The organism is Umezawaea sp. (genome assembly GCF_057122925.1).
The window spans coordinates 57,672-166,213 of record NZ_DBNGPQ010000056.1; the positions used below are offsets into that span (position 1 = coordinate 57,672).

At 71.4% G+C, this 108,542-nt stretch carries 88 protein-coding genes, 3 tRNA genes and 1 pseudogene (1 of these 92 only partly in view); 48 read left to right on the top strand and 44 right to left on the bottom strand.

Annotated features, from left to right (window positions below):
• Window positions 1-1,018, bottom strand: partial view of a CYTH and CHAD domain-containing protein gene (locus AC156L_RS12550; RefSeq protein ID WP_330877338.1) — the 5' portion only. The gene continues 494 nt to the left of window position 1, outside the view; only the first 1,018 of its 1,512 coding nucleotides appear in the window; the start codon lies at window positions 1,016-1,018; its stop codon lies off the left edge, out of view.
• Window positions 1,019-1,178: 160 nt separating this feature from the next.
• Between AC156L_RS12550 and AC156L_RS12555 the strand changes: the two genes are divergently transcribed.
• Complete coding sequence (locus AC156L_RS12555; RefSeq protein WP_330877339.1) at window positions 1,179-1,976, top strand: hypothetical protein; 798 nt, start codon at window positions 1,179-1,181, stop codon at window positions 1,974-1,976.
• A 43-nt stretch (window positions 1,977-2,019) separates the two neighbouring features.
• Here the strand turns inward: AC156L_RS12555 and AC156L_RS12560 are convergent, their stop codons facing one another.
• On the bottom strand, window positions 2,020-2,673 hold the full coding sequence (locus AC156L_RS12560; RefSeq protein WP_330877340.1) for an HNH endonuclease family protein: 654 nt from the start codon (window positions 2,671-2,673) through the stop codon (window positions 2,020-2,022).
• A gap of 78 nt (window positions 2,674-2,751) precedes the next feature.
• A complete protein-coding gene (locus tag AC156L_RS12565) occupies window positions 2,752-3,699 on the bottom strand; it encodes a methionyl-tRNA formyltransferase (protein ID WP_330877341.1) in 948 nt (315 codons plus the stop codon).
• Window positions 3,700-3,786: 87 nt separating this feature from the next.
• Between AC156L_RS12565 and AC156L_RS12570 the strand changes: the two genes are divergently transcribed.
• On the top strand, window positions 3,787-5,385 hold the full coding sequence (locus AC156L_RS12570) for an amidohydrolase (protein ID WP_330877342.1): 1,599 nt from the start codon (window positions 3,787-3,789) through the stop codon (window positions 5,383-5,385).
• Window positions 5,386-5,618: 233 nt separating this feature from the next.
• On the opposite strand, the gene AC156L_RS12575 is transcribed toward AC156L_RS12570, so the two are convergent.
• Window positions 5,619-6,239 (bottom strand): hypothetical protein, encoded by a 621-nt coding sequence (locus AC156L_RS12575; RefSeq protein WP_330877343.1) that lies wholly within the window; start codon window positions 6,237-6,239, stop codon window positions 5,619-5,621.
• A 253-nt stretch (window positions 6,240-6,492) separates the two neighbouring features.
• Here AC156L_RS12575 and AC156L_RS12580 point away from each other — a divergent pair, with 253 nt between their 5' ends.
• Window positions 6,493-8,373, top strand: coding sequence for a Xaa-Pro dipeptidyl-peptidase (locus tag AC156L_RS12580; RefSeq protein WP_330877344.1), 1,881 nt, complete (start codon window positions 6,493-6,495; stop codon window positions 8,371-8,373).
• Window positions 8,374-8,701: 328 nt separating this feature from the next.
• Entirely contained in the window at window positions 8,702-9,562 is an 861-nt protein-coding gene (locus tag AC156L_RS12585) for an NAD(P)H-binding protein (protein ID WP_330877345.1), read from the top strand.
• A gap of 233 nt (window positions 9,563-9,795) precedes the next feature.
• Here AC156L_RS12585 and AC156L_RS12590 read toward each other — a convergent pair.
• Window positions 9,796-9,868 (bottom strand) — tRNA-Arg (locus AC156L_RS12590).
• A gap of 126 nt (window positions 9,869-9,994) precedes the next feature.
• The gene (locus AC156L_RS12595; RefSeq protein WP_330877346.1) at window positions 9,995-11,068 is read right to left on the bottom strand and encodes a LacI family DNA-binding transcriptional regulator; all 1,074 of its coding nucleotides are present in this window, start codon (window positions 11,066-11,068) and stop codon (window positions 9,995-9,997) included.
• 94 nt (window positions 11,069-11,162) lie between these two features.
• Between AC156L_RS12595 and AC156L_RS12600 the strand changes: the two genes are divergently transcribed.
• On the top strand, window positions 11,163-12,362 hold the full coding sequence (locus AC156L_RS12600; protein WP_330877347.1) for an MFS transporter: 1,200 nt from the start codon (window positions 11,163-11,165) through the stop codon (window positions 12,360-12,362).
• On the opposite strand, the gene AC156L_RS12605 is transcribed toward AC156L_RS12600, so the two are convergent.
• On the bottom strand, window positions 12,328-12,921 hold the full coding sequence (locus tag AC156L_RS12605) for a DUF3558 family protein (protein WP_330877348.1): 594 nt from the start codon (window positions 12,919-12,921) through the stop codon (window positions 12,328-12,330). The genes AC156L_RS12600 and AC156L_RS12605 overlap by 35 nt on opposite strands.
• Window positions 12,922-13,023: 102 nt before the next feature.
• Here AC156L_RS12605 and AC156L_RS12610 point away from each other — a divergent pair, with 102 nt between their 5' ends.
• Complete coding sequence (locus AC156L_RS12610; RefSeq protein ID WP_330877349.1) at window positions 13,024-14,997, top strand: bifunctional copper resistance protein CopD/cytochrome c oxidase assembly protein; 1,974 nt, start codon at window positions 13,024-13,026, stop codon at window positions 14,995-14,997.
• Here AC156L_RS12610 and AC156L_RS12615 read toward each other — a convergent pair.
• From AC156L_RS12615 to AC156L_RS12625, 3 genes are read right to left on the bottom strand one after another with little or no spacing between them, the layout of a single operon-like run.
• Entirely contained in the window at window positions 14,994-15,818 is an 825-nt protein-coding gene (locus tag AC156L_RS12615) for an ABC transporter permease (protein WP_330877350.1), read from the bottom strand. The genes AC156L_RS12610 and AC156L_RS12615 overlap by 4 nt on opposite strands.
• A 13-nt stretch (window positions 15,819-15,831) precedes the next feature.
• Window positions 15,832-16,770: an ATP-binding cassette domain-containing protein gene (locus AC156L_RS12620; protein WP_330877351.1), complete on the bottom strand. Its 939-nt coding sequence runs from the start codon at window positions 16,768-16,770 to the stop codon at window positions 15,832-15,834.
• Window positions 16,767-17,387 (bottom strand): TetR/AcrR family transcriptional regulator, encoded by a 621-nt coding sequence (locus tag AC156L_RS12625; RefSeq protein WP_330877352.1) that lies wholly within the window; start codon window positions 17,385-17,387, stop codon window positions 16,767-16,769. Before AC156L_RS12625 ends, AC156L_RS12620 begins: the two co-directional genes overlap by 4 nt.
• A 223-nt stretch (window positions 17,388-17,610) precedes the next feature.
• Between AC156L_RS12625 and AC156L_RS12630 the strand changes: the two genes are divergently transcribed.
• The 4 genes from AC156L_RS12630 (at window position 17,611) to AC156L_RS12645 (ending at window position 29,779) form a co-directional block, all read left to right on the top strand.
• Window positions 17,611-18,072, top strand: coding sequence for a single-stranded DNA-binding protein (locus AC156L_RS12630; protein WP_330877353.1), 462 nt, complete (start codon window positions 17,611-17,613; stop codon window positions 18,070-18,072).
• Between the two features lie 432 nt (window positions 18,073-18,504).
• On the top strand, window positions 18,505-20,181 hold the full coding sequence (gene ettA, locus AC156L_RS12635; protein WP_330877354.1) for an energy-dependent translational throttle protein EttA: 1,677 nt from the start codon (window positions 18,505-18,507) through the stop codon (window positions 20,179-20,181).
• A 10-nt stretch (window positions 20,182-20,191) separates the two neighbouring features.
• Window positions 20,192-24,577 carry a hypothetical protein gene (locus tag AC156L_RS12640; RefSeq protein WP_484406837.1) on the top strand — a complete coding sequence of 1,462 codons (4,386 nt, stop codon included), beginning with the start codon at window positions 20,192-20,194 and terminating at the stop codon, window positions 24,575-24,577.
• A 216-nt stretch (window positions 24,578-24,793) separates the two neighbouring features.
• Window positions 24,794-29,779, top strand: a complete 4,986-nt coding sequence (locus AC156L_RS12645; protein ID WP_330877356.1) for an NAD-glutamate dehydrogenase — start codon at window positions 24,794-24,796, stop codon at window positions 29,777-29,779.
• Between the two features lie 60 nt (window positions 29,780-29,839).
• Here AC156L_RS12645 and AC156L_RS12650 read toward each other — a convergent pair whose 3' ends face one another.
• Window positions 29,840-30,625: a MerR family transcriptional regulator gene (locus AC156L_RS12650; protein WP_330877357.1), complete on the bottom strand. Its 786-nt coding sequence runs from the start codon at window positions 30,623-30,625 to the stop codon at window positions 29,840-29,842.
• Entirely contained in the window at window positions 30,622-31,704 is a 1,083-nt protein-coding gene (locus AC156L_RS12655) for a serine hydrolase domain-containing protein (protein WP_330877358.1), read from the bottom strand. Before AC156L_RS12655 ends, AC156L_RS12650 begins: the two co-directional genes overlap by 4 nt.
• Before the next feature lie 276 nt (window positions 31,705-31,980).
• On the opposite strand from AC156L_RS12655, the gene AC156L_RS12660 reads away from it, so the two are divergent.
• The 4 genes from AC156L_RS12660 (at window position 31,981) to AC156L_RS12675 (ending at window position 37,100) form a co-directional block, all read left to right on the top strand.
• The gene (locus AC156L_RS12660; protein WP_330877389.1) at window positions 31,981-32,874 is read left to right on the top strand and encodes a DNA glycosylase AlkZ-like family protein; all 894 of its coding nucleotides are present in this window, start codon (window positions 31,981-31,983) and stop codon (window positions 32,872-32,874) included.
• A gap of 38 nt (window positions 32,875-32,912) precedes the next feature.
• Entirely contained in the window at window positions 32,913-33,344 is a 432-nt protein-coding gene (locus AC156L_RS12665) for an acyl-CoA thioesterase (RefSeq protein WP_330877359.1), read from the top strand.
• Window positions 33,337-33,972 carry a DUF8010 domain-containing protein gene (locus AC156L_RS12670; protein ID WP_330877360.1) on the top strand — a complete coding sequence of 212 codons (636 nt, stop codon included), beginning with the start codon at window positions 33,337-33,339 and terminating at the stop codon, window positions 33,970-33,972. Before AC156L_RS12665 ends, AC156L_RS12670 begins: the two co-directional genes overlap by 8 nt.
• Window positions 33,973-34,052: 80 nt before the next feature.
• The gene (locus AC156L_RS12675; RefSeq protein WP_330877361.1) at window positions 34,053-37,100 is read left to right on the top strand and encodes an AfsR/SARP family transcriptional regulator; all 3,048 of its coding nucleotides are present in this window, start codon (window positions 34,053-34,055) and stop codon (window positions 37,098-37,100) included.
• Here AC156L_RS12675 and AC156L_RS12680 read toward each other — a convergent pair.
• The 6 genes from AC156L_RS12680 to AC156L_RS12705 all read right to left on the bottom strand — a co-directional run bounded on the left by AC156L_RS12680 (window position 37,087) and on the right by AC156L_RS12705 (window position 42,536).
• Window positions 37,087-37,218, bottom strand: coding sequence for a hypothetical protein (locus tag AC156L_RS12680; RefSeq protein WP_330877362.1), 132 nt, complete (start codon window positions 37,216-37,218; stop codon window positions 37,087-37,089). The two genes, AC156L_RS12675 and AC156L_RS12680, sit on opposite strands and share 14 nt — an antisense overlap.
• Window positions 37,219-37,238: 20 nt before the next feature.
• Entirely contained in the window at window positions 37,239-37,421 is a 183-nt protein-coding gene (locus tag AC156L_RS12685) for a response regulator transcription factor (RefSeq protein WP_330877363.1), read from the bottom strand.
• A gap of 1 nt (window position 37,422) precedes the next feature.
• Window positions 37,423-39,018, bottom strand: coding sequence for a glycoside hydrolase family 13 protein (locus AC156L_RS12690; protein ID WP_330877364.1), 1,596 nt, complete (start codon window positions 39,016-39,018; stop codon window positions 37,423-37,425).
• Window positions 39,019-39,091: 73 nt separating this feature from the next.
• A complete protein-coding gene (locus AC156L_RS12695; protein ID WP_330877365.1) occupies window positions 39,092-39,475 on the bottom strand; it encodes a globin in 384 nt (127 codons plus the stop codon).
• A 63-nt stretch (window positions 39,476-39,538) separates the two neighbouring features.
• The gene (locus tag AC156L_RS12700) at window positions 39,539-40,465 is read right to left on the bottom strand and encodes a mechanosensitive ion channel family protein (RefSeq protein ID WP_414719948.1); all 927 of its coding nucleotides are present in this window, start codon (window positions 40,463-40,465) and stop codon (window positions 39,539-39,541) included.
• Window positions 40,466-40,478: 13 nt separating this feature from the next.
• Window positions 40,479-42,536 carry a prolyl oligopeptidase family serine peptidase gene (locus tag AC156L_RS12705; RefSeq protein WP_330877366.1) on the bottom strand — a complete coding sequence of 686 codons (2,058 nt, stop codon included), beginning with the start codon at window positions 42,534-42,536 and terminating at the stop codon, window positions 40,479-40,481.
• 176 nt (window positions 42,537-42,712) lie between these two features.
• Here AC156L_RS12705 and AC156L_RS12710 point away from each other — a divergent pair, with 176 nt between their 5' ends.
• Window positions 42,713-43,381 (top strand): HNH endonuclease, encoded by a 669-nt coding sequence (locus AC156L_RS12710; RefSeq protein ID WP_330877367.1) that lies wholly within the window; start codon window positions 42,713-42,715, stop codon window positions 43,379-43,381.
• Between the two features lie 33 nt (window positions 43,382-43,414).
• Here the strand turns inward: AC156L_RS12710 and AC156L_RS12715 are convergent, their stop codons facing one another.
• Window positions 43,415-43,969 (bottom strand): DUF2345 domain-containing protein, encoded by a 555-nt coding sequence (locus tag AC156L_RS12715; protein WP_484406840.1) that lies wholly within the window; start codon window positions 43,967-43,969, stop codon window positions 43,415-43,417.
• A gap of 266 nt (window positions 43,970-44,235) precedes the next feature.
• On the opposite strand from AC156L_RS12715, the gene AC156L_RS12720 reads away from it, so the two are divergent.
• The 3 genes from AC156L_RS12720 to AC156L_RS12730 are packed head-to-tail and all read left to right on the top strand — an operon-like array spanning window position 44,236 to window position 46,206.
• Complete coding sequence (locus AC156L_RS12720) at window positions 44,236-45,435, top strand: MFS transporter (protein WP_330877369.1); 1,200 nt, start codon at window positions 44,236-44,238, stop codon at window positions 45,433-45,435.
• A gap of 38 nt (window positions 45,436-45,473) precedes the next feature.
• Entirely contained in the window at window positions 45,474-45,731 is a 258-nt protein-coding gene (ctaJ, locus tag AC156L_RS12725; RefSeq protein ID WP_330877370.1) for an aa3-type cytochrome oxidase subunit CtaJ, read from the top strand.
• On the top strand, window positions 45,718-46,206 hold the full coding sequence (locus AC156L_RS12730) for a DUF5130 family protein (RefSeq protein WP_330877371.1): 489 nt from the start codon (window positions 45,718-45,720) through the stop codon (window positions 46,204-46,206). Before ctaJ ends, AC156L_RS12730 begins: the two co-directional genes overlap by 14 nt.
• 332 nt (window positions 46,207-46,538) lie before the next feature.
• Here the strand turns inward: AC156L_RS12730 and pepN are convergent, their stop codons facing one another.
• Window positions 46,539-49,103 carry an aminopeptidase N gene (pepN, locus tag AC156L_RS12735; protein ID WP_330877372.1) on the bottom strand — a complete coding sequence of 855 codons (2,565 nt, stop codon included), beginning with the start codon at window positions 49,101-49,103 and terminating at the stop codon, window positions 46,539-46,541.
• Between the two features lie 217 nt (window positions 49,104-49,320).
• Here pepN and AC156L_RS12740 point away from each other — a divergent pair, with 217 nt between their 5' ends.
• Both AC156L_RS12740 and AC156L_RS12745 read left to right on the top strand, forming a co-directional pair.
• Complete coding sequence (locus AC156L_RS12740; protein ID WP_330877373.1) at window positions 49,321-49,935, top strand: mycothiol-dependent nitroreductase Rv2466c family protein; 615 nt, start codon at window positions 49,321-49,323, stop codon at window positions 49,933-49,935.
• Window positions 49,936-50,012: 77 nt separating this feature from the next.
• Window positions 50,013-51,371, top strand: a complete 1,359-nt coding sequence (locus tag AC156L_RS12745) for an aldehyde dehydrogenase family protein (RefSeq protein WP_330877375.1) — start codon at window positions 50,013-50,015, stop codon at window positions 51,369-51,371.
• Between the two features lie 3 nt (window positions 51,372-51,374).
• Here the strand turns inward: AC156L_RS12745 and AC156L_RS12750 are convergent, their stop codons facing one another.
• The gene (locus tag AC156L_RS12750) at window positions 51,375-52,103 is read right to left on the bottom strand and encodes a 2-phosphosulfolactate phosphatase (protein ID WP_330877376.1); all 729 of its coding nucleotides are present in this window, start codon (window positions 52,101-52,103) and stop codon (window positions 51,375-51,377) included.
• 41 nt (window positions 52,104-52,144) lie between these two features.
• Between AC156L_RS12750 and AC156L_RS12755 the strand changes: the two genes are divergently transcribed.
• A complete protein-coding gene (locus tag AC156L_RS12755) occupies window positions 52,145-52,612 on the top strand; it encodes a ribose-5-phosphate isomerase (RefSeq protein WP_330877377.1) in 468 nt (155 codons plus the stop codon).
• Entirely contained in the window at window positions 52,612-53,421 is an 810-nt protein-coding gene (locus tag AC156L_RS12760; RefSeq protein WP_330877378.1) for an Fpg/Nei family DNA glycosylase, read from the top strand. Before AC156L_RS12755 ends, AC156L_RS12760 begins: the two co-directional genes overlap by 1 nt.
• Window positions 53,422-53,467: 46 nt before the next feature.
• Here the strand turns inward: AC156L_RS12760 and AC156L_RS12765 are convergent, their stop codons facing one another.
• The 7 genes from AC156L_RS12765 to AC156L_RS12795 form a co-directional block, all read right to left on the bottom strand.
• Window positions 53,468-54,226: a hypothetical protein gene (locus AC156L_RS12765; RefSeq protein ID WP_330877379.1), complete on the bottom strand. Its 759-nt coding sequence runs from the start codon at window positions 54,224-54,226 to the stop codon at window positions 53,468-53,470.
• A gap of 55 nt (window positions 54,227-54,281) precedes the next feature.
• Window positions 54,282-55,490, bottom strand: a complete 1,209-nt coding sequence (locus AC156L_RS12770) for a GNAT family N-acetyltransferase (protein WP_330877380.1) — start codon at window positions 55,488-55,490, stop codon at window positions 54,282-54,284.
• A 60-nt stretch (window positions 55,491-55,550) separates the two neighbouring features.
• Complete coding sequence (locus AC156L_RS12775) at window positions 55,551-56,759, bottom strand: GNAT family N-acetyltransferase (protein ID WP_484406842.1); 1,209 nt, start codon at window positions 56,757-56,759, stop codon at window positions 55,551-55,553.
• 266 nt (window positions 56,760-57,025) lie between these two features.
• Window positions 57,026-57,376: a VOC family protein gene (locus tag AC156L_RS12780; protein WP_330877382.1), complete on the bottom strand. Its 351-nt coding sequence runs from the start codon at window positions 57,374-57,376 to the stop codon at window positions 57,026-57,028.
• A 9-nt stretch (window positions 57,377-57,385) separates the two neighbouring features.
• A complete protein-coding gene (locus AC156L_RS12785; protein ID WP_330877384.1) occupies window positions 57,386-57,760 on the bottom strand; it encodes a hypothetical protein in 375 nt (124 codons plus the stop codon).
• 228 nt (window positions 57,761-57,988) lie between these two features.
• Window positions 57,989-58,336, bottom strand: a complete 348-nt coding sequence (locus AC156L_RS12790) for an ArsR/SmtB family transcription factor (RefSeq protein WP_330877386.1) — start codon at window positions 58,334-58,336, stop codon at window positions 57,989-57,991.
• Between the two features lie 316 nt (window positions 58,337-58,652).
• Window positions 58,653-58,726: transfer RNA gene (locus AC156L_RS12795), tRNA-Gly, on the bottom strand.
• Window positions 58,727-58,786: 60 nt separating this feature from the next.
• Here AC156L_RS12795 and AC156L_RS12800 point away from each other — a divergent pair.
• A tRNA-Pro gene (locus AC156L_RS12800) sits at window positions 58,787-58,860 on the top strand.
• Between the two features lie 86 nt (window positions 58,861-58,946).
• Here the strand turns inward: AC156L_RS12800 and AC156L_RS12805 are convergent.
• Genes AC156L_RS12805 through AC156L_RS12825 form a run of 5 tightly spaced genes read right to left on the bottom strand, consistent with a single transcriptional unit; the run spans window position 58,947 to window position 65,982 of the window.
• Window positions 58,947-61,877: an alpha-mannosidase gene (locus AC156L_RS12805; protein ID WP_484406843.1), complete on the bottom strand. Its 2,931-nt coding sequence runs from the start codon at window positions 61,875-61,877 to the stop codon at window positions 58,947-58,949.
• On the bottom strand, window positions 61,878-63,011 hold the full coding sequence (locus tag AC156L_RS12810) for a glycoside hydrolase 5 family protein (RefSeq protein ID WP_484406845.1): 1,134 nt from the start codon (window positions 63,009-63,011) through the stop codon (window positions 61,878-61,880).
• 12 nt (window positions 63,012-63,023) lie between these two features.
• On the bottom strand, window positions 63,024-63,830 hold the full coding sequence (locus AC156L_RS12815) for a carbohydrate ABC transporter permease (RefSeq protein WP_484406846.1): 807 nt from the start codon (window positions 63,828-63,830) through the stop codon (window positions 63,024-63,026).
• The gene (locus tag AC156L_RS12820; RefSeq protein ID WP_484406847.1) at window positions 63,827-64,711 is read right to left on the bottom strand and encodes a carbohydrate ABC transporter permease; all 885 of its coding nucleotides are present in this window, start codon (window positions 64,709-64,711) and stop codon (window positions 63,827-63,829) included. The genes AC156L_RS12815 and AC156L_RS12820 overlap by 4 nt, the downstream gene beginning before the upstream one ends.
• Window positions 64,708-65,982, bottom strand: coding sequence for an ABC transporter substrate-binding protein (locus tag AC156L_RS12825; protein WP_484406848.1), 1,275 nt, complete (start codon window positions 65,980-65,982; stop codon window positions 64,708-64,710). The genes AC156L_RS12820 and AC156L_RS12825 overlap by 4 nt, the downstream gene beginning before the upstream one ends.
• 98 nt (window positions 65,983-66,080) lie before the next feature.
• Between AC156L_RS12825 and AC156L_RS12830 the strand changes: the two genes are divergently transcribed.
• The gene (locus AC156L_RS12830) at window positions 66,081-67,094 is read left to right on the top strand and encodes a LacI family DNA-binding transcriptional regulator (protein WP_484406850.1); all 1,014 of its coding nucleotides are present in this window, start codon (window positions 66,081-66,083) and stop codon (window positions 67,092-67,094) included.
• Here AC156L_RS12830 and AC156L_RS12835 read toward each other — a convergent pair.
• The 4 genes from AC156L_RS12835 to AC156L_RS12850 form a co-directional block, all read right to left on the bottom strand.
• Complete coding sequence (locus AC156L_RS12835) at window positions 67,091-67,888, bottom strand: alpha/beta fold hydrolase (protein WP_484406851.1); 798 nt, start codon at window positions 67,886-67,888, stop codon at window positions 67,091-67,093. The two genes, AC156L_RS12830 and AC156L_RS12835, sit on opposite strands and share 4 nt — an antisense overlap.
• A gap of 7 nt (window positions 67,889-67,895) precedes the next feature.
• Window positions 67,896-69,113, bottom strand: a complete 1,218-nt coding sequence (locus AC156L_RS12840; RefSeq protein ID WP_484406852.1) for a threonine synthase — start codon at window positions 69,111-69,113, stop codon at window positions 67,896-67,898.
• Window positions 69,114-69,287: 174 nt separating this feature from the next.
• Entirely contained in the window at window positions 69,288-70,193 is a 906-nt protein-coding gene (locus AC156L_RS12845) for a LysR family transcriptional regulator (protein ID WP_259621736.1), read from the bottom strand.
• 886 nt (window positions 70,194-71,079) lie between these two features.
• On the bottom strand, window positions 71,080-71,658 hold the full coding sequence (locus AC156L_RS12850; protein ID WP_484406854.1) for a hypothetical protein: 579 nt from the start codon (window positions 71,656-71,658) through the stop codon (window positions 71,080-71,082).
• Window positions 71,659-71,840: 182 nt separating this feature from the next.
• Here AC156L_RS12850 and tig point away from each other — a divergent pair, with 182 nt between their 5' ends.
• The 5 genes from tig to AC156L_RS12875 all read left to right on the top strand — a co-directional run bounded on the left by tig (window position 71,841) and on the right by AC156L_RS12875 (window position 76,737).
• Entirely contained in the window at window positions 71,841-73,199 is a 1,359-nt protein-coding gene (gene tig, locus AC156L_RS12855) for a trigger factor (protein WP_484406855.1), read from the top strand.
• Window positions 73,200-73,349: 150 nt separating this feature from the next.
• Complete coding sequence (locus AC156L_RS12860) at window positions 73,350-73,958, top strand: ATP-dependent Clp protease proteolytic subunit (protein WP_484406856.1); 609 nt, start codon at window positions 73,350-73,352, stop codon at window positions 73,956-73,958.
• A gap of 26 nt (window positions 73,959-73,984) precedes the next feature.
• A complete protein-coding gene (locus AC156L_RS12865) occupies window positions 73,985-74,614 on the top strand; it encodes an ATP-dependent Clp protease proteolytic subunit (protein WP_259621740.1) in 630 nt (209 codons plus the stop codon).
• Window positions 74,615-74,805: 191 nt separating this feature from the next.
• Complete coding sequence (gene clpX / locus AC156L_RS12870; RefSeq protein WP_106192775.1) at window positions 74,806-76,086, top strand: ATP-dependent Clp protease ATP-binding subunit ClpX; 1,281 nt, start codon at window positions 74,806-74,808, stop codon at window positions 76,084-76,086.
• A 66-nt stretch (window positions 76,087-76,152) separates the two neighbouring features.
• Window positions 76,153-76,737: an RBBP9/YdeN family alpha/beta hydrolase gene (locus tag AC156L_RS12875; RefSeq protein ID WP_484406858.1), complete on the top strand. Its 585-nt coding sequence runs from the start codon at window positions 76,153-76,155 to the stop codon at window positions 76,735-76,737.
• On the opposite strand, the gene AC156L_RS12880 is transcribed toward AC156L_RS12875, so the two are convergent.
• The 3 genes from AC156L_RS12880 to fdhD form a co-directional block, all read right to left on the bottom strand.
• A complete protein-coding gene (locus tag AC156L_RS12880) occupies window positions 76,724-77,638 on the bottom strand; it encodes an alpha/beta hydrolase (RefSeq protein WP_484406859.1) in 915 nt (304 codons plus the stop codon). The two genes, AC156L_RS12875 and AC156L_RS12880, sit on opposite strands and share 14 nt — an antisense overlap.
• Before the next feature lie 65 nt (window positions 77,639-77,703).
• Window positions 77,704-78,870, bottom strand: coding sequence for a CaiB/BaiF CoA transferase family protein (locus AC156L_RS12885; protein ID WP_484406861.1), 1,167 nt, complete (start codon window positions 78,868-78,870; stop codon window positions 77,704-77,706).
• Complete coding sequence (gene fdhD, locus AC156L_RS12890) at window positions 78,854-79,681, bottom strand: formate dehydrogenase accessory sulfurtransferase FdhD (protein WP_484406862.1); 828 nt, start codon at window positions 79,679-79,681, stop codon at window positions 78,854-78,856. The genes AC156L_RS12885 and fdhD overlap by 17 nt, the downstream gene beginning before the upstream one ends.
• A gap of 127 nt (window positions 79,682-79,808) precedes the next feature.
• Here fdhD and AC156L_RS12895 point away from each other — a divergent pair, with 127 nt between their 5' ends.
• The 4 genes from AC156L_RS12895 (at window position 79,809) to AC156L_RS12910 (ending at window position 82,996) form a co-directional block, all read left to right on the top strand.
• Window positions 79,809-81,152, top strand: a complete 1,344-nt coding sequence (locus AC156L_RS12895) for an L-lactate MFS transporter (RefSeq protein WP_484406863.1) — start codon at window positions 79,809-79,811, stop codon at window positions 81,150-81,152.
• Window positions 81,149-81,253, top strand: a complete 105-nt coding sequence (locus AC156L_RS12900) for an MFS transporter small subunit (RefSeq protein WP_484406864.1) — start codon at window positions 81,149-81,151, stop codon at window positions 81,251-81,253. Before AC156L_RS12895 ends, AC156L_RS12900 begins: the two co-directional genes overlap by 4 nt.
• A gap of 78 nt (window positions 81,254-81,331) precedes the next feature.
• Window positions 81,332-81,469, top strand: coding sequence for a hypothetical protein (locus AC156L_RS12905; RefSeq protein ID WP_484406866.1), 138 nt, complete (start codon window positions 81,332-81,334; stop codon window positions 81,467-81,469).
• Between the two features lie 9 nt (window positions 81,470-81,478).
• Entirely contained in the window at window positions 81,479-82,996 is a 1,518-nt protein-coding gene (locus AC156L_RS12910) for a phytoene desaturase family protein (RefSeq protein WP_484406867.1), read from the top strand.
• A 919-nt stretch (window positions 82,997-83,915) separates the two neighbouring features.
• On the opposite strand, the gene AC156L_RS12915 is transcribed toward AC156L_RS12910, so the two are convergent.
• On the bottom strand, window positions 83,916-86,207 hold the full coding sequence (locus AC156L_RS12915; protein ID WP_484406868.1) for an FdhF/YdeP family oxidoreductase: 2,292 nt from the start codon (window positions 86,205-86,207) through the stop codon (window positions 83,916-83,918).
• 282 nt (window positions 86,208-86,489) lie between these two features.
• Complete coding sequence (locus AC156L_RS12920; RefSeq protein ID WP_484406869.1) at window positions 86,490-87,431, bottom strand: hypothetical protein; 942 nt, start codon at window positions 87,429-87,431, stop codon at window positions 86,490-86,492.
• A gap of 107 nt (window positions 87,432-87,538) precedes the next feature.
• Here AC156L_RS12920 and AC156L_RS12925 point away from each other — a divergent pair, with 107 nt between their 5' ends.
• The 8 genes and pseudogenes from AC156L_RS12925 to AC156L_RS12960 form a co-directional block, all read left to right on the top strand.
• The gene (locus tag AC156L_RS12925; protein WP_484406871.1) at window positions 87,539-90,175 is read left to right on the top strand and encodes a valine--tRNA ligase; all 2,637 of its coding nucleotides are present in this window, start codon (window positions 87,539-87,541) and stop codon (window positions 90,173-90,175) included.
• Window positions 90,172-91,533 (top strand): bifunctional tetrahydrofolate synthase/dihydrofolate synthase, encoded by a 1,362-nt coding sequence (folC, locus tag AC156L_RS12930; protein ID WP_330878705.1) that lies wholly within the window; start codon window positions 90,172-90,174, stop codon window positions 91,531-91,533. The genes AC156L_RS12925 and folC overlap by 4 nt, the downstream gene beginning before the upstream one ends.
• The gene (locus AC156L_RS12935) at window positions 91,530-91,919 is read left to right on the top strand and encodes a DUF4233 domain-containing protein (protein ID WP_330878706.1); all 390 of its coding nucleotides are present in this window, start codon (window positions 91,530-91,532) and stop codon (window positions 91,917-91,919) included. The genes folC and AC156L_RS12935 overlap by 4 nt, the downstream gene beginning before the upstream one ends.
• A gap of 63 nt (window positions 91,920-91,982) precedes the next feature.
• Entirely contained in the window at window positions 91,983-93,506 is a 1,524-nt protein-coding gene (locus AC156L_RS12940; RefSeq protein ID WP_330878707.1) for an alkaline phosphatase D family protein, read from the top strand.
• Window positions 93,507-93,648: 142 nt separating this feature from the next.
• Window positions 93,649-94,911 (top strand): hypothetical protein, encoded by a 1,263-nt coding sequence (locus AC156L_RS12945; protein WP_330878708.1) that lies wholly within the window; start codon window positions 93,649-93,651, stop codon window positions 94,909-94,911.
• A 112-nt stretch (window positions 94,912-95,023) separates the two neighbouring features.
• The gene (pulA, locus tag AC156L_RS12950; RefSeq protein WP_330878709.1) at window positions 95,024-100,570 is read left to right on the top strand and encodes a pullulanase-type alpha-1,6-glucosidase; all 5,547 of its coding nucleotides are present in this window, start codon (window positions 95,024-95,026) and stop codon (window positions 100,568-100,570) included.
• Between the two features lie 278 nt (window positions 100,571-100,848).
• On the top strand, window positions 100,849-101,331 hold the full coding sequence (locus AC156L_RS12955) for a MarR family winged helix-turn-helix transcriptional regulator (protein WP_330878710.1): 483 nt from the start codon (window positions 100,849-100,851) through the stop codon (window positions 101,329-101,331).
• Between the two features lie 131 nt (window positions 101,332-101,462).
• Window positions 101,463-101,726: pseudogene (locus AC156L_RS12960) on the top strand (MFS transporter); the annotation flags it as partial.
• 105 nt (window positions 101,727-101,831) lie between these two features.
• Here the strand turns inward: AC156L_RS12960 and AC156L_RS12965 are convergent.
• Window positions 101,832-102,512, bottom strand: a complete 681-nt coding sequence (locus tag AC156L_RS12965; RefSeq protein ID WP_330878711.1) for a hypothetical protein — start codon at window positions 102,510-102,512, stop codon at window positions 101,832-101,834.
• 105 nt (window positions 102,513-102,617) lie between these two features.
• Here AC156L_RS12965 and ndk point away from each other — a divergent pair, with 105 nt between their 5' ends.
• Entirely contained in the window at window positions 102,618-103,028 is a 411-nt protein-coding gene (gene ndk / locus AC156L_RS12970; protein ID WP_330878727.1) for a nucleoside-diphosphate kinase, read from the top strand.
• 356 nt (window positions 103,029-103,384) lie between these two features.
• On the top strand, window positions 103,385-103,699 hold the full coding sequence (locus AC156L_RS12975) for a hypothetical protein (protein ID WP_330878712.1): 315 nt from the start codon (window positions 103,385-103,387) through the stop codon (window positions 103,697-103,699).
• A 52-nt stretch (window positions 103,700-103,751) separates the two neighbouring features.
• Here the strand turns inward: AC156L_RS12975 and AC156L_RS12980 are convergent, their stop codons facing one another.
• Window positions 103,752-104,342 carry a GNAT family N-acetyltransferase gene (locus AC156L_RS12980; protein WP_330878713.1) on the bottom strand — a complete coding sequence of 197 codons (591 nt, stop codon included), beginning with the start codon at window positions 104,340-104,342 and terminating at the stop codon, window positions 103,752-103,754.
• A gap of 56 nt (window positions 104,343-104,398) precedes the next feature.
• Between AC156L_RS12980 and AC156L_RS12985 the strand changes: the two genes are divergently transcribed.
• The 5 genes from AC156L_RS12985 to AC156L_RS13005 all read left to right on the top strand — a co-directional run.
• Entirely contained in the window at window positions 104,399-105,334 is a 936-nt protein-coding gene (locus AC156L_RS12985; RefSeq protein WP_330878714.1) for an ABC transporter ATP-binding protein, read from the top strand.
• Window positions 105,334-106,143 (top strand): ABC transporter permease, encoded by an 810-nt coding sequence (locus AC156L_RS12990; RefSeq protein WP_330878715.1) that lies wholly within the window; start codon window positions 105,334-105,336, stop codon window positions 106,141-106,143. Before AC156L_RS12985 ends, AC156L_RS12990 begins: the two co-directional genes overlap by 1 nt.
• Before the next feature lie 3 nt (window positions 106,144-106,146).
• A complete protein-coding gene (locus AC156L_RS12995; RefSeq protein WP_330878716.1) occupies window positions 106,147-106,992 on the top strand; it encodes an ABC transporter permease in 846 nt (281 codons plus the stop codon).
• 65 nt (window positions 106,993-107,057) lie between these two features.
• Window positions 107,058-107,471, top strand: a complete 414-nt coding sequence (locus AC156L_RS13000; protein WP_330878717.1) for a DoxX family protein — start codon at window positions 107,058-107,060, stop codon at window positions 107,469-107,471.
• A gap of 34 nt (window positions 107,472-107,505) precedes the next feature.
• A partial coding sequence (locus tag AC156L_RS13005) for a radical SAM protein (RefSeq protein ID WP_484406873.1) occupies window positions 107,506-108,542 on the top strand: 1,037 nt, incomplete at its 3' end.

The following is a 108,542-nucleotide window of genomic DNA, read 5'->3' on the forward strand; positions in this document are numbered from 1 at the left end:
TGAGCGCGGCCACGCCCGCCTCGTGGGCCGCGGTCTCCAGCGGGGCGAAGTGCCTGGTCAGCCTCGCCGCGACCGGCCCGAGCAGCAGGTCGGGGTCAAGGTCGGCCACCGCGCCGGTGAAGCGCTCGCGCAGCACCTCCAGGTCGCGGGCCTCGCCGAGCACGCCCGCCAGCCACTTCAGCTCGGTCGTCAGCTCGCGGGTCTGCTCGCGGTCGACCACCTTGCCGTACGCCTGGAGCGCGCTGCGCAGCCTCCGCGTCGCCACGCGCATCTGGTGCACGGCGTCCTCCCGGTCGCGCCGCACCGCCGGGTCGTGGTGCTTGAGCGCCGCGGTGTGCTCGTGCAGGTAGGCGAGGACGACGTCACCCGCGGTCGCCTTCCGGCCGGTGCGCGGACCGCGGGGCTTCGGCCCCATCCGGTCGGCCAGCAGGCGGGTCAGCTTCGCCGACGACGTGGACCGCGTGATGCCCGCGGTGGACAGCCGCCGCTCCACGACGTCGAGCAGCGCGCGGTCACCGCCCGCGCCCAGCTCGACCTCGATCTCGCGCCACTCGTCCCCGGCCGAGTCGTCGCCGACGACCCGCGCCAGCACCAGGTCCTCGACCACCTCGACCAGCAGGTCGCCCCGGTCGTCGACGAGCTGCCACCGCTCACGGGTGGTCTTGATCCGCGCGACCGGCTCCAGCGCCTCGCCCCGCGCGTGCACCCGCACCAGGTCGACCAGTTCCTCCGGCGGCTTCTTCCGCGCCTTGGTCAGCGGCACCCGGACCTCCTCGCGGGTGTCCTCCCCGACCGGGAGCTTCAGGTGCCAGCCCGCGTCGTCGCCCCCGGTGCGCCTGCGCAGCGTCACGCCCCCGCGCGCCAGCCGGAGGTCGGCGGTGTCGTAGTAGACGGCTTCCAGGTCGATCCGCTCGGGCCCGGCCTCCGCGGCCACGCCGGGGAACCCGTCGAGCGGTGGCAGGTCGCTGCCCGCCGGGGCCTCGTACTTGCGTTCGGTCTCGTGCACGGAGGTCGCCATCTTCTAGAAATACACCCCCGGCGCCCGGTTCACTCCTGTTCGCGCTGGTTGTCACGTTCCGTGTGTGCCGTTGACCTGGCCGGGGGTAGTCGTGGGCCCGTCCGCGTGGTTTTCCTGATCAACCCCTTGGCAGGGGTCCCCGGTGCGGTTGGCTGGCGGTGTGGCACCCACGGAGAAGGAACGGCTCGATGTGGTCGAGCCGGCGATCGCCGACCTCAAGACCGTCACCGAGGTGCTGACCGCCGAACTGGGCAGGGTCAGCGCGCGTCTGCTGGTGCTCGAACGCAGGCTGGCGGGTGCGGGCGCCGGTCCGGACGAGGACCTCGACGCCGTCGACGACGAGATCGCGGACGTCGTGGAGGCGCTGCGCAAGGCGTGGGACGCCGAGCAGGAGGTGCTGGCCGACTCGGTGCGCGTGCGGATCCGCCAGGAGGTCGCCGAGTTCGAGGAGTTGCAGAACCGGCGCGAGGCGGGCAGGCGCAGGCTGGAGTCCGGGCGCAAGCCCAAGTTCGAGCGCGACAGCATCGTCCACGAGATCCACCAGCTGGACTGGCACATCGGCGCGCGGACGAGCAGCGCCCAGGAGGCGGCCGACCGGCTGGCCGCCGACCAGCGCGCGACCCAGGAGGCGTGGCGGCTGGAGGCGATCGTCGCCGGGGAGAAGGCGCGGGAGGAGATGTGGGCCGCCGCGCGCACCAGGATCGACCGGGCGCTGGCCGCCGACCTGCGGCTGCCGGTGTGGTTCCGGGTCGGCCTCGGCGAGATCACCTGCCCCGACCCGGCCCCGTGGCTGCTGGCGGCCACCGGCCTGGTGGCGTACCGCCTGGAGTACGGGGTCACCGACCCGGTCCGCCCCCTCGGCCCGATCCCGTCCGCGTCCTCAGGCTCCGCCGCGTGGGTGCGGCGGACGGAGATCTACGGCGACGTGGCGGAGCAGATGAAGGGACTGCGCCCCTGACCGTGCCGCGCAGGCCGCCCCGGACCGCGAGCGGCACGGCGGATCAGGGGGCGCAGGAGGTGAGCATCGACGCCAGCGCGTCGTGCTCGGCCTGGTCGATCGTCAGCTTGTAGGTGGACTTCACGGCGATCCAGTCCTTCGAGTACTTGCACCAGTAGCCCTGGGCCGGTGGCTTCCACTTCGCCGGGTCCTGGTCACCCTTGGACCGGTTCGTCTTGGCCGACGTGGCGATCAGCTGGACGCCGCCGAGGTCGTTGGCGAACGCCTTGCGCTGGTCGTCGGTCCACGCGGCGGCGCCGGAACGCCACGCCTCGGCCAGCGGCACCGTGTGGTCGATGTCCATCTCGCCCGCGCTGGTGATCGTGAGCCCCTCGTACGGGCTCACCCAGGTGCCCTCGACGGCCTTGCAGTCCTTGTCGTTCTTCACGTTCGAGCCCTGCTTCTGGAGCACGACCTCGCGGGTGTCGCAGGAGTTCCCCTGGCCCGACCAGTGCGGGAACCGGTCCCGGCTGTAGCCCGCCATCTTGCCCTCCGGGCCGATCACCAGCCCGGCGAGCTGCGCCGCCGAATCACCCGCGGACGGGGGAGGGGCGCTGGTGGGCGAGTCGGTGCCCGCCCTGTCCAGGTACCACGCGAGAGCCGCCAGGACGATCACGATGACCAGGCTCGTCAACGCCGTGGCCTGCTTGCGGTCCATGCGCTGGGCCCTCCCGTCCTCGGTGGTCGACGGCCCTATGATCAGCGATCACCGAGGACGGGCCGCGGGCAGGTCCCGTTACGGACGGCTGGTGAGGTAGCCGCCCATGGTCGTGAAGTACTGCGCGGCGCTCAGCTCGGTGCCGTCCTCGGTCCGCACGCGCTTCACCAGCAGTCCGTGGTTGCGGCCCCGCCGGGCGTCCGAGCCCGCCACGATCGCGACGCCGTCACCCTCGCGGTAGAAGATCCGGCCCGGCGTGCCGCCGTACTTCGCCCCGGACACCTCGGCCTCCACGATCTCCAGCCGCTTGCCCCGGTGGAACGCGTACGCGCTCGGGTACGGCGCGCACTGCGCCCGCACCAGCCGGTCCAGCTCCTCGGCCGACCAGGTCCAGTCGATCCGCAGGTCCTCGTCCGCGCGCTTGTGGAAGAACGACGCCTTGCTCCGGTCCTGCTTCACGAACCCGGTCTTGCCGGAGGCGATCTCCGCCAGCCCGTCGACCGTGATCGGCCCGAACAGCTCCACCGTCTTGTGGAACAGGTCGGCCGTCGTGTCGCGCGGACCGACCGGCACCGACCGCTGGAGCACGATGTCGCCCGCGTCCAGCGTCTCGTCCATCATGTGCGCCGTGACGCCGACCTCCTTCTCGTCGTTGATCAGCGCCCAGATCAGCGGCGAGAACCCGGCGTAGGACGGCAGCAGCGAGTCGTGCACGTTCAGGGTGCCGTGCTTGGGCAGGGTGAAGATGTGCGGCGGGATCCAGGTGCGCCAGTTGGTCGCCACGATGACGTCCGGCTCGACCTCCTTGAGGCGGGCCAGCAGCTCCTCGTCGTCCGGCCGGTTGCGGATCAGCGTCTCGACGCCGTGCTCGGCGGCCAGGTCCGCGACCGAGTCGCTCCAGATCTGCTCGTACGGGTGCTCGCTCTTCGGGTGGGTGACCACCAGGACGACGTCGTGCTCGGAATCCAGCAGCGCCTGCAGGGTCCGGTGCCCCCAGGTTTGGTACCCGAACATGACAACCCGCATGGCCATCCCTTCCTCGAACACAAGTCAGCCTTACCTAAGTAACGGAAGGCTAACCGAACTGGCCGAGCCTGCGTAACCTGGCGGTTCGTGATCCTCGATATGAAGCTGGTGCGCGGCCGAATCATCACGATGGACCCCGCTCGACCCGAGGCGACCTCCGTGGGCGTGTGGCGAGGTCAGGTCGTCGGTCTGGACGAGGAGGTCGCCCACCTCGACGCCGAACGGGTCGTCGACCTGGACGGCGCCGTGGTCCTGCCGGGGTTCGTCGACGCCCACAACCACCTCGCCTGGGCGGGGCGCGCCAGCGTCACCCCGGACGTCTCCTCCTGCCGCTCGGTGGCCGAGGTCGTCGCCCGCCTGCGCGAGGTCACCCCCGTGGGCGACTGGCTTGAGGTGGCGGGCTACGACCACCGCGTGCTGGACCGCCCCCTGACGGCGGAGGACCTGGACGCCGTGGCGCGGGACCGCCGGATCTACGTCCAGGACCGCTCCGGCCACGCCTGCGTGGTCAACACCCCCGTGCTCCGGGAACTCCCCGCGACCCTGCTGAGCCCCGGCACCCCCGGCGTCGAGTTCGACCGCGACGGCAACCCCACCGGCGGACTGGCCGAGGGTGCCCAGACGGCCGTCCGCGCCCTCCGCCTGCCCTACTCGATCGACGAGATCGCAGGCCACGTCGCCCTCGGCGCCCGGCAGTGCCTCGCGCAGGGCGTCACCACGGCCGCCGAGGCGGGTGTCGCGGGCGGGATCGTCGGCAGCAGCCCGGTGGAGATCGCCGCCTACCAGCGGAACCGCCTGCCGCTGCGCGTGCAGCTGATGGTCTCCGCCGACGCGCTGCACCCCGTCGCCGCCCACCGGGACGACCGCGTGACCAGGGCGGTCGACCTCGGCCTGCACACCGGTCTCGGCGACGACCGGCTGGGCATCGGCGCCCTCAAGGTCTTCACCGACGGCGGCATGATGGCCAGGACCGCCGCCATGACGGAACCCTACGAGGGCACCGGGAACAGCGGCCAGCTCCAGGACGACCCGGAGCGCATGACCGCGGCCATCCTCGACGGCCACGCCGCGGGCTGGCAACTGGCGGTCCACGCCATCGGCGACCGGGCGCTCGACTTCACCCTGGACACCCTCGAAGAGGCCCGGAGGCGCCACCCGCGCGAGAACACCAGGCACCGCATCGAGCACTGCGGCACCACCCGCCCGGAACAGCTGACCAGGATCGCCGCCCTCAACGCCGTCCCGGTCATCCAGCCGACGTTCCTCTACGACAACGGCGACGACTACAGCGCCATCATGGGCGAGCGTCGCACGCCGTGGCTCTACCGCGGAAAGTCGTTCCTGGACCACGGGATCACCATCGCGGGCAGCTCGGACCGCCCGGTGACGGAGGGCTCACCGCTGCGGGCCATCCAGTTCATGGTCGACCGCACGGCCCGCGACGGCGGGCAGATCGGCCCGGCCGAGGCGATCACCATCGACCAGGCCCTGGCCGCCTACACGACCGGCTCCGCCTACGCCTGCAACGTCGACGCCACCAGGGGGACCATCGCACGGGGCAAGCTGGCCGACTTCGCCGTGCTGGCGGACGACCCGAGGACCCACGACACCAGCGGGATCAACGGCATCCGGGTGCTGGCGACGATCGTCGGGGGCGACCCGGTCCACAACCCGGAGAACCTCTAGCCGCACAACGGGCGGCGCACTCCTGAGCGGTAACACCAGGACGCGCACACCCGCGCACGGCTGAACAAGCGACTCGCCCACCCGCACGAAGACGACCGGCCCCCACGGCGCCGGCGAGCGGGCCAACGCGAAACGCGGCCGATCCTACTGGGGCACCCGACCACCGAACCCGAGGACCGGACAGCTCCCACCAGCCCGATCGAGGATCACACCAGGACGGCCGCCCTCCCCCGTCACGCGCTCAGCCGCCAGTGCAGCACGTACCCGGCCGCCTCGGCGGCGATCAGGGCGTCCAGCTTCCCCAGGTTCGTCCTCTTCCCCAACCGGAACGCCCGCCCCCGCCGGGCGTCCAGCACCACGGGCTCCCCGCCCGGCAGCGTCTCGTCCATCGTCTGCTGGAGGATCCGCAACCCCACCGTCGCGGCCTCGCGCGTCAGCGGCGCCTCCTTCACGTACACCAGCGCAGCGGCCAGCGACCCGTCAGCCATCCGCAACCCCAGGTGCGGTCGCACCTTCAACGTCAGGTCCCCGGCGGTCCACCGCGCGGACGACACGGGCACCCCCGTGACCCGCGCCTTCCGCAGCCACGGCAGGAACCCCTCGGCCACCTCCTCGAACGCCCTCAGCTGCCCGTTCCGGTTGGCCGCCAGCACGGCGCCGCGCAGCTCCACCTCGGGCGTCGGCGACGACACGGCCCGCCGCATCGCGTCCCGCACGGGGTTGTAGAACCCGCACATCCTCGGGTCCTCGGCCAGGTACATCGCCCGCTGCTCGCCGAGGATGGTGATCCGCCCCCGCTGCCCGCTCATCACGTACTCGGTGAACGACAGAGCCGTCACGCTGATGGTGTCCATGGACCAACCGCCCCCTTCGAACGACCGAACCGCTGTCCCTGACGTTACTGCGGGGGTACGACAAAAATCGGCCGCACCAAACGCCCCGCGCGCTAGGCCGTTCGCACCAGCGGCAGCACGACTGACCAGCCTCGAAGCCCTCGCGGCCCGCGCACCCCGAGTCGGCAGCGCGGATGTGACGAAACCCGTCCGCCGCCCGGCATCAGACTTTCGGCTCTAACCCCCTGCCCGTCGGCTTCGTACTGTCCGGACCATGACGCGTCGCGGATCGCTCATCGGTGCAGTCGTCACGCTGGTAGCCCTCACGGCGGGGGTGACCCCGGCGACCGCCGCGGCGCCCGCGACGACCGTCAGGGACGGCGTGACCCAACCCGTCTTCCCCCTGGCGGACGCCATCCGCGAGACCGTCTACGTGGACACCGGCCTCGACCTCGACGCGGACGGCACCAAGGACCGCGTGGCGGCGGACGTCATCCGCCCGGCCACCTCCGAGAAGGTGCCCGTGATCATGGACGCCAGCCCGTACTACCAGTCCGCGGGCCGGGGCAACGAGGGCGAGACGAAGACCTACGACTCGGCGGGCAAGCCGGTCAAGTTCCCGCTCTTCTACGACAACTACTTCGTCCCCCGCGGCTACGCGGTCGTGCTGGTCGACTTCGCGGGCACCTCCCGCTCCAGGGGGTGCCTGGACACCGGTGGCAGGGCCGAGATCTCCTCCGGAAAGTCGGTCGTCGACTGGCTCAACGGCCGCGCCGCCGGCTACACCGCCGTCACGGGCGGCACCGCGGTGACGGCGTCCTGGTCCACCGGCGCGACCGGCATGATCGGCAAGTCGTGGGACGGCACCATCACCCAGGGCGTGGCCGCGACGGGGGTGGCGGGTCTGCGCACCATCGTCCCGATCGCCGCGATCAGCTCCTGGTACGACTGGTTCCGCTCCGACGGCGTCTCGTTCAGGAGCTTCGGCACCCCGACGAGCCTCGCCTCGGGCCACGAGAACGCCAACGCCCGCTCCCGCTGCGCCGCCGTCCGCACCGAGATGACCAACGGCTCGCCGTCGAACGGCGACGTGACGCCGATGTGGGTCCAGCGCGACTTCGTGCGCAACGCCGCCAACGTCAAGGCCAGCGTCTTCGCCGTCCACGGCCAGGCCGACCTCAACGTGAAGACGCTGAACTACGGCCAGTGGTGGGACGCGCTGCCCGCGAGCACGCCCCGCAAGCTGTGGCTGTCCCAGACCGGTCACGTCGACCCGTTCGACTTCCGCCGCGGCGCGTGGGTCGACACCCTGCACCGCTGGTTCGACCACTACCTGCTCGACGTGCCGAACGGCATCGACACCGAGCCGCAGGCCAGCATCGAGCGCACCCCCGACACCTGGGTCCAGGACCAGAGCTGGCCGCCCGCCGGGACCGCTCGCCAGACGTTCCACCCGTCGGCGACGGGTGCGCTGACCACGACGGCGTCGAGCGGCACCGGCACGTTCACCGACAACGGCAGCGGCTCCGCGAACTCCTGGATCGCCTCCCCGGACAGCACGTCCACCTCCCGCACGCTGTACCGCACGGGCGCGCTGACCGCCGACCTCCGGCTCTCCGGCACCTCCTCCCTCACGGTGGCGGCGACGCCGTCCACGTCGACCGCGCACCTGTCGGCGTTCCTGGTCGACTACGGCCCGGCCACGATCCGCAGCGGTGAGGGCATCCGCACGCTGGCGACGGAATCGTGCTGGGGCGAGAGCCGCACGGGCGACGACTCCTGCTACCGCGACACCGCGACGACCACCACGGCGGTCAACGCCGAGATCATCGCGCGCGGCTGGGCCGACCTGGCCAACCACGCGTCGCTGACCGCGCCGACCACCCTGGTGCCCGGCACGAAGTACACGATGACCCTCCGACTGTCCACAACGGACCACGTCGTGCCGAGGGGGCACCGGCTGGGCCTGGTGGTCGCGGGCGCGGACACCAGCCAGATCAGCGCCCCGGCCAGGCTCCCCTCGGTCTCGCTGGACCTCGCCCGGACCTCCGTGCGGCTGCCGGTGGTCGGCGCTGTCCCGGCCGCCACCGGCGACCTGACCGTGGGCCGGGTCGGCACCCAGCCCGACCGCGCGCCGGGCAGGCTCGACGGCTAGTCGAACAGCGCCGCGGCCCGGCCTGACCGTCGACCGGGTGGGCTTCGAGGAGCGGGTCCTTCGGGTACCCGAAGCGCTGCGGCGGTGGATCGCGCGCGTCGCGGCCTTCCGCCACGCGCTGGCCCGCAGGTCCGCGCACGACGACCGGGTGGCCTGGCACGAGCGGCCGCCGCCCTGCTGCGTCGCGTTCCGTCGGGGGTGGGGGAGCCGCCCCCGCCCGGATCCTGCGCCGAACTGGTGACCTGAGTCACGAGGATTTCCATGTGCACGTGAGCTGCCGGGGTCGCTAGCCTTCGGTACTCAAGTTTGAATACCGAAGGGAAGTCCAGTGACCGTCCTGGTAACCGCCGCGACCGGCACCACCGGCCGCGCCGTCGTGCACGCACTGCTGGCCGCGGGTCAGCAGGTCCGAGCACTCACCCGACACCCGGCGAAAGCGGGCCTGCCCGACGGTGTCGAGGTCGTCCGGGGCGACCTCGAACGCCCCGAGGACCTGGCCGCCGCGCTCGACGGCGTCGACCGCGCCTACTACCTGCCCGTGGCCGTCCACGACGAGCGCGGGGTCGACCTGGCGGACGACTTCCTCGCCGCGGCGGCGGCGTCGGGGCTGCGGAGGATCGTCACGCTCACCGGCAGCGCCGTCACCACGCGGCGACCGGGCAGCTTCGAGCTGCTCCTCCAGGTGGAGCAACGGGTTGAGGCATCCGGACTGGAGTGGACCCACGTCCGGCCGCACGAGTTCGCCGTGAACAAGCTCGACGTCTGGGCGCACTCGGTCCGCACCGAAGGCGTGGTGCGCAACGCTTTCCCCGACGGCACGGGTGTCCCGGTCCACGAGGCCGACATCGCCGAGGTCGCCACGACCGCGCTGCTGGAGGACGGCCACCGGGGCAGGGCGTACACGCTGACCGGTCCGGAGCGGCTCACCCACCGGCAGCAGGCCGCCGCGGTCGCCGAGGGCATCGGCAGGCCGCTGCGGTTCGAGCCGCTCACCTTCGGCCAGGCGCGGCGGATGCTCATCGAGGGCGGGTACCCCATGGCCATCGCCGAGTACATCTTGAGCTACCAGGCCGAGTTCGCCGAGGAGCCGCCGGAGGTCTCGCCGGACTTCGAGCGGGTCACCGGCAGGCCGGGGCGGACCCTCGTCGAGTGGGCGCGCGACCACCGAGCGGACTTCGGGCAGTCCTGAAACCGGACGAATGGTGACGGGAAACCGTCACCGGTGGTGAATGGGTGACCGTTCGCGCAGCGTTGCGTGAGTTGCCGCGTACCTTCGGTGACAGTCGCTCGTTTGCGTTCCGCGGCTGTGGTCGCATGTGACCGGTAATACCGTCCACATGCGACCACAGGTCCCGCTCCGATCGATTCGGGATCGGGCGAACTTCGACCGTGCCCGGTGTTCCGAATCGTTCTGACCAGCAGCGCCCCCGGCAGGATTCGAACCTGCGACCTCGGGATTAGAAGTCCCTCGCTCTCTCCACTGAGCTACGGAGGCTGGAGGGGATGCCGACCACGTGCCGTAGCAGCGTAGCCGTCCCCAACGGTCTCATCGCCGGAGGACGTGTGACCGTTTCCGTTCAGAGACCCGAATACTGTTAAGAATGGCCGAAAGTGACGCAGATCACCTTGGTGGCCGGGTGGAGGCCCGCAGCACGAGTTCCACGGGCACTCTGATCGGTCCGCCGGGGCTCTCGCCGTCGAGCAGCCTGAGGGCGAGTTCGCCCGCTCTTCGCCCTTTCTCGGCCAGTGGCTGCCGAACCGTGGTCAGCGGCGGGTCGGCGTGCTTGGCGTCGGGCACGTCGTCGAAGCCGGTGACCGACACGTCGTCGGGCGTGGTGAGCCCGGCGTCGCGCACGGCCCGCAGCGCGCCGAAGGCGAGCTCGTCGGACGCGCAGAGCAGGGCGGTGGGTCTGGGGTCCTGCTCCAGCAGCCATCTCGCGCCCGCGCGGCCCAGTTCCCGTCTGCTGCCGCTGGCTTCCCAGATCGGCACGCCGGTGATCCCCGCGGCGGCCAGCACGTCGAGGTAGCCCGCCAGCCGGTCCCTGGTGACCCGGAACGACGCCTCGGTCCGGCGGCGCTCGTCCACCGGGCCGGTCCTGCCTCCGGGGCGCAGTGCGAACGTGAGCACGCCGAAGTGCCGATGCCCCAACAGGAGCAGGTGCTCCGCCGCCGAACGGGCGCCACCGGTGTCGTCCACCTCGACGCGTGCCGCGCCGGCGAGGACCGGTTGGTCCACGACCACCATCGGCAGGCCGCGGGCGCGCACGGCGGCCAGCGCGGGCGCGTCGTCGGGCAGGGAGTACGCCACGAACACGTCGGCCTGCGCCCTGGCCACGGTCTCCGGCCGGGGTCCGCCGGTCTCGTTGCCCGGCATCAGCACCAGGCAGTGGTCACGACCGTCCACAGTGGAGGCCAGTCCGTCGAGGAACACGCTGACCGCCGGATCGGAGAACGCCGCGGTCAGCGGCTGGCCGAGCATGAACCCGACGGCGGCGCTGGACCTGGTCGCCAGGCTGCGGGCCACGGGGTCCGGTCCGGCGTAGCCGAGTTCGAGCGCGGCGGCCAGGATGCGCTCGCGCAGCGCGGCGGAGAGCTGGTCCGGCCTGTTGTAGGCGTTGGACACGGTCGCGCGCGACACCCCGACGACACCGGCGACGGTGTCGAGGGTCGGCTTGCGCGGTCGGGCTGTGTCCACACCGCAGAGGGTAGCCATCGACCTCGAAGATCGGACTGGACGGATCTGAAGCGCTTCAGTCATGCTGGGGTGAGACCCGATGAGGAGGACCGCCTTGCCGTCACCCCGACTGGCCGTGTTCATCGTCTTCGTCTTCAACGGCGCGGTCTTCGGCTCGTGGGCCGCCCGCGTCCCCGCGCTGGCGTCCCAGGTCGGCGCGGGCGAGGGCACGCTCGGCCTCGCGCTCCTCGGCGCCAGCATCGGGCTCGCGCTCACCGCGCCGTTCGCCGCGCGCCTCTGCGCCGCGTTCGGCGCTCGCCGCGTCGTACTGGTCAGCGGTGTCGCCAGCGCCCTCGTCCTCCCGCTGCTGGCGCTCACGGCCACGCCGGTGCACCTGGGCCTGGTGCTGTTCCTGCTGGGGTCGAGCATCGCCGCGCTCGACGTGTCGATGAACATCGCGGCGGTCGGCGTCCTGCGGGAGCTGGACCGGCCGCTGATGCCGCAGTTCCACGCGGGCTTCAGCTTCGGCGGTCTGATCGGCTCGATCGGCGCCGCGCTCGCCGCCGCCGCGTCGTGGAGCCCGCTGCCGCACTTCCTGGTCGCCAGCGCCGTCGGACTCCTGGTCCTGCTGCTCGTGCACCGCAGGGTGCCCGGCGAGTCCGGTGAACGCGACCGCGAGGTGGCCGTCGGTCCGCAGCCGACCGTCCTGCGCCGTCCGGTGCTGTGGCTGCTGGCGGGCGTCGCGTTCTGCTCGGCCATCGCGGAGGGCGCGTCGGCCGACTGGTCCGCGCTGTTCCTGGTGCGGGAGCGGGGGATGGGCGAGGCCGCCGCGGCCGTCGCGTACGCGGTGTTCTCCATCACGATGGCGCTCGCGCGGCTGTCCGGCGAGCCCGTCCAACGCCGCTGGGGTCCCTACCGCCTGCTCGTCGGCGGAGCGGTGGTCGCCTCGGTCGGGCTCACCGCCGCCGTGCTCGTCCCGGTGCCCGCCTCGGGCTACGTCGGGTTCGCGCTCGCCGGACTGGGGCTGGCGTTCGCCTTCCCGGTGATCATGGACCTGGCCGGGGAGGCCGGTCGCCGCGCCGACGGCACCGGCGGCGAGCGCGAGCTGGGACTGGTGACGACCATCGCCTACACCGGGTTCCTCGCCGGGCCGCCGATCGTCGGCGGGCTCGCCCACCTCAGCTCGCTCACGGTGTCGCTGGGCGTCGTCGCGCTCGTCTGCGCCCTCATGGTGCCGACGGTGTGGTTCGCCGCCCGCTCCCGCGCCCGCGAACTGGCCGCTAGGCGACCGGAATCCGTGCCAGCGCGGCCTTGAGCAGCGGTGCCATGACGACGACCATCTGGTCCGGCACACCGCCGGTCTGGGCCATCGCGACCAGGACGCTGCGGTTGGCGTTCACCGCGATCGTGGCGGTGCAGACCTCCTCCGGACCGGTCAGCTGGCAGAACATCCACGTCGAGTGGCCCTCCACCAACTGCTCCTTGCCGCCCTTCTGCCGGTCCCGCACCTGTTCGTAGCGCTGGTAGAGGGCGGTGACGACGGTCCGCCCGGTCGGGCTGCCGTCGTTCAGCAGGTACTGGCACGACTCCTGGATCGTGTCGTCCTGGCGGCGCGGGTCGCGCTTGAACACGCCGATGCCCTTGAGGTCGTTCGCGTCGAGCACCTTGCACGGGTCGACGCCCGCGACCGTGCGCGGCTTGGCGATCTTCGGCGCCGGACCCGCCGCGACCGACGTCGAGGGCGCCGTCGTCCTCGTCGCGGTCGTGGCCGAGGTGTTCGGGTCCGGCAGCGCGGAGCCGTTGACGGAGTAGCTGCAGCCCGCGAGGGCCAAGGCCGCCAGCACGAGCGGCAGTGCGCGAGGAGGGCGGGTCACGGGTCGGAACGGTAGTGGGTCGGAGCAGGACCCCGGCTGCCGCGCCCGCGTGGGCGAACAGGCCGGAGCACGGGGGGATGACAAGCCGCCTAGGCTCGATGCGTGCCCTCCGAAGCCCTCACCGACGCCGAGTCCCCGCCGAGCCCCCGCAGGAGGCGTACGGGACTCGTCCCCCTGCTGGTGGTCGGGTCCGGCGTCGCGGCGCTCGTCGCGGCCGGGCTCCTGAGCGCGACGGGCAACGACCGCACCGGTCTGATCGTCGTGCGGGTCCTCACCGAGTCCGCCGCGGTGGTGACCATCGGGTCGTTGCTGCTGGCCGCGTTCCTGGTGCCCCCGCAGCCTTCCGGGCTGCTGGCGGCCGACGGGTACGCGGCGCTGCGCACCGCGGGGTGGACGGCGCTGCTGTGGACGTTCGGCGCCGTGCTGGCCGTGCCGTTCACCGCCGCCGACGCGATGGGGCAACCCGTGTCGGTCATGTTCAACCCGGCCGAGCTGTTCCAGGCCGCCGGGTTCATCGAGCAGGCCCGCGCGTGGATGATCACCGCCGTCGTCGTGGCGCTGATCGCGCTGGGCAGCACGATCGTCCTGTCGTGGGGCTGGACGGCGGTGCTGTTCTCCGCGTCCCTCTTCGCACTGGTGCCGGTCGCGGTCACCGGGCACTCCTCCGGCGGCGGCTCGCACGACGTGGCCACCAACAGCCTCCTGTTCCACCTCGTGGCCGCCGCGCTGTGGGTGGGCGGGCTGATCGCCCTGCTGGCGCACGGCCGCAGGCGCGGCAACGACCTGGCGCTGGCCACGACGAGGTTCTCCGCCCTCGCGCTGGTCTGCTGGATCGTGATGGCCGTCTCCGGGATGGTCAACGCGCTGGTGCGGCTGCCGCTGGGCGACCTGTTCACCACGAACTACGGCCTGCTCGTGGTCGCCAAGATCGCCGCGCTGCTCCTGCTCGGCGGCATCGGCTACCTGCACCGGACCCGCGGCGTGCGCGACGTCGTGCGGACCGGCTCCGGCGCCGCGCTGCTGCGGTTGGCGGGCATCGAGGTCCTGATCATGTTCGTCACGCTCGGCATCGCGGCGGCCCTGAGCCGCACGCCTCCGCCGACCGACGGCAGGGTGCTGCCGAGCCGGGTGGAACTGCGCATCGGCTACGACCTCGACGGCGCTCCCACCGCGTTCCGGCTGCTCTTCGACTGGCGCTTCGACCTGATCTTCGGCACCGCGGCCGTCGTGCTCGCGGTGCTGTACCTGCTCGGCGTGCGCAGGCTCCGCGGGCGCGGTGACGCGTGGCCCGTCGGCCGCACGGTCGCCTGGGTGCTCGGCTGCGCCACGATCCTGGTCGGCACGTCCTCCGGCATCGGCCGGTACGCGCCCGCGATGTTCAGCGTGCACATGGGGGCGCACATGCTGCTCTCCATGCTGGCGCCGATCCTGCTGGTGCTCGGCGGTCCCGTGACGCTGGCGCTGCGCGCCCTGCCGACGTCCGGCAAGGACGGACCGCCCGGTCCGCGCGACTGGCTGCTGGCGTTCGTGCAGTCACCGCTCGCGAAGCTGCTGACCAACCCGTTCGTCGCCCTGTTCCTGTTCGTGGGGTCGTTCTACGGCCTGTACTTCTCCGGCCTGTTCGACGCCGCGCTGCCCAACCACTGGGCGCACCTCGCGATGAACGCCCACTTCATCCTGGTCGGCTACGTCTTCTACTGGCCGGTGATCGGCATCGACCCCGCCCCGAACCGGCTGCCCCCGCTGGGCAGGCTGGGCCTGCTGTTCGCGTCGATCCCGTTCCACGCGTTCTTCGGCATCACGCTGATGAGCTCGCAGACCGTGATCGGCGAGAACTTCTACCGCGGCCTCGGCCTGCCGTGGGTCTCGTCGCTGCTGGAGGACCAGCGGCTCGGCGGCGGCATCGCCTGGGCCGCCGGTGAGCTGCCGCTCCTGGTGGTGATGGTGGCGCTGCTCGTGCAGTGGGCCAGGTCCGACAACCGCGACGCCCGCCGGTCGGACCGGCGGGCGGACGGCGACGGGGACGCGGACCTCGCCGCGTACAACGCCATGCTGAAGAAGATGTCGGGCGACTAGAGGGGCTTGCGGAACCCCTTCACCGCGAACGCCCCGCCGACCGCCGCGATGACGAGGCTGGTCGCGATGGCGGCGAACGCCCCGGTGACCGGCTGGGCCAGCGCGAGCCCGCGCGCGGCGTCGACCGCGTGCGTGAGCGGGTTGACCGTGGCGACGGCCTGCAACCAGCTCGGCAGGCCGCTGACCGGCACGTAGGCGCTGGACGCGAACATCAGGGGGAAGATCGCCAGGAAGCCGACGGTCTGCATCAGCTCCGCGTTGCGCAGCCAGGCGGCGATGGCCAGGAACACCCAGCCGAGGCCCCAGCCGACGACCAGCGCGAGCGCCAGCGCGGCGGTCACGCCGAGGATCCCGCCCGCGGGGGCGAACCCGAAGATCGTCACCGCGAAGACGATCATGATCAGCAGTTGGAACGCCGAGCGCACCAGGTCGGACAGGCTGCGGGCGATCAGCACCGAACCCAGCTGGATCGGCAGCGAGCGGAACCGGGCGAGCACGCCGTTCTTCATGTCGGTCACGAGCCCGACGCCCGCCTGGAGCGCGGACTGCATCGCCGTGTTCACCAGGATCGCGGGCATCAGGAAGTCGATGTAGGCCACGCCCTGCGGGAACCCCGGCGTCTTCGCGATGCTGCTGAAGATCTGGCTGAACAGCGTCAGCATGATCAGCGGCTGGAGCACGCTGAAGATCACCATGCGCGGGTCGCTGACGACCGCCCGCAGCGATCTCTGCGTCAGCACCAGCACCTGGGTGGCGAAACCGCTGCCGCGCCACGCGGTGGGGGCCGCCGCGGCGGGCGTTGGAGCGAGTGTGGAGGTCATGCCCATCTCCTGTTCAGGCGGCCTGGTCGGCGGCGAGGGTGAGGTACACGTCGTCGAGCGTCGGCTCGCCGAGGGCCAGTTCGCTGGCCTCCAGGCCGACCTCGTCCAGCGCGCGGACCACGACGGCCAGCTCGCGCGAGGCGGTCACGGGTGCGGTGAGGCTGTTGTGCTCGACGTCGAGCACGGGCTGGAGACCCGCCTGTTCCAGCGACCGCATCGCCTTCGGCAGGTCCGCGGCGGCGGCGAGCGTCACGGTGACCGTGCGCTGGCCGACCTGGGCCTTGAGCTCCGAGCTGGTGCCGGAGGCGACGACCCTGCCCTCGGCCAGGACGGTGATCGAGTCGGCCAGCCGGTCGGCCTCGTCCAGGTACTGCGTGGTCAGCAGCACCGTCGTGCCCTCGGAGACCAGTCGTTCCACGATCTCCCACATGCTCAACCGGCTCGACGGGTCGAGGCCGGTCGTCGGCTCGTCCAGGAAGATCACGTCCGGGCGGCCGACCAGACCCGCGGCGAGGTCGAGGCGCCTGCGCATGCCGCCGGAGTACGTGCGCGACGGGCGCTTCGCCGCGTCCGCCAGGTCGAACACCTCCAGCAGTTCGGCGGCCCGCTCGCGCGCCTCCCTCGGGCTCGCGCCGAGCAGCCTGGCGATCAGCACCAGGTTGTCCGTGCCGGACAGCTGCTCGTCCACGGCGGCGAACTGGCCGGTGAGGCCGATCCTGCTGCGCACGTCGTGCCCCTGCGCGACCACGTCGAACCCGCCGACCCGCGCGGTGCCGGAATCGGGCGGCAGCAACGTGGTCAGCACGTTGACCAGGGTCGTCTTGCCCGCGCCGTTGTGGCCCAGCAGGCCGAGCACCGTGCCCCTCGGCACGGCGACGCTCACCCCGTCGAGCGCCTTCACGTCGCCGAACGCCTTGACGACGTCCCGCGCCTCGATCATCAGGTCGGTCATTGCTCTTCCCCTGTCCGGATGGTGCCGTGCAGGAACAGCTCGACGAGCTGGTCCGCTTCCGCCGCGCCCTCGCCGAACCCGTTGTGCTGCATCCGGTTCGTGAACACGAAGCCCATGAGCAGCCGGGCGGCCAGCAGCGGTTCGACCCGCAGCCGCTCGGCGTCGGGCTCGAACAGCTCGGCGACGCGCCGCATGACCCGCTGCATCTCCTCGGGCGGGCCCTTGCGCCCGCCGCCCTCCCCGCGCGGGTCGAACCCCGTGTCCTGGAGGGCGCTCATGAGCGACCACATGCGGTCCAGGTAGCCCGTGACGGCCCTGACCGCGCCGGTCAGCCGCTCCTCGATCGGGGCGGTCGCCGGGATGCGGTCGATCAGGTCGATCTCGGTGTCGGGCTCCATGGCGCTGCGCAGCGCGCAGGTCAGCAGTTCCTGCTTGTCCTTGAACGCCCGGAAGACCGTGCCCTCCGCGACGTCGGCCGCCTTGGCGATCTGGTTGGTGGTGACGTTCGCCCCGTGCACGAGCAGCAGCGGGATCGTGGCCTTGACGAGCGCCTCGCGGCGGTCTTCCAGGCTCATCGCCGGGGCTCGGCGTCGTCGGGTCGTGCCTTCGTCGGACATGTCACGACTGTATGAGTGAGCACTCACTCATGTCAAGGAGTGAGCACTCACTCATTCTAGTCCGCGCCTACCACAGGGGACCGACGATTCCGGTCCCACGCTCGCGACCTGTCCACAGGCGGGGTGGTCGTCCACAGGTCCGGAGATCGCGCTGTCCCGTACCCGTCGCAGGTCGGAAGCTTGTCGGGACAGAACTGGCAGCAGGGAATCGGGAGGCGCGGCGATGGGTTGGAATGACACGGCGATCACGGTTGTCGGTGTCGTGGCGAGCGAGGTCACGCACCGGGAGCTCGCCTCGGGCGTCAGCCGCACCTCGTTCCGGATCCTGTCCGTGGCGCGGCGGTACGACACCGACGCCCAGGGGTTCGTGGACGGCGACAAGCTGTTCCTGAACGTGACGTGCTGGCGGAGGCTGGCCGACGAGGTGGGCAAGGCGCTGGAGAAGGGCGACTCGGTGATCGTCACGGGCAGGCTGCGCAACCGCGACTACGAGCTGGACGGGAACCGGCGCAACGTCTCCGAGATCGAGGCGGCGGCCGTCGGCGCGAGCCTCCAGTGGGGTCGGGTGGCGATCGAGCACGACGGGTCCGGTTCGCCCGACGTGCCGATACCGGGCATGCCGGACCTCGTCGCTCCCCGCAAGGAGGGCGAGGGGGTGCCGGAGGTGGTGGGCGCGCTGCCCTGATGCGGCGGTCGGGTGCGGGGTGCGCGTCCGCTCGGGGCAACCCTCGAACGCGGGTGGAGAAGTCGTCCGCTCCGACCGCCGAGACGACAAGATGTACCGGAAGCCGCGCGGCGAAGGCCCGCGCGGATCGTGAACGCGAGTGCGGAGGAGGGAAGGTCGGAGATCGGCGTCGGGCGTGACCGCGCCGCCGGTTGTGAGGAGTGGACCGAGGAGTGCCCGCGCGAGCGGACGTCGGAACTTGACATCGACGGCCGGTCGGGCGGGTCAGAGGATGGGCTGGTCAACGCGCTGCGCGACCACTGAGCACGTGCCCCGAACGGGGTGTGTTGCAGGTGTGGGTGACCCTCGTCCGCGTTAACTCTTCAGTGTCGAAAGACGCGCTGCTGGCAACCGCGGTTCTAGCTCGATCGGCACCGCTCTACGATCGCGGCCATGGCCGAGTTCATTTACACCATGAAGAAGGTGCGCAAGGCGCACGGGGACAAGGTCATCCTTGATGACGTCACGATCATGTTCTACCCCGGTGCCAAGATCGGCGTCGTCGGCCCCAACGGGGCGGGCAAGTCGAGCGTCCTCAAAATCATGGCCGGTCTGGACACGCCGGGAAACGGTGAGGCGTACCTGGCTCCCGGCTACACGGTGGGCATCCTCCAGCAGGAGCCCCCGCTGAACGAGGAGAAGACGGTCCTCGGCAACGTCGAGGAGGGCCTCGGCGAGATCAAGGTGAAGCTCGACCGCTACAACGAGATCGCCGAGAAGATGGCCACCGACTACTCCGACGAGCTGATGGAGGAGATGGGCGCGCTCCAGGAGGACCTGGACCACGCCAACGCGTGGGACATCGACTCCCAGCTCGACCAGGCGATGGACGCCCTCCGCTGCCCTCCGCCGGACGCCGACGTCACCAAGCTGTCCGGTGGTGAGCGCCGTCGGGTCGCGCTGTGCAAGCTGCTCCTGAGCAAGCCCGACCTGCTGCTGCTCGACGAGCCCACCAACCACCTGGACGCGGAGAGCGTCCTGTGGCTGGAACAGCACCTCGCCGGGTACGCCGGTGCCGTCCTCGCCGTGACGCACGACCGGTACTTCCTGGACAACCTCGCCGAGTGGATCCTGGAGATCGACCGCGGCAAGACCCACCCGTACGAGGGCAACTACTCGACGTACCTGGAGAAGAAGGCCGAGCGCCTCGCGGTCCAGGGCAAGAAGGACCAGAAGCTCCAGAAGCGGCTGAGGGACGAGCTGGACTGGGTCCGGTCGGGCGCCAAGGCCCGCCAGGCCAAGTCGAAGGCCCGCCTCGACCGGTACGAGGAGATGGCGGCCGAGGCGGAGAAGACCCGCAAGCTCGACTTCGAGGAGATCCAGATCCCGCCGGGCCCGCGTCTGGGCAGCGTCGTGGTCGAGGTCAACGAGCTGAAGAAGGGCTTCGGCGACCGGGTCCTGATCGACGGCCTCACGTTCGACCTGCCCCGCAACGGCATCGTCGGCGTGATCGGCCCGAACGGCGTCGGCAAGACGACGCTGTTCAAGACCATCGTCGGGCTGGAGCAGCCGGACGAGGGCAAGGTCAAGGTCGGCGAGACGGTCAAGCTGTCCTACGTCGACCAGAACCGCTCGGGCATCGACCCCAAGAAGACCGTGTGGGAGACCGTCTCCGGCGGCCTCGACTACATCCACGTCGGCAACGTCGAGATGCCGTCGCGGGCGTACGTCAGCGCCTTCGGGTTCAAGGGTCCCGACCAGCAGAAGCCCGCGGGCGTGCTCTCCGGTGGCGAGCGCAACCGGCTGAACCTGGCGATGACCCTCCAGCAGGGCGGGAACCTGATCCTGCTCGACGAACCGACGAACGACCTGGACGTCGAGACGCTCGGCTCGATGGAGAACGCGCTGGAGCAGTTCCCCGGCTGCGCCGTCGTGATCTCGCACGACCGGTGGTTCCTGGACCGCGTGGCCACCCACATCCTGGCCTGGGAGGGCACGGACGAGGACCCGGCCAAGTGGTACTGGTTCGAGGGCAACTTCGAGGGTTACGAGAAGAACAAGCTCAGTCGTCTCGGCGCCGAGGCCGCGAGGCCTCACCGGGTCACCTACCGCAAGCTGACTCGGGACTGAGCCGGGACGCATGGCGGCGAGAGGCGAAGCGCAGGCGGACGTCGAGGTGAGCACGCTGGTCGTGCCCGCCTGGCGGCTGCGTTGGCGGGCACCGGAGCTTGCCCTGGTGCTCGGTGAGCGAGCCGTCGCGCTCGCCTCGACCCGCCGTGACGAGATCGACCGGTTGCGGGCGGAATCCCTGGTGATCTTCGCGGCCAACCGGATGGGGCGCGGTGTCCGCATCGCCGACCGCGCCCTCGACGCGCTGCGCGCGTCGGAGAAGGCGGGCGAGCAGGAGACCTCCTGGCGCCTGCGGATCGAACTGGCCGCGTGCGCGACCGCCGTCGGGGCCCCGTTGACGGGCTTCGGCGCGGTCCGCCCGGTGCTGGCGGCGGACGGCGTGCCGCACGCCCTCCGCGCCGCCGCGCTGGTCCAGGCGAGCGACTGCCTGGTCACCATCGGCCGGGGCCCGCAGCCGGGCATGGCGTTGAGCGAGGCCGACCAGCTCTACGTGGCCGACACCCTGCTCGACGCCGACACCCGCCTGCTGCAACGCGGCCTGCTCCACGCCTCCGCCGCGGCGCAGCACCGGCGGTGGGGCGACCTCCAGGCCGCCACCGACGCCGCGGGCAGGGGCTTGGAGCTGCTGGCCAAGCTCGGCGACCCGTCCGTCGACAGCGGCCAGGTCAGGGCGAAGCTGACCCTGGAACTGGTCTGCGCGCTGATGGACTCCAACCGGCTCGCCGAGGCCTCCGAGGTCGGGTCCCCGCTGCTGGACCTCCCGGTCCGCGCCCCGTCCGCGGGCGACGTCGGCTGGCTGCGGCTGGCGCTGGCCACCCGCGTCCACCTGCCCGCCGGTCGGGTCGACCTGGCTCGCGGGATGCTCCGCGACGCGGCGGACAGCGCTCAGCGCCACCAGTTGGACACCCTCCTCGCGGAGAGCCTGCTGGCGCTGGCCCACGTCCACGAGGTCTCCGGTGACCTGGCCGAAGCGCTGACCGACCTGCGTTCGGCGCACGCCGCCGAACGCCGTCGCGCTCGCGCCGTCTACGCCGTGCGCGCCCGCCTGGCGGCGGAGTTCTCCGGGGCCCACCGCCAGCCGGTGAGCCCGCACGAGCAGCTCGGCAGCCTGCTGCGCCCCGGCGAGGGGCGCTCGCCGTCCGCGCAGGGCGTGATGCGCGGCAGCCAGCCGCCCGCCGACGCCGTGCTGGCGCCCGAGCTGAAGCAGCAGCTCCGCCAGTGGCGTCCCACCCAGGCCACCCCCAAACCGGAGGGGCCGCGCGTCAAACGCGCCCTGCGCGCCGCCGAGGACATGACCGTCGAGGGCATCTCCGCCGCCCGCGCCCACGCGGCCGACCGCTGGCGCCTGGTCCAGCCCTTCGGCACGACCGCACCCGAGCCCGCCCAGGACCCCGCCGACGCCGTCGCGTCCACGGGCGGCAGGCGCCGTGCCGAGGACCGCGATCCCGCGGCCACCGACCTCCCGGCCACGTCCGAGCGGGGAGGGGAGACGGCCGTCCCCGCCACCGGCCTGATCGCCGCCGCCGGGGCGATGCGCAGCGGTCGCCGCCGCGCCGCCCGCGAGGCCGCCGAAGAGGACACCACGCCCACGCAGGCGCCGTCCGCGGAACCGTCGGTCCCCACCGCTCCCTGGGCCGCGGGGCAGGCCGCGCCGGACGAGACTCCCGACCCCGCTCCGGCCGCCGCCGACGGTCCCGACCACGGGACGGAGGCGCAGGGGCCCGAGGTCGCGAACGTCCTCGACACCCTCGAAGCCGCGGGCCTGCTGAACAAGCGCCGTTCGGGCGGGCGCAGGCGCGCACCCGACTCCGAGTCCCCCCAGCCTCCCGCCGCCGATCCCGCGCCCGCGGCGAGCGCTCCCGAGCCCGAGCCGCCGTCCGAGCCCGCTCAACCGCCGGTCGAGGACACCCCGAAGTGGCGGGTGGAACCCCCGAAGCGCCTCCGCTCCGACGACGACCAGCCGAAACGCCCGCCGTCGGACCTCTTCGACGCCCCCACCACGGTCTACCCGGCCGTCGGCGCGGACGGCATGCCCGTGGAGCGTCCCGCCGCGGGCCTCGGCGCGGCGTTCGCCAAGGGGCCGGTGATCCCCACCGCGCGCACCCCCCAGTCGTCGGGCCTGGAACCCCCGCACCGGTCCACGCCCGACGCGACCCCGCCGGGCGAGCACCCGACCGCCGCTCCGCGCGTCGGTCCCGACTTCCGCCTGGGTGCCGACTCCCTGGGCCGCTCGGGCTTCCGCCCGGCCTCGGACCAGCCGCCCGTGGCACCCGGAGCGTTCCCGGTTCAGCCGGAGAACGCCGTTCCGGCCGAGCCCCAGGGCTCCGCGCCGGTCCCGCAGGGCCAGGGCTCCACCGGTCCCGACTTCAGGCTGCCCGCCGACTCCTTCGGCCGCGACGGCTTCCGAACCGCCAACGCGGCCGATCCGGACCCCACCACGCCGCAGAACTGGCCCCCCACCACGACGTCGGGCCACGGCGCACCCGACCTGCCGACCACGTCCCCGCCCGATCACGGGTCGACGTCGCGGCAACCGGGGTGGGCCGGGTCCGAGTCGGGTGCGCAGACCCCGGACTGGTCCGCGGACGCCGCGGTGAACCGGGCCGCCGGTCTTCCCCCGGACTTCGGCCTCGGTCAGGGCTCGGGACGGACGTGGGTTCCCGACGACGGCCCCGGCTTCGGAGCGGGCTCGGCCGCGGACTGGACCGCGGACGCCCTGCCCGGCACCGGCTCCCGCCCCGCGGACCGGCCGTCCGACGATCCGGGTCCGGCCGAAGCACCCCCCACGGGTCTGCCGAACGACGAGCCCGGCTCGGACACCCACCACACCTCAGGCGCGGGCGAGGCCTCCGCTCAGTCCGGCAGGCGTCGCCAGCCCGAACCCGATGCCGGGGCCGCCACGCCCGGAAGCGACTTCGCCCGGCCAGACCCGCGCCACCAGACCGACCACGGCTTCACCACCGGCTCGCGACAGCCCGCGGGCGCCGGCTTCGACACACCCGACCACACCACCCTCGCTCCAGGAACGCCCCAGGAGCCCACCTTCGGCGCCGACCGGCCGACCTCCGCCGCCGGCTTCGGTCCTGGCGCCGATCGAAGGGCTCCCGCTGACGGGTTCGGTTCTCACTCGGACGGGCCGATCTCTGCGGATGGGTTCGGTGCTGACCGGTCGGGTCTTGGTGACGGGTTCGGTTCCCGCTCGGATCGGCCTGCTTCGGCTGACGGGTTCGGCTTTGACCGGTCGGGTCCTGGTGACGGGTTCGGTTCTCACTCGGATCGGCCGATCTCTGCTGACGGGTTCGGTGCTGACCGGTCAGGTCCTGGTGACGGGTTCGGTTCACACTCCGACCGGCCGACCCCCGCCGACGGGTTCGGCTCTGGTGCCGACCGGCCTGCTCCCGCTGACGCGGTCGACTCCCGCTCCGACCGGCCGGCTCCGTCCGATGGACTCGGGTCCCCCTCCGACCCGCCGAGCTGGGCCTCCGGTGCGCGGCCGAACTGGGATCCCGGCTACAGCTCCTCCGGCGCGGCGGACCCCGGCATCTTCCCCGGCGCCGAGTTCGGAGCCGCGGCGTCCGGCAAGGGCGCACCACCGTCGGACTTCTCGTTCGACGTCGACTTCCCGCGCTCGTCCGAGCCGGACGCCCTCACCGCCCCGCGGCCGCCCGGCAGCCCGACACCGGACCGCGAGCCGGAGCAGGTCCCGGCTGTCCCCGAACCGGGGCAGGTTCCGGAGGTCCCGGAGCCGGACCAGGTCCCCCCGATCCCGGACCCCGACCCGATCCCGCAGCCCGCCCCCATCCCGATGCCGCCGACCAGCAGCGGCTTCGACCTCGGCCGGTCGCGGTTCCTCACGTCCGCCGACGTCGAGGACGACCTGCCCGAACTCCCCAGGCGGGTCCCGGCCGAGGCACCGCCCGTCGAGCCGGACCCGTTCGTCACGGCCGTCGTGGTCGGCGACCGGACGATCGAGGTCCCCAGCGCGGCGCGGGCGTCGCGGCGGCACAAGAGCGACCTGAGCCTGGCCGAGCTGCTCACCGAGGCGCTGGTGGCGTACGAGACCGGTCGCCGGTCGGACCCGGACCCGGACCAGACGGCCGGTGAGGAGATCGCGGACTGGATCTCGTCCGCTGAGACGCCGACGCCGCCGGGCACGCCCGAACCGCCCGCGTCGCCGATCTCGCCGGACCGCCTGGAGCGGGCCGGGCACCACGTGGCGGAGCCGGAACCGGCGGCCGACCCCGAGCCGAGGCCCAGGGCCGTGCCGACCGATTCCGAGAAGACGACGTACCTCACACCGGTGCGGGACGTCGAGTCGACCGCGCCCATCTGGGAGCCGGGACCGGACGGGGAGCCGCACCCGCCCTACGACAGTTGGACGCTTCCCGAATCATGAGAATATGATTTGAGGTTTTAATAAGGTTTCCCGCTGGTAACAAAGGCTTGGCTACGAGAAATACGCGAAAAGTCGCGATAATCGGCTTTCCCGAAAGTAGTCCAGGTTGTTCGATTCAGTACCCGGGTCATTGCCACCCCGTTCGAACCGGCCATCTACTGTGGTCCTCGGACCCGGTACACAGAGGTGCCGGATAGCTTGGAGAGTCGTCTGAACATGTCCTCGACTGGAGCCCCGTCCCGTTCCGAGTTCGAAGCCGGTCGCGCCGAACCTGGCAAAAGCCGCTCGGCGAGCCCCGAGCAGGTTCGGGATGAATTGATCGAACGGGCTGCCGCCGCCGCGCCGGAACTCGCCGATCTCATCCGCCTGTACTACCGCCACGCACCCTCCGAGGAAGTCAACGACGACGACCCGGTGGACCTGCTCGGCGCCGTGCGGTCGAACCACCAACTCGCCGAGTCGCGGGTGCCCGGCCGCCCGGCCGTGCGCATCCTGAACCCGACCCGCGCGCACGACGGCTGGGAGTGCCCGGTCACGGTCGTGCAGGTCGTCACCGACGACATGCCGTACCTGGTCGACTCCGTCGCCTCCGAGCTGACGCGCGGCGGTGTCCAGGTCCAGCGCGTGGTGCACCCGATCGTCGTGGTCCGCCGCGACCCGGTGACCGGTGTGCTGCACGAGGTCCTGCCGCTCGCGGACCCGTCCGCGCCACCGGCCGACGCCATCGCCGAGTCGTGGATGAACATCGAGGTCGACCTGATCACGGACCCCGACCGGGCCCGTGAGCTGGAGACCCGGCTGCACACCGTCCTGAACGACGTCCGCGAGGTCGTCGAGGACACCGACAAGATGACCACGACGGCCCGCCAGCTCGCCGACCAGCTCGACAGCGACCCGCCGCGGCTGTCGCAGGACGAGACGAGCGACGGCGCGAAGCTGCTGCGCTGGCTCGCCGACGACCACTTCACCTTCCTCGGCTACCGCCAGTACGAGCTGATCCGCGACGACCCCGCGACCAACGGCGAACCGGCCCTGCGCGCGGTGCTCGCCTCCGGTCTCGGCGTGCTGCGGCAGGACAGCCTGGCCGCGCGCAGCCTGACCGCCGGGCCGGACGCGGGCGCGCAGGCGCTCTCGCCCGAGCTGCTGGTGCTGACGCAGGCCAGCGCGCAGTCGAGCGTGCACCGCTCGGTGTACCCGTACTACGTGGGCGTGAAGACGTTCGACGCCGACGGCAACGTGACCGGTGAGCACCGGTTCCTCGGCGTGTTCGGCACGACCGCGCTGCACGAGGACGTGCTGGACATCCCGGTGATCGAACGCCGGGTGCGCGACGTGATCCACCGCGCGGGCTTCCCGCTGCACTCGTACTCGGGCCAGCGGATGCTGGAGGTCGTCCAGAACTACCCGCGCACCGAGCTGTTCTCGGTCGACGCCGACACGCTCTACGCGACCGTCGCCGGGGTCATCGCGCTGGCCGAACGCCGTCGTCTGCGGCTGTTCCTGCGCCGCGACCCGTACGGCCGCTTCTACTCGTGCCTGGTCTACCTGCCGCGCGACCGCTACACGACGACGTCGCGGCTGGCCATGCAGGAGGTGCTGCTCGACGCGCTCGGCGGCGTGAACCTGGAGTACAGCGCGCGGATAGGGGAATCGGCCCTCGCGCGGGTGCACTTCATGGTGCACACCGACCCCGCCCGCGGCGCGGTCGAGGTCGACACCGCCGAGTTGCAGAACCGCCTGGCCGAGGCCGTGCGGAGCTGGGACGACCGGATGGTCGACGCCGTGCTGGCCGAGCAGGCCGACGGCGGGCAGAACGGCGGCCTCGGCACCGAATCGGCCGGTGAGCAGGGCCAGCGGTTCGCCGTGGCGTTCCCGGAGGCCTACAAGGAGGACTTCTCCGCGGCCGACGGCCTCGCCGACTTCCGCCGCATCGAAGCGCTCCGGCCGGGCGACCTGGACATGGTCTTCTACGTGCCGGAGAACGCCGAGCCGGGGGAGCGGCGGTTCAAGCTGTTCCTGGCGGGCGACCGGATCACGCTGTCGCAGGTGCTGCCGATGTTGCAGCGCATGGGTGTCGTCGTGGTCGACGAGCGCCCGTACGAACTGGTCCGCGAGGACGGCGTGCAGTGCTGGATCTACGACTTCGGCCTGCGCATCGAGCCGAAGATCCTGGACCGGCTCAACACCTCGGACCTGGACACCGTGCAGACCCGCTTCCAGGAGGCGTTCGCCGCCGCGTGGCGCGGTGAGGCGGAGGTCGACGGCTTCAACACGCTGGTGCTCCAGGCCGGTCTGACCTGGCAGCAGGCCGCGATGCTGCGCGCGTACGCGAAGTACCTGCGCCAGGCGGGCACGCCGTACAGCCAGGACTACATCGAGGACGTCGTGCTCGGCCACACGGAGGTGGCGAGCGAGCTGGTGCACCTCTTCGAGGCGCGCTTCGACCCGGCGCTGGACGACGCGAACCGGTCCTCGCGCACGGAGTCGCTCACCGGCGGCCTGGTGAAGCTGATCGACGACGTGACGAGCCTGGACGCGGACCGCATCCTGCGCAGCCTGCTCACGCTCGTGCAGGCGACGCTGCGGACGAACTACTTCTTCCGCGACGCGAGCGGCAACGCCCGGCCGTACCTGGCCGTGAAGCTGAACCCGCAGGCCATCCCCGAGCTGCCGCAGCCGAGGCCGCGGTTCGAGATCTTCGTGTACTCGCCCCGCATCGAGGGCGTGCACCTGCGCTTCGGCTCGGTCGCGCGCGGTGGTCTGCGCTGGTCGGACCGGCGGGAGGACTTCCGCACGGAGATCCTCGGCCTGGTGAAGGCCCAGGCCGTGAAGAACGCGGTCATCGTGCCGGTCGGCGCCAAGGGCGGCTTCGTCGTGAAGCGCCCGCCCGTCTCGACGGGCGACACGGGCCTGGACCGCGAGGCGTTCCTGGCGGAGGGCGTCGCCTGCTACCGCCAGTTCATCTCCGGTCTGCTGGACCTGACCGACAACCTCGACTCCGGCAAGGTCGTCCCCGCGCCGCAGGTCGTCCGGCACGACGGCGACGACACGTACCTGGTGGTCGCGGCGGACAAGGGCACCGCCCAGTTCTCCGACATCGCCAACGAGGTCGCCGTGTCCTACGGCTTCTGGCTCGGCGACGCGTTCGCCTCCGGCGGCTCGGTCGGCTACGACCACAAGGCCATGGGCATCACCGCCAAGGGCGCGTGGGAGAGCGTGAAGCGCAACTTCCGCGAGCTGGGCGTCGACACCCAGTCGCAGGACTTCACCGTCGTCGGTGTCGGCGACATGTCCGGAGACGTGTTCGGCAACGGCATGCTGCTGTCCGAGCACATCCGCCTGGTGGCGGCGTTCGACCACCGGCACATCTTCATCGACCCCACCCCGGTCGCCGCGCCGTCGTTCGCCGAGCGCAAGCGGCTCTTCGAGCTGCCCCGCTCGTCGTGGGCGGACTACGACCTGTCGCTGGTCAGCGCGGGTGGCGGTGTCTGGCCGCGCACGGCGAAGTCCATCCCGCTCAGCGCCGAGGTGCGCGAAGCGCTGGGCATCGACGCCGGCGTCGAGAAGCTGTCGCCGCAGGACCTGATGAAGGCGATCCTGCTGTCCCCGGTCGACCTGCTGTGGAACGGCGGCATCGGCACGTACGTCAAGGCCGCGACCGAGACGCACGCCGAGGTCGGCGACAAGGCCAACGACGGCCTCCGCGTCAACGGCGTCGACCTGCGGGTCAAGGTCGTCGGTGAGGGCGGCAACCTGGGCCTGACCCAGCGCGGCCGGATCGAGTTCGCCCGCAAGGGCGGCAAGGTCAACACCGACGCGCTGGACAACTCGGCCGGTGTCGACTGCTCCGACCACGAGGTCAACATCAAGATCCTGCTGGACCAGCTCGTCCGCGACGGCAAGTTCGACCAGCAGCAGCGCAACGAGCTGCTCGGCCAGATGACCGACGAGGTCGGCGAGCTGGTGCTGGCGGACAACTACTCGCAGAACGCCGTCATGGGCGTCAGCCGGGCGCACGCGGCCCCGATGCTGTCGGTGCACGCGCGGCTGGTCGCGGACCTGGAGAAGCGCGGCGTGCTCGACCGCGAGCTGGAGGCGCTGCCCAGCGCCGCCGAGTTCCGCGCCATGGAGAAGGCGGGCAGCGGCCTCACCTCGCCCGAGCTGTGCACGCTGCTCGCGCACGTGAAGCTCGCGCTCAAGGAGGACGTGCTCGCCAGCGACCTGCCGGAGGTCGAGACGTTCGCCCGCAAGCTGCCGGAGTACTTCCCCAGCGAGCTGCGCGAACGCTTCGACGACGTGATCCCCGCGCACCCGCTGCGCAAGCAGATCACGACGACCGTGCTCGTCAACGAGGTCATCGACGGCGCGGGCATCTCCTACCCGTTCCGCCTGACCGAGGAGATCAGCGCGTCCCCGACCGACGCGGTCCGCGCGTTCGCCGTGGTCACCGAGATCTTCGGCCTCAAGGCGCACTGGGAGGAGATCCGGGGCCTCGACAACCTGCTCGACACGGCCGTCGCCGACGAGATGGTGCTGGAGTCGCGCAGGCTGCTCGACCGCGCGTCCCGCTGGCTGCTGTCCAACCGGCCGCAGCCGTTGCAGGTCGGCTCGACGATCTCCCGGTTCGCCGGTGTGGTCACCGAGCTGGCGGGCAGGATCCCGGACCTGTTGCAGGGGCGTGAGCGCACGTCGCTCGACCTGCACGTGGCCCGACTGGTGAAGGCCGGTGTGTCGGAGGACCTGGCGTGCCGGGTGGCGTCGCAGCTCTTCACCTACAGCCTGCTCGACATCACCGAGATCGCCGAGCTGGCCGAGCGCGAGGCGGGGGACGGCACCGGGCTGCTCCCGGAGCGGTCGCACCTGGAGACCGCCGAGCTGTACCACGCGCTGTCCGAGCACCTGGGCATGGACCACATGCTCAGCTCGGTGAGTTCGCTGGAGCGCGGGAACCGGTGGCACGCGCTGGCCCGGCTGGCCCTGCGGGACGACTTCTACTCCTCGCTGCGCGCGATCACGCTCGACGTGCTGCGCATCAGCGACCCCGGCGACAGCCCGGAGGAGAAGATCGCGACCTGGGAGCAGATGAACGCCTCCCGGTTGAGCAGGGCCCGCGCGGCGCTGGAGGAGATCAACCAGGCGAACCGGTTGGACCTGGCCACGCTGTCGGTCGCCGCGCGGCAGATCCGCGGCATGGTGCTGTGACGTGAGGTGTGCGGGAAGCCCCCGGAGCCCCGCGGGTTCCGGGGGCTTCCCGTCGCTGGGTCACTGGTGCGGGATGGGGATCCCCGCGGCGCGCAGATCGGCCTCGACGAGCGCGTTCAGGCGCGCCCAGCTCGTTCCGACGCCCTCGCTGTGGTGGTTGACCAGCCCGTAGCGGGCGGCGGCGTCCGGTGGGAGCCGGAAGCCCGCCGGTACCTCCAGCAGTTCCCGGTTGGCCAGCAGGCCCGCGGACAGGGCCGAGGCCAGTTCGTCGATCCGGGGGTCGTCCGGGGCCCACGACCGCGCGTCCCAGGCGCGCTTGGTCAGCTCGACGAACGCGGGATCGTCGAGCCGGTGGTCGAGCTGGGTCAGGAACAGGTCGAACAGGTCCGGCGCCAGTGCCCTCGCCAGCACCAGGGCCTCCCGCTGGCCGGCCACGTAGTCGGGGCTGAAGCCCAGGTCGGTGAGCCTGCGCAGGAGCGTGAGGGCGCGGTCGGGGAGCAGGAGCCGGTCGCCGTCGGCGAGCCGCCGCAGCGTGTCGCGGCGGGCCACCAGGTCGGCGATGCGGTCGGTGAGGCGCTGCTCGACGTCGGCGACGGCGGTCGCGAACCGCTCGGTGTCGGCGTCGAGCATGGACCCGACCTCGGCCAGCGGTGCGCCCGCGGCGGCCAGGGTCCGGACCTGCACCAGGCGGAGCAGGTCGGCCGATCCGTAGCGGCGGTAGCCGGAGCTGTCGCGCGGTGGTTCGTCCAGCAGGCCGTGCCGGTGGTAGTGCCGCACGGCCTTCACCGTGACACCGGCGAACGCCGCGGCCTGACCGATCGTGACGCCGGTCGGGTGTCCCGTCATCCGTGGTGGTCGACTTCCTGGTCGGGGCAGAACACGTCGTGGACCAGCGAGGCCAACGCCCGCGGGAACGCCGTCGCCAGGTCGATCTCGGAGGCCCCGGACGTCAGCGCCGCGGTCAGGGTCGTGCTGCCGTCGGGGGTGCTGTACATCAGCGCTCCGTGGCCGATGGTGCTGCCGTTGTGGCGGAGGACGGTGGTGCCGCAGTCCGTCTCCTCCACGAACAGGCCGAGACCGTAGCCGATCTTCGGGTGCGGTGTGCGCATCTCCGCCAGGAGCGGGGCCGGGAGGAGAGCTCCGCTCAAGAGGGCGGAGAAGAACGTGGACAGGTCCTGGGTGGTGGAGATCATGTCGCCCGCGGCGAAGAACAGGGACGTGTTCTGGCGGGTGACGTCGACGGTCTTCCACTCGCCCGCGTGCTGGTAGTGGTAGTAGCCGTGGGAGTGCGGTTCGGCGATGTCGGGGTCGGCGCCGGGCAGTTCCGTGTGCCGCAGTCCCAGCGGGTGCAGGATTCGTCGGCGCACCTCGTCGGCGAAGGGGCGGCCGGTGATGTCCTCGACCAGGAGGCCGGCCAGGGTGTAGTTGGTGTTGGAGTAGCTCCAGTCCGTGCCCGGTGCGAACCGCGGTGGCTTGGAGAGGGACAGCCGCACCAGTTCGTCCGGGTGGTAGGTGTGGAAGCGGTTGTCCACCCATTCCTGGCCCGTTGAGGGGAGCCCAGGAGCGGTGGTGCCGTCCCGGTTGAGGTCGCCGGTGTGGTTGAACACGCCGCTGGTGTTCTGGAGCAGCATCCTGGTGGTGATCCGCCGGTCCAGGGCGAAGCGGGGGAGGTGGTCGGCCACCGGGGTGTCGAGGGCGAGCCCGCCCTCGGAGACCAGGTCGAGGACGACTGCGGCGGTGAAGGTCTTGGTGTTGCTGCCAATGCGGATCCGGCCGTCGGCGGGGGGTGGGGTTCCCGTGTCCTGCTCGCGGGTTCCGGCGGTGCTGGTCCGGTTGGTGCGAGGGGTGCGCACGCGTAGTTCCGCGCTGGCGAAGCCGAGATTGACGAGGGTGCGGGCTGAGTCGTCCAGGGTTCGGGTCGGCATGTGCGCAGGGTTCAGGTTGACCCTGGGGCGGGGTCAAGGGAAAGCGGCTCGGTCGCCGACGCCGGGGTGCGACCGGTTTGACGCGGGCCCGTCGACCTGTCCCTTTGTCCGGTTGGGAAGGGCAGGTGGAAAGCCCTTGCCGACAAAGGGGCAAATCCCCGAGCGAATCCGGCGGCGGTTCGTGCCGGGTTGGGTGGTGCTGGCCTTCTCGGGTGTGGCGTTAGGTTGGTGTTCGTGGGGTTTGCCATGAGTGTCGAGCAGGTGCTCGCTGTGCGGATGCGGGCGCAGAGGCTCGTTTCTCCCGCTCGTGGTCTGCGTGATGTGGTGGCGTTGCAGGCTCAGGACGTCCGTGCCCTCGGTGTTGCCGCCGGAAATCGCGGGTTGGGTGTCGAAGGGGTGCGCACGTGGGCTTTTCGGGGCACGTTGCACCTGCTCCACGCCGCTGATGTGCGGTGGGTCCTGGGAGTGGTCGGACCGCGTTCTGTTGCCGCTGGTGCTCGTCGGCGGGCTCGGTCGGGGTTGGACGACGAGTTGTGCCGTCGCGCGTTGGGGGCGTTGCGGGAGGTCCTCCAGGAACCGCGGGATCGTGCTGGTGTCGTTCGGGCGCTGGCCGAGGTCGGGGTCGTGGTGGACCCAGGGGGGCAGGCGCCCGCGCACCTGTTGGCGTTCGCCTGCCTCTCCGGGGTGGTCCAGCGGGGGCTGGACGACCGGTACTGGCTGCTCGCGCCCGACGACGGCGAGGATCCGCGTGGTGTCACCGAACTGTTCCACCGCTACCTCGGTGCCTACGGTCCGGCCACCGTCGAGGACTTCGTCACCTGGAGCGGGCTGCGGGCGGCCGACTGCCGCGGTCTCGACCTCGACGGGCTGCGGGACACCGGGTTCGGGTTCGTCCTGCCCGGTACCGAGCCCGCTGAACCCGTCGGGGCGGTGGCGTTGCTCGGGCACTCCGACACCTACCTGCTCGGGTACCGGGACCGGTCGCTCGCGCTGGACCCGGCGTACGCCCCCCGGATCCAGACGGGTGGGGGTTTCCTCACACCGCACGTGGTGCTCGACGGGCGGGTCGTGGGGACGTGGAAGCGCTCCGGCGGTGAACTGGTGCTCGCTCCGTTCGAGCCAGGGCGGGGCCGGGAACTCCGGCGGTTGCTGGGCGAGGACACTCGTTAGGCTGGGGAAATCCACAGACTTGCAGGAGGCGCGTTCCGTTGGGTGTGTTCGTCACGGGTGTCCGGCCGCGATGGTCGGACATGGACGCGTTCGGCCACGTCAACCACGCCAACACGGTGACGTTGCTGGAGGAGGCGCGGGTCGACCTGCTGTTCACCGAGGCCGCCCGGCACGGCGTGACGGACATGACACACGGCATGGTGGTGGCCCGCCTCGTGGTGGACTACCTGACGCCGATCGTGTTCACCGGCGACGAGATCGTGGTCGAGATGTCGGTTCGCGAACTCCGGTCGGCGTCGTTCCTGCTCGACTACACCGTGCGGAACCAGCGCGGTGAGGACAGCGTCGTCGTGACGAAGGCGGAAACGCTGATGGTGCCCTACAACGTGACGGCCGCACGGCCGCGGCGTCTCGACGAAGCCGAGCGCGACTTCCTCGCGGGCTGGCGGGCCGGAGGTAACGGTGCCTGAGTTGATCCTGGCCGATCCCGCCGAGCGGGACGACCTCGGCGCGTTCGTGGCCCGCGCCGTCCGGCTGGAGCCGCAGGCGGTGGTCCGGCTGCGCAACCGCGGTGACAGCGGGCTGGTGGACGCGTGGGTGGCGACCCCGTTCGACGCGCTGGCCACGCGCACGGTCGCGGGCCGCCTCGAACCGTCGGACGTGACGGTGTCGGGCAGCGACCTGCTGATGGGGCTGGCCGTGGTGCGCAGCGCGACGGTCGACCCCGGCCCGGCGAAGGACCTGATGTGGCGGTCGGCGCTCCCGCCGACGGCGGGCTGGCTGCCCGTGGACCGGCTGCCCGGCAGCGTCGTGTCCGGGCTCGCGGACGAGGGCGTGGCGGTGGCTCGGGAGAACGCGGGCCCGCACGGCACGCCGCCCGCGTCGCTGCTGGACCAGACGGTGATCACGGTCAGCGGGTCCGGCCTGGACGTGAAGGTGCCGCTGCGGTGCCTGTTCGCGCTGTCCGGCATGGGCTTCCTCGGCACGACCGAGGAGGACGAGGTGCGCGTGACCGCGACGGACTCGTGGCTGCGGATCGACGCGCGCTTCGGCGCGATCGTGCGCCGCAGGCACTCCATGCTGCCGCTGCTCGTGTGAGCCGATCCCCGGTTTCGACTACCGTGGTGGCTCCGCCGTAGTCGCGCGGGGGGCGCGTCCGGCGTGGCGGGGGGAGTCGCGTGGAGTTCCGGGTCCTCGGACCGATCGAGGCGTACGTCGACGGTGCGGCGGTGCCCGTCGGCGGCCCCAAACCGCGCACGCTGCTGGCGCTGCTCGCCGTGCACGCGGGCCGGGTCGTCTCCCAGGACCAGCTCGTCGACGCCGTGTGGGGCGAGGAGCCGCCCGAGCAGACCCGTGCCGCCGTCTACACCTACGTGTCGACGCTGCGGCGCGCGTTCGCCGAGGAAGCGGACGTGCTCTCGCGCAACGGCGGCGGCTACCTGCTCGCGGCCGAACTGGACCAGGTCGACCTGCACGTGTTCACCACCGAGGTCGTCGCGGGTCGCAAGGCCCTCGCCGACGGCGACCTGGAGGAGGCCGCCGCGCGCTTCACCGCCGCGCTGTCGGTGTGGCGCGGCCCGGCGCTCGGTGGTGCGCAGGGCCGGTGGGCCGAGGGCGAGCGGTCCCGGCTGGAGGAGCTGCGGCTGGCCGCGCTGGAGGACCGCGTGGACGCCGACCTGGCGATCGGCCGCGGAGCCGCGCTGGTCCCGGAGCTGAGCGCCGCCGTGGCCGCGCACCCGCTGCGCGAACGCCTGCGCAGCCAGCTCATGCTCGCGCTGCACCAGTCGGGCAGGCAGGCGGAGGCGCTGGCCTGCTACCGCGAGGGCCGCCAGGTCCTGCTGGACGAGCTGGGCCTGGAGCCCGGCCAGGCGCTGCGCTCGACGCACGACCGCGTCCTGCGCTCCGACGCCGAACCGACCCCACCGCCCGCGTCGCCGCCGGACGCCGTGGAGGTGGTCGTCGTGCCGCAGCGGCCCAGCCAGCTCCCGTTCGACATCGCCGACTTCACCGGCAGGCTGGACGAGGTCACCCGGCTGTCGGAGCACCTGTCCTCGACGGGATCCGCCGTGCGGCTGTGCGCGATCTCCGGCAAGCCGGGCGCGGGCAAGTCGACGCTGGCCATGCACGTGGCCCACGCCGTGCGCGGGCACTTCCCCGACGGCCAGCTCTACGCGACCCTGCGCGGCGTCCAGGCCGTGCGCGCGGACCCGGCCGAGGTGCTGGCGGGGTTCCTGCGGGCGCTCGGCGTCGCCGACTCGGCGGTGCCCGCCGAACTCGACGAGCGCGCCCAGCTCTACCGCACCCTGCTGGCCGACCGGCGGGTGCTCGTGGTGCTCGACGACGCCGCCGACGAACGCCAGATCCGGCAGCTGCTGCCGGGCAGCCCCTCCTGCGCGGTGCTCGTGACCAGCCGGGAACGGCTCGGCGCGCTCGGCGGTGCGGCCCAGTTCGGCTTGGACGTCCTGGACGACGCCGAGGCGTTCGAACTGCTCGACCGGGTCATCGGCGGTGGCCGCGCGAGCACCGAGCCGGAGGCCGCGCAGGACATCGTGCGGCTGTGCGGACGGCTGCCGCTGGCCGTGCGGATCGCCGGTGCCCGCCTGGCCGCCCGTCCGCAGTGGAAGCTCGCGCGCCTGGCCGACCGGCTGCGCGTGCAGCGCCGGGTGCTCCAGGAGCTGACGCTGGGCGACCTGGAGGTGCGCGGCAGCCTGGCGCTGAGCTACGGCGGACTGGCCGAACGGGAACGCGCCGCGCTGCGCCGCCTCGGCCTGCTCGACGTGTCGACGTTCGGCGGCTGGCTGGTCGCCCCGCTGATCGACTGCTCGCCGGACGAGGGGGAGGAGGTCGTCGAGCGGCTGGTCGACGCCCAGCTCCTCGACGTCGTGACCAGCGACGACAGCGGCGCGCTGCGCTACCACGTGCACGACCTGACCAGGGCGTTCGCGCGGGAGCGGGGAGACGCCGAGGAGTCGGGCGCCGAGGTCCGCGCGGCCTGCACCCGTGCCGCCGAGGCGTGGCTGACGCTGGTGGAGACGGCCGGGCAGCGGATGCCGCACGCCCAGTTCGGCGAGCGCGGGGTCCCGTCCCCGTCGCCCTACCTGGACGCCGACCTGGCCGACGAGCTGCTCGCCGACCCCGAGGCGTGGTTCGACGCCGAGCAGTCCGACCTGGTCGGCGTGGTCGAGCGGATCAGCGAACTGGACCTCACCGACATCGCGACCAGGCTGGCCGCGGCGCTGTGCTCGTCGCGGTTCTCCGTCCGCAACCTGTTCGGCCAGTGGTGGCGCACCCACTCGGCCGCGCTGGACGCCGCCCGCCGGGTCGGTGACCGCACCGGTGAGGCGCGGCTGCTGTCGGGGCTCGGCTGGTTGCGCTACGAGCAGGACCGCTTCGACGAGTCCTCGGGCTACTTCGAGCAGGCGCTGGAGGCGTACGCGCACACCGCGGACGCCCGCGGCCAGGCCCTGGCCCGGCTGGCGCTGAGCACCGTGCGCCGCGAACGCGGCGAGCTGACGAAGGCCCACGAGTCGCTGAGCCTCGCCCTGCTGGAGCTGCGCGAACTGGACGAGCCGCACGCCGTCGCCCAGGCCGAGCACGAGCTCGGCCGCGTGCTCACCGAGCGGGGCGACCTGGACGGCGCCTTGGAGACGTGCGAGCGGACCCTCGCCGCCTACCGCTCGTTCGACGACCGGCGCGGCACGGCCATCGCGCTCCGGTCGGTCGGCATCGCGCTCCGCGCCGCCGGCCGCCTGGACGAGGCCGCGCAGCGCTGCGAGGCGGCCGTCGACGTGCTGCGCGGGCTCGGTGACCGGCTGATGTCGGCCTACGCCGTGCAGGCCCTGGCGAAGGTCCGCATCCGCCAGGGCCGCGGCGACGCCGTGCGCAGCGACCTGCTGGAGTGCCTGGCCACGTGCAACGACATGCAGGACGGCTTCGGCCAGGCGCTGCTGCTGCGCACGCTCGGTGAGCTGGAGCAGGCGGCGGGACGCCCGGAGGTGGCCCACCGCTACCTGGAGCGCTCCCTCCAGTGGTGGGACGCGCTGGGCCTGCCGGTGTGGCGGGCCCGCACGCTGCGCGACCTGTCGTCCGTCCTGGTCGCCCTCGACGACCGGTCCGCGGCCGACCGGGCGTGGACCGAAGCGCTGTCGATCTTCGAGCGGCACGGCAGCCGGGAGGCGCGCGAACCGAGGGAACCCCGGCCGCAGGACGTCCTCAACCCCGCGTGACGGTGTGGTCGACCCGGTGCGCGAAGAACCAGCCGCGCCGAGTCCTCGTCGGCAGCAGCTCGGCCGAGTCGACCCGGAGCCCGCCCGCCTCCGGCGAGGTGGCGGGCCCGACGACCACGATCGGGTCGTCCGGGCCGCTCAGCCCGCGATCCGGGTCCGGTTGGTCAGCCCGAGCGTGGCCAGCAGGTTCCGCACGGGCGTCTCCGCGGTCCGCGCGGACAGCACCAGCCGGTCGGCGACGGCGCGGTTGGGCAGCCCCGCGCCGACCATCCCGGCGACCTCGCGCTCACGGACCGCCGCCCCGCCGGGACTCCCCTCCACCTCAGACCAGCCACACCGCGGTGTCCGGGGGCAGCTGCGCGCCGTCCATGGGCCCGCTGGAGATCAGGATCTCGCCGGGCGGCAGCGGCACCGAGGCACCGGACGTGTTGAGCGCGCAGATGAGCCCGCCGCCCTTGCGGCGGAACGCGAAGCAGCCGGGAGGGGCGCCGTACCACTCCAGCTCGTCACCGGTGATGCCCGGCTGGGACTTCCGCAGCTCCAGCGCGTGCCGGTACAGCGACAGCATCGAGTCGGGGTCTTCCAGCTGCGCCTCGGCGGTCAGGTCGTGCCACTCGTTGGGCACCGGCAGCCACGTGTGCGCGTTCTCCGAGAAGCCGAACGGCGGGACGCCGCCCTCCCACGGGATCGGCACGCGGCAGCCGTCACGGCCCCGCTCGGTGTGGCCGGAACGCTCCCACGTCGGGTCCTGCAACGCCCACTCGGGCAGTTCGACGTTGGGCAGGCCCAGTTCCTCGCCGTTGTAGAGGTAGACGACACCGGGCAGCGCCAGCTCGACCAGGATCATCGCCCGCGCGCGCTTCAGGCCGAGCGGACCGCCGCCGTAGCGGCTCACGTGCCGCACCACGTCGTGGTTGGACAGCGTCCACGTCGGCGGGGTGCCGGACGGGGAGACCGCGCCGATGGAGTGGTCGATCGCGGAGCGGACCTGGTCGGCGTCGAAACCCGCCTCCACCAGGCGGAAGTTGAACGCCAGGTGCAGTTCGTCGGGCCGCACGTAGCGGGCGAAGCGCTCGTCGTCGGTCACCCAGACCTCGCCGACGGCCATCGTGCCGGGGTACGCGTCGAGCGTCTTGCGGATCATCCGGTGGATCTCGTGCACGCCGTCGTCGTCGAACCGCGGGTCGCGGACGTCGTCGTGCAGCACGCCGGACGTGCCCAGGACCCTCGGGTCCATGTTCGGCAGGTTGTACGGCTTCGCCATGCCGTGCGCGACGTCGATCCGGAAGCCGTCGACACCCCGGTCGAGCCAGAACCGGAGCGTCTGCTCCAGGTCGGCGTGGACCTCCGGGTTGTCCCAGTTCAGGTCGGGCTGCTCCGGTGCGAACAGGTGCAGGAACCACTGGCCGTCGCGGACGCGGGTCCACGCCGGACCGCCGAAGAGGCTGGTCCAGTTGTTCGGCGGCTGCGAGCCGTCGTAGCCGCCGCCGTCGCGGAAGACGTACCGCGCCCGCTCGTGGCTGCCGGGGGGCGAGTTGAGCGCGGCCTGGAACCACGGGTGCTGGTCGCTGGTGTGGTTCGGCACCAGGTCGACGGTGATCCGCATGTTGTGCGCGTGCGCGTCCGCGACCAGCGCGTCGAACGCGGCCAGGTCGCCGAACATCGGGTCGACGTCCCTGGGGTCCGCCACGTCGTAGCCGTGGTCGGCCATCGGCGAGCGGTAGAACGGCGTGAGCCACAGCGCGTCGACCCCGAGGAGTTCCAGGTAGCCCAGCCGGGAGCGGATGCCCTCCAGGTCGCCGATGCCGTCGTTGTTGGAGTCGGCGAACGAGCGCACGTACACCTGGTAGAAGACCGCGTCACGCCACCAGGCGGACTCGTCGGCGATCTCTGGTTGGAGGTCGGAGGATCGTCGCACGAGTGTTCATCCTGCCATTCGGGGCGGCGTGGTTCGTCCCGGTTCACGGGATCGAGCGGGGAGGGCCGGGGAATCAGACCCAGGCGTTCATCAGGCTGTTCGCGGCCATCTCGAGGTAGGCCCAGAGCTGCGCGCGGTGCTCGGGGGACAGGTTCTCCTCGTCCACCGCGATCTTCATGCAGCGCAGCCAGGCGTCGCGTTCGACCGGGCCGATGCTGAACGGCTGGTGCCGCATGCGCAGCCGCGGGTGCCCTCTGGTGTCCGAGTACGTGTGCGGGCCGCCCCAGTACTGCATGAGGAACAGCCGGAAGCGCTCCTCCGCGGGACCGAGGTCCTCCTCGGGGTAGAGCGGCCGGAGCACTTCGTCGGTGGCCACTTCCTGGTAGAAGCGCGCGACGATCCGGTGGAAGGTGTCGTACCCGCCCACCGCTTCGTAGAAGTTCTCCGGAGTGGCCACCCGTCCATCCTGACTCACGCACCCGCCCCCGCGCGCGTCGGGGGGGCGGATGTCGTGGCGCGATCAGGATTTCGCGGTGGTCACACCCGAGTCGTCCTTGACCGTCGTCACACCCGAGTTCTCCAGCGCGGGCATGAGCTTCGCGCGCAGCGCCCGCTGCACCGACCACTGGCGGCCGGGGCGCACCTTCACGGTGACGCGCATGGTGATCCCCTCGGCGGTGACCTTCTCCACACCGAGCACCTGCGGCTTGTCGATGACGTCCTTGGACAGCGGCTCCGCCTCGGTCGCCTCCAGCGAGACCTTCTCCAGCACCTCGCTGGCCTCGGCCAGGTTCGCGCCGTAGGCCAGGGGGAGGTCGACGACGGCGACCGCGAAGCCCTGGCTGGAGTTGCCGACGCGCAGGATCTCGCCGTTGCGGACGTACCAGACGGTGCCGTTCCCGTCGCGGATCGTGGTGATCCGCAGGCCGACCGCCTCGACGGTGCCGGTCGCGGGGCCGAGGTCCACGACGTCGCCGACGCCGTACTGGTCCTCCAGCATCATGAACATGCCGGACAGGAAGTCCTTGACCAGGTTCTGCGCGCCGAAACCGATCGCCACGCCGAGGATGCCCGCGGACGTCAGGATCGGGGCCACGTTCATGCCCAGCTCGGTGAGCACCTGGATGAACGCGATCCCGAAGACGCCGATGGTCGTCACGGACTTGAGCACCGAGCCGATGGTCTTGGCGCGCTGGTCGCGGCGTTCCGAGACCAGCGCTCCCAGGGCCTGCGGCGCCCGTTCCCGCAGCGGTCGCAGCAGCGAGGGCTTGCGCTCCGCGTTGCCGCCCTTGGTCAACCGGTCGATCAGCCTGCGCAGGAGCCAGCGGACCACGATCGCGATCAGCACGATCAGCGCGATGCGCAGTCCTGCCTGGGCGAGCTTCGGCCCGTTCTCCACCCACCAGTCGATGGCGAGCGCCTGCTTGGCGTCATCGAGTCCCTGCACGAACGCTTTCCTCCTACAAGTCCAGGCCCGTCGCGTGGGCGAGGAAGGTCAACTGGTCCACGGCCAGCCCCGCCGCGCGGCTCACCGAGCGACCCGCGTGACCGACCTCGGTCTCGCGGCGGATCAGCACCGGGTGCTTCGCCGGGTCGGACGTGGTCGCGTGCTGAAGTGCGGCGCACATCTTGCGGGCGTGGTTGGGATCCACTCGGCTGTCCGACTCGAAGACCGTGAACAGCACCGAAGGGTACTCAACTTCCGGGCGTACCCGGTGGTACGGGGAGTAGGACAAGAGCCACGTGAACTCCTCCGGCTCCGCGGCCGTGCCGTACTCCTCGGCCCACAGCCGCCCGAGCAGGAAGTTCTCGTAGCGCAGCATGTCCAGCAGTGGGGCCGAACACACGACGGCCGCGTACAGCTCCGGGCGCTGGGTCAGCGCGGCCCCGACGAGCAGGCCCCCGTTCGAGCCGCCCATGATCGCCAGCTGCTGCGGCGTGGTCCACCCGTCGCGGACGAGCCGCTCCGCCGCGGCGTGGAAGTCGTCGAACACGTTCTGCTTGTGCTCGCGCATCCCGGCCCGGTGCCACCGCTCGCCCTCCTCGTCGCCGCCGCGCAGCGACGCGTGCACCCACACCCCACCCGCCTCGACCCAGGCCAGCGTCGTGGCGGAGTAGCCGGGGCCGCGACCGACCGCGAACCCGCCGTAGCCGGACAGCAGCGTCGGACGGGGGTGGTCCGGCGTCCGTTCGGCGGAGACCACGAACATCCGAACGGTCGTGCCGTCCGCGGAGGTGTACTCCAGCTGCTGCGTCGTCACGTCCGGCAGCTCGACGGCGCCCGGCGCCGCCGCGTGCAGCTCGGTCACGCCCCGTGACAGCGAGTGGCGGAACACCGACAGCGGGGTGGTGAAGTCCGAGTACCCGAACCACACGTCGTCGCCGCGCTCGTCGTCCACAATGGACAGCCCGTGCACGGAGCCGGTGCCCGGCAGCGGGACCTCGCGGAGGTGCTCGCCGGTCACCGGGTCGTGCAGGTGCAGCTCGGACACCGCGTGCCGGGTGCGCAGCACGACCAGCGCGTCGTCCAGCCACCTCGCGCCGTCGAGCACCGAGTCCTCCTGCTCGGGCACCACGTCGACCCAGTGCTCGGGCGTCGGCGTCGCGGGGTCGGTCGCGCACAGCCGGAACCGGGGCGCGTCCAGCGAGGTGTGCAGGTAGAGCCTGCCGTCGCGGGCCACCCACGCGGTGCACTGGGCGCCCGCCTCGACGTCGACGACCTGGTTCAGCACCCGGTCGCCGTGCAGGTCCGCGATCCAGACCGAGTCGCGCCGCACCGAGCCGGGGGCGCCGTTGACGACCAGCCACCGGCCGCAGGGCGAGACCTTCAGCCCGTAGAAGTAGGTGTGGTCGAGCCCGTCGCCGTGCACGAGGACGTCCGTCGCCGGGTCGGAGCCCACGCGGTGCCGCCACACCCTCCGGTGGAACAGCCGCTCGTCCTCCGGCAGGTCGGCCGGGTCGAGCTGCCGCACGTAGTAGAACTCCTCGCCGCCGGGCAGCCAGCCGACGGGGGAGTAGCGGCAGCGGTCGATCGGGCCCTCGACCCGCTCGCCGGAGTCGACGTCGACCACGAAGAGCACCGACCGCTCGTCGCCGCCGACGGAGACCTGGTAGGCCAGCAGCCCGCCCTCGGCGCTCGGCGACCACGCGTCCAGCGTCGTCGCGCCGGACGGGTCCAGCTCGTTCACGTCCAGCAGCACGCGCTCGGTGCCGTCGGCCTCGCGCAGGCGCACGACCGGGTGGTCCTGGCCGGGGTCGCGGCGGGTGAAGAAGGCCCTCCCCGCGCGCCACACCGGGGTCGACACCGATCCGGTCCGCATGAGGTCCCGGAGCCGGTCGCCGAGCGCCTCGCGCCCCGGCAGGGCGTCGAGCCACGACCGCGCGAGTGCGTCCTGTGATCCAGACCACTCTGCTGTGCGGGGGTCGGCGGGGTCCTCCAGCCAGCGGTACGGATCCGCCACCGGGTAGCCGTGCAGGTCCTCGACGAGGTCGAGCCGTTCGGCCGAGGGATAGGTCATCGTCGCAGGCAGAGCTGCGGGGGGAACCTCAGTCACCCGCGCCAGCGTAGCGTGGGTATGACAACCATCCCCGATAGGCCCGAGTTCACCCACATTTCGATCTCGGGTGGGCTCGCACACGTGCCTTTTGGGGGTGATCTGTGGTCTGCTATGGCTGTACCGGTGGAGGTGGTCGCGTGCCAGACCGACAACCGACCCCGATCGGCGCCCTGACCACGGTCGGGGTAGCGCCGAGGGTCCCTCCTGGCCAAAAACAGGCCATTGTCCGCTCCGTGACGGACGGGGACCGCAATGGGGAGGGTACCGGTCACGCGCCGGTCGTGTTCCCCTGGGGTAGAAGAAAAGTGCTCCTGCTCAACGCCACGTTCGAGCCCCTGACCGCGCTGTCCCTGCGACGCGCGGTCGTGCTCGTCGTCTGCGGCAAGGCCGAGGTCGTCCACGGGGACCCCGCGGGTTCCATGGTCCACTCCTCGTCCGCCGAGGTCATAGTGCCCTCCGTGATCCGGCTCAGCACCTACGTACGCGTCCCCTACCGGGGGCGCGTTCCGCTGACACGGGCCGGGTTGATGCACCGGGACCGCTTCCGGTGCGCGTACTGCGGTGGCCGGGCCGAGACGATCGACCACGTCGTCCCCCGCAGCCGCGGTGGGCCCCACACCTGGCAGAACTGCGTCGCGTGCTGCGCGAAGTGCAACCACCGCAAGGCGGACAAGCTGCTGTCCGAACTGGGGTGGCGGCTCCGCGTCGTGCCGAACGCGCCGAGGGGGCCGCACTGGAGGCTGCTCGCCGGGGTCACCGAGGCCGACCCGCTGTGGTTGCCCTACCTCGGGGAGCCCGCCGCCTAGTCGGCTGACGAGCTCGTCGCGGGCGGTCCACCCCTAGGCCGCCGGCGCGAGCTCGTCCTGGCGTGCCGTGATGCGCACGGAGTCGTCGTGCGCCGTGATGCGCACCGAGTCGGTCGCGGTGATCCGGACCGAGTCGCGCGCCGTGATCCGCACCGAGTCACGTGCCGTGATGCGCACCGAGTCGTCGTGCGCGGTGATGCGCACGGAGTCCGCCTCGCCGGTGATGCGGACGGAGTCGCGGGCGGTGGTGCGGACCGAGTCCTCCGAGGTGATCCGAACGGAGTCGCGCGCGGTGATGCGCACGGAGTCCCGCGCCGTGATGCGCACGGAACCGGTCTTCGCGGTGATCCGGACCGAATCGAGGGCCGTGATGCGCACGGAGCCGCTCTTCGCGGTGATCCGGACCGAGTCCGCGGCCGCCGTGATCCGAACGGAGTCGCGCGCCGTGATCCGAACGGAGTCCTCGCAGGTGATCCGAACGGACGCGGACGCCTGATCGCGCCGCTGAACAGTGGTAACGCTCTGCGCTACCTGGCCGTACTTCGAAAGGGTGACGGCAGTGCTCTGGACAGCGGGGATCATGTACATGTTGTGTCCTCCTGGACTCGTTGAAGCTCGGATTGCCCTCGATAGAGGAAATGCAAGACCCGTATAGGTGAAAAGCTAGAAGCCGAGTGGCTCGGAGACAAGACGCCAAACCGGCCGCAGTCCGCCGCCGGACGGTCGGAGACCGTCCGGACGCAGCCGTTGACCCGCACGAACGTCCTCCGTTGCGGCAATTGTCACCGTCTGGACACGGTGCGTAACGTCACCTGGGTTCCCTCGTCGTCGACGGTTGAAGCGAGGTCGTGCCGGTGGTCCACCCGTTGGGCACCACGGGGGTGCGCACACCGGCCTTCCGTCGGCTGACGGGGGCGTGGGCGACGTCGTTGGTCGGCGACGGCGTGCGCACCGTCGCGCTGCCGCTCTACACCGCGATCAGCACCCGGAGCCCGCTCGCGGCCTCCGCGGTGGCCGTCGCGACGGCGCTGCCGTGGCTGCTGGTGGCGCTGCCCGCGGGCGTCCTGGTCGACCGCTGGCCGCCGCGCGCCGTCGTGGCCGCGGCGCACGTGTTCCGCGCCGTCGTGACGGCCCTGCTCGCCGCCGCGGTGTTCGCCGACCGGGCCGGGGTGGTGCTGCTGTGCGCGTTCGCGTTCCTGCTCACCAGCGCCGAGACGTTCGCCGACACGGCGTCCCAGGTGCTGCTGGTGGAACTCGCGGGCCCCGACGACCTGGAGCGGGCCAACGGGCGGTTCGTGACCGTCGAGACGGTCGGCATGGACCTGGTCGGACCGCTCGCCGCGAGCGCCCTGTTCTGGTGGCAGCCCGCGGCCTGCTTCGCGCTGGACGCCCTCACGTTCGTCGTCGCCGCCTGCTTCGTGCTCCGGCTGCCGCGGGTCGCGCCGGACCGGCCGCCGCGCGCCCGGCTGCGCACCCAGCTCGCCGAGGGCGCGGGCTTCCTGCTGCGGTCGCCCGAGCTGCGCGTGCTCGTGGTCGCGGTGGCCGTGACGGCGATCTGCGCGTCCGCGGTGAACGCGATGTTCGCCCTGTACGCGATCACCGAACTCGGCCTGGCGCCGTCGGCCGTGCCCTGGCTGGTGGTGGTGATCGCGCTCGGCGCCCTCGCCGGCGCCCGGATCAGCCCCGTCCTCGCCGCCCGGCTCGGCGCGGGCCGGGTCATGGTCGGCGCGCTGGTGCTGCTGGGCGGCGCGTTCGCCCTGTACGGCGCCGTGCCGCACCTGGCGGCCGGGCTGGTGGCCGTGCTCCTGTTCGGCGCCGCGTCGGCGGGCTGGAACGTCCTGTCGGCCACCCGCAGGCAGCGCCTGACCCCCGCGCCGCTCATGGGACGGGTCACCAGCGCGTACCGCGTCCTGGCCTGGGGGCTGGCGCCGACGGGGGCGGGCCTCGCCGGTCCGCTGGCCGCCTCGACGTCCCTCGGCGTGGTCTACCTGGTGGCGGGCGCGACCACCGTGATCACCGCCGTGGTCCTCGCGCGCCCGCTCATGCGCACCTGAGGGCGCCGCCACGTGGGCGATCGGTTACCGTAGCCGCCGTGACCATCGTGGAGACCGTGCTCGTCTTCGCGCTGATCCCGCTGGCCATCTACGGCGTGATCACGCTACTGACGCTGAGGCCTAAGGCCACCCGCATCACCCGGTACCGCCCTGGGCAGGAGTGGGGCTACGCACCGGTGTGGTGGAGCGGGAACCCGGCCGGGGTCAGCTCGACCCACCAGACGCCCGACGCGGGCGAGGCCGGCGACGGCGTGCCCGCGCGCACCGCCAGGGGAGGTGCCCGTGGCAACTGGTGAAGTCGCCCAGCGCCCGCAGGTAGACCCGTCCGACCTCGCCGTCGGCGAGGTGATCACCAACAGCGGCAGGCTGTCGGTCGCGCGCATGTACGAGCCGCACGCGCCCTCCCTGCCCTTCACGCCGAGCCAGCTGGCCAGCCTGGACGAGGCGCTGACGCTCTCCAGCCGGGAGACCGGGCTGGACTTCAGCGTGTACCTGGGTGAGCTGGCGGGCGACACCCGCGCGACGGCCGAGGCGATGCACGCCAGCGTCGGCGCGCGTGCGCCCCACGCGGTGCTGATCGCCGTGTCGCCTGGGCAGCGGGTCGTGGAGGTCGTCACCGGTGAGGAATCGCGCCGGCGCATCTCCGACCGCGGGGCGAAGCTCGCCGTGATGAGCATGGTGGCTTCGTTCAAGGAGGGTGACATCGCGGGTGGCCTGGTTGGCGGCCTGCGGATGCTCACCGATCAGGCTGGATCCGCTCCTCGGGTGTGATCCCCGGATTCGTCGAAGGCCGTGCTCCGCTCGTGGTGGGGTGCGGCCTTTGGTGTTCGTGTGCTTGAGGGCTGCCGGTCCTCCGGGGAGTGGCTGCCGGTCCCGTCGGATCGGGTGGCTGTCGGCCCCAGCGGGGCGGCCGATGTGACTCGGGGACCCCTCGATGTGCCCCTGTGATCGGGCTCAAGGGCAGGTGGTGACCACCCGCCCGATCCACCAGGGCAAGGGGCAAATCCCCCGAGTAAAATCGGCCGTTGTTCAGGGAAGGCCCTGTCTCGCCCTTGTTCTTGCTGAGGGGCGGGAACTTTGTGTTCCCGCCCCTTCCTGTTGTGCTAGGACCTGTCGAATTCTTGTGCTGCCAGGGCCCTGACGATGCCTGCCCTGCCCTCTGAGACGAGCCTGCGCAGTGCTGGTGGGTGGTCTGCTGAGGCCAGCCAGTCGTCTGATGCCTTCACGGTTTCCGGGGTGATCGACCAAGCCGGGTAGAGGCCGATGACCATTGATTGGGCGCGTTCGCTGGAACGGCGGTCCCACACGCTGCTGACGTCGGCGAAGTAGCGCTCCATGTACGGGGCCAGCAGTTCTTTCTGCGACGGGTGCGAGATGCCCGCGATGATGGCCTCGCTGACGGCGTTGGGGATGTCGTCGTCGTTGACCGCGCGGTCCCACGCCTCGTCCTTGGCGTCGGTCGTCGGGCGGAGGGCGCGTGCGGACTCCGCGCGGCGGCGGCCCGTCGCGGTGGGGTCGCGTTCCTCCTCCGCCTGGATCTCCTCCAGACCCGCCGCGCCGTGTGCGGTGAGCGCCTGGAGCAGTCGCCAGCGCAGGTCGGTGTCGACCTCCAAGCCCTCCAGCACGTCGGTGCCGTCGTACCACCCGCGCACGACCGCCAGTGCCTCGTCGTCCAGCACGGAACCCGCCAGGGCGTTGGCGAACGCGAGCTGGTGGTCGGAGCCTGCTTCGGCCGCGCGCACCAGTTCGAGGGTCTTGGTGGTGAAGCGGCGCCAGCCCTCGTCGCGCCACGAGGCGTCGGCGTAGGACGAGAGCGCAGTCTGGGCCTGGAGCAGCAGGCGCTGCACGACGCCCACCTCGGTCTCGGCGTGCAGTCCGCCCAGGACCAGGTTCACGAAGTCGCGGGCCTTCAGCTCCGCCTCGCGGGTCATCTCCCAGACCGCGGACCAGCACAGCGTGCGCGGCAGCGGCTCGGCGATGTCGGCGATCCGGTCGACCAGCGTGGTGAGCGAGTCCGGGTCGAGCCGCATCGTGCAGTAGGTGAGGTCGTCGTCGTTGACCAGCACGAGCTTGCCGCGCGACCGGCCGACCAGCTCGGGCACCTCGGTGCGCTCACCGGTGACGTCCAGCTCGATCCGCTGCGTGCGGACGAGCTTGCCGCTGCCGTCGTCGTCGTACACGCCGACCGCGATCCGGTGCGTGCGCAGTTCACCCGCGCCCGGCCGGGCACCGTTCTGGAGCACGGCGAAGTCGGTGAAGTTGCCGTTGGTGTCCACGGAGAACTTGGGGCGCAACGGGTTCAGGCCCGTCGTCTCCAGCCACTGCGCGCTCCACCACGACAGGTCGCGGCTGGAGGCCTCCTCCAGCGCGCCGAGCAGGTCGGCCAGGGTGGCGTTGCCCCACGCGTGCTTGGCGAAGTAGACCCGCAGGCCCGCCAGGAAGTTCTCCAGGCCCACGTACGCCACGAGCTGCTTGAGCACCGAGGCGCCCTTGGCGTAGGTGATGCCGTCGAAGTTGACCTCGACCGCCTGGAGGTCCGGGATGTCCGCCGCGACGGGGTGCGTCGAGGGGAGCTGGTCCTGCCGGTACGCCCAGGACTTCTCGATCTTCGCGAACGTGGTCCACGCGTGCTTGTACTCGGTGGCCTCGGCCTGCGCGAGCACCGACGCCCAGGTCGCGAAGGACTCGTTCAGCCACAGGTCGTCCCACCAGCGCATGGTGACCAGGTCGCCGAACCACATGTGCGCCATCTCGTGCAGCACGGTCTCGGACCGGCGCTCGTAGAGGTAGCGGGTGACCCGGCTCCGGAAGACGTAGTCCTCCAGGAACGTCACGCAGCCCGCGTTCTCCATCGCGCCCGCGTTGAACTCCGGCACGAAGCACTGGTCGTACTTGCCGAACGGGTACTTGACGCCGAAGGCCTCGTGGTAGAAGCCGAAACCCTGCTTGGTCTCGGTGAACAGGCGCTCGTGGTCCATGTGCGGCGCGAGCGACGCGCGGCAGTACAGGCCGAGGGGGATGGTGAAGTCACCGTCGGTGAACTCGTCGCGCCACTCCGCGTACGGGCCCGCGACCAGTGCGACCAGGTAGGTCGACATCGGCTTCGTGGTCCCGAAGCGGTGCTTGTCCGCACCGCCGGGAGCGTCCTCAGTGGACTCGATCGCCGAGTTGGAGATGACCTTCCAGTCCGAGGGCGCCGTCACCGTGATGTCGTAGACGGACTTCAGGTCGGGCTGGTCGAAGCAGGCGAACATCCGCTTGGCGTCGGCCGTCTCGAACTGGGAGTAGAGGTACACGCCGCCGTCGACCGGGTCGACGAACCGGTGCAGGCCCTCGCCGGTGTTCATGTACCGGCAGTCGGCCTCGACGGTCAGCTCGTTGACCTCCGCGAGGTCCGCGAGCGGCAGGCCGTCCTCCTCGCGGTAGCCGGAGACGTCCAGCTCCACGCCGTTGAGCACGGCCCGGTGCACGGTGGCGGCCACGATGTCGATCCAGGTCGACGCCCCCGCGTTCAGGCTGCGGAACGCGACCGTGGACGTCGAGCGGAACGTCTCCGAGCCCGGCTTGCCTCCGCCGTCCGTGAGATCCAGCTCGATCCGGTAGGAGTCGACTTCCAGCAGCGCCGCGCGCTGCTGGGCCTGGTCGCGAGTGAGGTTGGGTGCCGCCACTGGTCACCTCGTCTGCCGGCGTCCCCGTGCTCGACACCGACGTCGTCGGAATGGGAAGTCGTCATGTCCGTGAACACGACATCCGCATCCAATCACGTGACGCGGCCGGAAGTGGACTCCAGGATCGGGAAGACCTGTCGACCGGGCGTTGTTGCTCTGTTCGGGGCGTCCCGTACCCGGCGCCCGCACACAACGTGAACAGAATGGGGCTCACCGCATGTCGTCAGAGGCCAAGGCGAAGGTCGACTTCTACTTCGACCCAGTGTGTCCGTTCGCGTGGATCTCGTCCCGGTGGATCCTCGAGGTGGAGAAGGTCCGCGACATCGACCTGAGCTTCCGCGTGATGAGCCTCGCCGTCCTCAACGAAGGCCGCGACCTGCCCGCCGAGTACCGCGAACTCCTCGACAAGGCGTGGGGCCCGGTGCGCGTGGCCATCGCCGCCGAGAAGGCGCACGGCAACGAGGTCCTGCTGCCGCTGTACACCGCGCTGGGCACGCGGATCCACAACAACGGCGAGAAGGACTACGAGGGCGCCATCAAGGCGGCGCTCGACGAGGCCGGTCTGCCCGCCGAGCTGGCCGAGGCGGCCACGTCGACCGAGTACGACGAGGAGCTCAAGGCCAGTCACCACCGCGGCATGGACCCGGTGGGCATGGACGTCGGCACGCCGACGATCCACATCGACGGCGTCGCGTTCTTCGGGCCCGTCCTGAGCAAGATCCCGAGGGGCGAGGACGCGGGCACGATCTTCGACGGCGCTCGCGCGCTGGCGAGCTTCCCGTACTTCTTCGAGCTCAAGCGCACCCGGACGGGTGGTCTCGACTTCTCCTGAGCCCTCTGACGCGGAACGCCCCCGGATGTGACACCCTGGGGGCGTTCCGCGTTTCTGGTGTCACAGGGAGTGGGTTCATGGACATCGAGGTCGTCAACCCCGCCACCGGAGCGGTGATCGGCACGGTCGTCGCGGGCACCCCCGCCGACGTCGACGCCGCTGTCGCCGCCGCCGTCGCGGCGTTCCCCTCCTGGTCGGCCACGTCCGTGGACGAGCGGGTGGGGGTGGTCCGGCGGATCGCCGAAGGCCTGGTCGAGCGCACCGGCGAACTGGCGGCCACCATGACGGCCGAGATGGGCACGCCCCTCACGTTCGCCACGAAGGTGCAGGTCCCGAACCCCGTCGGCATCGCGAACGGCATCGCCGACGTGCTGGAGCAGGGCTACTTCGACGGCGAGGAGATCGGCAACTCGCTGGTGCTGCGCGAGCCGATCGGCGCCGTCGCCGCCATCACGCCGTGGAACTTCCCGCTCCAGCAGATGGTCGCCAAGGTCGTCCCCGCGCTGGCCGCGGGCAACACCGTCGTGCTCAAGCCCAGCGAGCTGGCCCCGATGACCGCCGACCTGCTGGCCTCGATCGTCGCGGCGGCCGGTGTGCCGTCCGGCGTGTTCGGCCTGGTCCACGGCACCGGCCCGGTCGTCGGCGAGGCGCTCGTCAGCCACCCCGACGTGGACATGGTGTCGTTCACCGGGTCCACGAGGGCGGGGCGCCGCGTGTCGGCGCTGGCCGCCGAGACCGTGAAGAGGGTCGCCCTCGAACTGGGCGGCAAGTCCGCCTGCGTCGTCCTGGACGACGCCGACCTCGGCCGCGCGGTGAAGATCGGCGTCGCCAACGCGTTCATGAACAACGGTCAGGCGTGCAGCGCGTGGACCAGGCTCCTGGTGCCCGCGGACCGCCACGACGAGGCGCTGGAACTGGCTGTCGCCGCGGCGTCGAAGTACCGCTCCGCCGACCCGTCCGACCCCGCGACCCGCATCGGCCCCGCCGTGTCCGCCGCCCAGCGCGACCGCGTCGTCGGCTACATCCGCAAGGGTGTCGAGGAGGGTGCCACGCTCGCCCACGGCGGCCCGGACGCCCCGCTGGAGCAGGGCTTCTACGTCGCGCCGACCGTGTTCGGCGGTGTCACGACCGACATGACCATCGCCCAGGAGGAGATCTTCGGCCCGGTCCTGTCGATCATGCCGTACACCGGTACCGACGACGCCGTCCGCATCGCCAACTCCACCGTCTACGGCCTCGCGGGCGCCGTGTTCTCCGCCGACACCGATCGCGCGCTGGCCGTCGCGAAGCGACTGCGCGCCGGGCAGGTCGACGTCAACGGCGGCGCGTTCAACACCAGCGCGCCCTTCGGCGGCTACCGCCAGTCCGGCAACGGCCGCGAGTTCGGCCGCTTCGGCCTCGACGAGTTCTGCGAGGTCAAGTCCATCCAGCGGTAGGCGTCAGCCCCGCAGCACCCCGTCCACCAGACGGGGAGCCGCCCCGCTGACGTTCACCCGCGTCGCCACCTCCACGTCCCCCGCGTGACCGGCCCCGATCAGCTCGCGCCCCGACACGCACCCGGCGACCACCTCCGCCACCCGCGCCCCCGTGCCCCGGTACGCGTCGGCCGCCACCCTGGCCTCCACCGACGCCCGCACTGGCGCGTGCTCCAGCAGCGCGGACAGGATCGCGCCCGCCCCCATGAAGTCCTCGACGCACGGCCGGAGCGGACCGAAGAACTGCTCCGCCCCGGTCGTGTTGACGTCGATGCCCCACCGCTCGCCCGCCGGGATCACCCCGATGGGTCCGCCGTCGGCGATCTCCAGGGCGGCGAGGGCCACGGCGTCGGCGTTGCGGAGACAACCCGCGAGCACGGCGGCGCCGGTGCCGCTCGCCAGCTCGCACAGGGTCGCGCCGTTCGGGGAGGGGAGTTCCAGCAGCTCACCAGCGGGAACGGTGTCGAGGGAGGAGGGGCGCAGCGTCCACGCCGGGTTCGAGGCCGGGGCGGCCGAGGCCCGGTCCAGCCAGCGCACGGGCTTCACGGCGGCGCCCCGGCCGACGGCCACGTCGACCGACGTCGTGAACGACAGCACGTCCACCACGACGAGCACCGCGCACAGCCCGCCCAGGGCGGCGACGCCCTCCCCGCCCCATTCGAGCCGAAGTCCGCACCCCTCTTGACCGAACACGCCGCAAGCATGCCTGCACGGGGATGGCAGACTCCCCGGACGTGCGCGTTTACCTTGGATCCGACCACGCGGGCTTCGAGCTGAAGTCCCACCTCGCCCAGCACCTCGCGGCCACCGGCTACGAGGTCGTCGACATCGGCCCGGCCGTCTACGACGCCGAGGACGACTACCCCGCCTTCTGCGTCGCCACGGCCACCAGCGTCGTCGCCGACGAGGGCAGCCTCGGCGTCGTCATCGGCGGTTCCGGCAACGGCGAGCAGATCGCCGCGAACAAGGTGCCCGGTGCCCGGTGCGCCCTGGCGTGGAGCGTCGAGACCGCGACGCTGTCCCGCGAGCACAACAACGCCCAGCTCGTGGGCGTCGGCGCGCGGATGCACTCCACCGAGGAGGCGACCGCGATCGTCGAGGCGTTCCTCACGACCAAGTTCTCCGGCGAGGTGCGGCACGCCCGCCGCATCGGGATCGTCTCGGAGTACGAGGCCACCCACGTCGTCCCGCCGCTGCCGTAATGCCCGAGGGCCACACGCTGCACCGGCTCGCGAAGCTGCACCAGCGCAGGTTCGCGGGCGCACCGGTCGAGGTGTCCAGCCCGCAGGGGCGCTTCGCGTCCTCGGCGTCCCTCGTGGACGGTCGGGTGCTCGAGCGCGCCGAGGCGCACGGCAAGCACCTGTTCCACGTCTACGGCCCGGACGCCACGGTCCACGTGCACCTGGGGCTGTACGGGACGTTCGTCGAGCACCCGCTGCCCGCGACCACCCCGGTGGGGCAGGTGCGGATGCGGGTGGTCGGCCGCACGCACTGGGCCGACCTGCGCGGGCCGACGGCGTGCGAGGTGCTGACGGACGCCGAGGTGGCGGCCGTGCACGCACGCCTCGGTCCGGACCCGCTGCGCCGCGACGCCGACCCGGACCTCTGCTTCGCCCGGATCTCGAAGTCCCGCACGCCGATCGCGGTGCTGCTGCTGGACCAGAGGGTGCTGTCGGGCGTCGGCAACGTCTACCGCGCCGAGGTCCTGTTCCGCCACGGCGTGCACCCGCTGACGCCCGGCCGGAAGATCGACCGGGCGCTGTGGGACCTGCTGTGGGCGGACCTCGTGCTCCTGATGCGCGACGGCGTGAAGGTCGGCCGGATCGACACGGTCCGGCCGGAGGACCTGCCCGAGGCGACCGGCCGCGAGCCGAGGAAGGACCGGCACGGGGGCGAGGTCTACGTCTACCGCCGCACCGGCCTGCCCTGCCTGCTGTGCGGAACGCCGGTCGCGGCGAGCGAGCTGGCCGGCCGCAACCTGTACTGGTGCCCCACCTGCCAGCCCGAGTAGCGCCGTTCCCCCTCGGCCCGCTCCGCCGAGGGGGAGCGGTCTCGGTCTAGAAGTCGAAACCGCCCGCGTCGAACCCACCGGCGTCGAACCCGTCGCTGCCCGCGTCGAACCCGCCGGAGTCGCCGACGTCGCCTCCACCGTCAGCGGCGGCGCCGTCCTGGTAGCCGTCCGCGTAGGCGGCCTCCATGTCGCCGCCCGAGTACCCGGCCATGCCGGAGAACATCGCGTCGAACAGCAGGAACGAGCCCACACCCCAGGCGCCCGCGACGAGCGCGGGCTTCCACCACGGCTCGCTGTACCAGCCCTGCGGCACCGGACGACCCGCGACGACACCGCCGGGGTAGTAGTGCGGCGTGCGGGAACCGGGCTTCGGCGAGGCCGCGTACTCGTGGCCCTCGACGGTCACGTCGCGGTCCTCGGACACCTGGCCCGCGCGGCTCTGGCCGGTGAGGTCCGGCAGTTCCGGACCGGGGTCCATGTCCATGGCGACGCGCGCGGCCCGCACGTAGTACAGGCCCTCCATGGCGGTCTGCGTGACCTGCCTCGCCTGCTCCTTCGTCTGCGCCTGCTCCATCTGGGAACCCGCGGCGGTGAACCGCTCCGACGCGTCCGCCATGGCCTGCTGCGACGCGGTGTCGGTGCCGGACAGGTTCATCACCTGCCCGCCGAGCCGTTCGACCCAGCGCCGGGCCTCCGACTTGGCGTCCTCCAACTCCCGGCGTTTGGTGTCCGCGCTGGACTTCACCAGGTAGAGGACACCACCGAGGATCACAAGGACGATCGCGAGCAACACGACTGTGCCCACCGGTGCCTCCTGAGGTAGATACCCGTTCAACGAGGACCCCTCGTCGGCGGTTCCCTCAGAACAGCTCGGGGCAGTGCGGGTCGCGGTCGCCGAGGAACGCGCGGGAGAGCGCGTCGACCGCGCCGGGCGTCAGCTCCCGCAGGTACTGGGCCCTGGCCAGGGTCGACAGCCGGGTGCCGCCGAGGAACGCCGCCCCGAGCGCGCTGATGTCGAGCGCCACGTCCGGCTCGTCGGTGACGCGACGCACAACCGCCTCGCCCTTCTCCGCGGTGAACCGCCAGCGGTCGGCGTTCCACGGGCACCGGTCGTCGGTCACGTGGAGCACGACGTCCACATCGGACTGGTAGGACCGCGCGACGAGCGCGCGGTCGAGGTCGACGATCCGGACCCACAGCGAGTCCGCGACGCGCCGCGTGGCCAGCCGCGGGTTGGCGAGCAGGTGCCACACGGGGTCGTCCGACGCGGTGCTGTGGTGCACCTCCGACACGAGGTCGAGGTCGAGCAGGTAGCGGTGCAGCGCGGCGTGGGCCCGATCGTCCTCGGCGACGAGTTCGCGGACGGTCACCTCGTCGCCCGGCCCGCGGTCGTTCCACCCGTTCTTGATCCGGTACACCGCGTACCCCCCTGGGTGCAGGGCGTACCGGTAGGCGCTCATCCCCTCGCGGTGGTGCTCCTCGTCGGCGAAGTGGTGGGCCCACGTGGCGTCCGTGCGGCTGAGGTACCCCGTCCTGGTCGGCGCCACCCGCTCGTAGACGGACCGCATCGCGGGCATGGCCTCGTCGCGCGGCACCTCGCGCACCCGGTCGTCGCCGACGTCGACGCCGGGCCGGAACGCCGCACCCCTGGGCACCTGGACCGAGGCGTACTGCGCGGCCACGCCGTAGCCGTAGCGGCCATAGATCGAGGCCTCGGAGGCCCAGAGCGCGGCGAACGGCTCCCGACCGCCGTCGTGCAGGCCGTGGAACTGGGTCCGCATCAGCGCGCTCAGCACGCCGCGCCTGCGGTGGCCGTGCTTCACGCCGACCCCCGTCACGGCGGCGACCGGGCGGACACCGCCGCCCGGCACGGTGACGGCCCTGGTCAGCACGGCCGCGGTGCCGATCAGCTCGCCGTCGTCGAACACGCCGTGCACGCGGTCGAGGTCGTAGAGCGCTCTCGTGCGGTCGGCGTCCGACTCGACCGGGTCGAAGTTGGAGGCCGTGGCGACCAGGTCGGCGAACGACCGGTACTCCTCGTCACCCAGTGTCCGAATCGAGAAGTTCATGCGCTAAGTCGTACCGCGTCCCGCCGGAAAACGCGATGATCGAGATCACTGGTGGTGACGTCAGAACACCTCAGGGCAATGGGGGGCGACCTCGCCGAGGAGCGCGTGCGACAGGGACCGCAGCGCGCCCGGCGTCCGCTCCCGCACGAACTGGGCCCCGGCGAGGGTGGTCAGCCGGGTGCCGCCGAGGAACGCCGCCCCGAGCGCGCCGACGTCGAGCCTCAGGTCCGGCTCGTCGGTGACCCGCCGGACACCCGCCGCACCCTCCCTCACGGTGAGCCGCCAGCGGTCGGCGTTCCACGGGCAGAACTCGTCGGTCACGTCGAGCACCACGTCCACATCGGACAGGTAGCCGCGGCCGGTCAGCGCGCGGTCGAGGTCGACGAGCCGGACCCACAGCGAGTCGCGGTTCGCCCGCCTGGCCAGCCTGGGGTTGTGCAGCAGGTGCAGCACCGGGTCCTCCGAGCCGGTGTAGAACTTCAGCTCGGCGACGAGGTCCACGTCGAGCAGGTACCGGTACAGCGCCGCGTACGCCCTGTCGTCCTCCGCCACCAGTTCGCGGACGTGCAGCTCGTTCTCCGGACCCCGGTCGCCCCAGGCGAACTTGACCCGGTAGACCGCGTAACCCCTCGGGTGCAGGACGTACCGGTACTTGCTCAGACCGCCGCGGTGCCGCTCGCCGTCGGCGAGGTGCTGCTCCCACTCCGCCCCGGTCCGGCTCAGGTAACCCGCCCTGGTCGGCGCCACCCGCTCGTAGAGCGCCCGCGCGACGGGCAGGGCCTCCTCCCGCGAGACCTCGCGCACCGCGCCGTCGCCGACGTCGACCCCGCGGTGGAACGCCGCACCCCTCGGCACGCTCAGGTCGGTGAACTGCGCGGCCAGGCCGTAGCCGTAGCGGCCGTAGATGGACCCCTCCGACGCCCACAGCACCGCGAACGCCTCCCGACCCCCGTCGTGCAGGCCGTGCAGCTGGGCGCGCACGAGGCTGGTCAGCACGCCCCGCCTGCGGTGGCCGGGCCTCACGCCGACCGACGTGATCGCGGCGGTCGGCCGGGGACCGCCTCCCGGAACCGTCAGGTCCCTGGTGGTCACGGCCGCGCTGCCGATCATCTCCCCGTCCTCGAAGACCCCGTGCACCCGGTCCAGGTCGTAGAGCGGTCGTTCGAACGCGGCGTCCGCCGGGTCGGGGTCGCCCAGGAACGCCGCCGAGACCACGGCGCAGAACGACTGGTAGTCGTCTTCGACGAGAGTGCGGATCGTGAAGCCCATCCCGAAGTCGTACGCCGCTCGACCGCGGTCCGCGACGCATTTTCCGCGCGGGCTCTGGTCACCGGCGTGCCGCTCGGCGACACTGCCCCCGACGGATCCCCACGCGCCGTCGTCGCCGCGTGACCGGGCAGAGGAGAACCCCATGAAGGGACCCGCGTGGCGGGTGGTCCTGCGGTGCCTGGTGACGTTCACGTTCGGCGTGCTGCTGGTGCTGCTGGCCATCAGGTTCGGCGAGGAGCTGTGGCGGCTGGTGGACCGCTGACGGGTCAGGCCGCCGGGACCACGAGGCAGAACTCGTTGCCCTCCGGGTCCAGCAGCACCTGGAACGCACCCGACTCGTCCACCACCAGCCCGCCGACCCTGGTCGCGCCCAGGCCCTCGCAGCGGACCGCGGCGGCCTCGACGTCGTCCACCCGGACGTCGAGGTGGAGGCGGTTCTTGATCGTCTTGCCCTCCGGCACGGGCTGGAACGACATCCGCGGCGACTCGGGCGGCTCCACGTGCGACCAGCCCAGCTCGCGGTCGACCGGCTCACCGCCGAGCAGTTCCGCCCAGAAGCGGACAAGCCGAGCGGGGTCGTGGCTGTCGACCACGATCTGCTGGAGGCGTGCGCGCACGGCCCAACCCTAGGACAGCGGCTCGAAGAAGACCTTGTAGAGCCGGTAGACCGACTCCTCGGAGCCGCAGTTGCGGACCGTCAGCGCGTTCTGGCCGGGCCGCAGCACCGAAGCCGGGATGTCGAACCGCTCCAGCTCCCGAGTCCTGGTGCCCGCCAGCCCTTCCCGCGTCCACACCAGCGTCCCGTTCGCCTCCATCCGGATCTCCACCGGCCGCCGCGACGTCGCCCGCGGCGAGCCGACGAGCGTGACCCGGCCCAGCGGCGTGCCCGCCGAGCAGCAGAAGCCGATCACCGCCTCACCACCCGCGCGGATCACCCAGTGGTCGCCGCGGAACAGTGCCCCGGACGACCCCGTGAGCAGTGCGGCGCTCCCGCCTCCCACGGGCGCCTCGGAACGGAAATCGACGAGAACCTGCTGCACCCTGGAGCCCTCCGAATCGTTCGGTGACCCACACTGCACCCAACGTGACGGAGGAATGCCAGGCAGAACGACCGGCAGAACTCGCGGTCCTCCGCTGGTAGGAGACCCGCACCTCACCCGACGACCCGGTGATTCCGTTGTGCCGCAAGGAGATCACCCGAGAGGCCGCCCGCCGCCGACGACCGCCGTTCAACCGGTGGTGGCCAAACCGACATGTTCGCCCACGTTCTCGGCGTCGGCCGCCGCCAGCACCGAGCGCAGCAGACCGGGGAAGCGCGCCTCCAGGTCGTCGCGGCGCAGCCGCACGAAGCACCGCGTGCCCTCCTCACGCGTCCTCGTCAACCCGGCCGCGCGCAGCGTCTTCAGGTGGTGGCTCAACGTCGACTTCGCCACCGGCGCCCGCAGCTCGCTCCACCCGTGCTCCGCACCGTCGGCCAGCACCCGCACCAGCCCGATGCGGATCGGATCGCTCAGCGCGCCCATGACCTCGACGAGCCTCATCTGGTCGGTCGTGGGGTGCTCCCGCGGGTGCTTCACGACGTCCACGCTACCGCTGGAGGGGCGGATGGGGCGGGTCCTGCTTCGCACCGCTGACCTGGTTCGACAGCCCGGTCAGCAGCGCCGGCCGGTGGCCGAAGCGCGCCGCGCGGTCGCGCACACCGCCGACGAACTGCCCGAGGAAGCCCGAACAACGCCGTCCACGCGCTGAACTTCTGGAACGTCGGGAGGAAAGCGGTGGTCGTGGAGGTGGTTTTCGAGGAGAGGGAGCACTCGGGGGGCACACAAGATCGGCTAACGCAAGAAGACCGTCCACTGGGGACGGTCTTCAAGGGCTCTACCAGCAAGAACGAGGTGGAGCGGGTGACCGGGATCGAACCGGCATGACCAGCTTGGAAGGCTGGGGCTCTACCATTGAGCTACACCCGCACGGCCCTCCGGGGGAGGGCGCGGAAATAGCTTAGCGTGCCGCGCTAAGCTACGGGGGACCGGGGCGTGGCGCAGCTTGGTAGCGCACCCGCTTTGGGAGCGGGGGGTCGCAGGTTCAAATCCTGTCGCCCCGACGGTTGCCCCTGACCAGCCATTATGGTGGTCAGGGGCGTTTTTGCGGCCCGGTCGACCTCGCCAGATCCCCCGCCTGGGCGCCCCCTCAGCCTCCCGTCGTGATCCGCAGGGTGAGCACCTGGAACGGACGCAGCTCCACGTCCAGCGACGCGTCCCCCAGCGGTCGTTCCAGCAGGTCGGTCTCGACCACGCGGTGCACGGGGAACGACGTGCGCAGTGACGCCCTCGCCCTCCCGCCCAGCGATTCGTAGAGCCGGACGACCACGTCGCCCGAGCGGTCGTCGGCGAGCTTGACCGCCTCGACCACCACCGCCGGGTTGTCCACGGACACCAGCGGCTCCACCTCCCGCGCGCCGCGCACGACGCGGTGCGGCAGGTTGATCCGGTAGCCGGCGGCGACGGCCTCGGGGATGCCCGCGCCGACGACCAGCGCGTGGCGGAAGCGGTGCGTGCCCTGGTCGGTCATCGGGTCGGGGAAGCGGGGGGCTCGGAGGAGGGAGAGCCGGACCGTGGTGGTCGTGCCGCCGTCGTCACGGGTCGTGCGGGTCACGTCGTGGCCGTACGTCGAGTCGTTGGCCAGCGCCACGCCGTAACCGGGCTCGCCCACGTGCAGCCAGCGGTGCGCGCAGATCTCGAACTTGGCCGCCTCCCACGACGTGTTGACGTGGATCGGCCGGTGCAGGTGGCCGAACTGGGTCTCCGCCGTCGACACCTCGGCCCGCACGTCCAGCGGGAACGCGAGCTTGAGCAGCTTCTCGGTCTCCTGCCACTCGACCTCGGTGTCGACGTCGAGCTGCCGCGCCCCCTCCACCAGCCGCACCGTCTGCGTCATCGTCGACTTGCCGAACGTCCGCCGCACCAGCAGCCCGTCGGGCAACGGCGTGACCTCGCCCTCGACCAGGTCCACGCGGTTGTTGCGGTAGAAGGGGTCGATGTCCCACGCGTCCCACTGGTTCGGCGTGTCCGCGTGCAGCTGCGGCAGGTTGCCGACCGCGCCGGGCGGCAGCACCTCCCGCTTCGCGACGAGGTCGTACACCGAGGTCAGCAACCCGGTGGGGGACACGGTGACCCGCAGCAGTCCGTTGTCCAGCACGCCGTCGACCGGCGCCACGGGGCGTTCCACGGGCACCGAGGTCGCTCCGGTGGACAGGGCGTCGAAGACCAGCGGGGTAGATCCGTCACCGGCCAGCGCGGCCACCGAGGCGTCGATGACCTCGCCCAGCTCCGCCGCCACCGCCGCGTAGGTCGCCTCGGCCTCGCGGTGCACCCACGCGATCGAGCTGCCGGGCAGGATGTCGTGGAACTGGTGCAGCAGCACGGTCTTCCACAACCGGTCCACCGTGGAGTACGGGTACTCGACGCCCGAGGACAGGAACGCCGCCGTCGCCCACAGCTCGGCCTCGCGCAGCAGGTGCTCGCTGCGCCGGTTGCCCTGCTTGGTCCGCGCCTGCGTCGTGTAGGTGGCGCGGTGCTTCTCCAGGTACAGCTCACCGGCCCACACGGGCGCGTTCGGGTACTCGTCCTGCGCGCCCTGGAAGAACGCCGCCGGGGTCTCGATCGTCACGGTCGGCGAGCCTTCGAGGTTCGCCACGCGCTTCGCCGTCTCCAGCATCTCCCGCGTCGGCCCGCCACCGCCGTCGCCGTACCCGAACGGCACCAGCGACCGCGTCGCCACGGCGTGCTCGGCGAACTGCCTGCTGGCCCGCGCCAGCTCCTCCCCGGACAGCGAGGAGTTGTACGTGTCCACGGGCGGGAAGTGGGTGAACACCCGGCTGCCGTCGATGCCCTCCCACCAGAACGTGGAGTGCGGGAACTTGTTGACCTGGTTCCACGACAGCTTCTGCGTCAGGAACCAGCGCGACCCGGACAGCTTGATCAGCTGGGGGAGCGCGGCGCTGTAGCCGAACGAGTCGGGCAGCCACACCTCCTCCGTCTCGACGCCGAACTCGTCGAGGAAGAACCGCTTGCCGTGCACCAGCTGCCGGGCCATCGCCTCGCCGCCGGGCATGTTCGTGTCCGACTCGACCCACATGCCGCCGACCGGGACGAACTGACCCGCGGCGACCTTCGAGGCGATCCGCTCGAACACCGCCGGGTGGTGCTCCTTCATCCACGCGTACTGCTGGGCCTGCGAGCAGGCGAACACGAACTCCGGGTACTCGTCCATCAGGGCCGTCACGTTGCTGAACGTCCGCGCGCACTTGCGCACGGTCTCCCGCAGCGGCCACAGCCACGCCGAGTCGATGTGCGCGTGCCCGACCGCCGACACGCGGTGCGCGCTCGCGTTGGCGGGCCGCGACAGCACCTCCACCAGCGCGGACCGGGAACGGGCCGCGCTGCCCGGCACGTCCTGGGGGTCGAGCAGGTCCAGCGACCGGTCGATCGCGTGCAGGATCCGGTGCCGCCTCGGCTCGTGGTCGGGCAGCTCCTCCATCACCCCCCGCAACGCCTGGAGGTCCGTGACCAGGTGCCACACCTCGGGGTTGAACACCGCCAGGTCGGCGCGCAGGACCCGGTACAGCGGCTCGGTCCCGGCCGTCTCCCGGTCCCCCAGCGGGGTCGGCACGAACGGCTCGAAGTCCAGGATCGTCGGGTTGCCCGCCGCCTCCAGGTAGTACAGCACCTCCGACCCGGTGACCGGCAGGTGCGTGTTGCGCGGCTCGATGCCCTTCACCGGCTCGCCGGACGCGGTGTAGGCGAGGCCCTCCGCCTGGAAACCGGGGCCGGGGTGGGTGAACCCGAGGTCCACCACCACCTCCACCCGCCTGCCCGCCCACTCCGGGGGCACGCGGCCGGAGAGCCGGAACCAGCTCGTGCTCCACGGCGCTCCCCACGCGTCGCCGACCCGTGCGGGCTCGTAGGTCGCGGCCAGCGCCTCGGTGACCGGCACCGGCTCACCCGGCGCGTGCCACACCGACAGCTCCAGGGGCACCGAGTGGCCGTGCACGGCGGGCCTGATCCGCTCCCGCAGGGCCCGGTTCAGCCGTTCTTCCAGCAGCGCGCGTTCGTCGTGCACCTATCGCTCCACTTCGATCGCCGCTCGCACGCCCTCGCGCGCGAGGCCCATCCACTCGTCGAAGAAGGCGCCACCGGGGCCCCACGCCGACCGGTCCCCAGTCAATTTCAGCGACGCCGTCCGCGCTACCGCACGAGGGGGAGCCGAACGCGCCTCGGCGACGATCCGGGCCACGGTCTTGCCCAGGGGCTTCGCCCCGCGCTCGGTCGTCAGCAGCCCCAGCTCGTACTCGCGCTCGGGGAAGTCGACCAGTGCCCGGTCGACGTCGTGCGAGCACCACCACGTGACGCCCCACAGGTTCGTGCAGGTCAGCACGTTCTCCAGGGTCCGTTCGGCGAACTCCGGGGCGTCCGGCGCGCTGATCTCCGGCTGCGCCGCCCCGATCTCCTGCAACCACACGGGCCGGTTCGGCGCGCCCCACGCCTTGGCCAGCTCCACCAGGTACTCGGCGTGGTGCACGCTCTCCGCGCTCAACGGCCCGTAGCGCTGCGCGGTCCCGTTGAACACCCACGAGTGCACGGTCGTCATGGCGCCGAGACGAGCGGCGTGCGCGGGCTCGAACGGGTGCCCGTCGGAGTACCAGACGGCGTCGTACTCCGAGTGCACGTGCGGCAGCCCCGGCGCCGTCTCGTCGCACACGGCCAGCAGCGATTCCAGCCAGCGCGTCGCCTCCGCCGGCGTCAGCGGGTTCGACTCGGTGAGCAGGTTGGTCTCGTTGCCCAGCGTCAGGCCGAGGAAGTTCGGCCGGTCCCGCAGCGCCTCCAGCAGCGTGCGCAGGTAGAACGCCTGGCCGGACACCACGTCCGGGTCGGTGAACACGTTGCGGCGGTGCCAGGTCTGTACCCACGACGGGTAGAAGTCGAAGCTCGACAGGTGGCCCTGCAACGCGTCGACCTGCACGTCGAGGCCGAAGGACGCCGCGGCGTCGACCATCGACACGAGCTGTTCCACGGCTCGTGGCCGCACCAGGCCGCGGTTGGGCTGGAACACCGGCCACAGCGGGAACACCCGCACGTGGTCGAGCCCCAGTTCGGCGATCGAGGAGAAGTCGGCCCGGACGGCGTCCAGGTCGAAGTCCAGCCAGTGGTGGAACCACCCTGAGGACGGGGTGTAGTTGACGCCGAATCGCAGCAAGGCGTTCCCCTCCTAGCCCTTGATGGCACCTTCGCCGACCCCGCGGAAGAAGTGCTTCTGCAGGCTGATGAACAGCACGATCAGCGGTGCGACGGCGATGATCGTGCCCGCCGCGACCAGCCGCTGGTTCTGGAAGAACGTGCCCTGGAGGTACGCGAGCCCGATGGTCAGCGTGTACTTGTCGGGATCGCTGAGCACCACCAGCGGCCACAGGAAGTCGTCCCAGCTGAACATGAACGAGAACAGCGCGACCACCAGGATGGTGCCGCGCGCCGACGGCACGGCGATGCGCCAGAACCGCTGCCACGCGTTCGCGCCGTCGATGACCGCGGCCTCCTCGACCTCCGGTTGCAGCGCCAGGAACGCGTTGCGCATCAGCAGGACGTTGAGCGCGCCGATCGCGCCGGGCAGCACGACCGCGGTGAGGGTGTTGGTCAGGTCGAACGACCGCATGACCAGGAACAGCGAGATCAGGATGACCTCGAACGGCACCAGGATGCCCGAGGCGAACACCAGCGCGGCGAGCCGGCGCCCCCGGAACCTCAGGCGGGCCAGCGCGTACCCGGCCATCGACGCGCCGACGCAGTTGGCGACCACGTTCACCACGGCCACCAGCAGCGAGTTCAGCGCGAACGTCCACACCGGAACGGCGTCGGCGACGCCCGCGTAGTTCGCCAGCGTCGGGTCCGACGGCACGAAGACCGGCGCGTACACGTCCTCGCCCGCGCCCTTCAACGACGTCGAGAGCTGCCACAGGAACGGCCCGGTGGTGATCGCCAGCACGAGCAGCAGCAACGCGTACCGCGCGACCCGCTTCACAGCGCCTCCTCCCGCCGGTTGAGCCGCAACGTGATCAGCAGCAGCCCCAGCGTGATCACGAACAGCACCAGGCTCAGCGCGGACGCGTAGCCGACGTTGCCGGTCAGGCCGGTGCCGGTCTGCTGGATCAGCATCACCAGCGACGTGTCGGCTCCGCCGGGTCCGCCCGACCCGCCGGACAGCAGGTAGATCTCGGAGAACACCCGGAACCCGTTCACGGCCGACAGCGCGGCGACCAGCACCATCGTCGGCCGCAGCGCGGGCAGCGTGACGGCGAGGAACCGCCGGACCGGGCCCGCGCCGTCGACCTGCGCGGCCTCGTGCAGGTCGTTCGGCACGTTCCCGAGCGCCGCCAGGTAGATGATCATGTAGTAGCCGAGGCCCTTCCAGACCGTCACGAGCATCGCGCTGAACAGCAGCAGCCACTCGTCGGTCAGGAACGGCACCGGCCTGCTGATCCACCCCAGCGCCTTCAGCACGTTGTTGACCAGGCCCTGGCTGTCCAGCAGCCACGTCCAGATCAGCCCCACGACGACCGCCGACGCGATCACCGGCGTGAAGAACGCCGTGCGGAAGAACGTGATGCCGGGCAGCTTCTTCTGCACGAGCAGCGCGATCAGCAGCGGCAGCACCACCAGCGGCGGCACGATGCACACCAGGTACAGCGTGCTGTTGCGCAGCGCCAGCCAGAACTTCGGGTCGTCCAGCATCCGCTGGAAGTTCGCGAGCCCGGTGAACCGGCCGCCGCCGAGCGCCGTGGCGTCGGTGAACGCCAGCACGATCATGTTCACGAACGGCACGAGGCTGAACGTGATGACGACGGCCAGTCCCGGCAGCAGGAACAGCCACGGGGTGGAGGACCGGTGGTGGCCCACGCTCACCCGAGCAGCCGGTCGCACTCGGCGACCGTGTCGTCCAGCGCCTGCTTCGCGGACTTCTTGCCCAGCATGGCGTCCGCGAGGTTCTGCCGCAGCGAGTCCTGCATCTGCTGGCTGAACTGGACCGGCGTGTAGTTCACCGAGTCGCCGAGCTGCTTGGCCGCGGCGACCCGCACCCTGGCCTCGTCGGTCCCGTCCTCGGTGGTGAAGTACGGGTCCCGCATCCCGCCCCTGGTGCTCGGGAAGATCGTCGCGATCTTGGAGAACGCGAGCTGGTTCTGGGCGTTGGTGACGAACCGGCCGAACGCCAGCGCGGTGGCCTTGTTCTTGCTGGAGTTCGGCACCGAGACGCCGTGCACGTACATGTTGGCCCTGCCGGTGTTCGTGATCGGCTTGGTGATGCCGATGTTCGCGTACAGCGAGGGCGCGTCTGTCTTGAACTTGCCGAGGTCGTACGCCGAGCCGGGGCTCAGCGCGGTCTGCTGCGCCATGAACTTCGCGCCCGACCCGGTGTAGTTCTGCGTCAGCGCCTCCGCGACCAGCCCGCCCGCGTCGTACATCCGCTTGTACATGTCGACCAGCTCGACGCCCTTGGCCGAGTTGAAGGTGAACCCCGTGCCGTCGGCGTTCACCATCTCCACGCCGTAGAGCCCGAAGTCCGCGATCGACGGCGTCTGGCCGAGCATCGCGACCCTGCGATCGGTCTGCCGGGCCATCGCCAGCGCGGCGGCCTCCAGCTCGGCGAACGTCGTCGGCGGGCTGTCCGGATTGAGCCCCGCCTGCTGGAACAGCGCTTTGTTGTAGAACACCGGACCGGTGTTCAGGTACCACGGAAAACCATACGTGCCCGATTTACCCGGAATGGCGTAGGCGGCCCACGCATTGTCGAGGTAGTCGTTCTTCGCGTCGGCCGCCGCCTGGTCGAGGTCGACCAGCTGTCCTGCTTTGGCGAGCGGGTAGCTCAGGTCCGGCGGCACGTTGATCACGTCCGGCAGTGAGCCCGCGGAGGCGTCGGCCAGTACCTTGGTGAGATAACCGTCGGCTGGCTGGTCGATCCACCTGACCGTCGTACCGGCGTGTTCCCGCTGGAAGGCGGCTATGACGCCCTCGACGTACTCCGTGTACTTGGGTTTCAGCGCCCACGTCTGGAAGGTGATCTCACCCGTGACCTCGCCGCCGACCGCACCTCCCTCCTGGCTCGTGCCGGACAGTCCGCAACCGGCGAGGGTCGCTGCCGCCACACTGATCAGGAATACGCGTCGAGTCGTCCGCATCAGGCGCACCTCCGTGTTGTCCCGACCGTAGCTAAACCGGTATAGCTGCATCTACCCTCAACCGATTCACTTGTCTACTTCCGGACAGGCTGGTGCGTGTGAAACGTCCGACGATCCGAGACATCGCGCTGCGCGCCGGTGTCTCGAAGGGCGCGGTCTCACTCGCGCTGAACGGCAGGCCGGGCGTCTCCGAGGAAACCCGGCGGCGCATCCTCCGCGTGGCCGACGAACTGGCGTGGCGGCCGAACAGCGCGGCACGGGCGCTGTCCGCGGCCCGCGCCGACTCGGTCGGCCTGGTGCTCGCCCGACCCGCCCGCACCCTCGGCGTCGAGTCGTTCTTCTTCCAGCTCATCTCCGGCGTGCAGGCCGAGCTGTCGACCCGGTCGGTCGCGCTGCTGTTCCAGGTCGTGGAGGACCAGGCCGCCGAGGTCGAGCTGTACCGGCGGTGGTCGTCCGAGCAGCGCGTCGACGGCGTGTTCCTGGTCGACCTGCGGGTGGACGACCAGCGGGTCGAGCTGGTGGAGAAGCTGGGGATGCCCGCCGTCGTGATCGGCGGGCCCGGCCACCACGGCGGCCTCGCCAGCGTGTGGGCCGACGACGCCGCGGCGATGGTGTCGATCATCGAGCACCTCGGCGCGCTGGGGCACCGGCGGATCGCGCGCGTCGCGGGCCTGCCCGGACTGCTGCACACCGAGCGCCGCACGACCGCGTTCCACTCCGCCGCCGCCGCGTGGGGCATCACGGCCGCCGAGTGCGTCGCCACGGACTACACCGACGAGCAGGGCGCGAGCGCCACCCGCGTCCTGCTGACCGGCCGCACGCGGCCGACCGCGATCGTCTACGACAACGACGTGATGGCCGTCGCGGGCGCGGCGGTCGCGGCCGAGCTGGGGGTCGCGGTGCCGGACGACGTGTCGCTGGTGGCGTGGGACGACTCACCGCTGTGCCGCCTGCTGCACCCGCCGCTGACGGCGCTGGCGCGCGACACGTTCGCCTTCGGCGAGCGGGCCGCGAAGACCCTGCTCACCGTGCTGGACGGCGAACCGCCCGCCGACGTCGAGGACCAGGTGCCGGTGCTGGTCCCGAGGGGCAGCACCGGCCCTCCCCGCTAGTCCAGGTCGTCCACGAACTTCATCAGCAGGTCGCCGAACGCGTCCGGCGCCTCCTCCTGCGGCGCGTGCCCGACGCCGTCGAGCACCTGGACCTCGCCGCGCCACAGCGTCGGCGCGTCCAGGCCGCGCAGGTAGTCCAGCGACACGAGCTGCTCCTCACGGCCGTGCAGCACGGCCAGCGGGCGCTCCATCGCCGCGACGATCGCGGTCTCGTCGGAGATCGCGCCCGAGCCGATGGCGGCGCCCACGCCCTCGCGCGCGGCCGGGTCGGTCGCCAGGATGTCGGCGATGAACCCGTGCAGCGGCAGCGCCGAACCCGGCGCGACGAAGCTGGCCGCGTACGCCCTGGCGTCGTCCTCGCCCACCTCGCCGGTGAACCCGACGCCCATCGCGGGGTTCGGCAGGAACGCCGACGGCACCGCGGCCGGGTTCGGCAGCGGCGGCGTGCCGAAGACCGCGAACCCGGCGGCCTCGGGGAGCTGGGGCTCGGCCTCGATCACGATGTGCCCGCCGAGGCTCCAGCCCACGAACACCGCGTCCGGGACGTTCAGCACGTCGGCGAACCCCGTCACCGCGGCGGTGAACGTCGCGATCGAGTAGCCGCCGTCGGGGACCTGCGACCCGCCGTGGCCCGGCAGGTCGAGCGCCAGGCAGCGGAAGCGCCGCCCGAACGGACCGTCCAGCAGCGGCTGCCACGTCCGGGACGACGACGAGTTCCCGTGCACCAGCACGACCGGCCTGCCGGTGCCCGTGCTCTGCCGGTGGGCGATCTCCAGCCCGTTGACGACGACCATGTCTCTCCTAGCGCGGCAGCTTCTCACCGATGTCGAGGGTGGGCACGGAGACGGTAACCGTCTCGGGGTACTTGATGCCCGCCCCGGTGTTGAGGACGACGACCTCCTCGTGCTCGGCGATCCACCCGCGCTGCCGCAGCAGCCGGACGGCCGCGAACGCCGCCGCTCCCTCCGGGCAGACGAACGCGCCTTCGAGCCGCGCGCACAGCTCCTGCGCCGCCAGCAGCGCCTCGTCGTCCACCGCGACCGCCGTGCCGCCGGTGTCGTACAGCGCGTCGAGGATCAGGAAGTCCCCGAGCGGCTTCGGCACGTTGATGCCGAAGGCGACGGTCTTCGAGTCCGGCCACGGCTCCGCGGTCCGCTCACCCGCCTCGAACGCCGCCACGATCGGAGCGCACCCGCCCGCCTGCACCGCGACCAGCCGCGGCAGCTCCCCGGTGATCCAGCCGAGTTCGCGCATCTCCAGCAGCGCCTTGTGGATGCCGATCAGCCCCACGCCGCCGCCGGTCGGGTAGAGGATCACGTCCGGGCAGCGCCAGCCGAGCTGCTCGACGATCTCGTAGCCCATCGTCTTCTTGCCCTCGACGCGGTAGGGCTCCTTCAACGTCGACGTGTCGAACAGCTCCCCGTCCGAAGAGGACACCAGCTCGCCGACCATCTTCCCGGCGTCGCCGATGAGGCCGTTGACCAGGTAGAGGTCGGCTCCGCTGACCGCGACCTCGGCGCGGGTGATCTCCGGGGCGTCCACGGGCATCGCGACCACGCTCCGCAGCCCCGCGCGGGCCGCGTACAGCGCCCACGCCGCGCCCGCGTTCCCGTTGGTCGGCATGGCCATCGCCTTCGCGCCCAGCTCGGCCGCCCGCGACACCCCGACCGCCGCGCCGCGGGCCTTGAACGACCCGGTCGGCACCAGCCCCTCGTCCTTCATCAGCAGCCCCGGCACGCCGAGCGCCTCGCCGAGCCGGGGGAGCGCCAGCAGCGGGGTCATGCCCTCGCCGAGGCTGACCACGTTCGCCTCGTCCCGCACGGGCAGCACCTCGTGGTAGCGCCACAGCGTCGGCGGCCTGCCCGACAGGTCGGCGGGCGTCACGGACTCGCGCACGGCGGCCAGGTCGTAGCGGGCCAGCAGCGGCGCACCGCACCCGCACAGGTTCGCGAGCACGTCGGCGTCGTGGCGGCGGTCGCAGCGGGAGCAGTCCAGGTGCGTCAACCGGCTGTAGGTCATGCCGCCAGCCAACCAGAAGCGTGCGGATCTCGTCGGTCTCGACGTGGGGGTCGACGGGGATGGTGAACGCCCGGACCAGCGCGACGTCGACCGACCCGCCAGGAGGGCGGGGTGGTGCCGCTGGAACCGTTCTTGGACGCTTTCGCGCCCGAAGAGCCCAAGAACGGTCCCGTGTCAGGCCGGTGTGGCCACCTGTTCGCTCACGACCTGGGCCGCGGCGGAGACCAGGGCGGTCACCGACGGGTTGCCCGAGTTGTCCTGGCGCCACGCGAACTGCGTGTACACCCGGAACGGGGGGACCCAGGGCAGCCTGCGCAGCCTGCCGTCCGCCAGCTCGGCCGCGACCGTGACCTCGGGGACGAGGGAGATCCCCAGCCCGGAGGCGACCGCGCGCTTGGCGGCGTCGATCGAGTCGAGCGCCAGCACCGGCGACCTCGACTCGCTGTCGTGCAACCCCAGTGCCTGTTCGAACTGCTCGTAGTAGCTGGCGCCGTTCTCGGCCCTGACCAGCGTGCTGCCGCGCAGTTCATCCTCGGTGATCACCGACCGCCTGGTGAGGGCGTGGGTCGGCCCGCTGACCATGACCAGCGGTTCGGGGCAGAGCACCGTCGACTCCAGCCCCTCGCGGGGCTCGATCGGCCCGATGAAGAACGCGCAGTCGAGACGCCCCTCCCGGACCGACGACAGGTTCGACTGCGTGTTCCGCGAGTGCAGTGAGATCTGGACGCTCGGATAGCGCCAGCACATGTACTCGATGAGTGGTAACAGCCGGTAGTCGGTCAAACTCTGTGCGCTGCCGATGACGAGCTTGCCGTGCGGCTCGCCGTTCATCGTGATGGCTTTTCTGGCCTTGTCGGTAAGCGTGATGATGTTGCGTGCGAAGGGCAGTAGCTCAACGCCCGCGGACGTCATCTGGATGCCTCTGGGAAGTCGTCGGAACAACGAGACGCCGAGCGTCTCCTCCAGGGCCTTGATGCGGGTAGTGATCGTGGGCTGCGAGCAATTCAGAGTGGCGGCGGCCTTCGTAAAACTTCCCGTTTGAACCACAGTTGTGAACGCCAAAAGCTGACGCGTCTCCATGGAGCTCCCCAACGGTGCGTAAAAGAGTGATCCACGAGCGCCGGGGTAGGACGGCGCCGTGGTGACCGGTGCGTTGGCGGCAGTTGACCTGGCTGCGGGTAGGAGCGGTCAGGTCGGCTGGGGCGTCAACATCGCCGGGCAACCGTGCTGGGCGCCGAAGAGAACTGGTGGAACCGCATCGGTGCCGGGCGGGGAGCCCGGCGGTCGAGGTGGATGAGGGCGGACAGGAGCGCGCGGTGGGTCAGGGGCAGCGGCGGAATGGATCTCATCGGGTCATCGACACCTTGTCTGGTAGGTGGTTGAAAAGCTCGATGACATTGTCTCGCTCGTTTCTTGCGTCCCGTTACCGGTTGCGTCCGCTACTGGTCCCCCCAGAACGTCCGGCAACTTTCTTCAGGTGAGCAAGGTGGTCCCAGGCTCGCGCGTCACGCTACCTGACCTGCACACGAATGGACTACGGCGAGTGGAGTCATCTCAACAAGTGAAAGTTTTCCATGAGGCACTACTCCGGATGGACTGCATTCACTCGTTGTGCGTAACCCCCCTGGGTTCTGGTTGCGTTCAGTGAGTACCGACTACGACACTCGGGTAACTCGGGCAACTGTAGGTAATCGTGGTGTCCCGCGTATGGCTTCGGAGAGTCAACGGATGCGATTGCCACTCGAATGGCCTAGCGCTCTGCTGAACCGCTTAGTATCGAATAGCCCGCCCGGTGGAACGCCGTGGACCTTCCGCACGCGGGGCGACTTCGGAGAGCGCTTTCGCGCGCGCTCCGGTTTCCCGTGGTCAGCGATCTGGCCCCCCGGACGGCCCAACGCCGCGTTCGAGCGTCACCACCACCCCGTCCGACGCCGTCGACGCGCCGCCGGTTCCCGCGCGCGGGCGGCTAGTGGCCCTCGGTCCGCGCGAAGACGCAGCCGTCGACCCCGGCGGGCTCCACGGTGGCCCCGGTGCCCTCGACCGGCTCGCACCAGAGGTGCCGCAGCCCGAGCTCGCCGGTGCCCAGTTCCTCCGACGTGATCGCGAACCCGTCGCCGAAGCTGAAGTCGGGGTTCTCCGTCAGCGTCCCGTCGGCCAGCCCGGCCCTCCAGAACTCCTGGAGCGCCCTGACGCCGTCCGGCTTGAAGAGGACGAGGCCGACCTTCTGGAACGGAGGCACGGCGCAGGTCGCCCACGACGCCACGAACGGCTCGTAGAGCCTCGCCCGGTCCGCCCCGAGGTAGGTGGTGAGCTCGGCCGGGGTGGCGGTCCTCGCGTCCGAGCACCGGCCGCCGCTGGCGTCCTTCGTCCACGCCACGACCTCGTCGAGGGTGGTGAACGGGCCCGCGGGGGCGGTCGGCCGCGAGGTGCTCGGGTGGTGGCCGGGGTGGAGGTCGGAGTGGGGGTCGGCGGCGGGTTCGGCGGACGCGCAGGCGGCCAGCAGGGCCGCTCCGGTCACCACCGCGGCCAGCGCGCGAACGAGCATCCGCCACCTCGCATTGGTCTAGACCCCTCACGGTAGAGGTTCGCGACCGCGCCGGATAGGGGGCCAGCGCACCCCGGCAGGTCGACGCGACCGGCCGCTCACCTAGACTCGACGGGAATCCCGACGCCTGTCGTGGTGTTTCGGGCTGTTCCGCACGTCATGTTCGTTACGAGGAGACCACGTTGAAGAGCACCGTCGAGCAGCTGAGCCCGACGCGGGTCCGGATCAACGTCGAGGTGCCGTTCGACGAGCTCAAGCCGGACTTCGACCGCGCTTACCGCAAGCTCGCCAAGCAGGTGCGCATCCCCGGCTTCCGCCCCGGCAAGGCACCCGCGCGCGTCCTGGAGAGCCGCATCGGCCGCGGCGCCGTACTGGACGAGGTCGTCCAGGAGGCCATCCCGGCCAAGTACCTGGAAGCCGTGAACAGCGGTGAGGTGCGCACCCTCGGCCGTCCCGAGTTCGAGGTCACGAACATCGCCGACGGCGACTCCCTCGCGTTCAGCGCCGAGGTCGACATCCGTCCCGAGATCACCGTGCCCGCGTTCGGCGAGCTGTCGGTGAGCGTCGAGGACCAGGAGGTCGAGGAGTCGGACGTCGACACCCAGCTCGACGAGCTGCGCGCCCGCTTCGGCACCCTCACCGGTGTCAAGCGCGAGGCGGCCGAGGGCGACTTCGTCGTCGTCGACCTGTCCGCGACGGTGGACGGCGCCGAGGTCGAGGAGGCCAAGACCTCCGGCCTGTCCTACGAGATCGGCTCCGGCCAGCTCGTCGAGGGCATCGACGACGCCCTGATCGGCGCGTCCGAGGGCGAGACCAAGACGTTCACGACCACGCTGGTCGCCGGTGAGCACGCGGGCCGCGAGGCCGAGGTCAGCGTCGTGCTGAACAGCGTCAAGGAGCGCCAGCTCCCCGAGCTCGACGACGAGTTCGCCCAGCTGGCCAGCGAGTTCGACACGCTGGACGAGCTGAAGGGCGACCTGCGCACCCGCCTCGGCCGCGTGAAGAAGATGCAGCAGGGCGTCGAGGCCCGCGACAAGGTCCTCGAGGCGCTGCTCGCGACCACCGAGGTGCCGCTGCCCGAGGCCGTCGTCCAGGGCGAGGTCGACGCGCGCAAGCACGACGCCGTGCACTCGTTCGACCACGACGAGGCCCGCTTCGCCGAGTGGCTGACCGAGCAGGGCCAGACGCAGGAGGAGTTCGACACCGAGGTGCGCACCGCGGCCGAGCAGGCCGTGAAGACGCAGCTCGTGCTCGACTCGATCGCCGACGCCGAGGAGATCAGCGTCACCGACGCCGAGCTCACCGAGCGGATCATCTACCAGGCGCAGCGCTTCGGCATCAGCCCGGACGAGTACGTCAAGCGCGCCCAGCAGTCCGGTCAGCTCGGCGCCATCTTCGCCGACGTCCGCCGCGGCAAGGCCCTCGCGGCCGTCGTGCGCCAGGCGACTGTGACCGACGCCACCGGCAACGAGCTGGACCTCGACGAGCTGTTCGGCGAGTCCAAGTCGGACGCTCCCACCGAGGAATCCGCGGAGCAGTGAAGCCCTGAGCGAAAACGGGCGGTGTCGGGAAGTTGACACCGCCCGTCTTCGTTAAGGTCGCTCGTAGGGATTCCGGCAGACGGGATCAGAACAGAGTCAAGCCACGGCGGAGCAGTCCTCCCCGTTCCTCCTGGAGTAAGGCAGGCAGACGTGACGCAGCACTCCTTCCCGACGCCCGAGATGCGGTCGTCCGCGGGGATGAACCTCAACGACTCGGTTTACGAGCGGCTGCTCCGCGAGCGGATCATCGTGTTGGGCTCCCAGGTCGAAGAGGGCATCGCCAACCAGATCACCGCGCAGCTCCTCCTGCTGGCGGCCGAGGACCCTGAAAAGGACATCACCCTCTACATCAACTCGCCCGGCGGCTCGGTCACCGCGGGCATGGCCATCTTCGACACCATGCAGCTCATCGAGCCCGACGTGGCGACCACGGCCATGGGCCTCGCGGCGTCCATGGGCCAGTTCCTGCTCTCCGCGGGCGCGCCCGGCAAGCGTTCGGCCCTCCCGCACGCGCGGATCCTCATGCACCAGCCCTCCGCGGGCGTCGGCGGCACGGCGGCCGACATCGCGATCCAGGCGGACATGCTGACCCGCACGAAGCAGGAGATGGCGGAGCTCATCGCCGAGCACACCGGGCAGCCGGTGGACCGGATCATCGCCGACTCGGACCGCGACCGCTGGTTCACGGCGCAGGAAGCGCTGGAGTACGGCTTCGTCGACAAGGTGATCACCCGCCCCACCCGCGTCTCGAACGCCTGACCGCGGCACAACCCAGGAGACATCAAGTGGACCAGTCCTACGCGCCCCAGTCCCGGTACGTGCTGCCGTCGTTCGTCGAGCGCACGAGCTACGGGGTCAAGGAGTCCAACCCCTACAACAAGCTGTTCGAGGAACGCATCATCTTCCTCGGCGTGCAGGTCGACGACGCCTCCGCGAACGACGTCATGGCGCAGCTCCTGTGCCTGGAGTCGGACGACCCGGACCGCGACATCCTGCTCTACATCAACTCGCCCGGTGGCTCCTTCACCTCGCTGATGGCCATCTACGACACGATGCAGTTCGTCCGGCCGGACATCCAGACGTACTGCCTCGGCCAGGCCGCCTCGGCCGCCGCCGTCCTGCTCGCCGCGGGTACCCCCGGCAAGCGGCACGCGCTGCCGAACGCCCGCATCCTGATCCACCAGCCTTCCACCGAGGGCGTCTACGGTCAGGTGTCGGACCTGGAGATCCAGTCGAACGAGATCCAGCGCGTTCGCCGCCTCATGGAGACCACGCTGGCGCACCACACGGGCCGCTCCCCGGAGCAGGTCCGGCTCGACGTCGAGCGCGACAAGATCCTGACCGCCGACGCCGCGAAGGAGTACGGCATCGTCGACGCCGTGCTCCCCTACCGGAAGCTCTCGGCGAACAAGTGACGCCCGACACGCCGAGCTGACCGGGCCTACCGGTCGGTTCGGCGGGTCCGGGGGACGCTGGTCCTCCCACTTGCACGGGTTGGACAGGTACCGTCGAGACGAATGGGTGGAACTCGTGTCCAACGGGTCTCGCCACACGATCAGGCGCCGCACATCAGGGTGTGCGCCGGAGGGGACAGAGGTCAGCGGTCATGGCGCGTATCGGTGACGGCGGCGACCTGCTGAAGTGTTCTTTCTGCGGAAAGAGCCAGAAGCAGGTGAAGAAACTCATCGCTGGCCCCGGCGTTTACATCTGCGATGAGTGCATCGACCTCTGCAACGAGATCATCGAGGAGGAGCTCGCCGAAGCGGGCGACGTCAAGCTCGATGAGTTGCCGAAGCCGTCTGAGATCCACGAGTTCCTCGACCAGTACGTCATCGGTCAGAGCGAAGCGAAGCGGACTCTCGCGGTGGCGGTCTACAACCACTACAAGCGCATCCAAGCGGGTGACCGGGGGCGCGAGGGCAGGGACGACGGCGTCGAGCTGGCGAAGTCGAACATCCTGATGCTCGGGCCGACGGGGTGCGGCAAGACCTACCTCGCCCAGACGCTCGCGAAGATGCTGAACGTTCCGTTCGCCATCGCGGACGCGACCGCCCTCACCGAGGCCGGTTACGTCGGTGAGGACGTCGAGAACATCCTGCTGAAGCTCATCCAGGCCGCCGATTACGACGTGAAGCGCGCCGAAACCGGCATCATCTACATCGACGAAGTCGACAAGATCGCCCGGAAGAGTGAAAACCCGTCCATCACCCGTGATGTGTCCGGTGAGGGCGTCCAGCAGGCGCTGCTGAAAATACTGGAGGGGACCACGGCCTCCGTGCCCCCGCAGGGTGGTCGCAAGCACCCCCACCAGGAGTTCATCCAGATCGACACGACGAACGTGCTGTTCATCGTGGCGGGTGCGTTCGCGGGCCTGGAGAAGATCATCCAGGACCGCGTCGGCAAGCGCGGTCTCGGCTTCGGCGCCGAGGTGCGCACCAAGGCCGAGGTCGACGCGGCGGACTACTTCGCCGACTCGATGCCCGAGGACCTGATCAAGTTCGGCCTCATCCCGGAGTTCATCGGCCGTCTCCCGATGGTCGCGAGCGTCACGAACCTGGACAAGCCGTCCCTGGTCAAGATCCTCACCGAACCGAAGAACGCGCTGGTCAAGCAGTACCAGAAGCTCTTCGAGATGGACGGCGTCGAGCTGGAGTTCACGAAGACCGCCATGGAGGCCGTCGCCGACCAGGCGATCCTCCGCGGCACCGGGGCCCGCGGGCTCCGGGCGATCATGGAGGAGGTGCTGCTCCCCGTCATGTACGACATCCCGAGCCGCACCGACGTCGCCAAGGTCGTCATCACGGAGCAGACGGTCAAGGAGAACGTGAACCCGACGATCGTCGCCCGTCAGCCGAGCAGGCGCGAGCGCCGCGAGAAGTCGGCGTAGAGCACCATCGCGGATGGGCGCACTCCGGTCCCGGAGTGCGCCCGCTCGTGTTTCCGGAGGAGAATCGTGTCGCTGCCCTACGTCCTCCTGCTGCACGGCCTGAACGGTTCGGGGCCGACGCACTGGCAGAACTGGCTCGCGGGCGAACTCGCCCACCACGGCGCCCAGGTCGACGTGCCGCTGTTCACCGAAGCCGACCGCCCGTCCCGCGACGTGTGGCTGGCTGAACTGCGTGCCCACCTGTTGGCCGCCCCCACAACGGGTGAACGTGTCGTCGTCGCCCACTCCCTCGCGTGCCTGCTCTGGCTGCACCACGCGGCGACCTCGCCGGACGCGTCCACGCGCGTGGACCGGGTCCTGCTGGTCGCCCCGCCGAGCACCGACTGCCCGGAACCGGCCATCACCACGTTCATCCCGGCCCCGACCGACGCGGACGGCCTCCGCAGGGCCGCGGCGACCACCCGCCTGGTCGTCGGCGAGGGCGACCCGTACTGCACGCTCGACCAGGCGAAACTGCTCGCGGAGTCGCTGCGGATCGAGGTGGACGTCATCGTCGGCGGTGGCCACCTGAACGTCGACGCGGGCTACGGCCCGTGGACCGCCGTGCTCAAGTGGGTCCGCAGCGACCGCACCCCGCTCACCCCGCGGTAGTCACGCCCGGCTTCGGCACGCGCTTGCCCACGAACCGGACCACGTCCGGCACCGCCCGGCGGAAGAAGTGGTCGTCGTGCCCGCCGGGCGCGATCGACCCGACCACGGGCTTCTTCTCCTCGATGAACTTCCGCGCCCCGACGATGAACCGGTCCTTGTCGCCGATCCAGATCCCGATGGGCACGTCGCCCAGTTCGGCCTGGTGCTTGAGCGGGTCGAGGGAGGCCCACTGGTCGGCGTTCGCGAACGCCTTCCGCTTCGCCATCTCCGGCCACGACGTGAGCAGGCCGGGAGCGATGGTGGCGACCGCCGAGAGGGGCTGACGGCGTTCGTTGCGGCGGCGGGCGTAGAGGAGGGCACCGAAACCGCCCATCGAGACCCCGGTGCAGGCGAACGGCTGCGGGCCCAGGCCGCGGTCGGCGAGCCAGCGGGGGACCTCGTCGAGGAGCATCGCCATCGGGTCGTCGCCGGGCACGTTCTCGTGCCAGTAGTTGTCGCCGCCGTCGACGGCCACGAACCCGAACGGGGGCACGGCGCCGCGCACGACCGCGGAGGTGAAGACCTCCACCAGACCGCCGACGGCCGCGTACCGGGCGTTGCCGTGCAGGCCGTGGAGCAGGATCGACATGGGCAGGTTCGGCGGTGTCGGGCCGGGCGGCAGGATGGTCACCAGGTCGACGTCCCGACCCCTGGCCGCCGAGCGGACCCGGCTCACCTCCACGACCGCGCGCTTGCCCGCCGGTTTCGGCCCGGCGACGCCGAGCGCCAGCCGCAGCGCCTCACCCAGCGGTGCGGTGCCGCCGAGCGCCAGCCCCAGTCCCGCGGCCGTCACACCCGCCGCGCCGAGCGCGGACAGCACCGTACGCCGGTGCACGCCCGCGCGTGGTCCCTCGTCGTCCATGTCCCCCGCCCTCCGCACCACACATCGTCCGCCGGCTCCGGGGTGTTTCGCCGGCAGGACAGGGGTCATGTCACCAGGTCTGCCCGAAGTTCCACGATCTCGGCCGCTGTGTAACCGAGCGTGCGCAGCACGTGGTCGGTGTGCTCGCCCAGCGCGGGCACCGCGCCCGGAGCCCAGTCCCAGCCGTCGACGGGTGGCCGCAGCATCGTGACCGATCCGCCGGGCACCGCCACCTCCCGCCCGCGCTCGCGGGCGACGAGCTGGGGGTGGTCGGGCAGGTCCGCGACGCTCCGGGTGCGCGCGGCGGGCACGTCGGCGGCGTCCAGCGCGGCCAGCAGGGCGTCCGCGGTCCACGCGCTGAAGTCCAGCTCGGCGTGCAGCTCGTCGCGGTGCCGCACCCGGTCGGCGACCGTGCCGAACCGGGGGTCGTCGGCCAGCGCGGGCCGGTCCAGCACCCGCGCGCACAGCCGCCGCCACTGCGGGTCGTTCTGCACGGCCAGGTGCACCGCGCCGTCGCCGCACGGGAACGGCCCGTACGGCGCGATGCTCGGGTGGTGGGCGCCGTTGCGGGGCGCTGCCCGGCCCGTGCCCGCCGCGTAGAGCATCGGCTGGTGCATCCACTCGGCCAGCGCCTCGAACAGGCTCAGCCGCAGCGTGGCGCCCTGCCCGGTCCGCGCGCGGGCGAGCAGCGCGGCCAGCACCGCCGACTGGAGCTGGACGCCCGCCGCGATGTCGGCCACCGAGATCCCGGCGCGCGCGGTCACGTCGCCGTCGCCGGTCAGCTCCACGAGACCTGCCTCGGACTGGACCAGCGCGTCGAACGCCTTCCGCTCGCCGTACGGGCCGCCGTCGCCGTACCCGGACAGCTCGCCCACGACGAGGTCGGGCCTGCCCGCGCGCAGCGCGTCCGCGTCCAGACCGCGCCGTCGGGCCGCACCGGGGGAGAGGTTGCACAGCACGACGTCGGCTCGCGCGACCAGCCGGGCCACCACCTCGGCCGCCCGCTCGTGGGCCAGGTCGAGGGTGAGGGACTCCTTGCCGACGTTCGTCCACGCGAAGTACGACGACACCTCACCGCACGCCGGGTCGTAGTGCCGCGCGAAGTCCCCGACACCCGGTCGTTCGACCTTCACCACCCGCGCCCCGAGGTCGGCCAGCAGCCGCGTCGCGTACGGGACGGCCACGGCCTGCTCGAAGCTGACCACCAGGACGCCGTCAAGGGGCTTCGACACGCTCGGCACCGGTGTAGACGTTGAGCGAATCGCCCCTGAGGAACCCGATCAGGGTCATGCCCTGCTCCTCGGCCAGCTCCGCCGCGAGCGACGAGGGCGCGGACACCGCCGACAGGACCGGGACGCCCGCCATCGCCGCCTTCTGCACCAGCTCGAACGACGCCCGCCCGGACACCATCAGCACGTGGTCGCGCAGCGGCACCCGGTCGTTCATCAGCGCCCAGCCGAGGACCTTGTCGACCGCGTTGTGCCTGCCCACGTCCTCGCGCACCACCAGCAGCTCGCCCGACGACGAGAACAGCCCCGCCGCGTGCAGGCCGCCGGTCGAGGCGAACACCTTCTGCTGGGCCCGCAGCGCGTCCGGCAGCCCCGTCAGCACGTCCACGCGCACCCGGCACGGGTCGGCGGCGGGCGAGAACGAGGTCTTCAGCCGGACCGCGTCGAGCGCGGCCTTCCCGCACACCCCGCAGGAGGAGGTGGTGTAGAAGTTCCGCTCGACGCCCACGTCCGGTGACGGCACGCCGGGGGCGAGCGCCAGGTCGAGCACGTTGTAGGTGTTCTCCCCGTCGGGACCGGTGCCCTCGCAGAACCGGGCGGTGGAGATGTCCTCCAGACCGGTGATGACGCCTTCGCTGAGCAGGAAGCCGTGGGCGAGCTCCACGTCCTGACCCGGTGTGCGCATCGTCACGGCCAGCGCGCGACCGTCCACCCGCAACTCCAGGGGCTCCTCGGCGGCCAACGCGTCGATCTTCTTCCGCTCCCCGCGGGACGAGAAGCTGATCACCGGGCGTCGAACTGTGACGCGTCCCATCGCCAACCCCTCACTTCGAGCCGTTCCCCGCCGATGACCTACCGCTCATCGTGCCCGTTCGTGCGAACAGCATCGGCGAGCAATTAAGTTCCGGTGGTCACCAACCAGGTTACGGAGGTGTCGGACAGTGGGTTTCCTCGACCGCTCCCGAACAGTCGCACCCGCGGACTGGAACCGCTGGCTCATCCCGCCGGCCGCGCTCTCGGTCCACCTCGCCATCGGCCAGGCCTACGCGTGGAGCGTCTTCAAGTCGCCCCTGGAGGGCGCGCTCGGGCTCTCCGGCACGCAGAGCGCCCTGCCGTTCCAGCTCGGCATCGTGATGCTCGGGCTGTCGGCCGCGTTCGGTGGCACGCTCGTCGAGCGCAACGGCCCGCGCTGGGCGATGTTCGTCTCCGCCGTGTGCTTCTCCTCGGGGTTCCTGATCTCCGCGCTCGGCGCGTGGACCTCGCAGTTCTGGCTGGTGGTGATCGGCTACGGCTTCGTCGGCGGCATCGGGCTCGGCATCGGCTACATCTCGCCGGTGTCGACGCTGATCAAGTGGTTCCCCGACCGGCCCGGCATGGCGACCGGCATCGCGATCATGGGCTTCGGCGGCGGTGCGCTGATCGCGTCGCCGTGGTCGACGCAGATGCTCAAGTCGTTCGGCAAGGACCACACCGGCATCGCCGAGTCGTTCGCCGTGCACGGCGTCGTCTACGCGGTGTTCGTGTCGCTGGGCGTGCTGCTGATCCGCGTGCCCGCCGAGGGCTGGCGACCTCCCGGCTGGGAGCCCGCCGCCGCGGTGGTCAACAAGATGATCACGACGGCGAACGTGTCCGCCCGCAACGCGATCCGCACCCCGCAGTTCTGGCTGCTGTGGATCATCCTGTGCTTCAACGTCACCGCGGGCATCGGCATCCTGGAGAAGGCCGCCCCGATGATCACCGACTTCTTCGCGGAGACGGCGACGCCGGTCGCGGTCGCCGCCGCGGGCGGGTTCGTCGCCCTGCTGTCGCTGGCCAACATGGGCGGCCGGATCATCTGGTCGTCCACATCGGACCTGGTGGGGCGCAAGAACATCTACCGCATCTACCTCGGTGTCGGTGCGGCGATGTACCTCGTGATCGCGTTGGCGGGCAACGTGTCCACGCCGCTGTTCGTGGTGTGCGCGATGGTGATCCTGTCGTTCTACGGCGGCGGTTTCGCGACCATCCCGGCGTACCTGAAGGACCTGTTCGGCACCTACCAGGTCGGAGCGATCCACGGTCGGCTGCTCACCGCGTGGTCGACCGCCGGTGTGCTCGGGCCGCTGATCGTCAACGCCATCTCGGACAGCCAGAAGGCGGACGGCAAGTCCGGTCCCGACCTGTACACGAACTCGCTGTTCATCATGATCGTGCTGCTGGCGATCGGGTTCGTCGCCAACGAGCTGGTGAAGCCCGTCAGCGCGAAGTTCCACGAGCCCGTCGAGCTGGAGGAGGCGTCCCGATGAGGCGACCGTTGATCGTGTTCGCGTGGCTGTGGGTCGGCGTCCCGCTCACCTACGGGCTGGTCGAACTGGTGCGTCGGGTGACGCCGCTCTTCACGAGCTGACAGCTCCACCCGATCGAGTGACGGTCGAGGAGCGGTTTCCGGGGGTTTCTCGTCGGTGCTCCCCGGTGTGCTCGACCCATGCCTCTCCTGTACTTCTGGCTCCTGCTCCGGGACGCGCTGGTGGCCCTGCCACCGCGCGTCCCGGCCGGGGTCGTCCCCGTGCTCGGCCACGGCGGCTTCGTGGTGCGGCTGTTCGCAGGCCGTGATCCGCCCTAGGTTGGCCGGGTGGACTCCTATGACGTCGTAGTGGTGGGTGGCGGGCACAACGCGCTGGTGGCGGCGACGTACCTGGCCAAGGCGGGGTTGTCGGTGCTCGTGGTCGAGAAGCTGGACCACGTGGGTGGCGCGGCGGTGAGCGCGTCGCCGTTCGCGGGCGTTCCCGCCCGGCTGTCCCGCTTCTCCTACCTGGTCAGCCTGCTGCCGGACCGGATCGTCGCCGACCTCGGCCTGCGGCTGGAGCTGCGGTCCCGTGCGGCGTCGTCCTACACGCCCGTCGGTGACGGCGGTCTGCTGGTGGAGCGCGTGCCCGGTCCGGCGACGGTGGAGTCGTTCCGCGCGGTGACGGGGTCCGGCTCGGCCTGGGAGGTGTGGCAGCGCTGGTACGCCTCGCTGGACGCGCTGGCCAAGGTGGTGGCGCCGACGATGCTGGAACCGCTGGTCTCGCGCGCGGAGTTCGCCCGGCTGGCAGGCGACCTGTGGTCGCCGGTGTTCGAGCAGCCGCTCGGCGTGGCGCTGGAGGAGCTGTTCCCGGACGACGTGGTGCGCGGTGTGGTGGCGACCGACGGGCTGATCGGCACCCACACGTCGCTGACGTCGCCGGACCTGCTCGCCAACCGGTGCTTCCTCTACCACGTGGTCGGCAACGGCACGGGGGAGTGGCGGGTGCCCGTCGGCGGCATGGGCGCGGTCACCGCCGAGCTGCTGCGGGCTGCCACGGCCGCGGGGGTGGAGATCGTCACCGGGGCTGAGGTGACACGGGTGTCCGTCGACGGGGCGTCCGGGTCCGTGGTGTTCGACGGGCGGGAGGTCGGTGCGCGGTTCGTGGTGGCGGGTGTGGCGCCCGCCGTGCTGGATTCGTTGCGCGGGAAGGAAGTGGTGTCGCGGGGTGAGGGCTGCCAGCTGAAGGTCAACATGCTGCTGACCCGCCTGCCCCGGTTGCGGTCGGGGGTGCCCGCCGAGGTCGCGTTCGCCGGGACGTTCCACCTGGACGAGTCCTACGCCCAGTTGGAGTCGGCCTACGCGGAGAGCGCCGCTGGCGAGGTGCCGTCCGTGCTGCCGGGCGAGATGTACTGCCACTCGCTGACCGACCCGTCGATCCTCGGGCCGTCGTTGGCCGGGCACCACACGTTGACCCTGTTCGGGCTGCACCTGCCCGCCGCGCTGTTCGAGGGGCGCAACGAGGAGCTGCGGTCTTCGCTGGTCGACCGGTACCTGGCCGGTCTGAACCGGTACCTGGTCGAGCCGATCGAGTCCTGCCTGGCGCTCGACGCCGACGGCAGGCCGTGCGTCGAGGCCCGCACACCGCTGGACCTGGAGGCCGAACTCGGGCTGCCGCGCGGCAACATCTTCCACGGCGACCTCGCGTGGCCGTTCGCCGAAGACGGCGAGGCGGGCACGTGGGGTGCGGAGACCGACGAGCCGAACCTGTTCGTCTGCGGCGCGGGCGCTCGGCGCGGTGGAGGGGTCAGCGGCATCAGCGGCCACAACGCCGCGATGGCGGTGCTGGCGCGCCTCACGAAGTAGGCGCGGTGGGACGGCGTGCCGCACTTCTTCGCGCTTGACCTGGGTGGTTCACCACTTGACCAGCTCATCGGCATCGGCCAGCCACTCACCACGCGGCGATGGCGTCCCTGGACGCCCGTGGACGAGCAGGTTGCCCTGACGGGAGCCGAAGGACTTCCTGGGCGTCGGCGCACCCACTGCGTGGAAGCCGGCGCCGCTTCAAGGCCCGGAGTCCGAGGAGCGGCGGACGCACCTGCGCGTCAGCGGGTACACGCGCTACCTGGCTGGCGGCTGAGGTGACGCCGAGATCGACGTGGTCTTCGCGCACGGCCGAGCAGTGGGAACGCCGGAATCGCGGGTGCGTCCGCACCCGATGCTCACGCCGCCGCGCGTCATCCGCTGGCGCGCGGGGTGTCGAGGAAGCGACATCCGTGGCGTACGAAGCGGGCTGTCCCTGGCGGCGGCTGGTTCCGGTGCCGAGGGGTACATACGGATCGTGCGGCGGACCCACCACCAGGATCCACCTCGCGTGCGACGGGCCACGCCCGACCGCTGTCGGTCGTGCCGACTGACGGCGACGTCAACGACAGCACCCGGGTCACAGCCGGCACCGAGTTCCGGCGACCGGGCCCCGGCCGCCCGGCGACCAGGCCCGCACGCGTCCTCGCGGACAAGGGCTGCTCGACCAAGGCCATCCGCGCCCACGTGGCATCCCGGCCACCATCCCGCGACCCCGTGACCAGCAGGCCAACCGCAAGCGCCAACGCCGGGCAGACGGACCTTCGACCGCACCGCCTGCGAACGACTCACCGTGGTCGACCGCCGCTGCAACCGGCTCAGGCAGTTCCGCGCCATCGCCACCCGCTTCGACAAGACCGCCGTGTCCCACCGGGGCACGACCGACCTGGCCACCCTGCTCACCTGGCTCCGAGGACAGGCCCTAAGCCCGGTGCTCCAGCCGCACGACGATCGACTTCGACGTCGGCGTGCCGGACGTCGTCGCCGTGGAATCCAGCGGCACCAACGAGTTCGCCTCCGGGAAGTACGCCGCCGCACACCCGACGGCCGTCGGGTACGACACGATCCGGAACGACTCGGCCCGGCGCTCGGTGACCCCGGTCGGGTCCTCGGGCCACTCGCTGACGATGTCGACGACCTCGCCGTCGGCGAACCCGAGCGACGTCAGGTCGTCCGGCGCGACGAACACGACCCGCCGCCCGTCCTTCACACCGCGGTAGCGGTCGTCCAGCCCGTAGATCGTGGTGTTGTACTGGTCGTGGCTGCGCATGGTCTGCAACAGCAGCCTGCCCTCCGGCACGTGCAGCACGGTCAGTTCGTTCGCGGTGAAGTTCGCCTTGCCGGACGTGGTGGCGTTGAACTCCCGCGCGTCGCGCGGAGCGTGGGGGAGCACGAAGCCGTCCGGCTGCCGGACCCGCGTGTTGTAGTCGGCGCAGCCGGGCACGACGTTGGCGATCCGGTCGCGGATGGTGTCGTAGTCCTTCTCGAACGCCTCCCACGGCACCGGGTGCTCACCGCCGAGCACCTCGCGGGCCAGGCGGCAGACGATCGACACCTCGGACAGCAGGTGGTCGCTCGCCGGAGCGAGCCGTCCGCGCGAGCGGTGCACGACGGACATCGAGTCCTCGACCGTGACGAACTGCTCGCCGGAGTGCTGGAGGTCGCTCTCGGTGCGGCCGAGCGTCGGCAGGATCAGCGCCACCTTGCCCGTGACCACGTGCGACCGGTTGAGCTTGGTCGACACGTGCACGGTCAGGTCGCAGCCGCGCAGCGCCTTCTCGGTGACCGGCGTGTCCGGCGAGGCGGAGGCGAAGTTGCCGCCGACGGCGAAGAAGACGCGGGCGTCGCCGTCGCGCATCGCCCTGATCGCCGCGACGGTGTCGTACCCGTGCTTGCGCGGCACCCGGATGGAGAACTCCTGCTCCAGCGCGGACATGAACTTCTCCGGCATCTTCTCCCAGATGCCCATCGTGCGGTCGCCCTGCACGTTGGAGTGCCCGCGCACCGGGCACAGGCCCGCGCCTGGCTTGCCGATCATGCCGCGCAGCAGCACGACGTTGGTGATCTCCTGGATGGAGGGCACCGAGTGCTTGTGCTGGGTCAGGCCCATCGCCCAGCAGACGATCGTCCGCTCCGAGTCGGCGAGCATCCGCGCGACCTTGGTGATCTGCTCGCGCGAGAGGCCGGTCGCGGTGTCGACGGACGCCCAGTCGACCTCGGCGACGTGGGCCCGGTAGTCCTCGAAGCCGTGGGTGTACCGGTCGATGAAGTCGCGGTCCTCGGCGCCCCACGACAGCAGCAGGTTGCCGATCGCCTGGAACAGCGCCTGGTCGCCACCGAGCTTGATCTGCACGAACTCGTCCGCGAGCGGGGTGCCCCTGCCGACCAGTCCGCGCACGTTCTGCGGGTTCTTGAACCGCATCAGCCCGGCCTCGGGCAGCGGGTTGATCGCGACGATCTTCGCGCCCTTGCCCTTGGCCTCCTCCAGCGCGGACAGCATCCGCGGGTGGTTGGTGCCGGGGTTCTGGCCCATCACGACGATGAGGTCGGCGTCGTGGATGTCGTTGATGCTGACCGAGCCCTTGCCGATGCCGGTGGTCGCGCTCAGCGCGGCGCCGGAGGACTCGTGGCACATGTTCGAGCAGTCCGGCAGGTTGTTCGTGCCGTAGGAGCGGACCAGCAGCTGGTAGAGGAACGCGGCCTCGTTGCTGGTGCGGCCGGAGGTGTAGAACACGGCCTGGTCAGGGCTCGCCAACCCGTTGAGGTGCTCGGCGACCAGCCGGAACGCGGCGTCCCACGCGATCGGCTCGTAGTGCGTCGCCCCCTCGCGCAGCACCACCGGCTCGGTGATCCGACCCTGCTGGCCCAGCCAGTAGTCGGTCTTGTCGGCCAGGTCGGCGATGGGGTGGGCCGCGAAGAAGTCGGGCCCGACGCGCCGCCGGGTGGCCTCCTCGGCCACGGCCTTGGCGCCGTTCTCGCAGAACTCCGCGAGCTTGCGGTGGCCCTGCGGCTCCGGCCACGCGCAGCCGGGGCAGTCGAAGCCCTCGCGCTGGTTCAGCAGCCGCAGGGTCGTGGCGGTGCGGGTCAGGCCCATCTGCTCGACACCGCGCTTGAGCGACACCGCGACACCGGGGATGCCCGCCGCCCAGTCCTTCGGCTTCGTCACGTCGAGCTGCGACTCGTCGACGTCCTGCTGCGGTGGTTTCCGGGTCATGCCCCCAGTATCGCCGCGCCGAATCCCGGTGGCAGGTCGCCGCGCTGTGATGTCGGTCGACGTGGTGACCGGCTGGGACGGCAAGCCCCACCGCCGCGCTTGGCGAGGGCGTGGCGATGGGTGCCGCGACCGGTTCGCCGAGGGGCGGAGCGGACCGCTGTCACGGGCTCCAAGGGGTTGAACCGAGTCCGTGAATCCGACTTCTACGCCCACTGAGCTGGCCAATCGCTGTTAATTGTGAACTGCGTCACTTAACGGCGACAGCATCCGTTCGGGTGACCCTCAGCCTGGACAGGTGTTGACCGTCGGCATCGGCTGCGACGGGTCGAAGTAGTCCTCCGGCCTGCCCACCTCCACCGACGAGCCGCGCTGGGTCCTCGGCTCGGTGAACGAGGGGGCGAGGAAACCCTCGCGGGAGGCCGCGCAGCCGATCGAGTAGCTGTGCTCGGTGGCCGGGCCGGACCACATGCCCTGGCTCTCGGCGCGGAAGGTGGGGCCCGACCGCATCACGTAGTCGTACCTGATCCTGGTCACCGCCACGACGTCCATCGGGCTCGTCGGCTCCTCCTCGGAACCGGTCGCGAACGCGTAGGCGAACACGTAGTCGGTGTGCACGACCAGTTCGCCCGCGCTCTTCGCCTCGATCGTCATGCCACCGCTGACCTTGGGCGCGACGGGCAGCAGGGCCGTGCCCGGCGCGATCCTGGTCGCGACCAGCCCCGCCTCGTCGTCCCGGTCGCCGGAGAACAGCGGCCGCAGGCCCTCCTGGTCGTCCAGCGCGAACAGGCTGAGCAGCGGTTCCGGGTCGTGGCCCTCCACCACGCGGCGGTCGAGCCTGGCGGCGACCACGGCCGCGCGGGCCTTCGCGTACGCGTCGGCGACCTGCTCCGCGCTGAACGTCCCGACCGCGGTCGCAGGGGGGACGACCAGGCCCGCCTCGCCGTCGGGCCAGTGCTCGGCGGGCGTGCCGCGGAACGGGTCGGTCGGGTCGACCCGCGTGATCGTCGTCGGTACGGCGGCGGGAGCCGGTTGCGGCACGGGCTGGAGCGTGGTGCGGATGCCGACGCCCAGCGCGACGACGGCCAGCAGCGCGAGGCCCGTGGCGACCTTGTCGCCGTGCCGGGCCAGCCAGGTTCTTCGCCGGATCCGGCGGACCTCGCTCGCGACTCGGCCGATCGCCGCCCGCAGCCACTCGGGGTGGCTCTCCACGCAGTGCACCATCACGTCAACTCCCCCGTGGCCGCCCGTCATTGGACGATCGGGCGGCGGGGCGCGGGCGTTAGCAGGTATGTGGGAGGAAGTCGATAGCGAAGGGTTCGTAGACTCATGGTGTGACCGAATCCAGCACCACTCCACAGCGTCCCGAACTCCCCGCGGCGTGGCAGCCGTCCGAGGTAGAGGCGGGGCTGTACCAGGGCTGGGTCGACCACGGCTACTTCACCGCCGACGTGAGCAGCGACAAGCCGCCGTTCACGATCGTGCTGCCCCCGCCGAACGTCACCGGCAGCCTCCACATGGGCCACGCGCTCAACCACAGCGTCATGGACGCGCTCACCCGCAGGCGTCGGATGCAGGGGTACGAGGTCCTGTGGCTGCCCGGCATGGACCACGCGGGCATCGCGACGCAGAACGCCGTGGAACGCGACCTCGCCAACAACGGCCTCTCCCGCAACGACCTCGGCCGCGAGAAGTTCGTCGAGCGCGTGTGGGAGTGGAAGGACGAGTACGGCGGCAAGATCCTCGACCAGATGCGCCGCCTCGGCGACGGCATCGACTGGAGCCGCGAGCGGTTCACCATGGACGAGGGCCTGTCCCGCGCCGTCCAGACGATCTTCAAGAGGATGTTCGACGACGGTCTGATCTACCGCGCCGAGCGCATCATCAACTGGTGCCCGCGCTGCCAGACGGCCCTGTCGGACATCGAGGTCGAGCACTCCGACGACGACGGTGAACTCGTCTCCATCCGCTACGGCGAGGGCGCGAACTCCATCGTCGTCGCGACCACGCGCGCCGAGACGATGCTCGGCGACACCGCCGTGGCCGTGCACCCGGACGACGAGCGGTACCAGCACCTGATCGGCACCGAGGTCGAGGTGCCGCTGACCGGCCGCCGCGTGCCGATCGTCGCCGACGAGCACGTCGACCCGAAGTTCGGCACCGGCGCCGTCAAGGTGACGCCCGCGCACGACCCGAACGACTTCGAGATCGGCCAGCGCCACGGCCTGCCGAACCTCACGATCATGGACGGTCGCGGCGTGGTCACCGCGAACGGGCCGTTCGAGGGCCTCGACCGCTTCGAGGCGCGCCCCGCCATCGTCGCCGCGCTGCGCGACCAGGGCCGGATCGTCGCCGAGAAGCGCCCGTACGTGCACTCCGTCGGCCACTGCGAGCGCTGCGGCACGGTCGTCGAGCCGCGCCTGTCGCTCCAGTGGTGGGTCAAGGTCGAGACGATCGCCAAGGCCGCGGGCGACGCGGTCCGCGACGGCCGCACCACCGTGCACCCGGCCGAGCTGACCAAGCGCTACTTCGACTGGGTCGACAACCTGCACGACTGGTGCATCTCGCGCCAGCTCTGGTGGGGCCACCGCATCCCGGTCTGGTACGGCCCGGCGGGCGAGGTCGTCTGCGTCGGACCGGACGAGCAGCCGCCGTCCGGCGACGGCTGGCGCCAGGACGACGACGTGCTCGACACGTGGTTCTCCTCCGGCCTCTGGCCGTTCTCCACGCTGGGCTGGCCGGAGGAGACCGCCGACCTGGCGAAGTTCTACCCGACCTCGGTGCTGTCCACGGGCTACGACATCCTCTTCTTCTGGGTCACCAGGATGATGATGTTCGGCCTGTACGCGATGGACGGGGTCCAGCCCTTCGACCACGTCTACCTGCACGGCCTGATCCGCGACGCCAACGGCAAGAAGATGTCCAAGTCGCGCGGCAACGGCATCGACCCGCTCAACTGGATCGACAGCTACGGCGCCGACGCCACCCGGTTCACGCTGCTGCGCGGCGCGAACCCCGGCTCGGACCTCGCCGTCGCCGAGGAGTGGGCCGCGGGCGCCCGCAACTTCACCACGAAGCTGTGGAACGCCACGAGGTTCGCGCTCTCCAACGGCGCCACGGTCGAGCGACCGCTGCCCGCCCGCGACGCGCTGACCGACGCGGACCGCTGGATCCTGGACCTGCTCGACCAGCTGGTGTCCGATGTGGACGCGCAGTTCGAGGCGTTCCAGTTCGCCAAGCTGTCCGAGGCGCTCTACCACTTCACCTGGGACGAGTTCTGCGACTGGTACCTGGAGCTGGCGAAGGTCCAGATCGCCGAGGGCGGCGAGCGCGCCGAGGCGACCCGGTCCGTGCTCGGGCACGTGCTCGACGTCGTGCTGCGGCTGCTGCACCCGTTGACGCCGTTCATCACCGAGACGCTGTGGAAGACGCTGACCGGCGGTGAGTCGCTGGTGATCAGCGAGTGGCCGAAGCCGTCCGGCGCCGAGCGCGACGAGACCGCCGCCGCCAGGGTGGAGGGGCTCAAGAAGCTCGTCACCGAGATCCGCCGCTTCCGCTCCGACCAGGGCCTGCGCCCGACGCAGAAGGTCGCGGGCAAGGTGCGCGGCGCGTGCTGCGTCGACCTGGTCGACCAGGTGCCGTCGGTCAAGGCGCTGACCAGGATGACCGAGCCCGGCGACGACTTCGCCGTGTCCGCGTCGCTGGAGGTCGGCCTGCCCAAGGGCACCGTGACGGTCGAGCTGGACACGTCCGGCACGATCGACGTGGTCGCCGAGCGCAAGCGGATGACCAAGGACCTCGCGGTCGCGGAGAAGGAACGCGCGCAGTGCGAGGGCAAGCTGAACAACCCCGCGTTCACCGACAAGGCGCCCGCCGACGTCGTGGCCAAGATCCAGGCCCGCCTGGCGGCCGCGAACGCCGACATCGAACGCCTGAACGCGCGCATCGCGGCTCTGCCGGAGGCGAAGTGAGTTCCGACCCGGCGGCCCTGGACGCGCTCCGGGCCGTCGAGTCGGAGCTGAACAAGCGCTGGCCGGAGACGAAGATCGAGCCGTCGCTGGACCGCATCCGGGCGCTGACGCACGTGCTGGGCGACCCCCAGCACTCCTACCCGGTCATCCACATCACCGGGACCAACGGGAAGACGTCGACGTCGCGGATGGTCGACGCGCTGCTGACGCGCATCGGGCTGCGCACGGGCCGCTACACGAGCCCGCACCTCCAGCTCGCGACCGAGCGGATCAGCGTCGACGGCGAGCCGATCTCGCCGGAGCGGTACGTCGAGGTGTACCGGGACGTCGAGCCGTACCTGTCCCTGGTTGACGGTCAGCAGGACGTGCCGCTGAGCAAGTTCGAGGTCCTCACCGGCATGGCGTTCGCGGCGTTCGCGGACGCCCCGGTGGAGGCCGCGATCGTCGAGGTCGGCCTGGGCGGGGCCTGGGACGCGACCAACGTCGCGGACGGCCGGATCGCCGTGGTCACCCCGATCGGCGTCGACCACGTCGAGTACCTCGGCCCGGACGTCGAGGGCATCGCGCGGGAGAAGGCCGGGATCATCAAGCCCGGCTCCGTCGCCATCCTCGCCGAGCAGACCAACGAGGTCGCCCGGATCCTGATCGAACGGGCGACCGAGGTGGACGCCATGGTCGCCCGTCAGGGCCTGGAGTTCGGGGTCCTGGACCAAGCCGTGGCCGTCGGCGGGCAGGTGCTGAAGCTCCAGGGCCTCGGCGGTGTCTACGACGAGGTGTTCCTGCCGCTGCACGGCGCGCACCAGGCGTCCAACGCGTCGCTGGCGCTCGCCGCGGTCGAGGCGTTCTTCGGCGCCGGCAAGGACCAGCCGCTCGACGTCGAGGCCGTCCGCGAGGCGTTCGCCTCCGTCACCTCGCCCGGCAGGCTGGAGCGCGTGCGCTCCGCGCCGACCGTCCTGGTCGACGCCGCGCACAACCCGCACGGCGCGGCGGCCCTCGCCGCCGCGCTGCGCGACGAGTTCGGCTTCCGCAAGCTCGTCGCCGTCGTCGGCGTGATGGACGACAAGGACGCGGCGGGCATCCTCGCGGCGCTGGAGCCGGTGGTCGCCGAGATCGTGGTGACCAGCAACTCCTCGCCGCGCGCGATGGACGCGGACACGCTGGGCGACCTCGCGATGGAGGTGTTCGGCGAGGAGCGGGTGTTCGTCCAGCCCTCGCTCGCCGACGCCGTGGAGGAGGCCGTCATGCGCACCGAGGAGGACGACGAGGAGGGCGTGGTGTCCGGAGGCGGAGTGATCGTCACCGGGTCCGTCGTCACGGCCGGTGAAGCCCGCGCGCTGTTCGGCAAGGAGCCGTCATGACCACCCCACCGGTGAAGCCCCCGCCGAAGGACCCGATGAAGGCGTTCCGCGGCATCACCGCGGGCACGCTGATCATCGAGGTGATCGTGGTCGCGCTGGCGCTGCCGGTGATCGCCAAGCTCGGCGGCGGCTTCAGCACGGCGGCGGGCGTGCTGGCGTTCGTCCTGATCGCGGGCCTCATCGCCACGTGCGCGCTGCTCAAGCACCCCTGGAGCTTCTGGCTGATCGTCGGACTGCACGTCGTGATGGTCGCGTCGTGGTTCGCCCTCACCGCCCTCGGCGCCGTCGGCGTCGTGTTCAGCCTCGTGTGGGCGTGCGTGTTCTGGATGCGCCGCGACCTCGCCAAGCGCATGGCCGAAGGCCGCCTGCCGAGCCAGCAGGTCTGAGGGTTCACCCGGCGGTCAGCCGGTGTTCGGCCGCCGGCGGTGTTGACGGGCTAGAACACCGGCATGACCGATGAGCGGGCGGTGAACCGGCGGACGCTGCTGCGCGCCGGTGGACTCGGTGTCGCGGGTGTGTTCCTGCCCGGTGCGGCGCTGGCGCGGACGGGCAGGCCGGTCCTGACGCACGGTGTGCAGTCCGGCGACGTGACCACCGACGGCGCCGTGGTGTGGACGCGGGCCGACCGGCCGTCGCGCATGGTCGTCGAGGTGGCCACCGACCCGTCGTTCCGGCACTCCCGGCGCGTGCGCGGGCCGCTGCTGACCCCGGACACCGGCGGCACCGGCAAGCTGCGGCTCGGCCACCTCCCGGCTGGCCGCCAGGTGCACTACCGGGTCGTCGCCGAGGACCTGGACGGCCGCGCGCGCGGTGAAGCCGTGACGGGCTCGTTCCGCACCGCGCCCGTCGGCCGCCAGGACGTGCGCTTCACCTGGTCCGGCGACGTCGCGGGCCAGGGGTGGGGCAGCAACCCCGACCTCGGCGGGATGCCGATCTTCGGCGCGATGGCCGCGCGCGACCCCGACTTCTTCCTGCACAGCGGCGACACCGTGTACTCCGACGGCCCGCTGCTCCCGCGGGTCGTGCTGCCCGACGGCCGGGTCTGGCGCAACGTCGTGACCCCGGAGAAGTCCAAGGTCGCCGAGACGCTCGACGAGTACCGCGGCCAGTTCGCCTACAACCTGCTCGACCCGGCGTTCCGGGAGTTCGCCGCGCGGGTGCCGGTCGTGGTGCAGTGGGACGACCACGAGGTCACCAACAACTGGTACCCCGGCGAGGTCCTCGACCTGCCGCAGTACACCGAGAAGCGGGTCGACGTGCTGGCCGCGCGGGCGTTCCGGGCGTTCCACGAGTGGCAGCCGATCGACCCCCGCCGCGCCGTCGACGGCCGCGTGTACCGGAAGTTCTCCCACGGCGCGCACGTCGAGGTGTTCGTGCTGGACATGCGCAGCTACAAGGACGCGAACACCGCGCCCCGCGACGGCGTCGGCCACGTCCTCGGCGAACGCCAGGCGCGGTGGCTGGTCGACTCGCTGGCCCGCAGCCGGGCGACGTGGAAGGTCGTGGCCGCGGACCTGCCGATCGGGCTGACCGTGCCGGACGGCGTCGACGTCGAGGGCGTCGCCAACGGCCTGCCCGGCGCGCCCGGCGGCCGTGAGCACGAACTCGCCGGTGTGCTGCGGGAGGTCAAGCGGCGCGGGGTGCGCAACGTCGTGTGGCTGACCGCGGACGTGCACTACACCGCCGCCCACCACTACTCGCCGGACCGCGCCGCCGTCGGCGACTTCGACCCGTTCTGGGAGTTCGTGTCCGGTCCTCTGCACGCGGGGGCGTTCGGTCCCAACGCGCTCGACCCCACGTTCGGGCCCGAGGCCGTGTTCGTGCACGCGCCCCCGTCCGCGAACACCTCACCGCTGGACGGGTTCCAGCACTTCGGGGAGGTCGCCGTCGACGGCCGCAGCGGTGAGTTCACGGTGTGGCTGAGGGACGCCACCGGACGTTCCCTGTGGACGAAGACCCTGTCCCCCCGCTGATCAGCACGTGATCCGGGGGTTGTCCACCGGTTGCACGGACCTTCGGTGTCGATTTCACGAAAACCGCACCGCCCCAACGGGAAGGCGATCCTCGTGGGCTGAACCCCTGCCCCTTCCCGGAGCGGGCACATAGGGTGTTCGGGTGCCCATCGCGTTCGACACCACCGGTTTTCAGCAGCACGACCAGACCACCTGGTTCAACCCCTCGACGAACGACCAGGTGAGCCTGAGCTACTTCGAACAGGTGCCCGACCTGCCCGCCGCGCTCGACGACGTCACGTCGCTGCGGCACGGGCTCGCGCACCTGACCAGCGAGGTGGGCTGCTTGGTCGAGGCGCACGTCGTCCACCTGGGACAGGTGCCCGCGCTGCTCCAGATCGTGAAGCTGCCCATCCCGAACCAGCCGAGCGGGCAGGCGTTCCTCGCCTCGTTCACGGTGCCCAGGGCGAACGCGAGCGCGGTGCTGAAGTTCCAGGCCGTCGAGCAGGGCGTGACCGGTGTGCGCGAATCGGTGCTCATGTCGCAGGTCGGGTTCGACAACTGGTTCCAGCCGCACCCGTACGCGGTCGACGTGCAGGGGAAGCTGCCGTTCCACGTCGGCGACGACCCGCGCTGGGACGCGCAGTTCCCGCAGCACCCGCTGTCGCGCGCCCGCGCGTGGGCGCACCACGTTGCGCGGACCGGTCACGTCGACCCGCGCTTCGCCGCGCTGCCGGACTTCGCGCCGTCACCGGAGGTCGGCGCCACGCTGACGACCGTCGTGCCCGGTCTGCCGATCGGCGGCTACCTGCCGCTGTGGATGGACGACGACGACGTCAGCTACTGGCGGATGAGCGACCCCGGCACCGTGCTGAACACCCTGGGCAAGGGGGCGCTGGCCCGCACCCCGGTCCTGGAGAACAGGTTCCGCGACCTCGTCGCGCTCGACCCGGCCAGTTCCACGATCATGCTCACCGACCGCTACCGCGACGACAGCGGCGGCGTGTCCGGTTCGGCGACGCCGCTGGTGCGGGTCGCCGAGGGCGAGGCCCGTGCGGCGGTGACCGCCGAGACGGTGCTGGAGGCGTTCCGCTGGGTCGGCCTGGCCTCGGAGGCGGCGGCGGACCGCGGCGAGTACGTCGCCGTCGAGGCGGGCGGCATCACCCACCGCGAGAAGCCGTACGTGCTGATGGTCGTGCGGCAGCACAACGGCCAGCGGATCTCGGTCGTCGAGACGTCCCCGGTGCCGGACGAGGCGCCGATCTGGCACGACCAGCTGGTCCACGAGGCCGCGACCGGTCAGACCATGAGCGGCCCGGCGACCCCGGAGACCATTCGCGGTGGTGGCCTGCTCGCCATGTACGCCACGACCACGTGGGACGTCCACCCGTCGCGGCTGGCCCTGTCGTTCGGTCCGATCCCGTAGTCGCAAGTATTTGCAGCCCATCGGCGCTTGTTGGACCAATCCTGTCGTGGTGAGGTGCAGTCGCTCGGCTTTTGTCCGGGCGCTTGCAAGTTCTTGCGACAAGGAGGTCGCCGTGCGCCGCGTCTTCGCTGCACTGGTGTCGTTGCTGCTCATCCCGTTGGTGCCGGTGGTTTCCGCCGCGGCGCCCGCGGTGTCCCGGTTGGCGATCGGAGCAGTGGGGGACGTCGCGGCGGGCGTTCGGAGCGGTGATCAGCGGCTCGCGCGCAACGCCTTGCGGGACGACCTGGCGGGGGAGCGGTTCTACTTCGTCATGCCCGACCGGTTCGCGAACGGCGACCCGCGCAACGACCGCGCGGGACAGCCGGACGACCGGTTGAAGTCGGGCTTCGACCCGTCCGACAAGGGCTTCTACCACGGCGGTGACCTGGCCGGACTGCGCGACAAGCTGGGCTACCTGGACGGCATGGGGATCACCGCGATCTGGATGACCCCGATGTTCGCGAACCAGTGGGTGCAGGGCGGCGGCGCCGACGCCTCCGCCGGGTACCACGGCTACTGGACCACCGACTTCACCCGGCTCGACCCGCACTTCGGGACGACGCGGGAGATGAAGCAGCTGATCAAGGACGCGCACCGGCGTGGCATCAAGGTGTTCTTCGACATCGTCGCCAACCACACCGCCGACGTGATCGACTACGCCGAGGGCAAGCGCGAGTACGTGAGCACCGGGGCCGCGCCCTACCTGGACGAGGACGGCAGGCCGGTCGACATCAAGGCGCTCGCAGGCTCCGAGGACTTCCCCGAGCTGGACGCCGCGAGGTCCTTCCCGTACACGCCGGTCGCGAAGCCGGGCGTGCGCAAGACCCCGGACTGGCTCAACGACCCGACGCTCTACCACAACCGCGGCGACTCGACGTTCAGCGGCGAGTCCAGCGAGTACGGCGACTTCTCCGGTCTCGACGACCTGATGACGGAGAACCCGAGGGTCGTCAACGGCATGAAGGACATCTTCACCAGCTGGATCGACACCCTCGACATCGACGGCTACCGGGTCGACACGGTCAAGCACGTCAACATGGAGTTCTGGCAGGCGCTCGCGCCGCACGTGAAGGCCTACGCCGCCCGCAAGGGCAAGGACGACTTCTTCGTGTTCGGCGAGGTCTTCAGCTCCGACCCGGCGCTGACCTCGGCCTACACCACGACCGGCGGGATGCAGGCGAGCCTGGACTTCCCGTTCCAGAGCGGCGCGGTGAACTTCCTGGCGGGCAAGGGCGCCGCACGGCTCGGCGAGGTGCTGCTGGCCGACGACCAGTACACCGACGCCGACTCCAACGCCTCCTCGCTGCCCACCTTCCTCGGCAACCACGACATGGGCCGGGTCGCGTGGATGCTGCGCACCGAACGGCCGGGCGTCGGCGAGGAGGAGCTGCTCGACCGGCTCGAACTCGGCAACGCGCTGATGTACCTGTGGCGCGGCAACCCCGTCGTCTACTACGGCGACGAGCAGGGCTTCGCGGGCGGCGGCGGTGACAAGCTCGCCCGGCAGGACCTGTTCGCCAGCAAGACCCCGGAGTACGCGGCGGAGGAGCTGATCGGCAGCGACCGCACGGGCGCGCAGGACAACTTCCGCACCGACTCGCCGCTCTACCGGCAGCTGGCGTCGCTGGCGGAGTTCGTCGACGGCGACCCGGTGTGGCGCGGCGGCAACCAGGTGCTCCGGTACGCCGAGGGCGACGTGGTGGCGTTCAGCCGCATCGCCGCCGCCGAGCAGACCGAGCACGTGGTGGTCGCGAACGCCGGGCTCGCCGAGACGACCGTGGACGTGCCGGTGGCCGCCTCGGCGTTCCGCGCGGTGTGGCCCACGACCGGCGCGGGCCCGACGCGGGTGGACGGCAAGGTGCGGGTGACCGTGCCGCCGCTGTCCGCGCTGGTGCTCAAGGCGACCGGGAGGCTCCCCGCCTCGGCGTCGACCCCGACGCTGGTCGCGCCGCCGGTCGGAACCGTGCTCGACCAGCGGGTCGAGCTGAGGGCCGACGGGATCACGTCGCCGTTCGCGCAGGCCAGCTTCGCCGCCAAGGTCGAGGGCTCGCGGGAGTGGACGGCGCTCGGCACCGACGACGCTGCGCCGTACCGGGTGTTCGCGGACCTCTCGACGCTGCCGGGCGCGGCCGTGGGCAAGGAGGTGGAGCTGCGGGTCGTCACCGAGGACGCCGCCGGACGGCTCGGTGCCGACGGCGCGACCGTGACGCTGGCCGCCGCGCCGCCCCTGGAGGAACCCGGTGGCGCGCAGAGCCCTGACTGGCTGGTCGTGCACTACAACCGGCCCGCGGGCGACTACGACGGCTGGGGCCTGCACGTGTGGGGCGACGTCGTGGACGCGCCGACCTGGGACGCGCCCCTGCCGTTCGCCGGGGAGACCGGGTACGGCCGGTTCGCGTGGGTGAAGCTCAAGCCCGGCGCGCGGTCGGTCGGGTTCATCGCGCACAAGGGCGACGAGAAGGACACCGACGGGGACCGGGTCGTCGACCCCGGCGTGACGCCGCAGGTGTGGCTCGGGCAGGGGAGGCCGACCGTGTTCTCCTCGGAGGTCGCCGCGACCGGACAGGCCGTCGTCCACCACTCCGGCGACACCACGGGGCTCGTCGCGCGGGTCGGAGGCGTCGACACGCCGTTCGAGGGTGGCGTCGCGCGCATCCCGGCCACCGCCCCGGTCGAGTTCTCCCTGGTCCGGAACGGGACCACCGAGGTCACCGGCCGCAACGCCGGTTCGGTCTGGGTCAGCGGCGGCAGGGTGTTCACCTCGCTCGCCGCGGCCGAGAACCGGGCCGTCATCCACTACCACCGGCCGGACGGCGACTACACCGACTGGACGCTGTACCACTGGACGGGGTCGCTGGAGCCGAGCCCCGGCTGGAACCAGTCGCGGGTGCCGGACGGGTCGGACGGGTTCGGCGCGTACTGGTCGGTCCCGCTGGCGCCGGGAGCGCCCGGCCTGAGCAACATCATCCACCGCGGTGACACCAAGGACCCCGGAGCGGACCAGTTCCTGGACGTGGCGGGCACCGGGAACGAGGTGTGGTTCGTGTCCGGCTCGGCCAAGGCGGACGGCTCCGCCTCCTACGTGCTGCCCCCGTCCACCGCGCCCGCCGCGGACGACGACCTGACCAAGTCCAAGGCCGTCTGGGTCGGCGAGGACCTCGTGGTCTGGGACGTGCCCGCGGTCTCGACCGACGGCTACCAGCTCCGCTACGGCGACCGCCAGTCCCGGATGGTGCCCGACGCGACGCCCGTGCCCGCGAAGTTCCCGCACCTCGCCGGGAAACCGGTGTTCCGGGTGCTGTCGTCCGATGTGGACAGCGCGGTGCGCGAGCAGCTCTCGGCCGTGCACGTCGACCCCTCCGGCGCGATCCGGCACCGGACCGGCGTGCAGATCGCGGGCGTGCTGGACGACCGGTACGCCGCCGAGGCCTCGAAGCTGACCTACGGGCCGACGTTCGCGAACGGCAGGGCGAGCGTGCGGCTGTGGGCGCCGACGGCGAGGTCCGTGAGGCTGCGGCTGTTCAACACCCCGTCCGGCGAGCCGACCCGCGTGCTGGACCTGCGCCGCGACGCCGCGTCCGGCTCGTGGTCGCTGTCCGGGGACTGGAAGGACCGCTACTACCAGTTCGAGGTGACCGACGCCCGCCGCACGGTCGTGGTGACCGACCCGTACTCGGTGGCGCTGTCGGTGGACTCGACGCACTCGCAGTTCGCCGACCTGGCCGACCCGCGCACCATGCCCGCCAACTGGACCCGCGACGTCGCCAAGGGGCTGGACGGCGACCCGACCGAGCACGGCATCACCGAACTGCACGTGCGGGACTTCTCCATCGGCGACCAGACCGTCCCGTCCGACGCGCGCGGCACGTACAAGGCGTTCACCCACGCGCGGTCGACCGGCATGACGCACCTGCGGGAGCTGGCGAAGGCGGGCATGGACACCGTGCACCTGCTGCCGACGTTCGACATCGCCACCATCCCCGAGCGCCGCGCCGACCAGCAGGCCCCCGCGTGCGACCTGGCCTCGCTGCCGCCGGACTCCCCGGCGCAGCAGGGGTGCGTGGCCGCGACCGCCGCCCGCGACGGCTTCAACTGGGGCTACGACCCGTTCCACTACGACGTGCCCGAGGGCTCGTACGCGACGGCCGACGCGCAGACCGGCTGGGCCCGGTCGAAGCAGTACCGCGAGATGGTGAAGTCGTTGCACGACAACGGCAACCGGGTCGTGGTCGATGTCGTGTACAACCACACGGCCGCCGCCGGTGACGCGGCGGCGTCCGTGCTGGACAAGGTCGTGCCCGGCTACTACCAGCGCCTCGACGCCGACGGCTCGATCGCGAACTCCACGTGCTGCTCGAACACCGCGCCGGAGAACGCGATGATGGGCAAGCTCGTCGTCGACTCCGTCGTGCGGTGGGCCAGGCTGTACAAGGTGGACGGGTTCCGCTTCGACCTGATGGGCCACCACCCGAAGGACAACATCCTCGCCGTGCGGGCCGCCCTGGACGCGCTGACCGTCGCCCGCGACGGCGTGGACGGCAAGAAGATCCGCGTCTACGGCGAGGGCTGGGACTTCGGCGAGGTCGCGGGCGACGCGCGGTTCGTGCAGGCCACGCAGGCGAACATGGCGGGCACCGGCATCGGCACGTTCAGCGACCGCCTGCGCGACGCGATGCGCGGCGGTGGCCCGTTCGACGACGACCCGCGCGTGCAGGGCCTCGGCTCCGGTCTCGCCGGTGACCTGAACGCCTCGCCGAACAACGGCGACGTGCCCGCCAGGCTGCTGAACTACAGCGACCTGGTGAAGCTCGGCATGGCGGGCAACGCGGCCGACTTCCGGTTCCGCTCCACCGCCGGCCCGGACACCACCGGCCGCCAGGTGGACTACAACGGCTCGCCCGCCGGCTACACGGCCTCGCCGTCGGAGGCCATCACCTACGTCGACGCGCACGACAACGAGACCCTGTACGACGCGCTCGCGTTCAAGCTGCCGCCGACCACATCGATGGCCGACCGCGTCCGCATGCAGAACGTCGCCCAGGCGCCGGTCCTGCTCGGCCAGGGGCAGCCGTTCATGCTGGCGGGCAGCGAGTTCCTGCGGTCGAAGTCGTTGGACCGCAACAGCTACGACTCCGGCGACTGGTTCAACCGCTACGACCCGTCGCTGCGCGGCAACGGCTTCGGCGCGGGCCTGCCGCCCGCGCCGGACAACGAGGCCAAGTGGCCGTACTCCCAGCCGCTGCTGGCGGACCCGGCGCTGCGCCCGTCGCCGGCGGACCAGCGCACCGCGCTCGACAACACCCTGGAACTGCTGCGCGTCCGCAAGTCCTCGCCGCTGTTCACGCTCAACGACGCCGCTCTCGTCCAGCGGAAGCTGAGCTTCCCGGCGGCCGACCCCGGCATCGTGGTGGCCCACCTCGACGACACCGCGGGCCCGGACGTCGACCCGGCCCGCCGAGGCGTCCTGGTGATCGTCAACCCGTACCCCGCGCCCCGGCCGATCGCGCTGCCCGGCGCGGACTGGTCCGCGCACCCGCTGAGCACGGACGCGAAGTCCACCGGGATCAGCGGCGGCACGGCCACGGTGCCCGGCCGGTCGGTGGTGGTGCTGGTGCGGTGAAACCCCTGTTGACCTGCGGTCCGGTGAGGGTGGGGAGTTCGGGGGGAGTCGGGTCGCCACCCCGGTGACGAGGTGGACCGCGCGGAGGTGTCCACGCGGTCCACCCGCGTGGACGACCGTGGGACCGCGCCGGATCCCGACAACTCCACCCGCGCCGCCCCGGCCTGCCGCGTTCCTGGCCGGGCAGTGCCGTGCGGACCACCGCTGAAACCGATGGTCGTCAGAACGTTCCGTCCGCGAATAGTTCCGCTCTGGACGATTAGGCGTACGATAAGGGCATGACCTCGAAGAACGTCGACCTCCTCATGCTGCTGAAGGTCACCGGTCACGCGCTGGAGACCGAGTTGGCGGCGCGGCTCGCGGCGGTCGGTGTCACGCCGCGCGCCCAGTGCGTGCTGACCAACGCGCTCACGGGGGAGCGCACCCAGAGCGAGCTGGCCGAGCTGTCGAACCTCGACAAGACCACGATGGTCGTGACGATGGACGCCCTGGAGAAGGCCGGGCTGGCCGAGCGGCGGCTGTCGAGCACGGACCGGCGCGCGCGGATCATCGTGGTGACCGACGAGGGGCGCGAGGTCGTGGACAAGGCCCGCCGGGTGGTCGAGGAGCTGTACGCCGACGTGCTGGGGTCGTTGCCCGCCGGGCAGGCCGATGTGCTGGTCGACGCGCTGTCGGCGCTGGTCGGGGGTCGGTTGGCGGAGAAGGTGGAGTGCGACAACCCGCCGCGGCGGCGTGCGGTGAAGTCTGTGGTTCATCAGTAGATAGTCCTGTTCGGAACTATCTGCTGCGGTCGCTTCTGGCGGACCAGGGGACCCACCCATGACCGGCACCACCCGACGACCCGGTTGACCCGAGATGGCTCGCGCTCGTCGTCCTGCGCTCCGGAATGCTGATGACCGTGCTGGACCAGACGATCGTGAACGTGGCGTTGCCCGCGGTCCAGGCCGACCTCGGCTTCACCTCCGCCGGGCTCGCGTGGATCGTGAACGCCCTGATCGCCTTCGGCGGTCTGCTGCTGCTCGCGGGCCGCCTCGGCGACCTGATCGGCCACCAGCGCGTGTTCGTGCTCGGCCTGGTCGTGTTCACCGCCGCGTCCCTGCTCCGCGGCCTCTCGACGACGCCCGAGATGCTCGTCGTCGCCCGCTTCGTGCAGGGGGTCGGCGGCGCGCTGTCCACGGCCGTGGCGCTGGTCATCGCCGTGACGGTCGTCCGCCCCGTCGCGGTCACCGCCGACGCGCCGCGGCCGGTGGCCTTCCACCAGCTAGTGCTCGGTCAGCTCCTCGCGGGAGAGGACCTCGTCGTCGCGGACGATCTCGAACTTCCGGTCCGCGGCGCCGATCACCTTCAGGAAGCCGGGAGGCGTGTCCACGACGTAGTACTCGCGGGTGCCGCTGGTCGTCTCGACGCGCTCCAGCGGCACCCACGGCGTCGCGACCACGGCGGCCGTGGTCAGGGCGGTCACGACCACCAGGACACCGGACCGGCGCAGCAGGAACGTGATCGGGTCGCGCAGCCGCGGGTGCCGGTGCGCCCGTTCCAGCAGCACCAGCACGGCGGCCAGCGCGACCGCCCCGACGGGCACCCACCAGCGGTGGTAGGTCTTCACGTGCGAGACCAGCAGCGCCACCAGCACGACCATGAGCAGCGCCCCGCCGAAGCGCATCCGCTTGCCGTCCGCGCGGTTCGCCACCAGGTACAGGAAGGTGAACGGCAGCGCCAGGATCAGCAGCACGCTGCTGATCCGCGTGTCCGCCATGAACGTGCCGAGGAACAGGCCGGGCGCGTCGTCGAGGTCGAGGGTGTGCAGGAGCGCGAAACAGGTGTGCCAGTCGTAGTGCGACACGGCCAGCAGCCTCAGCAGCACGAACAGCACGGCGGCACTGGTCAGCACCGAGCCCGCGTGGCTCTTGGCGGGCTCGGTCTTCTCCGGCTCGGTCGTCACGGCGAGCACTATCCCATCGGGACGCGCGGAGACCGGTCGCTACCCTGTGCGTGGCCCCCGTGTCACGGGTTCGGCCATTCCCCGTACGAAGGAGTACAGACGGCCGTGTCTGAGCGCACCCTGGTCCTGGTCAAGCCCGATGGCGTCAGCCGTGGTCTCGTCGGCGAGGTGATCGCCCGCATCGAGCGCAAGGGCCTGAGCCTGGCCGCACTCGAGCTGCGGACCGTCGACCGCGCCACCGCCGAGCAGCACTACGCCGAGCACGACGGCAAGCCGTTCTTCGGCGACCTCGTCGAGTTCATCACCGGCGGCCCGCTGGTCGCGATCGTCGTCGAGGGCACCCGCGCGATCTCGGCGTTCCGCCAGCTCGCCGGCGGCACCGACCCGGTCGAGAAGGCCACGCCGGGCACGATCCGCGGCGACTTCGGCCTGGAGGTCCAGTTCAACCTCGTGCACGGCTCCGATTCGCCCGAGTCGGCCGAGCGCGAGATCAAGCTCTGGTTCCCGGCTCTCTGAGCTGATCGCTCCGACGGCCCGGACCGCATTGCGGTCCGGGCCGTCGTGCCGCGCGGCCACTTCGCGTTCCGACGCCGTGGTTCACGGGTGCGCGCTGTGCCGGGGCCGTTCGGCGGCGTCACGGGTTCGGTGCGATCGTCGAGGTCGTGGCAGGTGTCCACCGCGGACGACGCCCCGTCGGGCGTGTTCGGCCCTCATCGTCGTTCAGGCGGATCTCATTGTTCGTTCATCCTCGGCTCAAGGCGGTGAACAACAGCGAGACAGCCCGTCCCTCGAATTCGCGTGACACAGTCGGTGTGGCACCGCTCCCCAGTGGACGAGCGGTGTACCGCAACCGCGGAACGAGGGGAGGTTCCATGCGCGCGTTCAGAACTGTGGCTCGGGGGATCGCCACCACCGGTGTCGCTCTCGCGGTCGGCACCGCACCGGCGGTGGCGCACACCGTGAGCTCGCCCGACCACCCCCACGGCGGCACGACCACCACCAGCGTGGACGACTGCGCGTCCTACCTGGGGGCTCGCGGGTACGCGGTCGGCGACGGCGTCCGCACGTCGTGCCGCAACGCCGCCGACGGCAGCTTCTACGGCCACGCACTGTGCTGCACGGGTCTCGTCGGTCTCGGGGTGCGGCAGGACCACGCCAACGCCGCGTGCGTGGTCGCCTCGGCCTGAGCGTCGAGAGGTCCGGCTCCGCCGAGCCCCCCGCACGCCGTGAGGTCCCACCTCACGGCGCGCGCCTGCGGGACGACGACCCGTTGCCGCCCGGCGTCGAGCCGCGCAGTTCGACGTGCGGCGCGTGTCCCAGCGGCAGGTGCATGCGGACCGAGTCGAAGCGCTGGTCGCCGACCGCGATGGAGTTCGGCAGCCTGCCCCACTCCCGGAACCCCAGCTCCTCGTACAGCTCGATCGCCCCGAGGTTGTTGCCGCGCACGCCCAGGTACAGCACCTCCAACCCCGCTGACCGGGCGTTCTCGACGATCGCCGCCACCACGGTCCGGCCCAGGCCGAGGCCGCGAGCGGCCGGGTGGGCCGTGACCTTGCCCAGCTCGGCGCAGTTCTCGAACACCTTCGCCGGGTCGCGCCGCCACGACGCCGTCGCCCGCACGACGCCGTCGACGCGCGCCACCGCGAGCGCCGCGTCGCCCGCCCGGACGCGGGTCAGCACGTCGTCCAGCCACGCGTCGGTGCCCGCCCGGTCCGGGGGTGACTGCCAGCCGATCGCGCCGCCCGCGGCCACGACCGCGTGCAGCACCTCGTGCACCTCGCGCCGCAGCCCCTCGTCGGCGTCCTTCGGCCAGTCCAGGTCGATTTCCACGTGGTGAGGCTAAAACCCCTCAGGAATTGTCGGTCCCCCCGGATAAGGTCGATCACGTGACCACTGCCGAGCCGCTCCTCGTCCGGGCCCACGGGTTGACCAAGCACTTCGGCGACTTCGAGGCGGTGCGGGGCATCGACGTGGAGGTGCGCCGGGGGGAGGCGTTCGGCTTCCTCGGGCCCAACGGGGCGGGCAAGTCGTCCACGATGCGGATGATCTCCTGCACGTCGCCGCGCACGGGCGGCGAGCTGTCGGTGCTGGGCCTCGACCCGAACACGCAGGGTCCGCTGATCCGCGCGCGGCTCGGGGTGGTGCCGCAGACGGACAACCTCGACACCGAGCTGACGGTGCGGCAGAACCTCCAGACCTACGGCCGGTACTTCGGCCTCTCCCGCGCGGAGGCCCGTGGGAAGGCGACCGAGCTGCTGGAGTTCGCGCAGCTCGTCGACCGGGCCGACCACGAGGTGGAGCCGCTGTCGGGCGGCATGAAGCGCAGGCTGACGATCGCCCGCTCGCTGATCAACGACCCCGACCTGCTGCTGCTCGACGAGCCGACGACGGGCCTCGACCCGCAGGCCCGCCACCTGCTGTGGGACCGGCTGTTCCGGCTCAAGCAGTCCGGCGTCACGCTCATCATCACCACGCACTACATGGACGAGGCGGAGCAACTCTGCGACCGGCTCGTCGTCATGGACGGCGGCAAGATCGCCGCCGAGGGCTCGCCCAGCGAGCTGATCAGCCGCTACTCGACCCGCGAGGTGCTCGAACTGCGGTTCGCGCCCGGCGAGCAGGAGGCCGTCGTACCGTCGGTGGTCGACCTGGCCGAGCGGATCGAGGTGCTGCCGGACCGGCTGCTGCTCTACACGAAGGACGGTGAGGGGGCGTTGAACGCCGTGCACGGGAGGGACGTGCGCCCGCTGTCGAGCCTGGTGCGCCGCAGCTCGCTGGAGGACGTCTTCCTCCACCTCACCGGCCGCACGTTGGTGGACTGATGGAGACGATCCCGAGCCGCTCCACCGGCGTCGTGCTCAACCCGGTGCGCGCGGTCCTGATCGGCGTCGAGAAGCACTGGACCTGGTACCGGCGCAACTGGCGGGCGACGGCCATCTCCAGCTTCCTGCAACCCGTGCTGTTCCTCGTGGCCATGGGCTTCGGCTTCGGCTCGCAGGTCCAGCCGGGCGAGGCGACGGGCGGCCAGACCTACCTCGTGTACCTCGCGCCCGCGCTGGTGGTCGTGACGGCGGTGCAGAACGCGACGTGGGAGTCGACCTACGCGGTGCTGTCCGCGTTCATCTGGCAGAAGTCGTACTGGGGTGCGGTCGTGACACCGGTGACGCCCGCGCAGATCTGCTACTCCCAGCTGACCTGGATCGCGTTCCGCCTGGTCAGCAGTGCTGCGGTGTTCCTGGCGGTCGCGGCGGCGCTCGGCGCGGTCAGCGGTCCGGGGGTGCTGCTGGCGCTGCCGTTCGCGGTGCTCGCGGGCCTCGCGTTCGCCGCGCCCGTGGTCGCGTTCTCCGCGACGCGCGAGACCGCCGAGGGCTTCAGCGGCCTGTTCCGGTTCGTGGTCATCCCGATGACGCTGTTCACCGGCGCGTTCTTCCCGATCTCGCAGCTGCCCGAGTGGCTGCGGCCGGTCGCGTGGATCACCCCCGTGTGGCACGGCGTCGAGCTGGCCCGCGGGGCCACGTTCGGCACGCTGCGGCTGCTCCCGGCCCTCGGCCACGTCGGGTACCTGGTGGCGCTGACGGCGGTCGGGGTCGTGCTGGGCCGCAGGTACTTCCAACGCAGGCTGGCGGTGTAGACGGTGACGCAGACGGTCGACCAGAAGAGCGCGGAGCCCCGCCCCGGCGGCGGGCTGGCGTTCCGCATCGTGCCGCCCGGCCTGTACGCGGGCCGCGCGAGCGTGCTCGTGGAGCGCGCGTTCCTCGTGTACCGCCGCGCGTGGCTGTCGTTCGTGTCCGGTTTCTTCGAGCCGCTGTTCTTCCTGCTGTCGCTGGGGTACGGGTTCGGCAGGCTGGTGTCGGAGGTCGAGGGCCCCGGCGGCCACCTGATCAGCTACCCGCTGTTCGTCGCCCCCGCGCTGCTCGCCGCGTCCGCGATGAACGGCGCCGTGTTCGACTCGACCTACAACGTCTTCTTCAAGTTCAAGTACGGCAAGCTCTACGACGCCATGCTCGCCACCCCGATGGGCCCCCTGGACATCGCGATCGGCGAGATCTCCTGGGCGCTGCTGCGCGGCGGCATGTACTCGGCGGCGTTCCTCTCGGTCATGCTCGGCATGGGCCTCATCGCCTCGCCGTGGGCTCTGCTCGCCCTGCCCGCGTGCCTGCTGGTCGCCTTCGCGTTCGCCGCCGTCGGCATGGCCGCGACGACCTTCATGCGCTCCTGGCAGGACTTCGACCTGGTGCAGCTCGCGGTGCTGCCGCTGTTCCTCTTCTCCACGACGTTCTTCCCGCTGTCGGTCTACCCGCCGCTGCTCCAGACCGTCGTCACCTGGACGCCGCTCTACCACGCGATCGAACTGCTCCGGGGGCTGACGACCGGGATCGTCGGCTGGGGCATGCTCGGCAACGTCGCCTACTTCGCCGTCATGGCCGCCGGGGGCCTGGTCGTGGCCGCCAGGAGGTTGGGCACGCTGCTGCTGAAGTGAGGTGGCGGGTTCGGGGGACCGGTCGAATACTTGACCCCCGAGCGTGCTCCCTCCCGGAGGTCGTCATGGACGTCATCGCACTGATCGGCCGCATCCTCTTCGTCGCGATCTTCCTGGGCTCCTCGATGGCCCACTTCACCCAGGCCGAGAGCATGGGCGCCTACGCCGAGTCCAAGGGCGTCCCGTCCGGGAAGCTCATGACCCTGGCCTCCGGCGTGCTCATGGTCGTGGGCGGTCTGATGGTCCTGCTCGGTGTGTGGGCCGACCTCGGTGCCCTGCTGCTCGTCGCGTTCCTGCTGCCCACGGCCTTCCTGATGCACGCGTTCTGGAAGGAGACCGACCCGATGGCCAAGCAGGTCGAGATGACCCAGTTCATGAAGAACGTCTCCATCTCGGGCGGCGCGCTGGTGTTCGTCGCCCTCTACGCCGGGCACGCCCAGGACCTGGGCCTGACGATCACCGGGCCGCTGTTCGGTTAGTCCCCCCGGATGGATGCCGTTACCCTGGTTCCCCGTGACGGTCGAGTCGGTCTTCCCCGTGTTGGAACCCCTGCTGCCCAGGGTCTCGAAGCCCGTGCAGTACGTCGGGGGCGAGCTGAACGCGACGGTCAAGGACTGGGACAGCGCGGCCGTCCGCTGGGCGCTCATGTACCCGGACGCGTACGAGGTCGGGGTGCCCAACCAGGGCGTCATGATCCTGTACGAGATCCTCAACGAGCTGCCGGACGTGCTCGCCGAGCGCACCTACGCGGTGTGGCCGGACCTCGAAGCCCTGATGCGCGAGCACGGCGTCCCGCAGTTCACCGTCGACGGGCACCGCCCGCTCGGCGCGTTCGACCTGATGGGCATCAGCTTCGCCACGGAGCTGGGCTACACGAACATGCTGACCGCGCTCGACCTGGCGGGCATCCCGCTGCACTCGGTGGACCGCACCGACGAGCACCCGATCGTCGTGTCGGGCGGGCACGCCGCGTTCAACCCGGAGCCCATCGCGGACTTCATCGACTGCGCCGTGCTCGGCGACGGCGAGGAAGCCGTCCTGGAGATCACGGACATCGTCCGCGCGTGGAAGGCCGAGGGCAGCCCCGGCGGGCGCGACGAGGTGCTGACCAGGCTCGCCGAGACCGGCGGCGTGTACGTGCCGCGCTTCTACGACGTGGAGTACCTGCCGGACGGCCGGATCCAGCGCGTGGTGCCGAACCGCGAGCGCGTGCCGTACCGGGTGTTCAAGCGGACCACGATGGACCTGGACGCGTGGCCGTACCCGAAGCAGCCCCTCGTGCCGCTCGCCGAGAGCGTCCACGAGCGGATGAGCGTCGAGATCTTCCGCGGCTGCACCCGCGGCTGCCGGTTCTGCCAGGCGGGCATGATCACCCGCCCCGTGCGTGAGCGGTCGATCGAGGGCATCGGCGCCATGGTCCACAAGGGACTGGAGGCGAGTGGCTTCGAGGAGGTCGGTCTCCTCTCGCTGTCCAGTGCGGACCACTCGGAGATCGCCGAGATCACGAAGGGCCTCGCGGACCGGTACGAGGGCACCAACACCGGCCTGTC

What these genes read in the sequence shown, in the direction of transcription:
- AC156L_RS12560 (WP_330877340.1), bottom strand. Translation starts at nt 2,673, where the DNA reads ATGGACCGCAAGCAGGCCACGGCGTTGACGAGCCTGGTCATCGTGATC.
- AC156L_RS12565 (WP_330877341.1), bottom strand. Translation starts at nt 3,699, where the DNA reads ATGCGGGTTGTCATGTTCGGGTACCAAACCTGGGGGCACCGGACCCTG.
- AC156L_RS12575 (WP_330877343.1), bottom strand. Translation starts at nt 6,239, where the DNA reads ATGGACACCATCAGCGTGACGGCTCTGTCGTTCACCGAGTACGTGATG.
- AC156L_RS12580 (WP_330877344.1), top strand. Translation starts at nt 6,493, where the DNA reads ATGACGCGTCGCGGATCGCTCATCGGTGCAGTCGTCACGCTGGTAGCC.
- AC156L_RS12615 (WP_330877350.1), bottom strand. Translation starts at nt 15,818, where the DNA reads ATGACCTCCACACTCGCTCCAACGCCCGCCGCGGCGGCCCCCACCGCG.
- AC156L_RS12620 (WP_330877351.1), bottom strand. Translation starts at nt 16,770, where the DNA reads ATGACCGACCTGATGATCGAGGCGCGGGACGTCGTCAAGGCGTTCGGC.
- AC156L_RS12625 (WP_330877352.1), bottom strand. Translation starts at nt 17,387, where the DNA reads ATGTCCGACGAAGGCACGACCCGACGACGCCGAGCCCCGGCGATGAGC.
- AC156L_RS12630 (WP_330877353.1), top strand. Translation starts at nt 17,611, where the DNA reads ATGGGTTGGAATGACACGGCGATCACGGTTGTCGGTGTCGTGGCGAGC.
- ettA (WP_330877354.1), top strand. Translation starts at nt 18,505, where the DNA reads ATGGCCGAGTTCATTTACACCATGAAGAAGGTGCGCAAGGCGCACGGG.
- AC156L_RS12640 (WP_484406837.1), top strand. Translation starts at nt 20,192, where the DNA reads ATGGCGGCGAGAGGCGAAGCGCAGGCGGACGTCGAGGTGAGCACGCTG.
- AC156L_RS12645 (WP_330877356.1), top strand. Translation starts at nt 24,794, where the DNA reads ATGTCCTCGACTGGAGCCCCGTCCCGTTCCGAGTTCGAAGCCGGTCGC.
- AC156L_RS12650 (WP_330877357.1), bottom strand. Translation starts at nt 30,625, where the DNA reads ATGACGGGACACCCGACCGGCGTCACGATCGGTCAGGCCGCGGCGTTC.
- AC156L_RS12655 (WP_330877358.1), bottom strand. Translation starts at nt 31,704, where the DNA reads ATGCCGACCCGAACCCTGGACGACTCAGCCCGCACCCTCGTCAATCTC.
- AC156L_RS12660 (WP_330877389.1), top strand. Translation starts at nt 31,981, where the DNA reads ATGCGGGCGCAGAGGCTCGTTTCTCCCGCTCGTGGTCTGCGTGATGTG.
- AC156L_RS12705 (WP_330877366.1), bottom strand. Translation starts at nt 42,536, where the DNA reads ATGACCTATCCCTCGGCCGAACGGCTCGACCTCGTCGAGGACCTGCAC.
- AC156L_RS12715 (WP_484406840.1), bottom strand. Translation starts at nt 43,969, where the DNA reads ATGTACATGATCCCCGCTGTCCAGAGCACTGCCGTCACCCTTTCGAAG.
- AC156L_RS12740 (WP_330877373.1), top strand. Translation starts at nt 49,321, where the DNA reads ATGTCGTCAGAGGCCAAGGCGAAGGTCGACTTCTACTTCGACCCAGTG.
- AC156L_RS12745 (WP_330877375.1), top strand. Translation starts at nt 50,013, where the DNA reads ATGGACATCGAGGTCGTCAACCCCGCCACCGGAGCGGTGATCGGCACG.
- AC156L_RS12760 (WP_330877378.1), top strand. Translation starts at nt 52,612, where the DNA reads ATGCCCGAGGGCCACACGCTGCACCGGCTCGCGAAGCTGCACCAGCGC.
- AC156L_RS12770 (WP_330877380.1), bottom strand. Translation starts at nt 55,490, where the DNA reads ATGAACTTCTCGATTCGGACACTGGGTGACGAGGAGTACCGGTCGTTC.
- AC156L_RS12775 (WP_484406842.1), bottom strand. Translation starts at nt 56,759, where the DNA reads ATGGGCTTCACGATCCGCACTCTCGTCGAAGACGACTACCAGTCGTTC.
- AC156L_RS12825 (WP_484406848.1), bottom strand. Translation starts at nt 65,982, where the DNA reads ATGCGGACGACTCGACGCGTATTCCTGATCAGTGTGGCGGCAGCGACC.
- AC156L_RS12835 (WP_484406851.1), bottom strand. Translation starts at nt 67,888, where the DNA reads ATGGTCGTCGTCAACGGGCTGGAGATCGCCCACCGGCAGAGCACGGGC.
- AC156L_RS12840 (WP_484406852.1), bottom strand. Translation starts at nt 69,113, where the DNA reads ATGACCTACAGCCGGTTGACGCACCTGGACTGCTCCCGCTGCGACCGC.
- AC156L_RS12845 (WP_259621736.1), bottom strand. Translation starts at nt 70,193, where the DNA reads ATGGAGACGCGTCAGCTTTTGGCGTTCACAACTGTGGTTCAAACGGGA.
- AC156L_RS12850 (WP_484406854.1), bottom strand. Translation starts at nt 71,658, where the DNA reads ATGCTCGTTCGCGCGCTGGCCGCGGTGGTGACCGGAGCGGCCCTGCTG.
- clpX (WP_106192775.1), top strand. Translation starts at nt 74,806, where the DNA reads ATGGCGCGTATCGGTGACGGCGGCGACCTGCTGAAGTGTTCTTTCTGC.
- AC156L_RS12880 (WP_484406859.1), bottom strand. Translation starts at nt 77,638, where the DNA reads ATGGACGACGAGGGACCACGCGCGGGCGTGCACCGGCGTACGGTGCTG.
- fdhD (WP_484406862.1), bottom strand. Translation starts at nt 79,681, where the DNA reads ATGGGACGCGTCACAGTTCGACGCCCGGTGATCAGCTTCTCGTCCCGC.
- AC156L_RS12900 (WP_484406864.1), top strand. Translation starts at nt 81,149, where the DNA reads ATGAGGCGACCGTTGATCGTGTTCGCGTGGCTGTGGGTCGGCGTCCCG.
- AC156L_RS12905 (WP_484406866.1), top strand. Translation starts at nt 81,332, where the DNA reads ATGCCTCTCCTGTACTTCTGGCTCCTGCTCCGGGACGCGCTGGTGGCC.
- AC156L_RS12915 (WP_484406868.1), bottom strand. Translation starts at nt 86,207, where the DNA reads ATGACCCGGAAACCACCGCAGCAGGACGTCGACGAGTCGCAGCTCGAC.
- AC156L_RS12935 (WP_330878706.1), top strand. Translation starts at nt 91,530, where the DNA reads ATGACCACCCCACCGGTGAAGCCCCCGCCGAAGGACCCGATGAAGGCG.
- AC156L_RS12940 (WP_330878707.1), top strand. Translation starts at nt 91,983, where the DNA reads ATGACCGATGAGCGGGCGGTGAACCGGCGGACGCTGCTGCGCGCCGGT.
- AC156L_RS12955 (WP_330878710.1), top strand. Translation starts at nt 100,849, where the DNA reads ATGACCTCGAAGAACGTCGACCTCCTCATGCTGCTGAAGGTCACCGGT.
- AC156L_RS12975 (WP_330878712.1), top strand. Translation starts at nt 103,385, where the DNA reads ATGCGCGCGTTCAGAACTGTGGCTCGGGGGATCGCCACCACCGGTGTC.
- AC156L_RS12990 (WP_330878715.1), top strand. Translation starts at nt 105,334, where the DNA reads ATGGAGACGATCCCGAGCCGCTCCACCGGCGTCGTGCTCAACCCGGTG.
- AC156L_RS13000 (WP_330878717.1), top strand. Translation starts at nt 107,058, where the DNA reads ATGGACGTCATCGCACTGATCGGCCGCATCCTCTTCGTCGCGATCTTC.